The organism is Williamsia sp. MIQD14, from assembly GCF_051025635.1.
GTDB lineage: Bacteria > Actinomycetota > Actinomycetes > Mycobacteriales > Mycobacteriaceae > Williamsia_A.
In genome coordinates this window covers 744,150-859,492 of the sequence record NZ_JBPFDG010000001.1, presented here as the reverse complement: position 1 = coordinate 859,492, position 115,343 = coordinate 744,150, and the positions used below count along the sequence as shown (strand labels likewise).

Annotated in this window: 87 protein-coding genes, 1 tRNA gene and 1 pseudogene (2 of these 89 cut by a window edge); 41 read left to right on the top strand and 48 right to left on the bottom strand. The window is 70.0% G+C overall.

Annotated elements, in window-relative coordinates:
* The 3 genes in view from ACQ7HM_RS03670 to ACQ7HM_RS03660 are tightly spaced (at most 40 nt apart) and all read right to left on the bottom strand, a layout consistent with a single transcriptional unit that may run on beyond the window.
* Window positions 1–307, bottom strand: partial view of an acyl-CoA thioesterase domain-containing protein gene (locus tag ACQ7HM_RS03670; protein ID WP_434214870.1) — the 5' portion only. The gene continues 521 nt to the left of window position 1, outside the view; the window shows 307 of its 828 coding nt (coding positions 1–307); it begins with the start codon at window positions 305–307; its stop codon lies beyond the left edge, outside the window.
* Entirely contained in the window at window positions 304–1,596 is a 1,293-nt protein-coding gene (locus ACQ7HM_RS03665) for an MFS transporter (protein ID WP_434214869.1), read from the bottom strand. Before ACQ7HM_RS03665 ends, ACQ7HM_RS03670 begins: the two co-directional genes overlap by 4 nt.
* Before the next feature lie 40 nt (window positions 1,597–1,636).
* Window positions 1,637–2,149, bottom strand: a complete 513-nt coding sequence (locus ACQ7HM_RS03660) for a hypothetical protein (RefSeq protein ID WP_434214868.1) — start codon at window positions 2,147–2,149, stop codon at window positions 1,637–1,639.
* Between the two features lie 119 nt (window positions 2,150–2,268).
* Between ACQ7HM_RS03660 and ACQ7HM_RS03655 the strand changes: the two genes are divergently transcribed.
* Complete coding sequence (locus ACQ7HM_RS03655) at window positions 2,269–3,606, top strand: YibE/F family protein (RefSeq protein ID WP_434215621.1); 1,338 nt, start codon at window positions 2,269–2,271, stop codon at window positions 3,604–3,606.
* 15 nt (window positions 3,607–3,621) lie between these two features.
* On the opposite strand, the gene ACQ7HM_RS03650 is transcribed toward ACQ7HM_RS03655, so the two are convergent.
* The 3 genes from ACQ7HM_RS03650 to ACQ7HM_RS03640 are packed head-to-tail and all read right to left on the bottom strand — an operon-like array spanning window position 3,622 to window position 5,683.
* On the bottom strand, window positions 3,622–4,014 hold the full coding sequence (locus tag ACQ7HM_RS03650; protein WP_434214867.1) for a PPOX class F420-dependent oxidoreductase: 393 nt from the start codon (window positions 4,012–4,014) through the stop codon (window positions 3,622–3,624).
* A gap of 10 nt (window positions 4,015–4,024) precedes the next feature.
* Complete coding sequence (locus tag ACQ7HM_RS03645; RefSeq protein WP_434214866.1) at window positions 4,025–4,228, bottom strand: DUF2945 domain-containing protein; 204 nt, start codon at window positions 4,226–4,228, stop codon at window positions 4,025–4,027.
* A gap of 57 nt (window positions 4,229–4,285) precedes the next feature.
* A complete protein-coding gene (locus ACQ7HM_RS03640; protein ID WP_434214865.1) occupies window positions 4,286–5,683 on the bottom strand; it encodes a cation:dicarboxylate symporter family transporter in 1,398 nt (465 codons plus the stop codon).
* A 132-nt stretch (window positions 5,684–5,815) separates the two neighbouring features.
* Between ACQ7HM_RS03640 and ACQ7HM_RS03635 the strand changes: the two genes are divergently transcribed.
* The 5 genes from ACQ7HM_RS03635 (at window position 5,816) to ACQ7HM_RS03615 (ending at window position 13,181) form a co-directional block, all read left to right on the top strand.
* On the top strand, window positions 5,816–7,417 hold the full coding sequence (locus tag ACQ7HM_RS03635) for a sensor histidine kinase (protein WP_434214864.1): 1,602 nt from the start codon (window positions 5,816–5,818) through the stop codon (window positions 7,415–7,417).
* On the top strand, window positions 7,414–8,151 hold the full coding sequence (locus ACQ7HM_RS03630; protein WP_434214863.1) for a response regulator: 738 nt from the start codon (window positions 7,414–7,416) through the stop codon (window positions 8,149–8,151). Before ACQ7HM_RS03635 ends, ACQ7HM_RS03630 begins: the two co-directional genes overlap by 4 nt.
* Before the next feature lie 19 nt (window positions 8,152–8,170).
* Entirely contained in the window at window positions 8,171–9,055 is an 885-nt protein-coding gene (locus tag ACQ7HM_RS03625) for an aldo/keto reductase (protein ID WP_434214862.1), read from the top strand.
* Window positions 9,056–9,064: 9 nt separating this feature from the next.
* Entirely contained in the window at window positions 9,065–12,469 is a 3,405-nt protein-coding gene (locus tag ACQ7HM_RS03620) for a pyruvate carboxylase (RefSeq protein WP_434214861.1), read from the top strand.
* Between the two features lie 157 nt (window positions 12,470–12,626).
* Complete coding sequence (locus ACQ7HM_RS03615) at window positions 12,627–13,181, top strand: HdeD family acid-resistance protein (protein ID WP_434214860.1); 555 nt, start codon at window positions 12,627–12,629, stop codon at window positions 13,179–13,181.
* A gap of 105 nt (window positions 13,182–13,286) precedes the next feature.
* On the opposite strand, the gene ACQ7HM_RS03610 is transcribed toward ACQ7HM_RS03615, so the two are convergent.
* Genes ACQ7HM_RS03610 through ACQ7HM_RS03600 form a run of 3 tightly spaced genes read right to left on the bottom strand, consistent with a single transcriptional unit; the run spans window position 13,287 to window position 18,127 of the window.
* Window positions 13,287–15,944 (bottom strand): molybdopterin-dependent oxidoreductase, encoded by a 2,658-nt coding sequence (locus ACQ7HM_RS03610; protein ID WP_434214859.1) that lies wholly within the window; start codon window positions 15,942–15,944, stop codon window positions 13,287–13,289.
* A complete protein-coding gene (locus tag ACQ7HM_RS03605; RefSeq protein WP_434214858.1) occupies window positions 15,941–16,750 on the bottom strand; it encodes an FAD binding domain-containing protein in 810 nt (269 codons plus the stop codon). The genes ACQ7HM_RS03610 and ACQ7HM_RS03605 overlap by 4 nt, the downstream gene beginning before the upstream one ends.
* Window positions 16,751–18,127, bottom strand: coding sequence for an 8-oxoguanine deaminase (locus ACQ7HM_RS03600; protein WP_434214857.1), 1,377 nt, complete (start codon window positions 18,125–18,127; stop codon window positions 16,751–16,753). It abuts the gene before it with no gap.
* A 46-nt stretch (window positions 18,128–18,173) separates the two neighbouring features.
* Between ACQ7HM_RS03600 and ACQ7HM_RS03595 the strand changes: the two genes are divergently transcribed.
* Window positions 18,174–19,565 (top strand): amidohydrolase family protein, encoded by a 1,392-nt coding sequence (locus ACQ7HM_RS03595; protein ID WP_434214856.1) that lies wholly within the window; start codon window positions 18,174–18,176, stop codon window positions 19,563–19,565.
* Window positions 19,566–19,697: 132 nt separating this feature from the next.
* On the opposite strand, the gene pucL is transcribed toward ACQ7HM_RS03595, so the two are convergent.
* The 4 genes from pucL to ACQ7HM_RS03575 are packed head-to-tail and all read right to left on the bottom strand — an operon-like array spanning window position 19,698 to window position 23,440.
* Complete coding sequence (gene pucL, locus ACQ7HM_RS03590; RefSeq protein ID WP_434214855.1) at window positions 19,698–20,606, bottom strand: factor-independent urate hydroxylase; 909 nt, start codon at window positions 20,604–20,606, stop codon at window positions 19,698–19,700.
* Window positions 20,607–20,616: 10 nt separating this feature from the next.
* Complete coding sequence (uraH, locus tag ACQ7HM_RS03585; protein WP_434214854.1) at window positions 20,617–20,940, bottom strand: hydroxyisourate hydrolase; 324 nt, start codon at window positions 20,938–20,940, stop codon at window positions 20,617–20,619.
* Window positions 20,937–21,458: a 2-oxo-4-hydroxy-4-carboxy-5-ureidoimidazoline decarboxylase gene (uraD, locus tag ACQ7HM_RS03580; RefSeq protein ID WP_434214853.1), complete on the bottom strand. Its 522-nt coding sequence runs from the start codon at window positions 21,456–21,458 to the stop codon at window positions 20,937–20,939. Before uraD ends, uraH begins: the two co-directional genes overlap by 4 nt.
* 2 nt (window positions 21,459–21,460) lie before the next feature.
* On the bottom strand, window positions 21,461–23,440 hold the full coding sequence (locus ACQ7HM_RS03575; RefSeq protein WP_434214852.1) for a solute carrier family 23 protein: 1,980 nt from the start codon (window positions 23,438–23,440) through the stop codon (window positions 21,461–21,463).
* Between the two features lie 106 nt (window positions 23,441–23,546).
* On the opposite strand from ACQ7HM_RS03575, the gene ACQ7HM_RS03570 reads away from it, so the two are divergent.
* From ACQ7HM_RS03570 to ACQ7HM_RS03560, 3 genes are all read left to right on the top strand, one after another.
* On the top strand, window positions 23,547–24,203 hold the full coding sequence (locus ACQ7HM_RS03570; RefSeq protein WP_434214851.1) for a nucleotidyltransferase family protein: 657 nt from the start codon (window positions 23,547–23,549) through the stop codon (window positions 24,201–24,203).
* Between the two features lie 674 nt (window positions 24,204–24,877).
* Window positions 24,878–26,560: a cellulase family glycosylhydrolase gene (locus ACQ7HM_RS03565; RefSeq protein WP_434214850.1), complete on the top strand. Its 1,683-nt coding sequence runs from the start codon at window positions 24,878–24,880 to the stop codon at window positions 26,558–26,560.
* A 170-nt stretch (window positions 26,561–26,730) separates the two neighbouring features.
* Window positions 26,731–27,987, top strand: a complete 1,257-nt coding sequence (locus ACQ7HM_RS03560) for a PE-PPE domain-containing protein (RefSeq protein ID WP_434214849.1) — start codon at window positions 26,731–26,733, stop codon at window positions 27,985–27,987.
* A 47-nt stretch (window positions 27,988–28,034) separates the two neighbouring features.
* Here the strand turns inward: ACQ7HM_RS03560 and ACQ7HM_RS03555 are convergent, their stop codons facing one another.
* Together ACQ7HM_RS03555 and ACQ7HM_RS03550 are read right to left on the bottom strand one after the other, a co-directional pair.
* Window positions 28,035–28,466, bottom strand: coding sequence for an SRPBCC family protein (locus tag ACQ7HM_RS03555; RefSeq protein ID WP_434214848.1), 432 nt, complete (start codon window positions 28,464–28,466; stop codon window positions 28,035–28,037).
* Between the two features lie 8 nt (window positions 28,467–28,474).
* Window positions 28,475–29,815, bottom strand: coding sequence for an MFS transporter (locus tag ACQ7HM_RS03550; RefSeq protein ID WP_434214847.1), 1,341 nt, complete (start codon window positions 29,813–29,815; stop codon window positions 28,475–28,477).
* 70 nt (window positions 29,816–29,885) lie between these two features.
* Here ACQ7HM_RS03550 and ACQ7HM_RS03545 point away from each other — a divergent pair, with 70 nt between their 5' ends.
* Window positions 29,886–30,872: a GlxA family transcriptional regulator gene (locus ACQ7HM_RS03545; protein WP_434214846.1), complete on the top strand. Its 987-nt coding sequence runs from the start codon at window positions 29,886–29,888 to the stop codon at window positions 30,870–30,872.
* On the opposite strand, the gene ACQ7HM_RS03540 is transcribed toward ACQ7HM_RS03545, so the two are convergent.
* The 4 genes from ACQ7HM_RS03540 to ACQ7HM_RS03525 form a co-directional block, all read right to left on the bottom strand.
* Window positions 30,873–32,249, bottom strand: coding sequence for a hypothetical protein (locus ACQ7HM_RS03540; RefSeq protein ID WP_434214845.1), 1,377 nt, complete (start codon window positions 32,247–32,249; stop codon window positions 30,873–30,875).
* A 213-nt stretch (window positions 32,250–32,462) separates the two neighbouring features.
* Window positions 32,463–33,794: a lipase family protein gene (locus ACQ7HM_RS03535; protein ID WP_434214844.1), complete on the bottom strand. Its 1,332-nt coding sequence runs from the start codon at window positions 33,792–33,794 to the stop codon at window positions 32,463–32,465.
* A 252-nt stretch (window positions 33,795–34,046) separates the two neighbouring features.
* Window positions 34,047–35,393: a hypothetical protein gene (locus tag ACQ7HM_RS03530; RefSeq protein WP_434214843.1), complete on the bottom strand. Its 1,347-nt coding sequence runs from the start codon at window positions 35,391–35,393 to the stop codon at window positions 34,047–34,049.
* Window positions 35,394–36,231: 838 nt separating this feature from the next.
* Window positions 36,232–36,305: transfer RNA gene (locus ACQ7HM_RS03525), tRNA-Gly, on the bottom strand.
* Between the two features lie 207 nt (window positions 36,306–36,512).
* Between ACQ7HM_RS03525 and ACQ7HM_RS03520 the strand changes: the two genes are divergently transcribed.
* Window positions 36,513–38,063, top strand: coding sequence for a carboxylesterase/lipase family protein (locus tag ACQ7HM_RS03520; RefSeq protein WP_434214842.1), 1,551 nt, complete (start codon window positions 36,513–36,515; stop codon window positions 38,061–38,063).
* A gap of 41 nt (window positions 38,064–38,104) precedes the next feature.
* Window positions 38,105–39,151, top strand: coding sequence for a PHP domain-containing protein (locus ACQ7HM_RS03515; RefSeq protein WP_434214841.1), 1,047 nt, complete (start codon window positions 38,105–38,107; stop codon window positions 39,149–39,151).
* Between the two features lie 12 nt (window positions 39,152–39,163).
* Here the strand turns inward: ACQ7HM_RS03515 and ACQ7HM_RS03510 are convergent, their stop codons facing one another.
* Window positions 39,164–39,916 (bottom strand): alpha/beta hydrolase, encoded by a 753-nt coding sequence (locus tag ACQ7HM_RS03510; protein WP_434214840.1) that lies wholly within the window; start codon window positions 39,914–39,916, stop codon window positions 39,164–39,166.
* A gap of 142 nt (window positions 39,917–40,058) precedes the next feature.
* On the opposite strand from ACQ7HM_RS03510, the gene ACQ7HM_RS03505 reads away from it, so the two are divergent.
* The 3 genes from ACQ7HM_RS03505 to ACQ7HM_RS03495 all read left to right on the top strand — a co-directional run bounded on the left by ACQ7HM_RS03505 (window position 40,059) and on the right by ACQ7HM_RS03495 (window position 43,591).
* A complete protein-coding gene (locus ACQ7HM_RS03505) occupies window positions 40,059–41,531 on the top strand; it encodes a DUF222 domain-containing protein (protein ID WP_434214839.1) in 1,473 nt (490 codons plus the stop codon).
* A gap of 23 nt (window positions 41,532–41,554) precedes the next feature.
* Window positions 41,555–42,124, top strand: a complete 570-nt coding sequence (dcd, locus tag ACQ7HM_RS03500; RefSeq protein WP_434214838.1) for a dCTP deaminase — start codon at window positions 41,555–41,557, stop codon at window positions 42,122–42,124.
* Window positions 42,125–42,235: 111 nt separating this feature from the next.
* Window positions 42,236–43,591: a UDP-glucose dehydrogenase family protein gene (locus ACQ7HM_RS03495; RefSeq protein ID WP_434214837.1), complete on the top strand. Its 1,356-nt coding sequence runs from the start codon at window positions 42,236–42,238 to the stop codon at window positions 43,589–43,591.
* Between the two features lie 4 nt (window positions 43,592–43,595).
* On the opposite strand, the gene ACQ7HM_RS03490 is transcribed toward ACQ7HM_RS03495, so the two are convergent.
* Window positions 43,596–44,315: a MerR family transcriptional regulator gene (locus ACQ7HM_RS03490; RefSeq protein ID WP_434214836.1), complete on the bottom strand. Its 720-nt coding sequence runs from the start codon at window positions 44,313–44,315 to the stop codon at window positions 43,596–43,598.
* A gap of 102 nt (window positions 44,316–44,417) precedes the next feature.
* Here ACQ7HM_RS03490 and ACQ7HM_RS03485 point away from each other — a divergent pair, with 102 nt between their 5' ends.
* The 4 genes from ACQ7HM_RS03485 to ACQ7HM_RS03470 all read left to right on the top strand — a co-directional run bounded on the left by ACQ7HM_RS03485 (window position 44,418) and on the right by ACQ7HM_RS03470 (window position 49,317).
* Complete coding sequence (locus ACQ7HM_RS03485; RefSeq protein WP_434214835.1) at window positions 44,418–45,389, top strand: alpha/beta hydrolase fold domain-containing protein; 972 nt, start codon at window positions 44,418–44,420, stop codon at window positions 45,387–45,389.
* A gap of 1 nt (window position 45,390) precedes the next feature.
* A complete protein-coding gene (locus ACQ7HM_RS03480) occupies window positions 45,391–46,275 on the top strand; it encodes an SDR family NAD(P)-dependent oxidoreductase (protein WP_434214834.1) in 885 nt (294 codons plus the stop codon).
* 5 nt (window positions 46,276–46,280) lie between these two features.
* On the top strand, window positions 46,281–47,819 hold the full coding sequence (locus ACQ7HM_RS03475; protein WP_434214833.1) for a flavin-containing monooxygenase: 1,539 nt from the start codon (window positions 46,281–46,283) through the stop codon (window positions 47,817–47,819).
* 100 nt (window positions 47,820–47,919) lie between these two features.
* On the top strand, window positions 47,920–49,317 hold the full coding sequence (locus tag ACQ7HM_RS03470; protein WP_434214832.1) for a hypothetical protein: 1,398 nt from the start codon (window positions 47,920–47,922) through the stop codon (window positions 49,315–49,317).
* 80 nt (window positions 49,318–49,397) lie between these two features.
* Here ACQ7HM_RS03470 and ACQ7HM_RS03465 read toward each other — a convergent pair whose 3' ends face one another.
* The 4 genes from ACQ7HM_RS03465 to ACQ7HM_RS03450 form a co-directional block, all read right to left on the bottom strand.
* Window positions 49,398–50,495 (bottom strand): PDR/VanB family oxidoreductase, encoded by a 1,098-nt coding sequence (locus tag ACQ7HM_RS03465; protein WP_434214831.1) that lies wholly within the window; start codon window positions 50,493–50,495, stop codon window positions 49,398–49,400.
* A 56-nt stretch (window positions 50,496–50,551) separates the two neighbouring features.
* Window positions 50,552–51,457, bottom strand: coding sequence for a metal-dependent hydrolase (locus tag ACQ7HM_RS03460; RefSeq protein WP_434214830.1), 906 nt, complete (start codon window positions 51,455–51,457; stop codon window positions 50,552–50,554).
* Between the two features lie 11 nt (window positions 51,458–51,468).
* Window positions 51,469–53,238 (bottom strand): SDR family oxidoreductase, encoded by a 1,770-nt coding sequence (locus ACQ7HM_RS03455; RefSeq protein WP_434214829.1) that lies wholly within the window; start codon window positions 53,236–53,238, stop codon window positions 51,469–51,471.
* Between the two features lie 65 nt (window positions 53,239–53,303).
* Window positions 53,304–54,389 carry a cellulase family glycosylhydrolase gene (locus ACQ7HM_RS03450; protein WP_434214828.1) on the bottom strand — a complete coding sequence of 362 codons (1,086 nt, stop codon included), beginning with the start codon at window positions 54,387–54,389 and terminating at the stop codon, window positions 53,304–53,306.
* 205 nt (window positions 54,390–54,594) lie between these two features.
* On the opposite strand from ACQ7HM_RS03450, the gene ACQ7HM_RS03445 reads away from it, so the two are divergent.
* Window positions 54,595–56,403, top strand: a complete 1,809-nt coding sequence (locus tag ACQ7HM_RS03445) for a hypothetical protein (RefSeq protein ID WP_434214827.1) — start codon at window positions 54,595–54,597, stop codon at window positions 56,401–56,403.
* 86 nt (window positions 56,404–56,489) lie between these two features.
* Here ACQ7HM_RS03445 and ACQ7HM_RS03440 read toward each other — a convergent pair whose 3' ends face one another.
* The 7 genes from ACQ7HM_RS03440 to ACQ7HM_RS03410 form a co-directional block, all read right to left on the bottom strand.
* Window positions 56,490–57,656 (bottom strand): beta-xylosidase, encoded by a 1,167-nt coding sequence (locus ACQ7HM_RS03440; RefSeq protein ID WP_434214826.1) that lies wholly within the window; start codon window positions 57,654–57,656, stop codon window positions 56,490–56,492.
* Window positions 57,653–59,026: an O-antigen ligase family protein gene (locus tag ACQ7HM_RS03435; RefSeq protein ID WP_434214825.1), complete on the bottom strand. Its 1,374-nt coding sequence runs from the start codon at window positions 59,024–59,026 to the stop codon at window positions 57,653–57,655. The genes ACQ7HM_RS03440 and ACQ7HM_RS03435 overlap by 4 nt, the downstream gene beginning before the upstream one ends.
* The gene (locus tag ACQ7HM_RS03430) at window positions 59,023–60,150 is read right to left on the bottom strand and encodes a glycosyltransferase family 4 protein (RefSeq protein WP_434214824.1); all 1,128 of its coding nucleotides are present in this window, start codon (window positions 60,148–60,150) and stop codon (window positions 59,023–59,025) included. Before ACQ7HM_RS03430 ends, ACQ7HM_RS03435 begins: the two co-directional genes overlap by 4 nt.
* Window positions 60,147–63,512, bottom strand: coding sequence for an oligosaccharide flippase family protein (locus ACQ7HM_RS03425; RefSeq protein WP_434214823.1), 3,366 nt, complete (start codon window positions 63,510–63,512; stop codon window positions 60,147–60,149). The genes ACQ7HM_RS03430 and ACQ7HM_RS03425 overlap by 4 nt, the downstream gene beginning before the upstream one ends.
* Window positions 63,509–64,432 (bottom strand): glycosyltransferase family 4 protein, encoded by a 924-nt coding sequence (locus ACQ7HM_RS03420; protein WP_434215620.1) that lies wholly within the window; start codon window positions 64,430–64,432, stop codon window positions 63,509–63,511. Before ACQ7HM_RS03420 ends, ACQ7HM_RS03425 begins: the two co-directional genes overlap by 4 nt.
* A gap of 370 nt (window positions 64,433–64,802) precedes the next feature.
* Window positions 64,803–65,771 carry an amino acid--[acyl-carrier-protein] ligase gene (locus ACQ7HM_RS03415; protein WP_434214822.1) on the bottom strand — a complete coding sequence of 323 codons (969 nt, stop codon included), beginning with the start codon at window positions 65,769–65,771 and terminating at the stop codon, window positions 64,803–64,805.
* A gap of 5 nt (window positions 65,772–65,776) precedes the next feature.
* Complete coding sequence (locus tag ACQ7HM_RS03410) at window positions 65,777–66,943, bottom strand: acyl-CoA dehydrogenase family protein (protein WP_434214821.1); 1,167 nt, start codon at window positions 66,941–66,943, stop codon at window positions 65,777–65,779.
* A gap of 327 nt (window positions 66,944–67,270) precedes the next feature.
* Here ACQ7HM_RS03410 and ACQ7HM_RS03405 point away from each other — a divergent pair, with 327 nt between their 5' ends.
* From ACQ7HM_RS03405 to ACQ7HM_RS03385, 5 genes are read left to right on the top strand one after another with little or no spacing between them, the layout of a single operon-like run.
* Entirely contained in the window at window positions 67,271–67,510 is a 240-nt protein-coding gene (locus ACQ7HM_RS03405) for an acyl carrier protein (RefSeq protein ID WP_434214820.1), read from the top strand.
* The gene (locus ACQ7HM_RS03400) at window positions 67,507–68,481 is read left to right on the top strand and encodes a DUF1839 family protein (RefSeq protein WP_434214819.1); all 975 of its coding nucleotides are present in this window, start codon (window positions 67,507–67,509) and stop codon (window positions 68,479–68,481) included. The genes ACQ7HM_RS03405 and ACQ7HM_RS03400 overlap by 4 nt, the downstream gene beginning before the upstream one ends.
* Window positions 68,478–70,940, top strand: coding sequence for a glycosyl hydrolase (locus ACQ7HM_RS03395; protein ID WP_434214818.1), 2,463 nt, complete (start codon window positions 68,478–68,480; stop codon window positions 70,938–70,940). The genes ACQ7HM_RS03400 and ACQ7HM_RS03395 overlap by 4 nt, the downstream gene beginning before the upstream one ends.
* The gene (locus ACQ7HM_RS03390; RefSeq protein ID WP_434214817.1) at window positions 70,937–72,049 is read left to right on the top strand and encodes a glycosyltransferase; all 1,113 of its coding nucleotides are present in this window, start codon (window positions 70,937–70,939) and stop codon (window positions 72,047–72,049) included. Before ACQ7HM_RS03395 ends, ACQ7HM_RS03390 begins: the two co-directional genes overlap by 4 nt.
* Entirely contained in the window at window positions 72,046–72,411 is a 366-nt protein-coding gene (locus ACQ7HM_RS03385) for a holo-ACP synthase (protein WP_434214816.1), read from the top strand. The genes ACQ7HM_RS03390 and ACQ7HM_RS03385 overlap by 4 nt, the downstream gene beginning before the upstream one ends.
* 28 nt (window positions 72,412–72,439) lie before the next feature.
* Here the strand turns inward: ACQ7HM_RS03385 and ACQ7HM_RS03380 are convergent, their stop codons facing one another.
* Window positions 72,440–73,831 (bottom strand): sugar transferase, encoded by a 1,392-nt coding sequence (locus ACQ7HM_RS03380; protein ID WP_434214815.1) that lies wholly within the window; start codon window positions 73,829–73,831, stop codon window positions 72,440–72,442.
* Between the two features lie 247 nt (window positions 73,832–74,078).
* Here ACQ7HM_RS03380 and ACQ7HM_RS03375 point away from each other — a divergent pair.
* Window positions 74,079–74,420 (top strand): annotated as a pseudogene (locus tag ACQ7HM_RS03375) (cupin domain-containing protein); the annotation flags it as partial.
* Window positions 74,421–74,525: 105 nt separating this feature from the next.
* On the opposite strand, the gene ACQ7HM_RS03370 reads toward ACQ7HM_RS03375, so the two are convergent.
* The 5 genes from ACQ7HM_RS03370 to ACQ7HM_RS03350 form a co-directional block, all read right to left on the bottom strand.
* A complete protein-coding gene (locus tag ACQ7HM_RS03370) occupies window positions 74,526–75,779 on the bottom strand; it encodes a pyridoxal phosphate-dependent aminotransferase (RefSeq protein ID WP_434214814.1) in 1,254 nt (417 codons plus the stop codon).
* A gap of 72 nt (window positions 75,780–75,851) precedes the next feature.
* Window positions 75,852–77,105, bottom strand: a complete 1,254-nt coding sequence (locus ACQ7HM_RS03365) for an EAL domain-containing protein (protein ID WP_434214813.1) — start codon at window positions 77,103–77,105, stop codon at window positions 75,852–75,854.
* Window positions 77,106–77,595: 490 nt separating this feature from the next.
* Window positions 77,596–80,925 (bottom strand): heterodisulfide reductase-related iron-sulfur binding cluster, encoded by a 3,330-nt coding sequence (locus ACQ7HM_RS03360; RefSeq protein ID WP_434214812.1) that lies wholly within the window; start codon window positions 80,923–80,925, stop codon window positions 77,596–77,598.
* A 126-nt stretch (window positions 80,926–81,051) separates the two neighbouring features.
* A complete protein-coding gene (locus tag ACQ7HM_RS03355) occupies window positions 81,052–82,311 on the bottom strand; it encodes an acyltransferase (protein WP_434214811.1) in 1,260 nt (419 codons plus the stop codon).
* A gap of 184 nt (window positions 82,312–82,495) precedes the next feature.
* Window positions 82,496–83,503 carry an alpha/beta hydrolase family protein gene (locus ACQ7HM_RS03350; RefSeq protein ID WP_434214810.1) on the bottom strand — a complete coding sequence of 336 codons (1,008 nt, stop codon included), beginning with the start codon at window positions 83,501–83,503 and terminating at the stop codon, window positions 82,496–82,498.
* A 242-nt stretch (window positions 83,504–83,745) separates the two neighbouring features.
* Between ACQ7HM_RS03350 and dnaK the strand changes: the two genes are divergently transcribed.
* The 4 genes from dnaK (at window position 83,746) to ACQ7HM_RS03330 (ending at window position 87,955) form a co-directional block, all read left to right on the top strand.
* Entirely contained in the window at window positions 83,746–85,602 is a 1,857-nt protein-coding gene (gene dnaK, locus ACQ7HM_RS03345; protein WP_434214809.1) for a molecular chaperone DnaK, read from the top strand.
* Window positions 85,599–86,204, top strand: a complete 606-nt coding sequence (gene grpE / locus ACQ7HM_RS03340; RefSeq protein WP_434214808.1) for a nucleotide exchange factor GrpE — start codon at window positions 85,599–85,601, stop codon at window positions 86,202–86,204. The genes dnaK and grpE overlap by 4 nt, the downstream gene beginning before the upstream one ends.
* Before the next feature lie 147 nt (window positions 86,205–86,351).
* Window positions 86,352–87,548: a molecular chaperone DnaJ gene (gene dnaJ / locus ACQ7HM_RS03335; protein ID WP_434214807.1), complete on the top strand. Its 1,197-nt coding sequence runs from the start codon at window positions 86,352–86,354 to the stop codon at window positions 87,546–87,548.
* Window positions 87,548–87,955, top strand: a complete 408-nt coding sequence (locus ACQ7HM_RS03330) for a heat shock protein transcriptional repressor HspR (protein ID WP_434214806.1) — start codon at window positions 87,548–87,550, stop codon at window positions 87,953–87,955. The genes dnaJ and ACQ7HM_RS03330 overlap by 1 nt, the downstream gene beginning before the upstream one ends.
* Window positions 87,956–87,964: 9 nt before the next feature.
* Here the strand turns inward: ACQ7HM_RS03330 and ACQ7HM_RS03325 are convergent, their stop codons facing one another.
* Window positions 87,965–88,819 carry an alpha/beta fold hydrolase gene (locus tag ACQ7HM_RS03325; protein ID WP_434214805.1) on the bottom strand — a complete coding sequence of 285 codons (855 nt, stop codon included), beginning with the start codon at window positions 88,817–88,819 and terminating at the stop codon, window positions 87,965–87,967.
* Between the two features lie 56 nt (window positions 88,820–88,875).
* On the opposite strand from ACQ7HM_RS03325, the gene ACQ7HM_RS03320 reads away from it, so the two are divergent.
* Entirely contained in the window at window positions 88,876–89,298 is a 423-nt protein-coding gene (locus tag ACQ7HM_RS03320; protein ID WP_434214804.1) for a MerR family transcriptional regulator, read from the top strand.
* Here ACQ7HM_RS03320 and ACQ7HM_RS03315 read toward each other — a convergent pair.
* The 4 genes from ACQ7HM_RS03315 to ACQ7HM_RS03300 all read right to left on the bottom strand — a co-directional run bounded on the left by ACQ7HM_RS03315 (window position 89,281) and on the right by ACQ7HM_RS03300 (window position 96,797).
* On the bottom strand, window positions 89,281–90,585 hold the full coding sequence (locus ACQ7HM_RS03315) for an HNH endonuclease (protein ID WP_434214803.1): 1,305 nt from the start codon (window positions 90,583–90,585) through the stop codon (window positions 89,281–89,283). The two genes, ACQ7HM_RS03320 and ACQ7HM_RS03315, sit on opposite strands and share 18 nt — an antisense overlap.
* Window positions 90,586–90,705: 120 nt before the next feature.
* On the bottom strand, window positions 90,706–93,231 hold the full coding sequence (locus ACQ7HM_RS03310) for a LuxR C-terminal-related transcriptional regulator (protein ID WP_434214802.1): 2,526 nt from the start codon (window positions 93,229–93,231) through the stop codon (window positions 90,706–90,708).
* 13 nt (window positions 93,232–93,244) lie between these two features.
* The gene (locus ACQ7HM_RS03305; RefSeq protein WP_434214801.1) at window positions 93,245–94,825 is read right to left on the bottom strand and encodes an Hsp70 family protein; all 1,581 of its coding nucleotides are present in this window, start codon (window positions 94,823–94,825) and stop codon (window positions 93,245–93,247) included.
* Between the two features lie 190 nt (window positions 94,826–95,015).
* A complete protein-coding gene (locus ACQ7HM_RS03300; protein ID WP_434214800.1) occupies window positions 95,016–96,797 on the bottom strand; it encodes an Hsp70 family protein in 1,782 nt (593 codons plus the stop codon).
* 335 nt (window positions 96,798–97,132) lie between these two features.
* Here ACQ7HM_RS03300 and ACQ7HM_RS03295 point away from each other — a divergent pair, with 335 nt between their 5' ends.
* From ACQ7HM_RS03295 to ACQ7HM_RS03285, 3 genes are all read left to right on the top strand, one after another.
* Entirely contained in the window at window positions 97,133–101,503 is a 4,371-nt protein-coding gene (locus tag ACQ7HM_RS03295) for an IniB N-terminal domain-containing protein (protein WP_434214799.1), read from the top strand.
* Between the two features lie 206 nt (window positions 101,504–101,709).
* Window positions 101,710–103,653 (top strand): dynamin family protein, encoded by a 1,944-nt coding sequence (locus ACQ7HM_RS03290; protein WP_434214798.1) that lies wholly within the window; start codon window positions 101,710–101,712, stop codon window positions 103,651–103,653.
* Window positions 103,650–105,119: a dynamin family protein gene (locus tag ACQ7HM_RS03285; RefSeq protein WP_434214797.1), complete on the top strand. Its 1,470-nt coding sequence runs from the start codon at window positions 103,650–103,652 to the stop codon at window positions 105,117–105,119. Before ACQ7HM_RS03290 ends, ACQ7HM_RS03285 begins: the two co-directional genes overlap by 4 nt.
* A gap of 4 nt (window positions 105,120–105,123) precedes the next feature.
* On the opposite strand, the gene ACQ7HM_RS03280 is transcribed toward ACQ7HM_RS03285, so the two are convergent.
* Window positions 105,124–105,768 (bottom strand): hypothetical protein, encoded by a 645-nt coding sequence (locus tag ACQ7HM_RS03280; protein WP_434214796.1) that lies wholly within the window; start codon window positions 105,766–105,768, stop codon window positions 105,124–105,126.
* A gap of 128 nt (window positions 105,769–105,896) precedes the next feature.
* Here ACQ7HM_RS03280 and ACQ7HM_RS03275 point away from each other — a divergent pair, with 128 nt between their 5' ends.
* Window positions 105,897–106,994 (top strand): hypothetical protein, encoded by a 1,098-nt coding sequence (locus ACQ7HM_RS03275; protein ID WP_434214795.1) that lies wholly within the window; start codon window positions 105,897–105,899, stop codon window positions 106,992–106,994.
* 7 nt (window positions 106,995–107,001) lie between these two features.
* On the opposite strand, the gene ACQ7HM_RS03270 is transcribed toward ACQ7HM_RS03275, so the two are convergent.
* Complete coding sequence (locus tag ACQ7HM_RS03270) at window positions 107,002–108,171, bottom strand: FAD-binding oxidoreductase (protein ID WP_434214794.1); 1,170 nt, start codon at window positions 108,169–108,171, stop codon at window positions 107,002–107,004.
* 88 nt (window positions 108,172–108,259) lie between these two features.
* Here ACQ7HM_RS03270 and ACQ7HM_RS03265 point away from each other — a divergent pair, with 88 nt between their 5' ends.
* Window positions 108,260–109,471: an amidohydrolase family protein gene (locus ACQ7HM_RS03265; RefSeq protein WP_434214793.1), complete on the top strand. Its 1,212-nt coding sequence runs from the start codon at window positions 108,260–108,262 to the stop codon at window positions 109,469–109,471.
* Between the two features lie 71 nt (window positions 109,472–109,542).
* Complete coding sequence (locus tag ACQ7HM_RS03260; RefSeq protein WP_434214792.1) at window positions 109,543–110,958, top strand: LLM class flavin-dependent oxidoreductase; 1,416 nt, start codon at window positions 109,543–109,545, stop codon at window positions 110,956–110,958.
* Between the two features lie 97 nt (window positions 110,959–111,055).
* Here the strand turns inward: ACQ7HM_RS03260 and ACQ7HM_RS03255 are convergent, their stop codons facing one another.
* Window positions 111,056–111,805, bottom strand: a complete 750-nt coding sequence (locus tag ACQ7HM_RS03255) for a MerR family transcriptional regulator (RefSeq protein WP_434214791.1) — start codon at window positions 111,803–111,805, stop codon at window positions 111,056–111,058.
* A 141-nt stretch (window positions 111,806–111,946) separates the two neighbouring features.
* Window positions 111,947–112,363 carry a DUF732 domain-containing protein gene (locus ACQ7HM_RS03250; protein ID WP_434214790.1) on the bottom strand — a complete coding sequence of 139 codons (417 nt, stop codon included), beginning with the start codon at window positions 112,361–112,363 and terminating at the stop codon, window positions 111,947–111,949.
* Between the two features lie 155 nt (window positions 112,364–112,518).
* On the opposite strand from ACQ7HM_RS03250, the gene ACQ7HM_RS03245 reads away from it, so the two are divergent.
* The gene (locus ACQ7HM_RS03245) at window positions 112,519–113,160 is read left to right on the top strand and encodes an MBL fold metallo-hydrolase (protein WP_434214789.1); all 642 of its coding nucleotides are present in this window, start codon (window positions 112,519–112,521) and stop codon (window positions 113,158–113,160) included.
* Between the two features lie 100 nt (window positions 113,161–113,260).
* On the opposite strand, the gene ACQ7HM_RS03240 is transcribed toward ACQ7HM_RS03245, so the two are convergent.
* Window positions 113,261–113,974 (bottom strand): hypothetical protein, encoded by a 714-nt coding sequence (locus tag ACQ7HM_RS03240; RefSeq protein ID WP_434214788.1) that lies wholly within the window; start codon window positions 113,972–113,974, stop codon window positions 113,261–113,263.
* Between the two features lie 136 nt (window positions 113,975–114,110).
* On the opposite strand from ACQ7HM_RS03240, the gene ACQ7HM_RS03235 reads away from it, so the two are divergent.
* Both ACQ7HM_RS03235 and ACQ7HM_RS03230 read left to right on the top strand, forming a co-directional pair.
* A complete protein-coding gene (locus tag ACQ7HM_RS03235; RefSeq protein WP_434214787.1) occupies window positions 114,111–114,722 on the top strand; it encodes a DinB family protein in 612 nt (203 codons plus the stop codon).
* Between the two features lie 81 nt (window positions 114,723–114,803).
* Window positions 114,804–115,343 carry the 5' end (the start) of an MFS transporter gene (locus tag ACQ7HM_RS03230; RefSeq protein ID WP_434214786.1) on the top strand. It continues 927 nt past the right edge of the window, so only the first 540 of its 1,467 coding nucleotides appear in the window; it begins with the start codon at window positions 114,804–114,806; its stop codon lies off the right edge, out of view.

The following is a 115,343-nucleotide window of genomic DNA, read 5'->3' as shown; positions in this document are numbered from 1 at the left end:
CGACAGTGTCGCCCTGGGACAGTTCGACCTCCGACACCCGGATCCGGTGCCCCGACCGGACCACCCGCGTGCGCGCGACCAGGGGTTCGCCGCGGGCCGCCTTGAACAGATCGATGGTGATGCGGGCGGGCACCAGATCGGGCGAACCGTGGTCGGCCTCCACCGCGTGCGCGGCCGCGGCACACACCGCCGGCCCGTTGAGCATGTCCGGGCCCCACCGACCGAACGCGTACTTCGACGGCACGTAGCGACCCTCGTCGTCGAGGGTGAACATGAAGTACCGGCGTTCCGGGGTCGATGCGGTCATGGGGTCACCTTGTCTGCCGTCGTGATCTCGCGGGTGCGGTATTCGGTGAGGACGATCGCGAGCGAGACGATCGCCAGCAGGACGCCGAGCCCGAACAGCACCGGATAGGTCAGGGCCGGAACGGCCTGATGGACCAGCGCCAACACCACCGGCGCCGCGAAGCCGAGATAGGTCAGCGAATAGAACACCGCGGTGAGTCCGGCGAGGTCCTTCGGCCCGGCGATGCGCCCGACCTCGGCCAACCCCGCGACGAGCGCCATGCCGTACCCGCCGCCGAGCACCGCGCCGGCGGCGAGGGCGACCCAGGGGTTCAGCGTGCTCGACGCCCACGCGCCCATCCCCATGCCGACCGCGAGGAATCCGATCGCGACCACCGAGCCCCGTGCCGAATCGGGTCGGTCGATGCGTCGTGCGACCGACTGGATGGCGAAGCCCGAGGCCAGCGTCACCAGGGTGATCAGCGCCGCGTAGGCGATGTCGAGGCCGCCGACCTCGTCGGCGAGCAGCGTCGGCAGCACCGCGTAGGCGGCCGCGGCCGAACCGAACACCCACGGCGCCACGGGCACGACCACCCGCACGAAACGTCGGTGACCGATCGCCGGGATGCGCAGGTCGTCGCGCAGGCGGCCTGGTGCCCCGGCGCGCACCACGGTCTCCGGTGCGCGGAACACCCACGCGGTCGCGACCACGCACAGCGCCACGTTCACGAGGTAGGGCAGTGTCGCGGGCAGCGGTGCCCACTGCGCGAGCACGCCCGCCATCGCGGCGCCGATGCCGAGGCCCGCGGTGAGGCTCATCGCCGAGCGCCGAGCGCCGCGGCTTCCCGAGGCGTCGGTCTCGAACGGTGGCGAGGAGAGTTCCTTGATCCAGCTGCTGCCCACGGCCATCGCGAGACCGAGCGCGATGCCGCTGCCGATCCGTCCGACCACGAGCAGGGCCACGTGGTCGGCGCCGAGCCCCAGGATGATCGATCCGATCGCGGCGATCGCCGGGGCCGGTCGCATCAACCGCGCACGTCCGAACCGGTCCGACAGCGGGCCACCGATGAGCAGCGCGGGAACGATGCCGAGCACGTAGGCGAACAGCAGCGCGTCGACCACCGGACCGGACAGCCCGTGATCGCTCTTGTACATCACGAGCAGCGGTGTGAACTCGTTCCCGCCCCAGGCGATCGCGAACATCGCCGCCGCGATACCCCACCACCGACCGGTGGCGGCGCCGCCCGGGGAGGTCACCCGGGGGTCGGTGACGCGCAGATCGGCGGGCGGGGTGTCGGACACGAGGTCCATCCAAACACCCCGCTCATCGGGGTCGGTGCGCCCGGTCGGGTCAGGTGAGCGGACAGACGCCGTTCATCGACGAGGTGACGCCGAGGGCGACGGCCGCGGCGGCGAGATCGACACGATTGCGCAGGGTGTCGAAACAGAGGTCCTGGCGTTGCACGACCGCGGCCCCGAGCAGGGTCAGGGCCTGCTCGCGATCGCCGAGGGTCCACAGCGCGTCGGCGGTGGTGAGGTACAGCGCTGCTGCGGGATCGGCCTTGTCGAGGTGGACCAGCGCCCAGGCGTAGAACTTGGCGGCGTCGACGGTGTCGCAGTCGCCGGGGCCGTGGGTGCGCCGGTACTTTCCGTACAACTCCCGGCACAGCGGTTCGGAATCCGACCATCGCTGCAGGTGACACATGCAGCGGACGGCGTCATGCAGGTTGGCGAGGTAGTGCGCCGAGTAGGGACCGTCGCGGCGTGAGCGCATCTCGCGGAGCACGCTGAACTCGGCGAGGGCACGGGTGTAGTCGCCGGCCGCCAGTGCGGCGGTCGCCTCCTCCTGCAACTCGTCGATCACCCGACCATGATGACCCACGTCACACCGGTGACACCGGCGTTTGGGCGCATACAGTTGCGGCCGTGAAGTCGTCGCAACCGCACACCCACACGCACTCCCCGGCCGCGATCGCGGTGCAGATGCGTCCGATGGCGGCGCGCATCGTCATCGGGGTGCTCGTCGCGGTCGCGGTGGCCGTCGCGATCGGGGCCGTGGTGTTGTGGCCGTCGCAACGCCAGCACCAGGTGCCGGTCCAGTTCCAGTCGGCCGCGGCAAACGGCCAACTCGAGACCGTGACCGGCACCGTGATCGCGCAGGCACGTGCGCAGTGCCTCAACCGCGCGTCGGGGTCGGTGTTCGGCGGAGCCGCCGACGTGACCCCGGTCGCCGACGGCCCCTGCATCGAGAGCACCGTCGCGATCACCTCCGGCAAGGACACCGACGCCAACACCCTCCTCGAGGTGCCGACGAACCGGGCACAGTCGGGGACCGCGCCAGGGGCGGTCACCCAGAACCTGTCAGCCGACCAGCTCAGCCGCCCGCAACCGGGACAACCCGACCTCAAGGTCGGCGACAAGATCCGCCTGGCGGTCGCACCGGGCAACGACGGCGCCACGACCTACGGGTTCTACGACTACTCCCGCGGCACGTCGACGATCGTGTGGGCCCTGCTGTTCGTGGCGGCCATCGTCCTGGTCGCGTCGTGGCGCGGCCTGCGCTCGGTGATCGGACTGGTGATCGCGTTCGCGGTGTTGCTCGGCTTCACCCTCCCGGCGATCCTCGACGGGAAATCGCCGGTGGCCGTGGCCATCACGTCGTCGGCGGCGATCCTGCTCGTCGTCATCTACCTCGCGCACGGTGTGAGTCTGCGCACCAGTGCCGCCCTGTTGGGGACGCTGTCGTCGTTGGCGGTGGCCGCGGTCCTGTCGTACGTGTCGATCCACACGATGAGCATCACGGGTCTGTCCGGGGAGCAGACCACGAATCTGCAGGTGTATCAGAACGGGATCTCCACGCAGGGGATCCTGTTGGCGGGCTTCATCATCGGTGCGCTGGGTGTCCTCAACGACGTCACCATCACCCAGGCGTCGGCGGTGTTCGAACTCGCGGCGGGCGGACGGAGTCGTCGGGCCACGTTCGCCGCGGCCATGCGCGTGGGACGCGACCACATCGCCAGCACCGTCTACACACTCGTGTTCGCCTATGCGGGCAGCGCGCTGCCGCTGCTGCTGTTGTTCTCCGTGGCCGGACAGTCCTTCTCGAGCCTCGTCACCACGGACACCGTCGCCGTCGAACTGGGTCGGTCGTTCGTCGGTGGTATCGCAATCGCGTTGTCGGTGCCGCTCACCACGGCCATCGCCGTGGCGCTGGTGCACCGCCACGAACGTCCCGACAACGTCCGAACCGGCGAACCGCACGTCCCGATCCATCCCGGCCACCGCGACGAGAAGCCGGGCAGGCACTCGCGCGCCGACTGAGGCCCGCGAGAACGGTCAGTTCGCGGTGACCGCTATCCCGATGGTCGAACTCTTGCCCTTGACGAGGCTGCTGGCGGTGGTGGCGAAACGGCCGACCAGTCCGTACTTGCGGTTGATCGCATCGCGGGTGCGTGCGGTGCCCGCCTCGTCGAGGACGCGGGCGGTGGCCTCCATGGTGGGGCCGACGTTCTTGCCCGCGCGGTCACACGTCGCGAGCAGGACCCGCGGGGTGTTGCGGATCCGCTTGACCTTCCACGACGACGCCTGGGTCCACATCAGCAGCTCGCCCTGATCGAGGGCCGCCCAGATCGGGAGCGGCTTCGCGTCGCCCGATTTCGTGAAGGTGGTGAGCTGGACGTATTTCGCGGTGCCGATGTCGCCGAACGGGTTCGCGCCGCCAGTGCTCATCTGTTCGGCCCTACTTCTTCTCGAGCGTGGACTCTTTGTGCGCGGCCTTCGAGCCGCTCTTGTCCGACTCGACGATCCAGTAGGGCTCGTCGTCACTGGCCTTGAACTTCTGGCCGTCGAACTCGAATTCCTTCGTGCGCTTCTCGACGGCTTTCCCATGGGTCGGGCCCTGCGGGGTGTTCCAGGAGACCGCGTCGCCCTTGCTGATCGACATGGTCTCGAGGTTACCCGCAGGGCCCGTGGTGGAGCTGCGCGTTCGCCTGCTCTGAGGTCAGGCGGGTGCCTTCGTGATCGACACCGCGTCGGCCTTCTCGACGTCGTGCGAGTCGACCATGTTGAGTTCGTCGAACGGATCGTCGCCGGCGAGAACCGACTTGACCTTCGCGTTGTCGATCGTCTTGGTCCACGTGCCGACCAGCAGCGTGGCGACGGCGTTGCCGGAGAAGTTGGTGACCGCGCGGGCCTCGGACATGAACCGGTCGATGCCGACGATGAGTCCCAGTCCGTCGAGCAGCTCGGGGCGATGGCTCTGCAGGCCGCCGGCCAGCGTGGCCAGTCCGGCGCCGGAGACGCCGGCCGCACCCTTGGAGGCGATGATCATGAACACCAGCAGGCTGATCTGCTCACCCAGGCTCAGGGGATTGCCCATCGCCTCGGCGACGAACAGCGACGCCATCGTCAGGTAGATCGCGGTGCCGTCGAGATTGAACGAGTAGCCGGTCGGGACGACCACGCCGACGGTCGACTTCTGCACGCCGAGGTGCTCCATCTTGGCGATCAGTCGCGGCAGGGCCGACTCCGAGGACGACGTGGCGACGATCAGCAGGTACTCCCGCGCCAGGTAGCGGACCAGCTTGAAGATGGAGACACCGGCGGTGAACCGCAGCAGCGTGCCGAGGACGCCGAACACGAACACCAGGCAGGTCAGGTAGAAGGCGACCATCAGCATCAGCAGGTGGGTCACCGCGCTCCAGCCGGTCTGGCCGACCACGTTGGCGATGGCGCCGAAGGCGCCGATCGGGGCGAGCCACAGGACCATCGACAGCACCTTGAAGATGACCTTCTGGATGCTGGCGACACCGCGCAGCACCGGCTCACCCTGGGTGCCCAGGGCCTGGATGGCGAAACCGACGAGCAGGGCGACGAACAGGGTCTGCAGCACACTGCCCGCGGTCAGCGACGACACGAGGGTGTCGGGGATGATGCCCTGGATGAAGTCGAGGGTGCCGCCGGACTCGTGGGCCTTCTCGGCGAGATCGGCGCCCTTGCCCGCGACCTCGGGGGTGATGTTGAGGCCGTTGCCGGGCTGGATGAGGTTACCGACCACCAGGCCGATTCCCAGTGCCGCGGTGGACATCCCGAGGAAGTAGGTGAAGGCGAGGCCGCCGACCTTGCCGACCGTGGCGGCCTTGCGGACCGAGCCGATGCCCAACACGATGGTGCAGAAGATGACAGGCGAGATCATCATCTTGATCAGATCGATGAACATCGTCCCCAGCACGCCGAGTTCCTTGCCGAAGCTCGGTGCGAGGATGCCGACCGCGACACCGGCGACCACGGCGACGATGACCGCGATGTAGAGCCAGTGCGTGCGATCGCGCTTGGGCTTCGTGGCGGTGTCGGCCGGCGGATCGGGGATCGTCGGGGGACGGTCGTCGGTCGTGGTCATGGGATCCTCCAGGTGGTGATGTCCTCCGGTGGCGCCGGAAGTGGTCTGTGAGGATCATGGACTGTTGATGTGACTGGCGTCACGATTAGTTTCATTACGTTCACGCGGTCGCGTGGCGGAGACGGGGGTGCGGTGAGACGGCTCGTCCCGCGCACACTCGCCGGCCAGGCGTTCATCCTGCAGATCGTCGCGATCCTGGTGCTCGTCGTCGTCGCGGGGTCGCTGGCCGCCTACGACGCCCGGCGCGATTCCGAGCGGTCGGCCCGCGACCAGGTGGTTGCCGTCGCGGTGGCGCTCGCCGACTCGCCGTCGACGGCGCAGGCCATCACCTCGGGAGAGGCGACCGCGCGTCTGCAACCGGTCAACGAGGCGGTCCGCGCCGACACCGGCATCGCCTTCATCACCATCATGTCGCCCGACCGGACCCGCTTCACCCACACCGATCCGGCGCGGATCGGTGGGAAGTTCGTCGGCACCATCGCCCCCGCGCTGGCGGGCAGGCTGTTCACCGAGACCTACACCGGCACCCTCGGCCCCTCGATCCGTGCGGTCGCCCCGGTGCGCGCATCCGACGGACGGATCGTCGGACTGGTGTCGGCGGGCATCACGCTGTCCGGGCTCGCCGACCGCTGGCTCGGACAGCTGCCGACGATCGCCGTCGTCACCGTGATCGCCCTGCTGTTGTCGGTGGCCGGCACCTGGGCGGTACGTCGTCGGTTGCTCCGGCAGACGCGCGGACTGCGGCCCGAGGAGTTGCGGGTGATGTACGAGCACCACGACGCGGTGCTCCACGCGGTCCGCGAGGGGCTGATCGTCCTCGACGACGGCCGTGTCGCGCTCGTCAACGACGAGGCCCGCCGCCTGCTCGATCTCGGCGACGGCCCCGTCGCGCTCGACGCCCTTCCCGAATTCGCCCGCACCGCCGGGGAATTACGCGACGAGCTGTACCTCGCGGGTGGCCGCGTGCTGGTGGTGAACCGGTCGGCTGTCGACCGCGACGGACACCGCGACGCGCCCGCACCGGCCGGTGCCGTCATCACCCTCCGCGACCGCACCGAACTGCAGGGCGCGATGGGCGAGCTCGACTCGATGCGCCTGTTCGCCGAATCGCTGCGCAGCCAGGCGCACGAATCGGCGAACCGTCTGCACACCGTGGTGGCGCTCGTCGAGATGGGCCGCGGCGACGAGGCGGTGCGGTTCGCGACCACCGAACTCGCACTGTCACAACAGCTCGTCGACCGGCTGACCGGCGCGGTCGGCGAGCCCGCGCTCGTCGCGCTGCTGCTCGGCAAGAGCGCCCAGGCCAACGAACGCGGGATCGAACTCACCGTCACCGACGATTCCGTGCTCGACACCGACTCTCTGCTGAGCAGTGCCGAACTGGTCACGATCGCCGGCAATCTGATCGACAATGCGCTCGATGCCTGTGATCGCGACGACCCGTGGGTGGAGGTGACCGTGCACGAGGACGCCTCGGGTCTGCTCATCCGCGTCGCCGACAGCGGTCCGGGAATGGACGCCGAGGAGTTCGCCCGCGCGCGTCGACGCGGGTACTCCACCAAGACCGTCGCCGAGGGCGCCGTCGACCCCGGACGTGGCCTGGGCCTGGCGCTGGTGTCGCAGACGGTGGCCCGCCACGGCGGCACGATCACCGCCGAGGTCACCTACGGCTCGGTCATCACCGTCACGGTGCCGCATCCGGCGGGGCCCCGCACCACCGAGGTCCGGTCATGAATCCTGCGCCCGGTCAGACGATCTCGGTGCTCATCGTGGAGGACGAACCCCTCATCGCGCAGGCACACGAGGAGTACGTGGGCCGCATCCCCGGGTTCGCGGTGGTCGGGGTGGCGGGTACCGCGCAGGCCGCGTTGCGGATCGTGGCGGGCCGGGCCGCCGACGGCGACCCGGTCGACGTGGTGCTCCTCGACATCGGACTGCCCGACGCCAGCGGCATCGAGCTGGCGTCGGCGTTGTCGGGTCAACGACCCGAACCCGACGTCATCGCCATCACCTCCGAACGCGATCTGTCGGTGGTGCGGTCGGCGGTGGCCCACGGCGTGCTGCTCTATCTGCTCAAACCGTTCACGTTCGCCGCGTTCCGCGACAAGCTCGAGCGCTACCGCGAGTACCGCGAGGCGTTGCCCGCGGGTACCGACGCGGCGGGCCAGGCCGAGGTCGATCGCGCCATGGCCGTCCTGCGCGGTTCCGACGACAAGGCCGCCGCACCGGCCGGGGCCTCGGCGCACACCACCGAGCAGATCGCACGGCAGGTCCGCGACAGCGAGGCAGGACTCACGGCCGGCGAGGTGGCGGCCGCCGCCGGGGTGTCGAGGGTGACGGCGTGGCGGTATCTCGAGCGTTTGGCCGACGACCGGGTACTCGACCGGACCACCGAATACGGCCGCGCCGGGCGCCCACAGGTGCGCTACACCTGGCCCGTTCGCGGACCTGGCTCGCGAACGCAGTGAAATCGCTAGCCTGACATCCATGACTCCCGCGGTTGCGATGATCGACCTCAATTCCGGTACGTCCATCCCACAACTGGGTCTCGGTGTGTGGCAGGCGGAGAACGACGAGACCGAACACGCGGTGGCCTACGCGCTCGACTCGGCCGGCTACCGACACATCGACACCGCCGCCGCCTACGGCAACGAGGAGGGCGTCGGCCGCGGCATCGCCGCGTCCGGGGTCGCACGCGAGGACGTCTTCCTCACCACCAAGCTGTGGAACTCCGATCAGGGGTACGAGTCGGTGATCGCGGCGTGCGACACGAGCCTGGACAAGCTCGGCGTCGACTACGTCGATCTCTATCTCGTGCACTGGCCGCTTCTCGACAGCGACCGCATGAAGCGCACCTGGGAGGCGATGGAGGCCATCGCCGAATCCGGGAAGGCGAAGGCCATCGGCGTCTGCAACTTCGAGCCGCACCACCTCGACACGATCTGCGGCCACGGCGAGACGGTGCCCGCGGTCGATCAGGTGGAGCTGCACCCGCACCTGCCGCAACACGACCTGCGCGCGTTCGCCACCGATCGGGAGATCGTCGTCGAGTCGTGGAGTCCGCTCGGCGGCACCAGCAATTCGGGATGGGGCCGTGCGTCGAAGCCGAACACTCTGCTCGACGATCCGATCCTGGCGGGCATCGGCGAGAAGTACGGCAAGTCGATCGCGCAGGTCATCATCCGGTGGCACCTGAGCAACGGGCTGGTCGTGATCCCCAAATCGGTGCACGACGAACGCATCTCGCAGAACATCGACGTGTTCGACTTCGATCTCGACACCGACGACATCCTGGAGATCTCGCGGCTGGCCGATCCGAACGGCCGCGTCGGAGCGCATCCCGACGAGATGAACGTCGGCGCGCCGGAATAGTCTGCGCTCATGTTCTCCAAGGTGTTGGTGGCAAACCGTGGCGAGATCGCGATCCGGGCGTTCCGAGCAGCCTATGAGCTCGGGGTGGCGACGGTCGCTGTCTATCCGTTCGAGGACCGGAACTCGGTGCATCGGACGAAGGCCGACGAGTCGTATCAGATCGGCACCGAGGGCCATCCGGTACGGACGTACCTGTCGGTGGAGGAGATCGTCGACGCGGCCCGGCGCACCGGCGCCGACGCGATCTATCCCGGTTACGGATTCCTCTCGGAGAACCCCGATCTCGCCGGGGCGTGCGCGGATGCGGGTATCACCTTCGTCGGTCCCTCGGCCGATGTGCTGGAGCTGACGGGGAACAAGGCGCGGGCGATCGCGGCGGCGAAGGCGGCCGGGTTGCCGGTGTTGGCGTCGTCGGAACCGTCGACCGACGTCGAGGAATTGCTCGCCGCCGCGGAGTCGATGACGTTCCCCGTGTTCGTCAAGGCCGTCGCCGGTGGCGGCGGACGCGGTATGCGTCGGGTGAGCGATCCGGATGCGTTGAGGGAGGCGATCGAGGCGGCCGCCCGCGAGGCCGAGTCGGCGTTCGGTGACGCGACGGTCTTCCTCGAGCAGGCGGTGATCGAACCCCGCCACATCGAGGTGCAGATCCTCGCCGACACCCACGGCAACGTGATGCACCTGTTCGAACGGGACTGTTCGGTGCAGCGCCGTCACCAGAAGGTCATCGAGCTCGCGCCGGCGCCGAACATCTCCGACGACCTGCGTGACCGGTTGTGTTCGGATGCAGTCGCTTTCGCCAAGCAGATCAACTACTCGTGTGCGGGCACCGTGGAGTTCCTCGTCGACCGTGAGGGTCGGCACGTGTTCATCGAGATGAACCCGCGCATCCAGGTCGAGCACACGGTGACCGAGGAGATCACCGACGTCGATCTGGTGCAGTCGCAGCTGCGGATCGCTGCGGGGGAGTCCCTCGCCGACCTCGGTCTGCGCCAGGAGGACATGGTGATCCGCGGTGCGGCGATGCAGTGCCGCATCACCACCGAGGATCCGGCCAACGGTTTCCGTCCCGACACCGGTCGCATCACCGCCTATCGCACCCCCGGCGGTGCGGGTATCCGCCTCGACGGCGGCACCACCCTCGGCGCCGAGGTCTCGGCCTACTTCGACTCGATGCTGGTGAAGCTCACGTGTCGCGGCCGGACGTTCGAGGGTGCCGTGGCCCGCGCGCAGCGGGCGTTGGCGGAGTTCCGGATCCGTGGCGTCTCGACGAACATCCCGTTCCTGCAGGGCGTGCTCGACGACCCGGATTTCCGTGCGGGCAAGGTGACGACGTCGTTCATCGAGGAACGTCCGTCGCTGCTGACCGCGCACGCCTCCAGCGACCGCGGGACGAAGATCCTTACCTATCTCGCCGACGTGACGGTGAACAAGCCGCACGGCGAGCGGCCGTCGGCGGTGTACCCGAAGGACAAGCTGCCGGCGATCGATCTCACCGCCGCACCGCCGGCGGGCAGCAAACAGCGCCTGACCGAGCTGGGCCCGGAGGGGTTCGCGCGGGCACTGCGTGAGCAGTCGGCACTGGCGGTCACCGACACCACGTTCCGCGACGCACATCAGTCGCTGCTCGCAACTCGGGTGCGCACGACCGGACTGCTGGGAGTCGCCGGTCACGTCGCGCGGTTGACGCCGGAGTTGTTGTCGATCGAGGCGTGGGGTGGCGCCACCTACGATGTGGCGCTGCGCTTTCTGCACGAGGACCCGTGGGAGCGCCTGGCCGCGCTGCGGGAGGCCGTGCCCAACATCTGCCTGCAGATGCTGCTACGTGGCCGCAACACCGTCGGCTACACCCCCTACCCCGACACCGTCGCATCGGCGTTCGTCTCCGAGGCCGCGGCCACCGGTGTCGACATCTTCCGGATCTTCGACGCGCTGAACAACATCGAGCAGATGCGACCGGCGATCGACGCCGTCCGCGAGACCGGGACCGCGGTCGCCGAGGTCGCGATGTCCTACACCGGTGACCTGACGAACCCGGGCGAGAATCTCTACACCCTCGACTACTACCTGCGTCTGGCCGAGCAGGCTGTCACCGCCGGTGCGCACATCCTCGCGATCAAGGACATGGCCGGTCTGCTGCGCGCACCGGCGGCCACGACCCTGGTGTCGGCGTTGCGATCCCGCTTCGACCTGCCGGTGCACGTGCACACCCACGACACCCCCGGCGGCCAGCTCGCGACGTATCTCGCGGCGTGGCAGGCGGGCGCCGACGCCGTCGACGGCGCGAGTGCGGCGATGGCGGGTACCACCAGCCAGCCGGCGTTGTCGGCGATCGTGGCCGCCGCGGCCCACACCGACCGCGACACCGGCCTGGACCTGGGTGCCGTGTGCGATCTCGAGCCGTACTGGGAGGCGCTGCGGAAGGTGTACGCGCCGTTCGAGTCCGGGCTGCCGTCGCCGACGGGTCGCGTGTACACCCATGAGATCCCCGGTGGCCAGTTGTCGAACCTGCGCCAACAGGCCATCGCCCTGGGACTCGGGGACAAGTTCGAACTCGTCGAATCGGCCTACGCCGACGCCGACCGCCTGCTCGGTCGGGTCATCAAGGTGACGCCGTCGTCGAAGGTGGTCGGCGATCTCGCCCTGCACCTCGTGGGTGCCGGGGTGTCGGTGGAGGAGTTCGCCGCAGACCCGGGTCGATTCGACATCCCCGACTCGGTGATCGGTTTCCTGCGTGGCGAACTCGGCGAACCGGCCGGTGGATGGCCCGAGCCGTTCCGCACCAAGGCGCTCGAGGGCCGTGGCAAGGCCCGACCCGTCGTGGAGCTCTCCGAGCACGACCAGCAGCTGCTCGGCGCCGACTCGACCGGCCGGCGAGCGACGTTGAACCGGCTGCTGTTCCCCGGACCCACCTCGGAGTTCCTCGCGCACCGCGAGCAGTACGGCGACACGTCGTCGCTGTCGGCGAACCAGTTCTTCTACGGTCTGCGCCAGGGCGAGGAGCACCGTGTGTCGCTCGAACGCGGCGTCGAGTTGCTCATCGGTCTCGAGGCGATCTCCGAACCCGACGAGGCCGGGATGCGGACCGTGATGTGCATCCTCAACGGCCAGTTGCGCCCGGTGTCGGTGCGGGACCGGTCGATCACCGCCGACGTCCCGACGTTGGAGAAGGCCGACCGCACCGACCCGTCGCACGTCGCCGCTCCGTTCTCCGGTGTCGTGACCCTGGTGGTGGGTGACGGCGACAGCGTCGAGGCCGGCGCGACGATCGCCACCATCGAGGCCATGAAGATGGAGGCCGCGATCACCGCACCGCGTGCCGGCACGGTCACCCGAGTCGCGATCAGCGGCGTCACCCAGGTCGAGGGCGGTGACCTCATCGCCGTCGTCGCGGTGGGCGACCGCGCGGAGGTGTGAGGGTCGGAGACCGCGCCGCCGTCTGATCGGCTGCGCCACCTCCACCTCCACCTCCACCTCCCCTCCCCGCCAGTTGGGCCGTTGTTCCCGCCAGGTGGGCCGTTGTTCGCGTCTGTTGGGCAGGTAGTCGACCGGAGTGCGGCGATAGGCTGCCCGTATGACCACGCCGACGACGTCGCCACACTTCCCCGACCAGATCCGCAACGCCGTGCGCGCCGGACTCATCTCGACCTCGGTGCTCGGCATCGTGCTCGGCGTCATCGCCCTGGTGTGGCCCGGCCCCACGCTGCTGGTGGTCGCGGTGCTGTTCGGCATCTCGCTGATCCTGACCGGGGCCTACCGCCTGTCGATCGCGTTCTCCGCGAAGGGTCTGCCCACCGGCCTGCGCGTCGTGTTCGGGATCGTCGGGGCGATCATCCTCGTCGCCGGTGTGCTCTGCCTGTTCGATCCCGCCGAGTCGCTGGTGCTGCTGGCCATCGTGATCGGTGTCGGCTGGATCTTCCAGGGCGTGCACGACCTGATGTCGGATCGCGCCGGGACCCACAACGTGCCGCGCTGGGTCCTGGTGCTCTCGGGCATCGTGTCGATCATCGCCGGCATCGTCGTGATCACCCTGCCGGGCCTCGCCATCAGCACGTTCATCACCTTCGGCGCGATCCTGCTGATCATCGTCAGCGTCGTGAACCTGCTGACACTGCCGCGCAAGGTCTGACACGACGGCCCACCCGCCGCGAACGACGGCCCAGCTGGCGGGAACGACGGCCCACTCGACGCGAACGACGGCCCAGCTGGCGGGAACGACGGCCCAACTGGGGGGTCAGGGCTGGAGGGCCGCCCACACGCGGGCGGGGTTCATCGGTAGTTCGCGGACGCGCACACCGATGGCGTCGCGGATGGCGTTGGCCAGCGCCGGGGCCACCGGGTTGTACGGCGACTCGCTCATCGACTTGGCACCCGAGGGGCCTAGCCGGTCGTGGGTGTCGGCGAAGTAGACCTCGGTCTCGGGCGCATCCGACAACCGCGGGATGTGGTAGTTCCGGAACACCTGCGTGGTCACGACACCCTCGTCGAGGATCATCTGCTCGAACAGTGCCGAGCCGATCGCCTGTGTCGCACCGCCTTCCACCTGACCACGACACTGCGCGGGGTTGAGCACGACACCCGCGTCGGCCGACTGGATCGACTGCAGAATCCGCACGCGTCCCGTCGGCAGGTGCACCGCCACCCGGAAGGCGTGCACATTGAACGCGACCGATCGCGGCGTGCCCTCGTGTCGTCCGGCGGCCGACAGACCGCCGGTCGCGCGTCCAAGCGCGACGGGATCGTCTGCGTCGACACCGTTCTCGACACCCGCCGCGACCACCGCGGCACGCAGATCCACGCACGCCCGCTGCAGCGCCGCGCCGGCGACGACCGTCCCCGCCGACCCGAATGCGCCGGTGTCGTAGGCGACGACGTCGGTGTCGCCCTGGCGAACGACGATCGACGCGGGTGGGACTCCGAGGGCCTCGGCGGCGATCTGGGTGTGGACCGTGGTGGTGCCGTTGCCGAACTCGGCGGTCCCCACCGACACCACATAGCGACCGTCGGTAGTGAGTTCGGCTCGGACGTCGGCGAAGTGGCCGCGCGGTGGGATGGTGGCGATCATCGCCGGGGCCATCCCCTGCCCGACGCGCCACTCGGGGTCACCCTCGTACTCCGCGCCGTTGCGGGCCGGATCGCCGGCGCCCGCGACCAGTGCCTGCTGTGCGAGATCGAGGCACTGGTCGAGGCCGTAGCTGCCGAACTCGAGGTCGGACTCCTCGACCTCCCAGGTCACGAAGTCGTCACCGGGCACCACCACGTTGCGCCGCCGGAAGTCGAACGGATCGACACCCAGCTCCCGGGCGAGATCGTCTAGCGCCGACTCGATCCCGAACACGATCTGACCGAGGCCGTAGCCGCGGAATGCGCCTGAGGGAAGGTTGTTGGTGTAGGCGCAGCGGGCGTCGACACGCTTGGCGGCGCACCGGTAGAGGGCCATCGACTCGCTGCAACCGTGGAACATCACACCGGGACTGTGGTTTCCGTAGGCGCCGGCGTCGGAGACGACGTCGATCGCGAGCGCCGTCAACGTGCCGGTCGCATCGGCCGCGGCGGTGACCTCGACCCGCATCGGGTGACGACAGGGGGCCATCGTGAACTGGTCGGTGCGCGACATCTCGTAGACGACGGGTCGCCCGGTGCGGATCACCGCGAGCAGCACCAGGTCCTCGGTGATCAGTTCCTGTTTGGCGCCGAACGCGCCGCCGATACGCGGTGCGTACACCCGCACCCGGTCCGGTGCCAGGCCGAAGATGTGGCAGAGCTCGTCGCGGACCAGGAACGGCACCTGCGAGCTGGACCGGATGACGTAGCGGCCGTCGTGGTCGATACTGCCGACAGCGCCGTGGGTTTCGAGATGTGCGTGCTGCACCCGCGCGGTCTGCCACACCCCGTGCACCACCGCGCCGCCCGACGACCGGGCGGCGTGGAGGGCGGCGTCGACATCGCCGACCTCGCCGTGCAGGTCGGCGACGAGGTTGCGGGTCGGATCGGCGATGCGCGACGCGGGTCCGTCCTTGTCGCCGTGGACCGCAGGTGCGCCCTCGCGAAGCGCCTCGACCGGGTCGACGACCGCGGGCAGTACCTCGTAGGTGATGTCGACGAGATCGAGTGCGCGGCGGGCGGTACCGAGGTCGTCGGCGACGATCGCGGCGACGCGCTGCCCGACGAACCGCACGCGGGTGTCGAAGACGCGACTGTCGTCGGGATCGTCGACGCGTTCCCGATGCCGCGCGGTGGAGAACGCGACGCCGGGGTCGTCGTGGTGGGTGAGGACAGCGCGCACCCCGGGTAGCGCCTGTGCGCGCGTGGTGTCGATCGCGGTGATCACCGCGTGGGGGTGGGGGCTGCCCAGGACCGCGACGTGGCCGGCATCGAGGGGGATCTCGTCCATCGTGTAGTGCTCGGTGCCGGTGGTGATCGCGGGTCCCGCGGGCGCGGGGGTCGATCGGTGTTCGGACGCCCCGCCGTCACCGCTGCCGGTGATCGCGGCGCGGATCGGGCGATATCCCGTGCAGCGACACAGGTTTCCCTTGAGGGACGACTCGAGGTCGTCGACGTCGGCGGTGTCGAAGGCCGACGCGGTGACGATCATGCCTGCGGTGCAGAAACCGCACTGGAAGCCCCCGGTGGCGACGAACCGCTCCTGCAGCGGATGGGGACTGTCGGTGGTGCCGAGTCCGGTGACCGTGGTGATCTCGGCGTCGCCCACGCGGAAGGCGGGCACGAGGCAGGAGTGTTGGACGCGACCGTCGACGATCACCGAGCAGGCCCCGCAGTCCCCGGAGTCGCAGCCCTTCTTCACCTCGACGTTGCCGTGTTCGCGGAGGTAGGTGCGCAGGCACTGGCCGGGACGCGGGGTGTCGGTGATGTCGATCCCGTTGACCCTCATGCGATCACGTCCCGCGAGGCCTGGGCGACGAGGTACTCGACGACCCCGATCCGCCAGGCCGCCGTGCCGTGGGCGTCGGTGTGGAAGTGATCGGTCGGGATGTGATCGAGTACCGCACGAGCCACCTCGTCGGGATCGACGGAGGCGACGGTGACCACCTCCGGGACGACCGTGGCCGCCGTGACCGTCACGACCACCGAGTCGCCGTCGGAGCGCGCCACCACCACCGCGCCACTGCGACCGAGATGGGCATAGGAGGCCTTGCGCAACGACACCCGCTGCGTGAGGGCCGCGATGGGCAGGTGGATCGAGCGCAGCACGTCACCCACAGCGAGAGAGTTCACCGCGTTGCCGATCACGACCTCGGAGGTCGTCAGCAGGGCGTCGGTGCCGTCGGCCCGCCACACCAGCAGACGTGCGTCGAGGGCGGCGCACATCGCGGTCATCGCCCCGGCGGGCAGCGCCAGACAGACGTTGCCGCCCACCGTCGCCGTGTACCAGATCTTGTACGACGCCAGCAGGGCACGCGCCGCGGCCTCGAACAGGGTTGTCGCGATCCATGTTCGGGGGAGGTCGGCGTGGATGAGGGTGTCGATGGCGCAGGTCGCCGCGATCTCCAGGCCGCCCTCGCTCACGACGAGGTCGGGCCACCGCAGGGTGGTGAGGTCGACCAACCGCGTCATCCCCGGATTCGGTTCGCTCATCAGCGAGGTCCCGCCGGCGAGCACGCCGTCGGTGTCGACGATGCCGGCGAGGTCGGCGCGACTGCGGGGGAGGACCACGTCGGTAACCCAGTGCTGGTCCATCTATCCCGCCCGTGCGATCAGGTCGCGGTGCGCGATCGCGACCTCGCGCGCCACGTCGTCGGCGTCGACGGTGACGCATCGACCGTCTTCGACCACGATGCGCCCGTCGACCCAGGACCGGCGGATCGGCGGCTGGGCACCGAGCACGAGTGCCGCGACGGGGTCGTCGATCCCGCTGTGCGCCGGCGTGGTCCGGTCCCACAGAACCAGATCGGCGAGCTTGCCGACCTCGATCGACCCGAGGTCGTCGTCGCGTCCGAGCACCCGCGCGCCGCCCATGGTGGCCAGACGGAGCGACTGGCGAGTGGTGAGTGCGGTGGGACCACCGGTCGCGCGGGCCATCATCACCGCCATGTGCGCCTCCTCGAGCATCCGACACGACTCGTTCGAGGCGGCACCGTCGACACCGAGGCCCACGGGTACACCGGCGGCGACGAGATCGCGTGTACGGGCGACGCCGGCGCCGAGCCGCGCATTCGAGGTGGGGCAGTGCGCGATCGCCGTCCCGGTGCGCGCGAGGTCGATGATGGCGTCGTCGGTGAAGTGGACCCCGTGGGCGAACCACACGTCGTCGCCCAGCCACCCGAGCCGCTCCATGTACTGCAACGGGGTACAGCCGAAACGTTCGGCGCAGAAGGCGGTCTCGTCGTCGGTCTCGGCGAGATGGGTGTGCAGACGCACTCCGAGTTCGCGGGCGAGGGCCGCCGACGCGATCAGCAGATCCGACGTCACCGAGAACGGCGAGCACGGGGCGAGGCCGATGCGCAGCATCGAGTCCGGCGACGGGTCGTGCCAGCGGGACACGGCATCGGCACTCGCGGTGAGGATGTCGTCGATCGACTCGACGACGCTGTCCGGTGGGAGACCCCCGTCGCGGTGGCCGAGGTCCATCGACCCCCGCGTGGGGTGGAAGCGCACAGCGACCGCGGTCGCCGCCTCGATCTCCGCGGCGAGCAGGTCGCCTGCACCCGCCGGGAACACATAGTGATGATCGGTCGAGGTGGTGCACCCGGATGTCGCGAGGACACCCAATGCGCCTCGCGCAGCGGCGTTCACGCCCGCGGCATCGATACCCGCCCACACCGGGTAGAGCGTGGTCAGCCACTCGAACAGCGTGTGATCGGCCGCGAGCCCCCGGGTGATCCACTGGTAGAGGTGGTGGTGGGTGTTGATCAGACCGGGGGTGAGCACGCAACCGCGCCCGTCGACGTGCACGGCGTCGGGCCAAGCCGCCGCATCGACCTCGCGGACGTCACCGACGGCGAGGATCCGGTTGTCCCGCAGCACCACCGTGGCGTCGGTCCACTCGCTCTCCGCGGCGTCCATCGTCACCACGTGGGCGTGGGAGATGACGGTCGGAGCACCGGACGGGTCCATCTCCTCACCGTACGTCGAAGCGGTTCTCGGGGCAGGATGGACGACCATGCGAACCGAACTCGGCGTGGTCCACCGGGCGCACCTGTTCCACATCGGCGGTGCGCCGACGATCGACGGCGCGCGCGAGCACCTCGTGTCCATCCCCGACGGTGCGCTCGCGGTCGGTCCCGACGGTCGTATCGCGTACTCCGGCCTTTTCGCCGAACTGCCTGCGGCGCAGAGCCGGTGGCGGATCGAGGACCACCGGGGCGGGTTCATCCTGCCGGGGTTCGTCGACACCCACATCCACTTCCCGCAGACCTACGCCACCGACTCCTACGGCGGCGGACAACTGCTCGAGTGGCTCGAGAACTGCATCTTCCCCGCCGAGGCCCGCTACCGCGATCCCGCCTTCGCCCACCGTGCCGCCGTCGACTTCTGTCGCCGTCGCATCACGGCGGGCACGACCGCGGCGATGGTCTTCGGATCGGCGTTCCCCGACGCGCAGGACGCCCTGTTCACCGAGACCGAGCGGTTCGGTCTGCGGATGGTGTCGGGGCGGGGCATCCAGACGATCGGCAGCGCCGGCGCTGCCGATCTCGTCACCGACATCGACACCGCCATCGAACTGTGCGCTGCCGAGATCGACCGCTGGCACGGGCGGGACCTCGTCGATGTCGCCGTGGTGCCGCGGTTCTCGCTGTCGGTCACACCCGACACCTTCGTGGCGCTCGGCGAGCTCTACGACGATGTCCGTGGCCGCGGCGTCTACTTCCACTCGCACCTCAACGAGAACGCCCGACCCGGCACAGGAGAGGTCGATGCGACCAGGGCCGCCTACGGCACCGACACCTACCTCGACACCTACGACGGCCGGTTCCTGCCGGGCTCGGCGCGTGGCGGTGCGTCGTTGCTCGGGCGTCGCAGCATCCTCGCCCACGCGGTGCACTGCACCGACGCCGAACTGGCGCGCATCGCGCAGACCGGCACCTCGATCGCGCACTGCCCCACCTCGCAGCTGTTCCTGGGGTCGGGCACCATGCCGTGGCGCCGCACCGTCGCCGCGGGGGTCACCGTCGCGCTCGGCACCGACGTCGGCGCCGGCGACGAATGGCTGATCCCGCAGGTGGCCTCGGACTGTTTCGGCGTCCACATGTCGGAGCCGGGGGACGCGGGGGTGTCGTTGCACCCTGCCGAGCTGTTGTTCACCGCCACCCTGGCCGGCGCCCGTGCCCTCGACCGCGAGAACACCTTCGGCAACCTCGACGTCGGCAAGGACGCCGACTTCGTCGTGATCGACCCGCAGCGGTGGGAACCACTCGCCGCGACACTGGAATTCGGGATCCGCGCCGACGACACCGAGACCGCGACCGCGCAGACACTGTTCGCGCTCATCATGGGCCTGCGCGAACCCGCGATCGCCGAGGTCTTCGTGAAAGGCCGACGCGTCACAGCCTGACCGCCCACAAGTGCCCAGCTGACGGGAACAACGGCCCAACTGGCGCGAATGACGGCCCAACTGGCGAGAACTAGGGCCCAACGAACGTGAACGACGGCCCAACTGGCGGGGCGGGGGTGGGGTGGAGTGAGGTCAGGCGAGCCAGCCGCGCTGCATGGTCCAGGCGGGGCCGGGGTCGGGGGCGTCGTCGCGGATCACCGACGCCTGGATGAGGCCGTACGGGCGGTCGTCGGCGTGGAAGACCTCGTTGTGGTTCTCGATGCCGAAACGGGCGAGGTCGTAGACGAAGTGGTGTTTGTTCGGTGCCGACAGGCGCACCTCGGCGATCTCCGGATGGGCCTCGAGGACCGCGGTCCCCATCGCGTACAGCGTCTGCTGCAGCGCCAGCGACTGCAGGGTCGCGAACGCGGCGACCATCAGCTGCCTCACGTCGGCGTAGACCGCGTCCCAGTCCACATCGGTGGTGGTGAACCGCCACTTCGCGACCAGCGACGTCGCCATCACGCGGTCGGTCGTCGGTTCGAGGATCGTGTAGCGGTCGGTGGGGAAACCGTGGAACTCCGACCCCGTCGACTTGAGGATGGTCAGGTCCTTCAGTCCACCGATCACCCACGTCTGCTGGTCGGAACCCTTTCCCTCGACGGTGATGTCGGCGGTACGGACCTCGGCGCCGCTACGGACCCACGTGTGGTCGTGTTCGGCGCCGTCGACGGTGGCGCGATCCCAGCCGTATCGCTCGACCTCGATCCGTGCGCCGTGCACGGGGTCGTTCTCGGCGACGAAGTGATGGGCGAGATCGAGCGCGTACTGCTCGATGCTGTCGATCCCCTTCTCCTTGGCGAAGGCGTAACAGGTCTGCTTCTGGGTGTCGGTCGGCAGCACCGCACCCTGGTCGCCGACGGTGTGCGCGGCGGCGAAATCGCCACGGAGAGCGGTACCGACGTTGATGTCGACGATCTCGTGGCGCGGGGTGTCGCGATAGATCCGCACCACACGGTTCTCGGCCTTCCCGTACTGGTTCTCGCCCAGGCGGATTCCCATGGTGTCCCTCTCAGCTGCCGCGGTAGGTCGAATAGGCGTACGGGCTCAGCAACACCGGTACGTGGTGGTGCCGGGCGACGTCGACGACGGTGAAACAGATGACGATCTCGGGGTAGAAGCCGTCGACGCCCTGGTCGCGGAACCACGCGCCGGTGTCGAACGCGATCCGGTACACCCCGGCCGGGAGGTCGTCGGCCAGGGCGACGACACGTCCGTCGGGATCGGTGACGCCCGTGGCCATCTGAGCGCCGTCGGCGTCGGTGAGCGACACCGCCACGCCGACCGCGGGCAGTCCGCGGACGGCGTCGAGGACGTGGGTGCTCAGGCTGCTCACGACAGGCTGCCCTCCGACACCGGGCTCAGCATGCGCGCCAACCGACTGCGGTTGATCTTCGCCAGCTCCCCGCGCATCACCCGCCGTTCGGTCTCGGGGTCGTTGTGCATCCGCTCCCGCAGGAGCTCGAGCAGCACGTCGGCCGGACGGCCGTCGGCGAACACGAGATACACGTGACCGAAGCGTTTCTCGTACTCGGCGTTCGACCGTCGCAGCTCGTCGAGGACCTCGGCGTCGGCATCGACCACCCCGGACTGCTCGCGGGTCGACGCCACACTCGTCGATCGTTCACCGATACGGGGATGACCGTCCAGCGCCTCGTCGAGGTCGACATCGGTGAGTTCGGCGAGGATGAGATCGGCCTCGTCGAACAGGCTCTCGGCGTCGGGGAACGGGCGTGCCGCGGCGACGCGGATCGCCCAGATCCGCGACGAGCAGCACTCGTAGAGCGAGTGCACCGCCTGGGCCTGTGTGAGGTCGTTGAAGCTGTCGATCCCACGCCAGTTGGGTCGACGCATGCTCAGCGCACCAGTTCGTCGAACCGACTGAACCGCGCGGTGGCGATGGGGTTGGCGTCGGCCACGAGGTCGTCGAAGCGGCGGTTGGCGATCTTCGCGATCTCGATCAGCGCGAACGCGCGTTCGCCGGCGGGCGAGTTGTCCATGCGTGTCCATCCGTTCCGCAGCACCCTCTCGTACCGTTCGGCCTCGCGGGCGAAGATGACGAGCGGGAAGCCGAACTGCTCACGATAGGCGCCGGCCAGCGCGACCACGTCGGCGTGCTCGGATTCGTCGAGATGCGACAGCCCCGTGTGGTCGACGGCCATGGGGTCGCCCGACTCGTCCTCGGCACCGAGATCGGGGAACGCGTTGATCAACGTCAGCTGCTCGTCGTCACTACCGGTGAGCATCGCCTCCTGGAACGACGCGCGCAGGTCGTTGACGGTCTCGAAAGGGCGCTGCGCGTAGGCGCGGTCGACCACCCAGTCGGCGCCCTGGACCACCCCGCCGAAGGTCGACCGGAACTGTTCGATGGTCATCTCGTTGACCTCGGCCAGGCGGATCGAGCCGCGTCCGGCGACAGCGGGCCCGCGGCTGCCGGTGTGGAAGAACAACAGGTTGAGCAGGATCGCGGTGATCGCGCCCATGGTGATGCCGGTGCTGAACGGGATCTGCAGCAGCCCGGGCACGGCCTCGTCGACGCCGGGTAGCGCCGGCACCTTCACCTCCACCCCGTTCTCGAGCACCGTCGACGGCGCAGCGGCTTGGGAGAACTGCACGTAGAGACCCATGGCCACCGACGTGCTGGCGATGATGAGGTTGCGGTGGTCGGTGAAGTCGACGGTCGTCAGCGTCTGGATGCCGACGATCGCGACCGTGGCGAACATGATCAGCGCGGCCCCGCCGAGGACCGGCGATGGGATCGACTCGACGATCTTCGCGGTCTTGGGCAGTACGCCGAGCACGATCATGATCCCGCCGGCCGCCGCCACCACCCACCGGCTCTTCACACCGGTGAGCCGCACCAGCCCGACGTTCTCGGAGAACGCGGTGTATGGGAACGAGTTGAAGGACCCGCCGATGATGGTGGCCAGGCCGTCGGCGCGCACCGTCGCGGCGATGTCCTCCTTGCGGATGCGTTTGCCCACGATCTCGCCGGTCGCGAACACCGAGCCCGTCGACTCGACGGCCACCACGAGCAGCACCACGATCATCGAGACGATCGCGATGACGTCGAACCGTGGCCAGCCGAACGCGAACGGGTTGGTGAACCCGATCCAGCTCGCCTCGGCGACCCTGTCGAAGTTCGTGTCGCCGACGGCCCACGCGATGACGGTGCCCACGCCGAGGCCCAGCAGGATCGAGATCGTCGCCCAGAAGCCCCGGAAGAACCTCTGCATCAGCACGATGATCACGATCGTGCCGATCGCGTAGAGCAGCCAGCGGCCGTTGCCCGGATCGGGGTTGTGGCTCGCGGGATCGCGCGTCGCGTCGCCCGCGCCGACCGGGATGAGGCAGATGCCGATGATCGTGATGAGTGTCCCGGTGACCACCGGCGGGAAGAAGCGGATGAGCCGGGCGAAGAACGGGGCGATGAGGAACGTGAACACGCCGGCGGAGATCACCGCGCCGTAGACCGTGAGGAGCCCGACGCGGCCCCCGCCGTTGTCGTTGGCGATCTTGATGACCGGCGCCAGGGTTGCGAAGGTGATGCCCTGCAGCAGCGGGAGTCGCACGCCGATCTTCCAGATCCCGACCGCCTGCAGCAGCGAGGCGATGCCACACGTGAAGAGGTCGGCGGTGATCAGCATGGTGAGTGCCTCGCCGTCGAGGTCGATCGCGTTGGCGATCAGCAGCGGCACCAGCACCGCACCCGCGTAGAAGGCGATGACGTGCTGCAACCCGAGGGTGACGAGTTTGCCCGCGGGGGGCACCTGGTCGACCGGGTGGACACGTCTCGTGCGCGCGGTCGACTTCGTGCCGGCACCGGATCTGGTCATGGCCGCACCTCCCGATCTCGTGACGCACCCCTGACGTCACCTCGACTGAGGATCAGGATGAACCGATCACCGCGGTCGCGCGCGGTGGGCGGCACAATGACGTTCCATGGACGCCCCGCGTGTTAACTCGCCGCGGACGCCGACGGCGGGCCTCGTCGCGCCACCGACGTCGGCGTCGTGCGGGGGTGACGTGAACGCCTCCGGCCCTGGAGGTCCCGGCTCCGGAAGGGTGGTCGGCGTGGTCCTCGCCGCGGGGGCGGGGTTGCGCTTCGGCGGACCGAAAGTGCTTGCCGCCGAGGGTCGATGGCTGCGCTCATCGGTCGATGCGCTCGCCGGCGGCGGGTGCGATCGCGTGGTGGTGACCCTCGGGGCGACGGTCGTCGACGTGCCGCCGCCCGCCACGCCGGTGGTGGTCGGCGACTGGGCCGACGGGCTGTCGGCGTCGGTGCGCGCCGGCCTCGATGCGGCCGTCACCGAGGGTGTCGAGGCCGGTGTGGTGTTACTCGTTGTTGACACCCCGGACACACGCGCGGCGCACGTACGGCGGGTTCTCGCGGCCTCGGGTCGCGACCCGGAGTCGTTGTCGCGTGCGGTGTTCGGGGGTGAGCCCGGCCATCCCGTCTACCTCGGTGCGAGCCACCTGGCGTCGGTGTGCGCGGCACTCGTCGGCGACCGCGGTGCCGGGGTGTTCCTCGCCGGACGCGGTGATGTCATCGACGTCGAATGCGGCGACCTCTCCGACGGTCGCGACGTCGACCACTGAACATCTCTGTGTCGGGGCGTCGGGAATTGCGCGCCGCTCGACAGGAATGCAAATGGCGGCGATCGGCAATTACATTCCAGTCTGTAATGAATTGTGTAACGGTTTGTGTAACGAAAATTTGGGCTGAGCAAAAGATCAACAATGGCTCGAACCGTTCAGGTGTATTGCTGCCGGAGGGTCGTCGTGATGTGCTCATGGACTTTGTCGAAAACGGCAGGATGGCGACCTGGTAAGCGATCGCAGACCCCCGGAGACCACGTGAGACGGCGCTCGATGTCGGGTTTCGGCGCAGTTCAGAGCGATGCGACCAGCCGGTCGGTGCGATGAATGACATCGGGGTCATTCGACGAGTTCTGGGCGAATTTCGTCATTGTTTGCCGAGTTATGGAATTTGTGGTTACGATTCTCCACAGCGAGCGTTATAGAGTCGAAATAGCGGCAGTGCGATCGCAGGCGCGGCTCTCTACGCACGCCGACACACCTTTCCAGCGGTTCACGGGGCAACCGCTCGGCTCGCTCGTTCATGACGAGATGTCGAGGGTTCTTCCGTCGAATCGTGCGCTTTCGATCACCTGAACAACGCAACCGGGGGGAATCCGGACGCGGCGATCAGCCCTGTCCGACGTCGATGAACGGAGAACACAGTGCGACGTCGAATTCTCTCCTCGGTCCGGATGTCCCGGCTGGAACTCACGGTTCTGGTCGTCCTCGCCGCCATGGTCTGCGCGTTCACCTCGGTGGCGTTCCTCGCCAAATCCGAGGTGCGGTACACCAGCGTCGAGGTCGCGGCCATCAAACAGGTGTCGACGACCGTCGGCATCTCCGATTCCGACCTCTTCCTCGAGGCGCAGGACCCCGCCAAGGTCGCCAAATCCCTCGATGCGATGAAGGCGTTGGGCGTCAACGACGTTCGCATCGTCATCCCCTGGGGGCTGACCGAGACGGCGAACAACCAGTACAACTGGTCGTCCATCGACAACATGGTCAACGCCGCCAAGGCGCGGGGCATGACCGTCCTCGGCGTCGTCACGACCACGCCCGCGTGGGCACGGCCCTCCACCTGGTACGGCGACTACTACGCCGCGCCGGCCAACATCTCCGACTACAGCGACTTCATGTCGGTGCTGGCCAAGCGTTACGCCGGTCAGGTGTCGTCGTACGAGGTGTGGAACGAGCCGAACTCGGCGCTCGGCCTGAGCAACCCCGACCCGGCGCTCTACACCCAGATGCTCAAGGCCGGCTACACCGCGATCAAGGCCGCCGACTCCAAGGCGACCGTCATCGGCGGCGTCCTCGGCTCGGTCATCTCGTGGGGCGGTTTCTCGGTGAACCCGGTGGACTTCCTGAAGGGTATGTACGCAGCGGGTGCCGCGGGCTACTTCGACGCGCTGTCGTTCCACCCGTACCAGTACACGACGCCCTTCTCCCAGGGAGCCACTCTCGGGCAGTCGCCGCTCAACCAGCTCGACGCGATCCGTGCGCTCATGGTCGGCAACGGTGATGCGGCCAAGCAGATCTGGGCGACCGAGTACGGCCTGCCCACCGGCACCATCAACCCGAGCATGCCGGCCGCAGAGGCGCAGCAGGCGAGCTACATCAAGGACTTCCTCGACGCCTGGAACCAGCTGTCGTACGCCGGGAAGGCCTACCTCTACACCACGGTCGACCGTCAGTCGTCGAACACCACCGACGGTGAGGCCACGTTCGGCCTCTACCGCGACGACTGGACGATGAAGCCTGCCGCCCAGGTCGTGAAGGACTGGATCGCCGCGCATCCGACGACCCCGACCACCCCTCCGGTCGTCACGCCGCCGGCCAACCCGGTCGATGCGCTCGCCGCAGCTCTCGGAGCGGCACTCGCACAGTGGCTGCAGGCACTCGCGGCCGCCTTCGCCGCCGCGTTCGCACCGCCGACCGCGACGGTGGCCGCCGCACCGGCGACCACGGTGGCGACCGCATCGGCCAAGACGGTGACCATCGCCTCCACGACGCCGGACGCGACCACGACGACCTCGACGAGCACCACCTCGTCGACCACTCCCTCGTCGGCCACCCAGTCCTCGACCGCACCGTCGTCGACGACCCAGTCCTCGACCACACCGTCGGGCACCACCCCGTCGAGCACGACCACCGCGGTGGCACCGACCACCGCGACGACCAGCGCGCAGCGTCAGGCCTCGTCGCCGACCACCACGGCGACGACGACCTCGGCACCGCCGTCGACCACCACGTCGACCGGTACGCCGACGACGACCACGACGACCAGCGCGCCGTCGACCACCTCATCGACGAGTGCACCGTCGACGGCCGCGACGTCGACATCGGGAAAGGTGGCCACGACGACCCCGGTGTCCTGACCGGACGCCCCGCCTGATCGGCCCTCCCGCCCCGCGGGGCTGTCCCCCGATCGGACGCATTCACGGCCCGGGCCTGCTCATACGTACATGAGCAGGCCCGGGTTGTGGCATATTCGATCCGTCGCGACGCATCGTTGATGTCGCACGGGGTCGAACGGTGGGGGAAACCGATGAAGCGTCTCGTACGGACAGCCGGACTGGCGCTCGTCGCCCTGGCCGCCACACTCCTTCTCGCCCTGCAGACGGTGCTCGGGGCGTCCGCCGGCGCCAACACCCTGTTGATCATGGGTGGCAACGACAACGGCAGCGGCGCGAACATGGAGAAGGAGCTCAGCGGTTACTTCTCGGGCGCCGAGGGAACGCCGTACGCGGGCTACACCCTCACCAAGGTCCCGTGGACCGCGACGTCGGGCGGTGTCTCCTTGCTGTTCGGCGGCAAGACCTACGACGACTCGCAGGCCGACGGCGTCGAGAAGATCTCCGCCGCCATCGCGTCCACCCTGGAGGCCGACCCCGAGGGGCAGATCGTCGTCGTCGGGTACTCCTCGAGCGCGAACGTCGTGACCAAGCTGGTCCGCAAGCTGCAGGCCGAGCGCGGTGAGCCCGGCACCCCGTCGCCGGAGAACGTCAGCTTCCTGGTGTTCGGCAACCCCAACCGCCCCAACGGCGGTCTGCTCGGACGCTTCGCCGGGACGCAGATCCCGTTCCCTTTCGGCATCACCTTCGACGGGGAGAGCGCTCCCTCGAACTACAAGGTCACCGACATCGCCTGGCAGTACGACGGCTACGCCGACTTCCCGAAGGACACCCGCAACCTGCTGGCCGTGGCCAACGCGCTCATCGGCATCGTCACGCTGCACGGCTTCTACTACGACGCCGATCCGTCGAACCCCGAGAACATCGTCAGCGACTACACCGACGGCAACACCCGCTACGTCACGCTCAAGAGCTCGTTGCCACTGCTCGCCGGGCTGTACGGGCTCGGCATCCCGCCACAGCTGCTGACCGGACTCGACAGCTTCCTGCGCTCGGAGATCGAGAAGGCCTACGACCGGTCGGTGCCGGTGGTCTCCACGGTGACCGCGGCGCGCCAGGTGGCGTCGGTGTCTGATACCTCCACCGCGGCGTCGACGTCCCCGTCGACCACGGCGTCGAAGAAGTCGACGCCGCCTCGTGCGGACGAGACCGAGACGACGCCGAGCACCCCGGCCACCTCGACAACCGCCACCGAGACGACGCCGTCGACCTCGACGACAGCGACCACCCCGACCGGCGCGGACACGACGACCTCGGGGACCCCCACGTCGTCGTCTGCCGGCTCCACGGGCGACACGTCCACACCGACCACGTCGGGTACGTCCAGTACGCGGTCGTCCACCACGTCCGACGACTCCTCGACAACGCGCACGGTCGCCCCGGCCGCCTGATCGGCGACGCGGGACGACCGTGTGTGGGTGATCGACGACCCGGACCGTCAGGAGCGGGCGGCGATCTGCTCCTGCAGACTGACGGTGGCCATGTCGATGATGGTCTTCTTGCCCTTCTTCATGAGGAATCCGGGCACCGGGATCTTCGGGTCGAGGCTCATCTCGAACTCGACGTGGGTCTGTCCGTCGGACTCGCTGAGCGAGTACTCGGCGTGCTGCGCCTTCTGCTGCGTGCCCTCCACCAGGTCCCAACTGACACCGGTGTCCGACCACGTGTAGGCAAGCGTCTGCTCGTCGTTGATACCCATCAACGAGACCGTCATCCGCGCCTTCGCGGGTCGTCCGTTGTCATCGCGCTCGAGGATCTCGACCTCCTTGTGGATCGGAGACCACGAGGGGTACGACTCGAGATCGGCTATCGCGTCGAGGATCTCGGGGATCGGGGCTGCTATGTCGATACTGCTGTGTCCACTGACCATGCGTCACCCTAACGTGACAACGTAGAGCGATACATAGCTTTCGGAGGACCTGGTTCCTCGTCGTCGTCGCGGACGGTCGGGTCGTCGCTCGGCATGCGGATCGCGAGGCACAGGGCCGCGGCCACCACGCACAACCCGGCGGCCACCCAGAACGCGGGGTCGTAGTCGCCGTGGGCGTCGCGGATCGCGCCTGCCCCGAAAGCCGCGACGGCAGCGCCGATCTGGTGTGCGGCGAAGATCCAGCCGAACACCACGGGCGTCGCGTCGCCGAAGTACGCCCGGCAGATCGCGATGGTCGGCGGCACCGTCGCGACCCAATCGAGACCGTAGAAGATGATGAAGACCCACGTGCTCGGCTCGGCGTGTGGCGACAACAGTGAGGGCAGCAGCATCAGCGACACCCCGCGGCCCACGTAGTAGACGACGAGCAGAACCTGCGGTCGGACGCGGTCGGTGAGCCAGCCCGAGAAGATGGTGCCCGCGACGTCGAAGACGCCGATGGTGGCGAGCAGGCCGGCCGCGACGGTGGTGGGCATGCCGTGATCGTGGGCGGCGGGGATGAAGTGCGTGCCGATCAGGCCGTTGGTCGTCATACCGCAGATCGCGAAACTGCCTGCGAGGAGCCAGAACACCGGGACCCGGGCGCCGCGCAGCAGACCGCCGAACGCCGCGGAGAAGCTCCCGGCCGCGAGCGGTGCGGGGACGTCGTCGGCCGTCGCCCCGAGCGGGCGCAACCCGACGTCGCCGGGACGGTCGCGGATGAAGACCAGCACCAGGGGGACGACGGCGAGCGCCGCGGCGGTGACGATCAACGACGCCCAGCGCCACCCGAAGCGGTCGGTCGCCGCGGCGACCACCGGCAGGAAGATCAGCTGGCCGGTGGCACTGGCGGCGGTGAGGATGCCGGTGACCAGGCCGCGCTTCTCGACGAACCACCGTGTCGACACCGTCGCGACGAAGCCCATCGAGATCGATCCGGTGCCGAGGCCGACCAGCACGCCCCACAGCAGCAGCATCTGCCAGCTCGCCGTCATGAGCGTGCCGACACCGGTGCCCGTCGCGATCAGCGCGAGCGCGGCGGCGAGGACGGGGCGCACACCGAATCGGTCCATCAGCGCCGCCGAGAACGGTGCCGTGAGACCGAACAGCATCATGTTCACCGACATCGCGGCGCCCACGGTGGCGTGCGACCAGCCGAACTCCATGTGGAGCGGGTCCATCATCACGCTGGGGACCGCGCGGAACCCGGCGGCGCCCAGGATGGCGACGAAGCTGACGGCGGCGACGATCCACGCGCGGTGCAGGCGGGGTCGCTCGGGTGCGATCGACCGGGGGGACGGGGACGTCATCGCACAAATATGCGCCACGACCGTCGCTCACGCCATTGGCAGCAATGCCACAATGTGTGAAGATCGTGCCATGACCGCGACTTCGCACGTACCGACACCGCACCGCGTGGTGGTCCTGCTGCTCGCCCCCGCGGTCGGGTTCGACGCGACGATCCCTTCGACGCTGTTCGGCCAGGCGGTCGACGCCGCCGGGGATCCGCTCTACGACGTGGTGACCTGCGGACTCGACGACCTTCCCGTGGCGACCACCACCGGATACGGCCTCGTGCCGTCAGGGGGTCCGGAGCTGCTCGCGACCGCCGACACCGTGGTGGTGCCGGGGACGCGCTACCCCTCGGTACGCCGCGACGGCGTCCTGTCCCCGAAACTCGCCGCGGCCCTGTCGCTCGTCCCGCCGACCGCGCGGATGGTGTCGATCTGCACCGGCGCGTTCGTGCTGGCCGCAGCCGGGTTGTTCGCGGGCAGCCGGGCCACCACGCATTGGCGTGCGGCCGACGACTTCCGCGCGATCTACCCCGAGGTCGACCTGGACGAGGCCGTGCTGTTCGTCGACGACGGTCGGGTGCTGAGTTCGGCCGGCCTCGCCGCGGGCATCGATCTGTGTCTGCACATCATCCGGACGGACCACGGCAGCACCGTCGCGAACGATGTCGCGCGCTACTGCGTGGTCCCGCCGTGGCGCGAAGGTGGTCAGGCGCAGTTCATCTCGGCGCCGATGCCCGATCCCGGTGATCAGGGTACCGCCGCGACGCGCGCGTGGGCCCTGGAGAACCTCACCGAACCGCTGACCGTGACCCAGCTCGCCGCGCATGCCCAGATGAGCACCCGCACCTTCAACCGACGCTTCCGCGAGGAGACCGGCGACGCACCCGGCACCTGGGTTCGCAAGCGTCGGATCGACCGTGCCCGTGAGCTGTTGGAGCGCCGCGACCTCTCGATCGACGCCGTCGCGACGCTGGCGGGCCTCGGCAGCGGCGACAACCTCCGTCACCACCTCCGACGGGGGATCGGGATGTCTCCGTCGGCCTACCGTCGCACCTTCACCGGCGTCGGCTGATCAGGCGGGAGCCTCTGGCGCCGGGTCAGCGGTGGTCGAGCTGGCGCCGGTGGTGCCCGAACCCGGTGCAGCAGAGGGGCTCGGTGCCGTCGTCGTGCCGGTGGTGCTCGGCGGGGTGACGGTGAAGCCGGTCGAGGTGTCGGTGTCGGGCTTGCGGTGGCTGCCCGTGGTCGACTGGGTCGTGCCCGGGGTGGCGATGGTGCCGGTCTCGGGCGCGGGGGTGATCGGCGTGGGCGGGACCGGCGCGGGGGCGACCGGTGTCGGGGTGACCTGACCGGTGTCGGTCGGCGCGGTGGTGTCGTCGGTGGAGGGTCCATCTGTCTGCGACTCGACCGATGAACCGGACTGCTCCACAGACGTTTTCGCGGTTCGCAGGTTCGTGATGGTGGTCTTGCCGAGGGCCATGGTCGCGGGCACGATCGTGCGGCTCGTCGGCCCGAACAGTCCCGGAATCCCGGTAATCCCGGGGAAGCCCGGTAGTCCGGGCAGTGACGGGGTGAGCGTCCCGCTGCCGAGTTGCGGTGCGAGGCCGCTCTCGACGGTGATGCCGTTCGGGCCACCGACGCCGATGCGGATGAGGTCGCGGGTGAAACGCGGGATCGGGATGACGCCGTCGCCGAGGGTGAACGACGTCGGGTCGGCGATCGAGAAGTAGGTGATGGGTGAACCGGCGGCGTTGCGCTGCGTGAAGATGAACAGGACGCTGGTGCAGCTGCCGACACCGCTCGCGCTCGCCTGGCCGAACACCGCGAGGCAGCTGACATTGGTGACCGGCGAGAGCAGCGGGACACTTACGTTGATCGCGCTCGCAAGACCGCCGAGGGCGAAGGCGTCAGCGGTCTGACCCGAGCTCGCCGCGGTGATCGCGACCCCGAGAATGCCGGTGGACGTGGCGTTTCCGCTGCCCGTGCTGACGGCGACGGCGCCGCTGAACGGATCCACCGCGGTGGCCTTCGCGGCACCACCAGTCGGGAACAGCAGGCCGCCCGAGAGCGTGTTCGCAGCGATCGTGAAACCACTGCCCTTGATCGACGCGGTCCCGTTGCCGCCCACGACGACGGCTTTGCTGTCGACCCCGATACCGAGGGTGTCGAGAACCTGCGCGACCTGGGAGGGGATCAGCTGCTCGACGAGCGTGCCGATGACGGGCGCAGTCGATCCGGAGCAGTCGACGTTGGACTTCACCTCGTTGCTGCCCGCCACGCAGTCCTGCGGAAGCAACTGGTAGGGCGCGGCCGCGGCGGTGGTACCGCCTCCGGACACGAGCCCGGCCACCATGGCGGCCGACGCCGCGGCGGTCACCGCGGTCGACTGCGTGCGGACGCGGTGGCGTCCCTTCGACCGACGGTTCTTGCTTCCTGACACTGACGACGCCACGCGCGCTCCCGACTGCGATGACCGGACCCCGTGTCCGATCTCGGCGGAAATGTAGCAAGACATCGCGATGGGTGGGGCCGACACCGCCGAACGGGGGAAAGCTTGTGCGCGCGGCCTTCTCGCGCCGAACCAGTGATCACGTCGATTAAGGATCGCGACTGGCTTTCGAGTGGCTCGGAGGGTGTCGGGTGGTGGGAAGGTGGCGTTCGTGCGTCAGCCCCGAGAGCAGCCGGTGACTGCGGGCTTGCCCGCGAAGCGGTCCGCCAGCCACGACGCCGCGCGCCCGAACCCACTGATGCCGCCGGCCACGTGGCCGAAGCCGGACGCACCGATCAGCCGCACCGGGAACGGGATCTCCTCGTACTGCAGCGACGTCGCGCCCAGCGCACACCACTTCGAGTACAGCTCGCGTTCCTGGACGATCGGTACGGTCGGGTCGTCCGGATTTCCCGTGAGCAGCACCGGCACTGTGGGTTTCAGGTTCCCGATGTCCTGCATGTGAACGTACTTGCTGAGGATGGGGTCCTCGGTGACGAGCTGTCCGAACGACTTGTGGGAGACGGTCCAGTCGCGGCTGCTGGGCTTGCCTCGTGCCGAGGTCAGCACGATGCACTCGCCCGAGAGCTGCGCCATGGTCTGCTTCCCGTAGGCGTTGAGGACGGTGTTCACCCGCTCCTTGAACTCGGGGTAGCGGTAGCTCGCTCCGTTGAGTGCGTAGCCGATGACGCCCCCGAGCCGGTTGCCGTCGAGGTAGTTCATCTCGCGCAGGAGGTCCGACGGGACGCCGCCGGTGTAGATGCCGACGAGAGGCAGCTCCGGGGCGTACGAGCCGACGAGTTCGGCTGCGGCAGCGGTGGCGCCACCACCCTGCGAGTAACCGGCGAAGGCGACCTTCGCCTCGGGGGACACCTCGGGCAGATGCAGTGCGGCACGGGCGACGTCGATGACGGCGTGTGCCTGATCGACCCGGTTGCCGAAGGTGTGGGTGCCCGGTGTCCCGCCGCCCATGTAGTCACTCGAGACGACGCCGTAGCCGGACCGCACGAGGTTGAGGGTGACGATCTGCTCGATCTCGGCCATCGGCCCGCCGGGGAAGGAGAAGGTGACGCCCTCCTGCAGCAGCTTCGAGGCGGCGCACTGATCGCCCTGGCCGTGCAGGCCGCCGGCGTAGGCGACGACCGGCCGCGGGCCGGGTCCCTTCCATTCGCTGACCGGCTGCAGGTAGTAGCCGGTGACGGCGATCGGGTCGCCGTTCGCGTCGACGCTGAGGTACATGATGCGAGTGGCCTTGGCGGGCACCGATCCCTGGGGACTCGGGATCGTGATCGCGGTCGGCAGGTTCTCCGACCGGATGATGTCGCCGGGCTTGCCCGCGGGCAGCGGGCTCGGCGGGGTGTAGAAGGAGTCGTCCACCGACGAGGTGGCCGGGGTGGGTGCCGGGGCCGCATGCGCGATGCCCGCCGCACCGGTCGCGACCACCGTCGCCGTCACGAGGGCCAGGCATGCGGTGCGTGCTCGTCGGAGCAGGAGTCGATCGTCGGTCACGATGGGGTGGTCCCTCACGTTGTCAGCGGTCTGCAGTTTGCGCGCTGACTATAAGACAGGCTCACGGTCGGTGTGTGGCCTGTCATGGAGGAACCCGCACCGGTTCGTGCTGACGTACAGCAGGTCTCGCCATGTCTTGGTCACCGGTCACAAACGACCGCGGCGCCGCCCGCCGGACGTGGGGACCACACCCACGCAGGCGGACGACGCCGCGGTCTGATGCCCGGACGTGTCAGACCGGACGTAGTGATGTCACTCCGACGCAGATGCAGACGGCGCAGCAGCTCCTGCCTTCGACGCGGCGGGGGCCGCTGACTCGGATGAGGTCGCCGTCGCGGCGGTGGACCCGGTCGCGGTGGTACCGGTGGCGGCCGTGCCGGACGTGGAGGTCCCGGACGTGGTCGCCGTACCCGAGTGGGTCGCAACAGGAGTCGAGCCGGTCGTGCTTGCGGTCGAGGTGTTCCCGGAGGAGACCGTTCCGGACGCGGGTGCCGCCGGCGTGGAGGTCTCGGGCGTCGACGCGGCCGGCGTCGTCGGCTCGGGTGTGGTGGCGTTCTCGGTAGCCGTCGACGTGGTGTCGGCGGCCTTCGACGAGCCGGACGTGGAACCGGTGGCGGTCGCCGTCTCGGTCCCGGCTGTTGTCGCAGTCGCAGCCGACGCCGGGGTCGTGCTCTCGGTCGACGGCGCGACGGCGGCGTTGGTCGAGGCGCGGAGTGTGTCGGTGGTGGGGGCCGGCTTCCCGAGCTGGTTGATCGCGTTCAGGAAGTCGTCGCCCGACTGCCGGAGGGCCGAGAGGAAGCCGTTCTCGCCGAACAGGTCGATGTTGCCCTGCGCCAGGATGTTCGAGAACCCGGTCGTGATCGCGGCGCCCGCAGCGCCGAGGTCGCCGGCCTTGAGGCCGTCGCGGACTCCCTCGTAGATGGTCGCGACGCCCTCGCGTGCATTGGTGAACAGCTGCAGCGCGGTCACCACGATGTTGATGGCGATGTTGGGGAACGCGTTGAACACCGGCGCGAAGAAGGGGTTCAGCTGCGAGAGGGCCGCGGAGAGCGGGGGCAGGTCGACGAGTCCGATCAGGACGAGGGGCTTGACGATGATGTTGCTGAGTGTCTGCAGTGCTGTGCGCAGGTCGCCGCCGAGAAGCTGGCCGGCTGCCATGGTGATGTCGTTCGGGGCGGCGGCGAACGCGTCGCCGAGCTTGCCGAAGATGGACTGCAGCGCGGCGATGGCGTCAGCCGTCGGATCGGATGCGGCGGCGAGGGCCGGGCCGAGCAGCGCGCGAGACAGGGGAGCGGCGCTGGTCGAGCCGTTGAGCACGTCGACCAGGGGCGTAGAGGACTGCGGTGCGGCGAGGATGCTCGCGGTGTCGTTGAGCGGAAGGGTCTTCAGCAGGGCGGGAGTCTGCGCCAGGATGCTCGCCGCGGACGTGACGACGGTGTTCGTCGCCGATCCGACGAGCGCCTGTGATTCGGAAACCACCTGTGTGGCAAATCCGTTGGCGGCCGATGCGGGAATCGCAGCGGGCAGGAGGATCGCGCCGGTGGCAGCGGCGGCGGCGAGGGGGATGAGTGTCCTACGGCTACGGAGGATGGCAGACATGGGGAGGGGGACCTTTCGCTCTGACCTGGGGGGCGAGCGGAAGGTAGCACCGTTAGTACGCGGTAGTACCTAAAATCGGAATTCACGCATAAGCAGCGAAAGCGGCGGTCAGAGCGGCGTGCGCGTTCCGCTGAGACAAGCGACGAGAGGGAAGGCTTCGAGCTGTGACGAAGAACAGTCGAGTGGCGTGCGTTCTCGGAGCGATCGCGGGTGTCGTGCTCGTCGCAGCGGGTGTCGCGCTCCGGGTTGCGGCGGTCCGCGAACATGACCGGTGCCTCACGCCCGATCTCAGTCGTTTCGCGGGAACGGCGGTTCTGATCCGTTGTCACGACCCGAGCGACACCGGGATCGTCGTTGCTGTCCTCGGTGCGTTCGCACTGCTGGCCATTGCGGCGGTGTGCGCGAACAGCTGGTGGCACTTGCATCGCTGATGAACGACGCATCCGCACCGAGGCGTGGAGTGGCCGGAGGCCGCGTGATTGCTCCTAATGGCGGCACTGAAGCGGTATGGCCAGGGCGGTGATCGGCGTAGCGTCGTCGTCAACGCAGAAACAAGAGGAGTGGGTCATTGTCCGACTCGGCGAGCAGAACCGATGACGAGGATCCACGCGCGCGGTGGCGCACATTGCCTCCCGATGTGGCCCCGACCTCGACGTCGAAAGACGCTTCTCGGCGAGCGTCGGATCTGGATGTCCCGCCAGTCTTTGATCCCCAAACCGGAATGATTCGCACCTTCTCGTGAAGTGTGCGCGGGGCGGCTGCGCTATCTCATGGTGGTGCTTGTGCCGGACTCCGAGCGAACCGCGGGCGCTACGGCAGGCGGACGCCGTGGGTTTTGTGGAGCCGATGACGGGAATCGAACCCGCGTATTCAGCTTGGGAAGCTGATGTTCTGCCATTGAACTACATCGGCGTGCGCGGTGACCGCGCCGTGAAAGCCTAGCAAAGCCCGGGGTGTACGTCGGCGATCGCGCTGCTCAGGCCCCAGGTCGGGACCGGCTGTGCGATGTGACAAGCGACGGCCGCCGATCTGTGACCCGTGGTGGTTTTAGGACAAAACCATTCCGTCGGGTGGGTGACCCGTGGCTTCATGGACGCACTCGTCGGCGATGGAGGCAGTGTGCGTACTCGGTTGTGCTTGGCCCTGGTGGCCGCGGTCATCTGTTCGTTCCTGGTCGCGCCCGTGGCGTCGGCGCGCACGCCGGTGGTGTCGGTGGCCGGCGGCGCGGTGAGCGGCGCCCGCGTCGACGGGATCACCCAGTACCTCGGCGTGCCGTTCGCGCAGGCCGCGCGCTTCGCCGCCCCGCAACCCGCCGCACCGTGGCGCGGGGTCAAGCGCGCCACCACGCACAGCGCGCAATGTCCGCAGTCGTTGCCGGGTGGCATCCCGCCGGCGTTGTCGCCCTTCACCGACAGCGAGAACTGCCTCAGCGTCGACCTCTACGTCCCCGATTCGGCTGCGACGCGCCGACTCCCGGTGATGGTGTACCTCTACGGCGGCGCCTACGTGCTGGGTTCGAACGCACAGTACGACTCACCCGCCGAGATGGCCCGCACCGGAAACGTCATCATCGCGGTCCCCAACTACCGTCTCGGCCCGTTCGGTTTCATGGCCCTGCCCGAGCTCGCGGCCGAATCCGGCGGCGCAACCGGCACATACGGCACGCAGGACCAGCAGTTCGCGTTGCGTTGGGTACGCGACAACATCGGCCGCTTCGGCGGCGACCCGCACGATGTCACCCTCTTCGGTGAGTCGGCGGGCGCGATGAGCGTGTGCACCCAGATCTCGGCCCCCGGGTCACGTGGACTGTTCCAGAAGGCCATCATCGAGAGCGGTCCGTGCGTGCGCAGCCCACTGGTGCCGCCGCGCAAGGAGATCGGCTACGAGCGTTCCGAGAAGTACGCGGCGAGCATGGGATGCGGTGACCCACGCACCCGCCTCGCGTGCCTGCGGAGGCTGCCCATCGACAAGCTCCTCGACTCGCCGACGACGAAGTTCGACTCGCCGCTCGCCACGTGGACGCCGTTCATCGACGACGTCGTGCTGACGAAGACACCCGACGAGGCGCTGCGCGACGGTGCCGCGGCCGACACCCCGTTGATCATCGGCAGCAACGCCGACGAGGGCCGGTTGTTCGTGGTGCTGTTCGAGTACGCCAACGGTCGCATCCCGACGCCCGAGAGTTTCCGCTCCACCGTGCGCACGGTCTACCCCGATCGTGCCGACGCGGTGCTCGCGGCGTACCCGCTGTCGCGGTATCGCAGTCCGGCCGACGCGCTGGCCGCGGTCTACACCGACTCCCTGTTCGCCTGCGCCGCCTCGGCGACCACCGCCGCGGCCCGCGCGGGTGGCGCGACGGTGTGGCAGTACCGCTTCACCGCGGCTCCGCTCGGGCGGTCGAATCCCGTGCTGTCGGGGGCGTTCCACGCCGCCGAGATCCCGTTCCTGTTCTCCCGCCTCGGTGGGGTACCCATCCCGTGGACCGGCGCATCGGCGGCGTTGGCGCGGCAGATGAAGTCGCAGTGGACGACGTTCGCGCGCAGCGGGCAGCCGAACGGTCCCGGACTGCCCGCGTGGACGCCCGATGGTCGCTTCCTCTCCATCGACACCTCGGGATCGTCGATGCGCACCGGGTTCGACGCCCTGCACCACTGCGGGGTGTGGGGGTAGCGAAGCCCCGCCACGTCTGACGGCGGTGGGAGACTGGACGCATGAGGCTCGTCTCCGACCTGACCGCCCCCATGACCCCGTACGACGCACTGTTGCGGGTCGCGTTCCACATGGAACGTGCGCGTGCGAGCACCTACCGCGTGGAGGCGTTCCGCAAGGCGGCCGGGATCGTGGCGCAGCTGGGGATCGACGAGACCCGCGCGCGGGTGGAGCGCCACGCGATCGGCGAGATCAGCGGGATCGGCACGTCCACCGCCACCGTGATCAACGAGGCGATCCGCGGCAAGGTGCCGGCCCGACTGCACACCCTGCAAGCGGAGGCCGCGCCTCTCGCCTCCGGTGGTGCCGAGCTCTACGAGGCACTGCGCGGCGATCTCCACGCCCACTCGAACTGGAGTGACGGTGGAGCGTCGATCGACGAGATGGTCGATGCCGCAGTCGCACTCGGCCAGGAATGGCTGGCGCTGACCGACCATTCACCACGTCTGCGGGTCGCCAACGGGCTCTCTGCGGAACGGCTGACCCACCAGATGGAGGTGGTCGCCGACATCAACGCCGCCCGCGACGACGACTTCCGACTGCTCACCGGTATCGAGGTCGACATCCTCGACGACGGTGCGCTCGATCAGACCGACGACATGCTCGAGCGCCTCGAGATCGTCACCGCGTCCGTCCATTCGAACCTCAAGATGGATCGGGGTCCGATGACCCGACGCATGCTGACCGCTGTGAGCAACCCGCGCGTCAACGTCCTCGGGCACTGCACCGGGCGGTTGGTCACCGGCGGCCGTGGTGAGCGCCCACAATCGCGCTTCGACCCGCACGTGGTGTTCGAGGCCTGCGCGCTGACCGGCACCGCGGTGGAGATCAACTCCCGGCCTGAACGCGTCGACCCGCCCGACGACCTCCTCGAGATCGCCCGCGACCTCGGGTGCCTGTTCGCCATCGACTCCGACGCCCACGCGCCGGGACAACTCGATTTCAAGTCCCTGGGATGCGAACGTGCGGAGCAGCACGGGATCCCGGCCGACCGCATCGTGACCACCTGGCCGGTCGACAGAGTGCTCGCCTGGGCCGCCGATCGCTGAACTCCGGGGTCGTCACGCGATCGAGTGGCCGCCGGCCGTGAGATGACGGGCGAAGAACCGGGTGGCATCCTCCGCGGCATGAGCCGGGACACCGGTGTGTCCGCCCGTGCTCGCGTGGAGAGTCTTCTGTTCGGACGCAAAGGCGTCGAACAGGTCGAGGGCCGCCTGACGGTCGTTGCCCTCGTCGTCCCACTGCAGCAACACGTGCACCGGGATGTGCACCTGCCGGGCGTCGGCGAATGCCGTCAAGGGGATGAAGCTCCCGGCGAACAGGCCCGCGGCGACGATGCGCGGGTCGACCGCAGCCAGTCGCACGCCCATCGCGACAACACCTCCCGACCAGGCGACCGGACCGCCCAACCCGGGCAGGGCGAGGAGCGCGTCCATGGTGGCCTGCCACTCGGGTACGGCTGTGTCGACCAGAGGCAGGATGAGGCGGTCGATGATCGCCGCATCCACCACGCGTCCCGCCGCGAGCGTCTCCCGCAGCTCCGTCCGGGCACGGTCGAGCGCACCCACCCGAGCCCTGTCGCCAGATCCCGGAAGCTCGATCGTGGCTGCAGCACAACCGATTGCAGCGGCCTGCCTCGCGCGCGCGACGAGGCGCGGATACATCGAGGCCACTCCGCCCGGGTGACCGAGCAGTATGAGTGGGGCGGGGTGCGATCCGGATACGGGTGTCCACAGCACGCCGGGGATCCCGTCGAGATCCATGTCCCGTTCGACGATGTCGCCGTCGATGCGTCGCCCGGATGTGAGATTCATGCCTTCGCCTCTCGGTGCGCCGCCGGATCGAACCTCGTTGTGCACAGGGCGTGCAACGGATTCCGGGGTTTGTCGGACCCCGACTGTACAGTGGTATCAGTCGCTCGGGGGAGCGGTCGGAGATGCGGACGGGGGTGAAGACATGTCGGTGATCGCATGGCCGGTCGAGCCGATCGCGTTGTCGGACATGCTGTTCGCGCTCGAGGAGACCGTCGACGAGCTGCAGGCCCGGTCGATGTCCACTGCCGATTCCACCGAACTCCGCGCGGCCTTGCAGGCGGTCGAGCGGATCGGTCGCAAGCTCGGAGTGGTCTCGCACACCACGATCACCGAGATCGCCTCGCGTGGTGCGCACTCCGAGTGGGGGTACCGCCGCATCACGTCGATGCTCAGCGGTGAACTCCATCTGGCCTCGGCCGAGGCGAGTCGGCGGGTCCGGGTCGCCGCGGCGACCTGCTCCACCCACGGGGTCACCGGCGACATCCTCGAACCGGCACACTTCGAGGTGGCGATGGGCGTCTACGACGGGTTGATATCCGAACCGACCGCCGACGCCGTGCTCACCGTCCTGGACAAGATCCCCGCGGCGATCGACGGCGACGTCCGTGCCTCCGCCGAGGCGACGATGGTCGAGCTCGCCCGCGACCTGTCGCCGCGAGAGGTGAGCGGCGTCGGCGACCGCCTGCTGGCCCATCTCGATCCCGACGGCTCGCTGACCGGTGACGGCGACCGCGCGCGACAGCGCGGACTGTCGGTGTCGGCACAGGACGCCGCCCTCATGTCGAAACTCACCGCCACACTCGATCCCGCGACCCGCGCGATGCTCGACGTCCTCCTCGACGCCTGGGCCGCGCCCGGGATGAACAACCCCGGCGATTTCGAGTCCCCGTCCGGTTCACGCACCGACCCCGACACCGACCGTGACCGCGCCGATGCGGCGGCGGCGCGCGACACCCGCTCGGCCCCGCAGCGCCGACACGACGCGCTCTCGGCGATGCTCGCGCGTGTGATCGCGACCGGCACCCTCGGCTCGCACAACGGTTCACCCGCGCAGGTGGTCGCGACGATGACCTACGACCAGCTGCTCGAGATGGCCGGCATCGCCGACACGACGACCGGATCGCAGATGCCCGTCGAGGACGTCGTCGAACTCGCACGGCGCAACAGCACGCTGTTCGCGATCCTCGACCCGGTGGGCCTGCCCCTCTACCTCGGCCGCACCAAGCGGTTGGCCACCATGGCCCAGCGCATCGCCGACTGGCTCCGATCGCGCGGCTGTACGTTCCCCGGATGCCGCGTCGCCGTCACCCGCACCCAGGCCCATCACCTCCGCGAATGGCTGGCCGGGGGACCCACCGATCTCACGAACCTGGGTGCCGCGTGCTCCGACCACCACCCGATGGCCGGTGACGAGCCGCACCAGTGGCGAACCGAGCTGGTCACCGAGGGGCGGTACCGGGGCCGGGTCGCCTGGGTCCCACCCGCAGCGATCGACCCGACCCGCACGCCGAGGGTCAACCACGCGAACCACCCCGACGAACTCCTCGCGCAGGCGTGGGAACGCGTCTGTGATCGCGGGGCCGGACGGCTCACCGGGGACCCCTGGCTGTCCTGAACCCCTGCGTTAACCTCGTGCCCATGCTGCTCTCCGACCGTGACATCCGTGCCGAGCTGGACAGCGGCCGGTTGGCGCTCGCCCCCTACGACCCCGCGCTGGTGCAGCCGTCGAGCGTCGACGTGCGCCTCGACGGGTTGTTCCGGGTGTTCAACAACACGCGCTACACCCACATCGACCCGGCGCAGCGGCAGGACGAGTTGACGAGCCTCGTCGAGCCGCCAGCAGGTGAACCGTTCGTGCTGCACCCCGGCGAGTTCGTGCTGGGTTCCACCCTCGAGGTGTGCACCCTCCCCGACGACCTGGCCGGGCGCCTCGAGGGCAAATCCTCGCTGGGCCGCCTCGGCCTGCTCACGCACTCGACGGCCGGGTTCATCGACCCGGGCTTCACCGGGCACATCACGCTGGAGCTGTCGAACGTCGCCAACCTGCCGATCACCCTGTGGCCCGGCATGAAGATCGGCCAGCTGTGTCTCATCCGGCTGTCGAGCCCCGCCGAGAACCCGTACGGCAGCGCCTCGGTCGGATCCAAGTACCAGGGCCAGCGCGGCCCCACCCCGTCGAAGGCGTACTTGAACTTCCGCAATCCCTGACCCGAGGACACACGCCGGTAACGCCGGCGTCGGACCGCGTTCACGCGGACGTTCCACACCCGCACTGTTGGGTTGGCGACCAACGAGATTCGCCTTGTACAGTCGCCCTTCATGAGGATGACTGTCTTCGGGTGCGGCTATCTCGGTGCCACCCACGCCGCCTGTATGGCCGAGCTGGGCCACGACGTCCTCGGTGTCGACGTCGACGCCGAGAAGGTCGCGATGCTCGCCCGCGGCGAGGTGCCGTTCTACGAGCCGGGGTTGCCCGAGGTGCTCGCCCGCAGTCTGGAGTCGGGTCGGCTGCACTTCACGACCGACTTCGACGAGGCCGCCGCGTTCGCCGATGTCCACTTCCTCGGCGTGGGTACGCCGCAGAAGCGCGGTGAGTACGCCGCCGATCTGAAGTACGTGTTCTCGGTGGTCGACGAGCTCGCGGCGCGGTTGACGGGGTCGCACCTGTTGATCGGCAAGTCGACGGTGCCGGTGGGTACATCGGTGGAGATCCTGAAGCGGATCGCGGCGTCGGGTACCGACGCCGACATCTCCGTCGCCTGGAACCCCGAGTTCCTGCGGGAGGGATTCGCGGTCGCCGACACGCTGCGGCCCGATCGGATCGTGCTGGGTCTCGATCCCGACGGTGATCCCGACGCGGTGGTGGCGAAGGTGGAAGAGGTCTACGCGCCGATCCTTGCGGCCGAAACGCCTTTCCTGCGTACCGATCTGGCGACCGCCGAGCTGGTGAAGGTGTCGGCGAACGCGTTCCTCGCGACGAAGATCTCGTTCATCAACGCGATGAGTGAGGTGTGCGAGGCGGCGGGGGCGGATGTGTCGACGTTGGCCGACGCGATCGGGTACGACCAGCGCATCGGGCGCCGATTCCTCAATGCGGGACTGGGTTTCGGTGGCGGGTGTCTGCCGAAGGACATCCGTGCGTTCATGGCGCGTGCCGGTGAACTCGGTGCGTCACAGGCGTTGACGTTCCTGCGTGAGGTCGACTCGATCAACATGCGTCGCCGCACGGCGATGGTGGAGTTGGCGACCGTCGCGTGCGGCGGGAGCCTGTTGGGGTCGAACATCGCCGTCCTGGGTGCGGCGTTCAAGCCCGAGAGCGACGACGTGCGAGATTCGCCGGCGCTGAACGTGGCGGGTCAGTTGCAGCTGAAGGGTGCCGCGGTCAGCGTGTACGACCCCAAGGCGATGGCGAACTCGCGCAAGCTGTTCCCGACGCTCGACTACACCGAGTCGGCACGTGAGGCGTGCCATCTCGCCGATGCGGTGCTGGTGCTGACCGAGTGGGCGGAGTTCCTGGAACTGAAGCCGGCTGATCTGGAACCGGTGGTGCGCAAGAAGATCATCATCGACGGGCGTCGCTGCCTCGATCCGGCGGTGTGGATGGACGCGGGCTGGGAGTACCACGGCCTGGGCGGTACGCCTCGCGTCGTCGCGCCGGCCCCGCACACCCGCTGACCCACTAGCTCCCGAGGTAGTCCTTCAGCTCTTCGGCCAGGGTGCGGTCGAGCGCACGGTTGAGCGCGTTGTGTGCGGTCTTCGTGGCCACGGCTCGCATCTCGGTGACGAGGACCGCGGCCCACTCCGACTCCTCGTCGCCCCGAGGGATCCATCCGTCGCCGCGCCGGGCCACGAACTCGTCACGCGCCGCGGAGATCAGGGTCTGCGCTGCGCCGTCGAGATTCTGGTCGAGTTTGCCGAACACCGTGATGAGCGAGCGCAGTGCCAGACCCAGCTCGATCAGTCGGCCCATGCCGTAGACGGTGTCGCGGTCGATCAGGATGTAGTCGTCGCCGTCGCGCTCGATGAGTCCGAGGTCGACCATCGCGGTGTAGTCGGCGGCGTCGGAGGACCCGAGGATCGACTCCAGGGCCTCGGCCGAGATGCGCTCGGTGGGGGTCTTCGCCCACGGCTCGGCGAGGATCTCCTCGATGCCCAGCACCTGGGCGAGGCCGTCGCCGCGCTGCATCCCACGGATGAAGTCGGCGATGTGTCGCGCGGTGAAGCCGCGCTTGAGAAGGTTGTTGATGAGGGTCAGACGGGCCAGGTGATTGTCGGTGTAGATCGCGATGCGACCACGCTTCGCGGGCCGGGGTAGCAGCCCCCGGTCCTGGTAACCACGCACGTTGCGCGTGGTCGTCCCGGCGGCGCGCGCCAGGTCGTCGATCCGATACTCAGTCATCAGCGCAGAAGCATACCGCCAGGTACGCCACTGCCATCAGCGTTTGTCTCATGATCAAACGTGACATTGACAAGTGTAACCATCTGTGGTGATCTCGTCGGCGTGAGAAGTTCCCTCCGATCACGGGCTCTGGTCACCTCGACCTCCCTGTGGTTGCCCCCGCTCGCCGACCGCGTCCCCGCCACTCCGCAGGGCGTGCGCTTCACCCGACGCCTGGTCGCCACGACCATGCGGCTCGGTGGTCGGGTGCCCGCCGGCACGCAGGTCGACCGGGTGCGGACCGGCGCCCCCGACGGCGCCCCGATCCGCGGCGAGTGGGTGCGTCATCGCCGTGTCGCCGACACCCGCCGGGTCATCCTCTACGTCCACGGCTCGGCGTTCGCGATCTGTTCGGCCGCCACCCATCGGGCGCTCGTGGCCCGCCTGTCGAAGGCGACCGGACTCGCGGCGTTCAGCGTCGACTACCGCCTGGCCCCCGAGCACCTGTTCCCGGCCGCGGCCGACGACGTGGCCGCGGCCTATCGCTGGCTGCTCGCGACCGGACACGACCCCGGCGACATCGTCCTCGCCGGCGACTCGGCGGGCGGTCACCTCATCCTCGACCTGCTCGCCTGCAACGCCCGTGACAGCGAGCCCCAGCCCGGCGCGGTGGTGATGATGTCGCCGCTGTTCGACCTCACCCTGGCCTTGGCCGCCGAACGCGAACGCGTACGCCGCGACCCGATGATCTCCGCCGGTGCCGCCGCCCGCCTGGTCGGCCACTACACGCGCGGCGCCGATCACGACGGCCCGCGACTACGACTCGACCTGGCGAAGGGATCGGTGCTCCCGCCGATGCTGGTGCAGGCCGGTGGCGCCGAGATGTTGAGCGCCGACGCACGCAAGGTCGCCGAGGTCGTCACCGCGGCCGGTGGCCGATGCGAACTGCAGATCTGGCCCGGTCAGATGCACGTCTTCCAGGCCTTCGACCGCCTGATCCCCGAGGCCGACCGTGCCGTCGCCGCGGCCGCGGTCTTCGTCGCCGGCGCGTTGCGGCGCGACCACCCGACCACCACCCACAGACGGAGCGCATGACATGGGACGGACCCTTCCCCGCACACGCCAGGCCCGAGCGGTCGTCACCGGCGCCGGCAGCGGCATCGGCCGCGCCTTCGCCCTCGAACTCGCCCGCCGCGGCGGACAGGTCGTCTGCTCCGACATCGACCGCGACCGCATCGCCGAGACCGTCGAGATGATCGAGCGCGCAGGGTCGGGAACGGCGCACGCGGTGTTCTGCGACGTCTCCCGTACCGACGACATCGACGCCCTCGCCGAGCGCGCCGAGGAACTGCTCGGCGGACCGACTTCGCTCATGATCAACAACGCCGGCGTCGGCATCGGTGGGAAGCCCGTCGGGGAGATCGGGCTCGAGGACTGGCAGTGGGCGCTCGGGATCAACCTCTGGGGCATGGTCTACGGCTCGGAGAAGTTCGTCCCACAGCTGCGGCGTGCCGGCCGCGGCGGACTGATCAACGTCGCCTCGACCGCGGCGTTCTCCGCCGCCCCCGGCATGGCCGCCTACAACGTCGGCAAGGCCGGCGTGCTGGCGCTGTCGGAGACCATCGCCGCCGAACTCGGTGGCACCGGCCTCGCGGTCACCGTGCTGTGCCCGACGTTCGTGAAGACCAACGTCGCCGTCGACGGCCGCATCACCGCCGAGGCGGGTCGTCTCGCCGGGACCCTGATGCGATGGACCGGGTTGTCACCCGAACGCGTCGCCCGCGGCACCCTCGACGCCCACGACCGCGGACAGCTCTACGTCGTGCCCCAGCTCGACGCCAAGGCCATCTGGGCCGCCAAACGCCACCTGCCCCGGACCTACACCGCCGGTGCCGGTCTGCTGAACCGGCTGCTGCCCGCCGCGACGTCCTCCGGGGCCGCGGCACCCACGACACCCACGACCACCGCCACAGGAGTGTGACCCGCATGGCCGACGATTCGACCACCAGTCCCCGCGATCTCGCCGACGCGCCCGTCTACGAGACCGTCATCATCGGTGCGGGTTTCGCCGGCATCGGTGCCGCCATCCGGCTGCAGCAGGCCGGCGTCGAGGAGTTCGTCCTCATCGAGCGCGACACCCGCCCCGGCGGCACGTGGCGCGACAACACCTACCCCGGCGCGGCGTGCGACATCCCGTCGCGGCTGTACTCGTTCTCGTTCGCGCCGAACCCTGAGTGGTCACACACCTATTCGGGCAGCGAGGAGATCCTGCGCTACATCGACCGCATGGTCGCCGATCACGATCTGGACCGTCGCATCCGCTACCGGTCCACCGTGACCGGCGTCGTGTTCGACGAGCCCAACGGAGTGTGGGAGGTGGCGATCGAGGGCGCCGAACCCGTCTTCGCGCGCACGATCGTCGTCGCGTCGGGCCCGCTGTCGACGCCGGGTTACCCCGACATCCGTGGGATCGACGAGTTCACCGGCACACGGATGCACAGCGCCGACTGGGACCACGACTACGACTTCACCGGCAAGAAGGTCGGCGTGATCGGCACCGGTGCCAGTGCGGTGCAGATCATCCCCGAACTGGTCGAGCGGGCCGCGCAGGTGTCGGTGTTCCAGCGGACCCCCGGATGGGTTCTGCCGCGCCTCAACCCGGCGGTCAGCTCCCGAACCCGCAAGGCCTACAAGCGCATCCCGCTCCTGCAGTCGGCGGCACGCACCGCCTGGTACTGGGGCCACGAGTCGGTCGCCCTCGGTGTCGTGTGGAACTCGCCGCTCACCCGGGTCGTGGAGGCGGTGTCGAAGGCGAACATGCGTGCGCAGGTGAGCGATCCGTGGATGCGGCGCCAGCTCACCCCCGACTTCCGCGCCGGATGCAAGCGTCTGCTGATGACCAGCAAGTACTACCCGGCGCTGCAGAAGGACAACTGCCGCCTCATCACCTGGCCCATCGCGCGCATCAGCGAACGTGGCGTGCGCACCGTGGAGGGCGTGGAGCACCAGTTCGACTGCCTGGTGTTCGCGACCGGGTTCGAGGTGTCCAAGCAGGGGTCGCCGATCCCCATCACGGGTCGCGAGGGACGAGTCCTCGGCGACGAGTTCGCGCGCGGTGCCTACGCCTACCGGAGCTTCGCGGTGTCGGGGTATCCCAACCTCTACTTCACCTTCGGCCCCAATTCGGGCCCCGGACACAGTTCGGCACTGGTCTACATGGAGGCGCAGATCGATGCGATCGTGATGGCGGTCACCACGGTGCTGCGCCGCAACCTCGCGGTGCTCGACGTGCGCCGCGAGGCCCAGGACCAGCACAACGCCGACATCCAGCGTCGCCTGACGAAGACCACGTGGAACTCGGGATGCAGCAGTTGGTATCTCACCGAGGACGGTTTCAACGCGACGATGTACCCGGGTTTCGCGACCCAGTACGTCGCACAGATGCGCGGTGTCGACCTCACCAGGGACTTCACCGCGGTGGCCCTCGACGACCGCGCATCGCACGCCCGGGTGTCCCGCGTCTGAGTGATAATCTCGAGCGCGACCGACGCCGGGGGGACGGTGGCGGTCGCGTCTCGGGGGGGAAATGTCCACTGCGCACAGCGCGCCACACTCTGGTGCGGTCATGCTCGACGAATCGTTGCTGCACGAGGTGAGGCAGACGCTCGCCGCGGCCGGTGTCACCGACTGCGCCGCGTTCGTCCTCGTCGAACTCAACGAGGGCGGTCTGCGGACCGCGGTCGTCGACGCCTCGACCGGAGCGAGTCTCGTCGAACGCGGTGACGGGAAACTGTGCCCCCGCATGCTCGACCTGTCGATGGCCGATCACCTGGTCCGTACCGGTCGCGTCGAGCGCCCGGCGTCGTTCGACTGGGCGACCGAACTGATCGATCTGATGCCCGACATCCGCGCGCGGCTGGCGGTCACCGACGGCGCGTTCGCCATGGGCTCGAGCCATGTCGCGATGTTCCGCGTGTCCCGCCGCGACTACTACGCGGGTCTGCAACCCCACCTGCTCGCGGCCCAGAGCCTGTGGCAGGCAGTGGCTCTCGACTCCACGCCGCCGGTGGGCGCTCTGGTCTTCATGCCCGAGCACGAGCAGTGGCCGGGCCTGTTCCCGACGCTGACGCACCTCGCACCGATCCCCGCCGTCGCGCTGCGCGATCCCGGCCCCGACACCGCGACCCCCGCCGTCGGCGCCCGGCGCCACGAGGACCCCGAGCCCGTGCCGGCACCGCCCGTCGCGAATCCGCTGCCGCCCGCGGGCCGGCCGGTGCCGCTGCCCGTCACCGCCACGCCCGCCCCGGTCCCGGTCCCGGTGGCCCCGTCGCCGTCGCTGCCCGACCGGTCGTCGCCGCCCGTGCCGCCGCCGATCGAGGTCCTACCCGCGCCGTCCGGACACCGCGGTCATGCGGTAGAACAGGGCCATGACAGCCTCCTGCCAGGGGCCCGCCTGCCGACCGGGACCTTCCTCCCGGATCCGTCTCCGTACGCCCTCGCGGGCGCGACGGGCGAGCAGGACGTCTACCAGCCGGCCGATCTCGGCGAGCGGACACCGGCCCCGGTGCGGGAAAATCCCGACGTGATGCATGCACCCGGCCCGCGGCACTACACACCGCCCGCGCACCAGACGCGCACCTCGGTCGACGGCGCGCCCGTCGACCACCGCCGCGTGTTCATCGGCGTGGCCGCGGTCATCGGTGCCGCGGTCGTCGGTGGTCTCATCGTCGGGCTGTCGTGGCTCGGCGGCGACAGCGACAGCCCGCGCCCCGAGACGGCGGCCGCACAGGGCATGGTCGCGCAGACCTCGTCGGTGCCGGTGAGCCCGGCGCCGACCTCGCGCCCACCGCTCGACACCCGTTCCGCGCAGGCGCCGCTGCTGCGCTACACCGCGCCGCCGCCGGTCACCGCGGCCCCGACGGCACAGCCGAGCGGACCGACGCGCCGTGCGGCCCCACCGCCGCCGCGTCGGCGCAGCATCCCCAACCCCATCCCGGGATTACCGCCGATCCTGTTGCCCTGACCGCGAGTCCAGATCGAGCCCCGGCCGTCAGCTCGGCGCGACGCCTCGGTGAAGCACGTCGAGAGGGTGCGACCAGGCGATCACATCTCCAGCGTGAGATCGCCCTCGCTGCGCGAGACGCAGCTGAGCATCCAGCCCGCCGCGCGCTCGGGTTCGGTGAGCAGGGTGTCGCGGTGGTCGACGACGCCCTCGACGACGCGCACCCGACAGGTCCCGCAGAACCCCTGCTGGCACGAGTAGGGGACCGCGGGGCGGGTGCGCCGCAGCGCGGCCAGCGTCGACTCGGTGGCCGAGACCGGGACGCGTTCCCCGGTCGAGGACAGCGTCACGTCGAATGCGTGTCCGTCGAGAACCGGAGGCGGACTGAAGCGTTCGTAGTGCAGCTCGGTGTCGTCGAGGTCGCGCATCGCCGTGCGGATCGCCTCGAGCATCGGGACCGGCCCACAGCAGTACACCGCGGTCTTCGGCTCGATCGGCCCGAGGAGCTCGTCGGCCGTCGGGATGCCGCCGTCGTCGTCGGTGCGGATGGTGACGCGATCACCGTGGCTGCGCAGCTGGTCGATGAAGGGCAGCGAATCGGCGCTGCGGCCGGTGTAGATCATCGACCAGTCGAGATCGAGCCGATCGGCGGCGGCGACCATCGGCAGGATCGGCGTGATGCCGATGCCACCGGCGATGAAGCGCAGCCGCTGCGCGGGGGATCCCCGGCCGGGCAGCGCCAGCGGGAAGGCGTTGCGCGGTCCCTTGATCCGCAGGGTGTCGCCGACCCGCAGGGTGTCGTGGACCTCGATCGATCCGCCGCCGCCGGTCGGGATACGACGCACCGCGATGCGGTAGTGGGTGCGGTCGGTGGGGTCACCGCACAGCGAGTACTCCCGCATCCGCCCCGACGGCAGCAGCAAATCGAGGTGCGCGCCCGGATACCACGGGGTGAGCTCGTCGCCGTCGAGCGACTCGAACCGCAGCGACACCACGTTCTCGTCCTCGGCGACGACCGTCCGCTCGGTGATCCGCACCGTCGTGATGCCGGCGTCGGGGGGTGGGATGTGCGGTTCGCGCATGAACCGCACGAAGAACGGGTAGGCGCGGCTGAGGATCTCGACCGCCTTCATCGCCGGATCGTGGCGATAGCGGCCGTAGAGGTGGGCCGGGGTCTGCTCGAGGTCGCCGACCTCCATGCGCCCTGCCCGCTCCGGGGCCGCCGACCTCTGTGGACCCACCGCGCGCTCGGAGGTCACCGTCCCGCGCCGCGGGCCGCCGGTGAGGCGGCGAGGTAGGCGACGGCCTGTGCGGTGGAACCGATCTGGTCGGGATAGAACGCCGGCCGGAAGTAGCTGAACGTCGCGAACACGATCGACCGCAGTGTCGGCAGCACACCGGCGCGGGCGCCGCGGGCGTACTCGGTCCACATCCGGCGGTAGGAGTACTTCTGGTACGGGTCGCTCTTGGCGATGAAGCGGCTGCCCCGGTGGATCAGCAGCAGCAGCCCCAACAGGGCCATGAACATCGCGCGCCCTCGGCGCAGGTAACCGTCGCCGAAGTAGGTGGCCACGTCGTGGGCCACACAGCGGTGTTCGACCTCCTCGGCGCCGTGCCAGGTGAACAGGTCGGTCATCGCGGGGTCGGAACCGTGTGCGCGCCAGGTGTTGTTGAGTGCGAAGTCACCCAGGATCGCGGTGTAGTGCTCGATGGCCGCGATCAGCCACAGTCGCTCGACGAGGTCCTTGCGCTGGGCCTCGGGGGTCCACGAGGTCTTGGGCGAGAGCACCTTCCGGAACAGCCACTGCATCTGGCGCTGGAACGGACGCGGATCGAGGCCGTGGCGGTCGAGGAAGTCCCACAGCACCTTGTCGTGGGCCTCGGCGTGCATCGCCTCCTGACCGATGAACCCGCGCATGGTGGCGGCGAGCTCCTCGTCGGCGACGAGCGGGAGCGCCTCGTTGTAGGTGGCGACGAACCACCGCTCGCCCTCGGGGAGAAGCAGGTTGAGCATGCTGATCACGTTGGACGCCATGGGATGTCCGGGGATCCAGTGCAGCGGTGTCTTCTCGAAGTCGAACGCCACGTCGCGGGCGTGCAGGGTGACGGGGCCCGGGTCGGTGTGCGGGTCATGGGTGGGCCGCATGGACAGATCGGTCATGACGAGCTCCTCTAGAACAGCGATGTCCGCGCCATGCGGCGCGAGAGTGCGGGTAGGAATCGGTACACGCGGTAGCCCACCGAGGCCTCGATGGTCACCGGGACGACGGCGCGGTTGCGGGTGATGGCGCCGAGGATCTCCACCGCCACGCGGTCTGGGGTGAAGCCACGGCGCCGATACATGCCGTTCATCCGGTCGCGCAGGCGTTCCTGGTTGTCGCCGGTGGCACCGGCGAACTCGGTCGCCGAGATGATGTTGGTGTCGACGATGCCGGGGCAGATCGCCGAGACACCGATGTGGTGTTCGGCGAGCTCGGCGCGCAGGGACTCGCTCAGCAGCAGCACGCCTGCCTTCGTCGCCGCGTAGGCGCCGAGGCCCCGCTGGGGGGTGAACGCGGCGGCCGAGGCGAGGTTCACGATCTGACCGCCGAGTCCGCGCGCGACCATCAGCCTGCCGAACTCGCGACTGCCGGTGGCCACGCTCACGAGGTTGATGTCGACCAGTCGTCGGATCTGGGCGTCGGTGGCGTCGAGAAGTGCACCGGCCAGGCCGATCCCGGCGTTGTTGACGACGATGTCGGGGACGCCGTGGACCTCGGCCACGGTCGCGGCGAACCGTGCGAAGGCGTCGCTGTCGGCGACGTCGAGGGCGTAGGCGCGAGCCGTGCCCCCGGAGCCGGTGATCTCGTCGGCGGTCTTCTGCGCCGCGCCGAGGTCGATGTCGGCGATGACCACGTCGCTTCCCTCGGCGGAGAGAAGCAGGGCCGTCTCACGGCCGATGCCGCTGCCACCGCCGGTGATCACCGACAACGTCCCCTCGACGGCGCCGCGGGTGTCGCCGGTGACGCGGGCGCGGGCGACGGTCGCACTGGGCTGTCCGCTGACGATGGAGTCGATGAAGTCGATCGCGTTCTCGGCCAACAACTCCGGACGCGAATACGGCAACCAGTGTCCGGTCGGCAGGTCGCGTCGCCACAGCCCGTCGGTGTAGCGCGGCGTGTTGTCGAAGATGGCGCTGCGCAACGCGATGTCGCGGGTGTTGACGATCTCGAGGGTCGGCACCGTCGTCGACCGCGCGTCCGGGGAGAACAGGTGCGCGCGGATGTTCGCGCGGTAGTAGCGCAGGCCCGAGATCATGTCGTGGTGCAGCGTGGGGCCCACGGCGACGTCGCCGGGTGCGGTGCCCTCCACGCGGTGGAGGAACTGTCGCCACACCGGCGCCCATCCGAGCGCGCCGAAGAACACCTTCGGCACCACCGGGAGCTGGAACATGACGGTGTAGGCCGACGACGCGATCTGCGACAACGCCTGGCGCAGCGCGGTGGGGGTGGGGCGCGCGAGCTTCTCCCGCGCCCAGGTGCCGAGGTGGTCGAGGTTGGGCCCCGACACCGACACGAACGAGGCGATCCGGTCGGCGGCGCCCGCGGTCGTCACCGCCTCCCACGTCTGCACCGAACCCCAGTCGTGGGCGACGACGTGGGCCGGCTCGTCGGAGACGGCATCGATGACGGCGAACAGGTCGGCGGCGAGCTCGGCCAACCGGTAGGGCGCATCACCCGACGGCGCGTCGCTCTCGCCGTAGCCGCGGGTGTCGTAGGCGACCACGTGGAACCGCTGCGCCAGGATGGGCGCGACGTGGGTCCACAGGTGGTGGGTGTCGGGCCACCCGTGGACCAGCACGACGGTCGGCGCGGCGACGTCGCCGGACTCGAAGACGGCCAGCCGCACGCCGTCGCGGGTGACGGTGCGACGGCGCCACAGATCACGCTCGGAGGACTCCACGGATCTGCACGTTACACCCAGTTACAGGTACTTGGGGCACGAATCGTGCCCGAGCACCCCGTCGGTCAGCGCGGCGCCCCGCATCGCGCGAGGTAGGCGCGCAGATCGGTGTACGCGGGCTTCGGGCTCCCGTTGGAGTAGCGGAGTCCGAAGTTCTGTTCGCGGTCGAAGACGTCGGGTCCGGCGTCGCGCAGCGAGTAGATGAACACGTTGCCGACGTAGCCGAACTGCCTGGCCCGGGCGACGCCGTGGACGATCATCGCCGACTGTGCCGCCGGGCTCACCGCGTTCGTCCCCGCCCCGGTGGGCGCACCGAACTCGGTGATCCAGATCGACTTGGCGGCGTCACCACCGGCGACCATCGTCGCGTGGATGGCCGGGATCGAGTTGAAGTAGTTGTACGGGTTCGGCCGGGTGTCGGACGGGTCGAAGGGGTAGCTGTACGGATGCACCGACACCACGTTCAGGAACGGTGCCGCCCCCGATCCGTACATCGCCCGCACGAAATCGACCGGGTTCATGTTGCCGCCGCCGTTGCCCGCGCCGGTGACACTGCCGCCGACGATGAGAGCGCCGCCGTTCACGCGACGGATGGCGGTGCTCGCCGCGGCGAGCAGTTGCACGTACCTGCCCGGGTCGACCCGGGGCATGAAGAAGGCCTGCAGGTTCGGCTCGTTCCAGATCTCGTACGCCGACAACGCATTCCCGTAGTGGGAGGCGACGCGACCGGCGAAGGCGCCGAAATCGGCCGGGTTCGCCGGGACGACCTTGTCGGAGTCGACGGCGGACGCCGCGCGCGCCCACCTCGGGGTGTAGGCCACGATGCCGAGCACCTTGAGGCCCTGCGCGCGTGCGGCATTGACCAGTCGGTCGGTGGTTCCCCAGGTGAACACGCCGCGATTGGCCTCGATCGAGCTCCACGCGATGTCGATGCGCGTCCAGGTCGCGCCGAGCGCCCGCATCTGCGCGAAGGTCTGGTTCAGGTCGGCGTCGGAGTACCCGTAGATCGACGCGCCGGGGGACACACCCACCGTGGGTGCGCATCCGGCGGCGGTGGCGGCCGGGGCCGCGGCGGTGGTGGCGATGCCGACGACCGTCGCCGCGGTCATCACCAGGCGCATCCACCGTGATCGAAGTGTGAGCTGCATCATGTCCTCGTGTCTGTCATCGGAGATCGTGGTGTTCAGAGTTGTGTGCCGTCCGCGTCACCGGCGGCCGGAGCAGGAGCACGACTGGAGTGAACGCCCCCTTCGCCAGCGTGCAGTAGCATGTGGACCGGCATGACCGATCGCCCTCGGGGAGGGGGCACGGGAGCAACCGCTGGGGAGGCGTGTTGCGAGGGGGAGTTGATTTCGCATGAAGCAAAACACACGCACGCCGTCGGAGGGGAACGAGCCCACCGTAGATCTTCTCGGGCATCTGCGCGGACTGCTGAAGGTCGCGCCGATCGCGATCGTCATCGCGATCGTGGTGGCCCTGGGCGTCTTCGGATATCAGTCGGTCGCCGCGCAGCGGTATCAGGCGTCGGTGGTCGCACAGATCGTGACCCCGGGCTCCGCCGCGACCGGCCAGTCCGGCCCGACCTCGACCGATGCCGCGACCGCGGCCGGTCCGTTCGTCGCGCTGGCCTCTGACCATCAGGTTCTGGCGCAGATCGCCAAGACCTCCGGTCTCGGCCTCGACTCGTCGCAGCTGTCGGCGGACATCGTGGTCGCCGCGTCGACGGTGCCCGGCATCGTCGACGTCACCGCCGAGGCCGACTCGGCGCAGGACGCGGAGACCCTGGCCAAGGCCGTGGTGTCGACCCTCGACGCGACCTATGTGCAACGCCAGCAGTCGGCGGCCTCGGCCCCGGCGACCAACGGCATGGGTACCGGATTGCAGTCGCTCACCACGCAATTGGAGTCGCTGACCGCGCAGCTCGACGGCGTCATCACCGCCGACGGCCCCGCCGCGGGGATCCTCACCGCACTGAAGTCGCAGATCGATCAGCTCAAGGCGCAGCAACAGACCGCGGCGTCGGCCACGCAGCCGATCACCGCGGCCACACAGCGTCTCATCCTGCTGTCGCAGCCGGCCGGTGGTCCGAAGGCCGCGAGCATCCCGCCGATCGCCATCGCCGGCGTGGCCGGCCTTCTCGCACTGATCCTCTCGGCCGAACTGCTCGTGTTCGCCCGGTCGTTCCTCGGTCGTTCGGTGAACCGTGAATGGTCGCGTCGCATCGGTCGTCGTGCGCACGCCGTCGTCGACATCCCGCGTCGTGGCGAGGAGATCTCCACCTCGACACTGGCCGCCGTCGCGCGGGTGTCGGGCCCGGTGCTCATCGTGGCCTCCGAGCAGGTGCGCGGCGTCGTCGCACGCATCGTCGCCCACGTCCACGGGCGCGTCGACGGTCGCGACATCGACGACGACAACTGGACCCCCGACGAGCGCGACCACTCGCTCGCCGTCGTGGTGGTCCGCGACGGGCAGGTCGAACGTGCCCGGGTGTCGAAGGCGCTCGAGACGCTCGCGGCGTGGAACATCCCCGCGATCCTCGTGGTCGCACCGAGCGGTCGTGGGAGCTTCTCGCTGCCAGGCGGTCTCGCGGTCGCGTTCCGCAAGCCCTCCGAGGCCGGCGCGCCGTCGCGCGCCTCCTCGGCGCCGGCTCCCACCTCCGGATCGGCACCCGCGGTGACGGCGCCGGCCCCGGTGTCCGCCCCCGTCACACCGCCCCCGCCGATCACCCCGAACGATCCGGCCGCCGGATATCTGCCCTACCGGCCCCTCGCGGCCGAGGGCGCCAACGGCATGTCGGCGGTCCCGACCCGCACCACCAACGGGGTCCAGTCCACCGGTGCGACGGTGCAGTCCGGTGCGGCGCAGCAGGTGCCCGTGCAGCAGCAGGGGTCAGTCGTGGCGGAAGACGACCCGGTCGACGAGACCGCTGTGGTTCACGACGACACGGCGGTGGCCGATCAGGACCCGGACGGCAACGCCCCGTCCGAGCAGTCTGTCGAGGCCGAGGAGGACGCCGTCGCCGCGCCCGAGTCCGACTCGTCCTCCGAGTCCGACGCGGCCGAGACCGGTACTGCCGCAACGGAGGACGCCGACATCACCCCGGACGACGCCGAGGCCGAGGGTGTCGACGAGTCCGAGCGCACGCCCCAGACGACGCACAGCTGAGGCAGCCACACCGAGCGCGCCACCGCCGCCGAACCGTCTGACGGTTCGGCGGCGGTCGTATGTCTGGACCTCGTGAGCCCGCCGACTCAGCGGCAGTCGGCGGCGGCGCGGACCTCGCTGTAGGCCTTCTTGGGGCTGAAGTCGTTGCGCAGCAACCCGAAGTTGTCCTCGGCGTCGGAGCGGTCGGTGCCAGCGTCGCGCAGGCTGTAGACGAAGAACGGGCCGAAGTGTCCCCTCGACCGGGTCGACATGATCGCCGAGAACAGCGAATCGGCCTGGAACTGCTCGGACACCTTCTGCTTGTCGGTACCGCCCGTCGGGGCACCGTACTCGGTGACCCAGAGCTTCTTGGCGCCGTCACCGTTGCGCCGCATCGTGGCGTACAACGCCGGCAACTGGGCGAAGGCGTTGAACGACTTCGACGAGGAGTCCAGCGGCAGATAGGGATAGCTGTACGGGTGGATCCCGACGGCATCCCACGCCGACGAGTCGGCGACGCGATACAGCGTGCTGAGGAACCGCGTGGGCGCGATGTTGCCACCCGCGTCGACGGCGGGTGAGAGCCCGGCGGTGACGATGGTGACACCGGGGGCGGCGTTGGTGCGGATCGCGACCGACGCCGCCGACAGCATCCGGCCGTAGAGCGCGACATCGGGTGCGGGGGCGGCGAAGTTGACGATGTTCGGCTCATTCCACACCTCCCAGGCGCCGATCCGGTCGGCGTACCGGCGTGCGGCGAGACCGGCGAAGTTGCCGAACGCGGCGGTGTCGTTCGGGAGGGAGAACTCCTTGTCGAGCGCCCCCGGGAGGCGCGCCCAGGTGGGTGTCGTGTCGACGATGCCCAGGACGGTCAGACCCCGGGCCCGCGCGGCGTCGACCACGCGGTCGGTGGCGGACCAGTCGTATTGTCCGCGTGTCGCCTCCACCGAACTCCACGGCACGTCGAAACGGATCCACCCCATCCCGCCCGCGACGGTCATGTCGAGCGTCCTCGCGAGGTCGGCGTCCGACAGCGACGTGAGGCCGCTGCCCGCGGCGACCCCGATCGCGGTCTGCGGTGTGGCCGGGACACAGGTGCGGTCGATCCCGGTGTCGTGGATGCCCAGGACGCGGGCCAGAGGGGCGGGCATCACTGCCACGGTGACCCCGACGGCCACGGCGAGAAGGGCGACGACCACCAGTGCGCCGATGACCACGGTCCGCCGACGTGTTGTGGCGATCAGTCGACGGACCCCGAACCTGCTGCGGGTCACCGCAGGAGGGGAGTGGTGTCGGACGAGGTGCCGGCGGGTGCCGACTCCTCGTCGCCGAGATCGCCGGAATCGGTGTCGGCGGCCTCGGGGTCACGGCGGGGCGCGACGACCGTCGACGCCGCGGCGCCGAGCAGCAGCCAGAAGTAGGCGTCGTCGGGGAAGATCTCGAAGTACGTCGAGACCAGGGCCGCCGCGGCGACGGCGACCGCGGCCGCCGAGACACCCACGCAGAGATTGCGATCGACCGGATCGGTCGCGACACGCGAGGCCCGGACGGTGTGGAGTACCGCGACGACGAGCACGCCGACGAAGACCCACAGGGCCAACGGACCCAATTCGATCGCCACCTTGATGTAGTAGTTGTCGGGCTGGTACGGCACCGACGACGACCGGGTCGCCTTCGCGACCACCTCGGCGGCCGACCCGGTGGTCCCGAGCCCGATCCCGAAGGGATGGCCGAGGATCGAGGTGATCGAGTCGCTCCACCCCGTGCCGCGCTCACCGAGGCTGTTCGAGGACAGGAACGTCGATAGCACCGGACCGGAGAAGACGGCGGTGATCGCGGCGGCGACGATGGCGCCGATCCCCATGCCGATCAACAGCTTCCGGTAGCGATGGAACCCGATCCACACCAGTCCGATCAGCAGCCCGAGGAACGCGGCGCGGACCACGGCGGTCGACATCGCCACCAGATAGATCGGCGTGAGGACGAGGAAGACCAGGTTGCGGGGACGGCGGGGTGCGGCCACGGCGACCGCGCCGCACACCAGGAGCACGAGCATCATGAACAGCGCGAACGGGAACGGCTGGCCGAACGTGCTGAACGATCGCAGCAGTCCCCCGGCGAAGCGGATGTCTGTGTTGTACGCGAATCCCTGTGCGGCAAGGGTGTCGGCGCCCACGACCTGCTGATAGATGCCGTAGAGCCCGGTGCCGAGACCCAGCAGCATCATGATCGAGATCAGGTGGTCGCGGTCACCGGCGTCGAGGGGGCGCAGCCAGATGATGATCGGGAACACCAGGCCGTAGAAGAACGTGATCTTGATCGGGGACAGCGCGACGTTCACGGGGAGGGTCACCAGCGCGGAGACGATCCCGATCGCGGCGAAGAGAGCGAACAGGTACGCCCACGGCTGGGTGAAGCGCGGCACCGCCGACCAGCGGGTCCGGATCATCGCGCACACAGCGGTGAAGCCCAGCAGGCCTTCCTTCCACCCGTTGGGGAAGCCGGTGCCGAGCGCGAAGATCAGGATGTAGTGCAGCGGCGATATGGCCGCGAACAGCAGGACACCGCGCTGCGGTCGGATCAGGATCCACGCCGCGACAGCGAGTCCCGCGATCCCGGCGACGCCCAAGGTGGCGGTGCTCACCGTGCACCGCCGGTCGAGACCGCGTCGGTGGTGTCGACGGTGGCACCCGAGGGTGTCGTCCCGACGAGCAGGTCGAGAAGGGCGGGGACGGTCTCGCGCCGGTCGTGGTGTTCGGCGACATGGGCGTAGGCGCGGTGGACCATCGTCGCGGTGCCGCGCGGGTCGGCGGCGATCGACGAGATCGCGTCGGCGAGAGCGTCCGGATCGCCCGGGGGCACCAGCACGCCGCGACCGTCGGCCAGCAGGGTGCGTGGGTTGCCGTGGTCGGTGGCGACGACGGGCACGCCCGCGGCCATCGCCTCCATCGCCGTCAGCGGGCCGGCCTCGGGCGCGATGCTCGCCGAGACGTGCACCGTCCACTGTGCGAGCGCGTCGGTGGCGCGGACCCGTCCCGGGAAGGTCACGCGCCCTGCGAGATCGGGGTGTTCGGCACGCTGCCGCAGCGACGCGGCATACCCGACGTCGCCGGGGAACGCCTCGCCCGCGACGACCGCGGTCGCGTCGTCGAGGCGTGCGATCGCCTCGAGGAACACGTCCACGCCCTTCCACGGGGTGAGCACCGACAGGGTGCCCGCACGGACCGGATCGGTGGGCCGCGTGCCGGTGGGTGCGGTGTCGGGGATGTCGACACCGAGGCGACCGACCGCGACGTGGTCCACGAGGCCCTCGAGCGCCGATGCGGTCGTCGGCGACACCGCGACGACCCGACGGAGCAGCGGACGGCCCGCGCCGATGAACACGCGTGTCTTGCGGCTCACGACGTGGTCGTGGACGAGCCAGGCGACCGACCGCACGCCGGCGAGGCGCAGTGCGGGCAGGGTGTGGGCGGAGTTGGCGACGATCGGGGTGCCGCGGTGGGCCCGCAACGTGCGCGCCGCGACGACCATCGCGCGTGCCATCCCCCAGGCCGCGCCGGCCCGGGTGCGTCGACCGTGGTCACGGCCGAGGTGGGGGATCTCGACGTGAACGGCCCACGGCGGGAACGAGTCCGACAGCGGGCCCACCGGGCACGCCACCGACACCGACATCCCGCGCCGGTGGCACTCCGCGGCGAGATCGAGCATCACCGATTCGGCTCCCGAGCGTTGCGGCGAATGGGTCACGAAGAGAATGCTGTCTGTCATGACTGCTCCCGACCGTCGAGGGCGACCGCGCGCAGGCACTCGGTGAGCACCGCCTCGCGGACCACCGGGTGGAATCCGGGGTGGTCGCCACCGGGTGCGACCTGGACCGAGGGGCCCCGACCGCCTCGGCTGACGCTGCTCAACGCCTGCAGACCACGTTGGCTCAGGAAGTGTTCGTAGTCGCGGCTGCCGAACACGAGGTGTGTCTCGATCCCGGCCTTGGCCAACGGCCGCAGCAGGAGTCGGGGACTCTGCATGACGCCGAGGCGGGCGACGGCGTCGAACAGCGGGTACGGGGCGAAGCGCGCCACCAACGGCTTGAGCCGACCGCGCAGCGACGGCGCCGCGTCCTCGGTCGCGCCGGTGACCTCCGGCGCCAGTGGCGCGTCGCCACCCAGCACGGGGGCATCGCGTCGCCAGGTGAGTTGGTTGACCAGCACGACCCGGTCGAGCCGGTCGGGCGCGTCGTCGGCGACGTCGAGGGCGACCCGCGACGCCGACCACGACCCGGAGCAGATCCCCACGTGGGTCAGCGGTCCCGGCGTGAGCGACCGCGCGAGATCGCGGACCTCACGGGCATCGGTGATCGACATCGCCGAGTGCAGCGGCGCGAAGTCGTCGGCACGCTGCACGCGTCCGCTCTCGCCCACACCACGGCGGTCGTAGCGCACAGTGATCGCGCCCAGGCGTGCGGCCTCGACGGCGAGGTCGCGCCACAGTCGCGCGGGTCCGGTACGGATGTCGGCGGCCGTCGAGTGCACCACGAGCGCGCTGTGGCCGACGCCCTGCGCCGGTCGGGTGATCCACACCAGTGGACGGTCGGGTGCGGTGACGATCTCGGTGATCACCTCCGGCGCCGCGGCGGACCCGGGCTGCGACGGTGCACCGTCGACGACGGCCCAGGATCGCGTCCGATGCTGCACGACACGGGGTTCGGTGGGCAGCAACTGGTCGATCCAGGCGCCGATCGCGTGCACCGACTCGTGGGGCAGCTCCACCAGGAAGCTCGGCGGGGTGACGAACGCGGTCGGGTCGACGGTGCGGACCACCTCGACGCGCCCGGCGGGCCGCTCGTCGTGCAGCAGTGCGCGGGCGGGAGCGGATGCGAGATCGGCGTCGGAGGTCGCGAGCAGGACGGGGCAGTCGGGCAGCGACTCGAGCGTGATCGACATGGCCGAGAGCGCCTGTGCGGTCCGGCGATGCCACCCGGCGCCGACGATGTCGACGACGTCGTCGGTGTGGCCGCGCAGCGACGCCCCGGCCGAATCGGCGGCGACCGCCATCCGGAACAGCTGTGTCTGGCCGCGGACGAAGGTCCGTCCCCGCAGCACCGGATCCCACAGCACGAGACCGGCGAGGCCGTCGCAGCGTTCGGCGGCGGCGGTGGCGAGCAGTCCGCCGGCCCGCAACCCGACGAGGACGATCTGGTCGACACCGGTGCTGCGCACGTGGTCGACGGCGTGGACGATGCCGGCCAGCCAGTTCTCGACCGCGTCGGGCGAATCCTGGTCTCCCCACGACTCACCGGTGTGGAGATGGTCCATCCGCAGCACGACCATCCCCGACAGCGCGAGGTCCTCGGCGAGCATTCGGACGCCGCGGGTGGTGTCGATCTGTTCCTTGCCCAGAGGCGGGCACATCACGACCCCGGCCCGGGCCACGCCGGACACCGGACGGTGCACGGTGCCGAACAGCGGCGTGTCGGCGGGACCGAAGAAGGTCGGCTCGACGACGGTCGCGGTGTCGACGACGTCGGGGGCGACGATGTCGGGGCCGCCGCCGTCGGGACCCGTGCCCTGCGAACCCGGGCCGGCCGGGCCCGGATCGGTCGGGCCGGGCCCGGAGAGCATGCGGCGCGGATCGAGGCTGTCGGTGATCCCGACGACACGGGCGGCGACCGGCAGCGCCAGGGCGCCGACGGCACCGAGCACGATGCCGACCACCGAGTCGGCGGGGGAGAGCAGCGTGACCGCGGCGGTGAGCACCGCGATCAACCCGAGCAGCCCCAGCATGGTGCGCCACGGGAAGAGGTCGCCGATGGCCACCTCGCGCAGGACGGCGGCCCAGATCAGCACGCAGACGACGATCTCGGTGCCCACGGTCGCGACCGCGGATCCCTCGAACGACATCCGCGGGATCAGCACCACGTTCGCGATCACGTTGAGCGCCAACCCGAATCCGGCGATGATCGGGAACGTGCGCAGGCGGCCGGTGCTGACGAGGGTCATCACGCCGAGCAGGGTGAAGCTGCTCAGGCCGGCGCCCAGGACGAGCAGGCGGGTCGCGTTGTCGGCGTCGGCGTAGTCGGTGCCGTAGAGCAGTCGGATCAGGGGTGCCGCGGCCGGCCAGATGCCGATCACGGCCATGCCGCCGAGCAGGGTGGTGAGGACGGCGGCGTCGCGCATGCGGCCGCGGAACTCCTCGAGCCGTTCGGGCCAGCTGGCGACGAGGACGGTCACCAGCGGGGTGGTGACCGCGATGCCGATCATGGAGACGAGATCGGAGAACTTGTAGGCGATCGCGTAGTGGCCGACGGCGTCGAACGAGTCGAGCTTCGACAGCAGCGGGACGTCGATCTTGGTGAGCAACACGGTGAGTGCGAAACCGATGCTGAGCGGGAACGCCTCGCGCAGCATCTCCGACCAGCGCCAGATCTCGATGCGTTTGGCGGGGCGGAAGCCGAGTCCGCCGCGGTGCAGGACCACGCCCTTGGAGATGAGCGAGACCAGTTCGAAGAGCACGGCGGGGATGACGACCACCAGCAGGACCGGCGCCACGACGACCGCGATGACGGTCGCAGCGAGCTGCACGATCTGGCTGAGCGACTCGATGACCGAGACCACGGTGAGTTTGAGGCGGCTCTGGTAGAGCACGGTGAGCGAATGGCTCGGCGTGGCGATGACGACGACGAGCCCGGCGATGGCGGTGGCGGTGACGACCACGCCCGGGTAGTTCGCGAGCACGACGAACCCGACGGCGGCGGCGTACCCGATGAACCCGAGTCCGAGGCGCAGGGCGATGAACGAACTCGCCACGAGCCGCGTCTCGCTCTCGCTGTCGCCGACGAGGCGGCTGAGCACGACACGACCGACCCCGAGGTCGGTGATGACGCTGAGCACCCCCAGCAGACCGAACACGAAGGAGTACTGGCCCCACTCCTCGCTGCCCAGGGACCGGGCGATGGCGATGCTGCCCGCCCACCCCAGTGCGGCGACGACGAAGCGCCCCAGCAGCATCGAGCCGATGTTGCGGCCGATCGACCCCTTCGGTGTGGGCGTGGACGGACCCGATCCCCCCGGTTGCGGCGCAGGGACCTCGGCCGCGCCGGTGCCCCCCGGCCGGGTGTCGAGTGCCGCGGTCACCGGGTGCTCTCGTAGACCTCGAGAGTCGCTGCGGCGGTGGCCTCCCAGCTCAGCGCGCCGGCCGCGATCGGACCCCGTTGGCGCAGATGCGCGTTCGTCTCGGGCGCGGCGGCCTCGCGGAGCGTCCGGGCCCACGCCAGCGGGCCGTGGCCGGCGACGAGCAGTGCGCCGTCGGCGACGACGTCGGGCAGCGCGCCGACGGCACTGGCGACGACGGCACCGCCACAGGCCATCGCCTCGATCGGCGGGAGGCCGAAACCCTCGTAGCGTGAGCAGTACGCGGTGACGGTGGCCGCCGCGTAGAGCGCGGGGAGGTCCTCGGTCGCGACGTATCCGAGGCCGTGGGCCGATGCCGGTGCGTCCGGTCCGGTGGATCCGGCGCCGGCCAACACGAGCGGGATGCCGGCCTCGGCGCAGGCCTCGGCGAGCAGCGCGACGTCCTTGCGCGGTTCCACGGTCCCGACCTGCAGGACGAATTGCTCGGGCAGGTCGAGACGGGTGCGGACCTCGGCGACCGCCTCGGCGCTCGGCGGGGTCGCCCACGACGCGGGGGCCAGCGGGATCACATGTGCGCCCCGACCGAAGATGTCGGCGATCCGCTCGGCGGTGAACGACGACACCGCGATGAGCACGTCGGCGCGGTTCAGTGCCCGCCACAGCAGGGCGCGTTCACCGCGGGCCCGCAGCGCCGACGACGCCCACGGGGTGTCGAACACCGACAGGTCGTGCACCGTCGACACCGTGACCCCGTCCCGCATCAGCGGCAGGTCGACGTCGAGGGAGTGGAAGACCCGCCCGGGCGTGTGCACCGGCCGCAGACCCGAGAACGCCCGACGCACACCGGAACTCACCGGTCGGGTCAGCGGCTCCACCGACGTGGGCAACTCGCCGACCGCGTCGTCCTGGACGACCGCGGCCATCGACAGTTTCGGTGCGAGGGCGCTCGCCGCCGCGACGAGCTCACGGGCGTAGGTCTGCACCCCGCTGCCGCCGGGTCGCAGCGCCAGCGCACCGAACACCACGTCGTGGGTGTCGGTCGCCCGAGCTGTCGTGGTCGACACCTCGGGTCGGTCGGTGGTGGGCCGTACCGATGCCGGGGTCACCGAGATCGGGGCAGCGGAGGCGTGGGCGGAAGAAGTCATGGCGGTGATGGTCATTTCGGCCGGGGTCGCGTCGATGCGCGACTCGAACTGGGGATCGGTCACCCGCGTCACGGCGACGTGCGCCATCGGCGGTCGGGTCTCGTCGGGCAGGCTCATCGGACGTGATGTCTCGACGGGGCGTCGCGGGTCAGGCGACGAGGCCGCGCTGCTGCGCGGGCCATGCGGACACGTCGAGACCGTGCGTGGCGAACATCGCCAGTGCGATGCGCTCCATGCCGAAGCCGACGCAGGCGCTGTGTGCGACCTCGCCGTCGGCGGTCGTGATCGTGAACGTCTCCCCGAAGTGGTCGCGGTGGCAGTTGCACGACACCACGGCCGTCCCGTCGTCGAGATCGCCGTAGAGCGACACCACGAGCTCGGTCTTGAGGTTCTCGTCGAGCTGGTTGGCGGCCAGCATCTTTCCCGCGCGCCCGAAGAACGGGTCGTTGGCCGGGACGTCGCGCGCGGCGAGCCCCAGCTGATCGAGTACGGCGAGTCCCCGGGGCACCCAGCTGTCGCGGTGGTTCTCGGCCTGCTGTGGTGATCCCACGATCACGAACTCGTGCATGCGGAACGCCTGCATGCGTGCGGGATCGACGGCGGGCTCGTGTCGGAAGCAGTAGCCGTAGACGTCCATCAGGACACCGCCGTCGGGCAGCGTGCCGGTGAGCGTCGAGTAGCTCGGATGGCAGGCGGCCGAGACGAGCATCGTTCCCGCCGAGGCGAGATGGTGATCCCAGTCGGCGCCCGACTCGCGGTCGGCGAGCAGCGCGCGATGCGCCTTGTTGTCGCCGGTGAAGGTCGAGATGGCGCCGGTCAGGTTCGGGAACGATGCGATGTAGTCGGTCTTCTCGAACGACTCGCGCGGGAACACCGGTGGGAACCGCAGCCGGCGCGGTGCGTCGGCGTGCGCGGCGCGACCGGCCGCGACGACGACCTCGTCGATCGCGTCGATGACGTCCTCGAACATCGCGCCGCGGCCGTAGAGACCGTCGATGCCCGAGGGCACCAGCAGACCGGCGTCGATGAGATCGTCACGGAACTGCGCGCGCGCCCGGTCGAGTTCGGTTGTGGCCGTGATGGCCTCGGCGGTGCCCGGTTCGATGATGGTGGTCATGCCCGTCACCCCCGGTAGGCCAGCACGAGCTGGGCGTTGTTGGCGCGGATGCGGTCGTTGGACACCATGAGCTGCGGACCGAACGCGTCGCGGAGCAGTCGCCCCATCGACGCCGGGTGGTCCTCGCGGTATCCGCTGATGCCGCACAGCTGCAGGGCACCGATGACGACGTCGACGATGGTGGTCGACGCATCGAGCTTGAGATTGTTCATCGCGAGGGTGAAGCCGACCGTGGTGTGCTCCTCGCCGCTCGCGAGAAACGCCTCGTAGCGCTCGATCTCGCGGGCCACCGACGACACGAAGCGCTGGTGTACCACGGTGAGATCGGCGAACTTCACCGCCTGCGGGGGCGGCGAGCCGCCCGGTGACTTACGGGCCGCGGAACGGACCTGGGCGCGGGCCTTGGCCATCGCGGCGTCGGCGATGCCGAGCCACACCGACGCCCACAGGGTGTGTGAGGCGGGCAGCATGGTGTGCGCGGAGATGGTGGCGTAGTCGGTCGGCAGCACGTGGGCGGCCGAGGTCTGCGCGTGGAGGAGGAATCCGGGGCTGCAGGTGCCACGGAAGCCGAGAACGTCCCAGGTGCCGGTCTTCTCGAGCCGGGTGTCGGCGCGCGGACACGCGACGAGGACCTGGTCGTTGCTCGGGCTGTCGGGCGTACGTCGCGCGGTGGCGAAGACGTAGTCGGCGTACTCGCCGTAGGAGATGACCGGCGCGTTCTTGTCGAGGACGACGGTGTCCCCATCGACGACGACCGCGCAGGTGGAGCTGCCGACGTCACCGCCGGTGGTGATCTCGGTCGTGGCCGACGCGAGGAGGGCCTCGGACTCGGCGATCGTCCGGGTGAGCTCGGCGGCCGCACCCGACGTCGCGTGGAAACGCAGCGACAGTGCCTGGGTGTGGTGCATCGCGAAGATCATCGCCGTCGAGCTGCAGACCGCGCCGAGCCTGCGGCCGATCGCGCAGAGGTCGGTGATCGAGGTGGAGCGCCCACCGAGTTCGGCGGGCAGTGAGCAGGACAGCAGTCCCGCCGAGCGCATCTCGTCGACAGCCTCGAACGGGAAACGTGCATTGCGATCGACATCGTCGGCGTGGGCGGCGGCGACCGCGACCGTACTGGTCGGATCGGGTGCCTCGACGGCTTCGGACGTGCGTACAGCGGTGATTGTCACCGAACTTACCCCCCCGGGTGATCGGAAATATTGATCTGTGGGCCGTGCACACCGGCGACATCGGCAACGACATCGGCGATGGTGAACGTCTCCTCAGCGCGCGTGGACCCGACGCGTGGTGCTGCGGTACGTTCCTCGGTACGGTATCGCAAAGGTCGAGGTTTGACGAGTTGCAGATGCCTCATCGATGGTGAGGCGATCGGCACACTGCGCGACCGGATCGACGTCACACGGGGCGGGGGAGCCCCGACGTCACACCGCACCGGTCGGAAGACCCGCCCGGGCAACAACTCTCACAGCAACAGCTCTACAAGGGGGAAGTACACGATGCAGGACCAGATCCGTCGTATTCTCGTGTCGCACGGGAAGATGTCCGTCGATGCCATGTCGGTCGACAGCTCGGTCGATCTCTATGAGCTGGGTCTCACCTCGCACGCGAGTGTGAACGTGATGCTCGCGCTCGAGGACGAGTTCGACATCGAGTTCCCGGACACCGATCTCAAGAAGTCGACCTTCGCGACCGTGGACAGCCTCGCCGCGGTCGTCGGGAGGCTGGTCCCGGCATGACCGCCGCGCCGATGGTCATGTCGGCGGGGCTCGCCGACCCGGGACATCATGTGGCGCACCGGATCCACACCGACGCCGAACGGATCTGGCCGGAGACCAACTGTTACGTCGACCTCTGGGTCGAGACCCTGCACCTGCTCGGTCACGACCCGGTGCCCTCCCTGATCTCGGTGTTCGCCGCCGACCACGACGGCGGACAGTGGACGTTCATCAAGCCCGAGCAGTACGACCTGCGCGTCCTCTACGGCATCGAGGTCACCGAGGAGGCCCTGTGGCGTCCGGTGCTCGACACCGTCGAGAGCGGTCCGGCCCGCGGGCTGATGCACACCGTCGAGGTGGACAGCTGGTGGCTGCCCGACACCGCGGGCAGTGACTACCGCAGCGGCCACGTGAAGACCACGATCGTCCCACTGTCGGTGGACCGCGTCGCACGGGAGATGGTGTACCTGCACAACTCCGGCGCCTACCGCCTCGCGGGCGAGGACTTCGACGGTGTCTTCGGTCTCGGCGCGGGTGTTCACCCGGAGTTGCCGCCCTACACCGAGCAGATCCGCCGCACCGTCGCCCCGGCCGCGCCGGAGCGTGCGCTCGAACTCGTCCGCGCCCATCTCGATCGGCGTGCGCCGGGCAACCCGGTCGACCGGCTCGCGGACTCGGTCCGCGACGCCGTCGGGTGGTTGCCCGACGCCGGGCTCGAGACCTTCCACCGGTGGGCGTTCGCGACGCTGCGTCAGTGCGGCTCGACCGCGGAACTCGCCGCCGACGTGGTGGTGTGGCTCGAGTCGCAGGGCGCCACCGGTGCCGCCGCGGCGCGGGATCCGTTCCTGGAGGTGGCATCCGGCGCGAAGTCGGTGCAGTTCCGGATGGCGCGTGCCGCCCGCGGCCGCGCGGTCGACCCGAGCGAGACACTCACGGCTATGGCCGCCGCCTGGGACGCGGCGGTCGGCATCGTCGACACCTCCGTGGGGTGAACGCCACCGCGACGACCGCGATGGGCGGTCTGCTGGTGGCGACCGCCGCCGGCGCCGTCCCCGACCCCACCGGCCTCACCGACGAGGTGCTGGCCACGGGTGTCCCGATGCCGCACCCGACGGTCGTCGATGCCGTCGACGGGTGGCGGTCGTCGGTGCCCGCGGACGCCTCGGTCGACGACCTCGACTGGTGGTTCGTCGCCGACACGGAGTTCGCGGCGCCCACGCGCATCGTGTTCGACGGGGTGAGCTTTCCGACGTCGGTGTTCGTCGACGACGTCGAGGTGGCGGTCGCGGCATCGATGTTCCTGCCCGTCACGGCCACGGTCGGCCCGGGGCGTCACCGGATCGCGGTGCGGTTCGGTTCGCTGCACGCCTGGGCATCGACCCGGCGCCCCCGCGGTCGGTGGCGGTCGTCGCTGGTGGCCACCCAGGGCCTGCGGTGGGCGCGCACCACACTGCTCGGCCGGGCGAAGGTGTACGGGGATGTGCCTGCACCGGTGGGATTCTGGCGCGGAATCACCGTCTCCGACGTGCCGGCGGTCACCGATCTCGAGGTCCACGCCGACCCGGTCACCGGCGTCGTCACCGTGCGCGGCCGGTGCCTCGATCCCGACGGGACCGGGTCGGACCCGGCGTCGGTGACGGTGTCCCTGGCCGACCCCGAGGGACAGAGGGTGGAGACGACCGCCGAGGTCGTCGACGGGACGTTCGCAGGTGCCGTCGTCGTTGCGCGGCCGCGACTCTGGTGGCCCCACGGGTACGGCCCGCAACCGCTCTACCGGCTGACGGTGGGCACCACCGGGGGTCGGGACCTCACGAGAACCGTCGGCTTCCGGACACTGACCGTCGACACCGTCGACGGCGGGTTCACGCTCGTCTGCAACGGCGTCCCGATCTTCGCCCGCGGCGCCGTGTGGACCCCGGTGCGTCCCGGCGCGGTCGCCGACGTGTCCGTCTCGACGCGACGACGCCTGCGATTGCTCGCCGACGCCGGATCCACGATGGTGCGCATACCGGGCGGCCTGCTGCCCGAGGGCGACGAGTTCGCCGACACCTGCGCCGAACTCGGCCTGCTCGTCTGGCAGGACGCGATGCTCGCCACCTTCGACCCGCCGACCGACCTCGACGACACCGTTCTCGCCGAGGTCGACGCCATGCTCCGCGCGGTGTCGGGGAACCCGTCGCTCGCCGTGGTGAGCGGCGGCAGCGAGACCGTGCAGCAGCCGGTGATGCTCGGACTCCCGCGCGAGGGCCGGAGCATGCCCCTGATCGAGATAACACTGGCCGACCGGGCCGCCGCGTACGGTCTGCCGTATGTGGAGTCGTCGCCGAGCGCCCCGCCGGGCAGCGACGCGTTCGTACTGCGCCCCGACACCGGTATCAGTCACTGGTTCGGCGTGGGAGGGTACCGCCGCCCGGTCGCCGATGTCGTCGGCGCCGACGTGCGCTTCGCCGCCGAATGTCTCGCCTTCTCCATCCCGCCGTCGCCCACGGCGATCGAACGGCACTTCGGTGCCGCGGCGGCCGCCGGGCACACCCCGGGTTGGAAGGCGGCCGTGCCACGCGACCGCGGGTCGGCCTGGGATTTCGAGGACGTCCGCGACCACTACGTCGCCGCACTGTTCGGCGTCGAACCGTCGGCGGTGCGCAGCCGCGACCCGGAGCGGTGGCTGCAGCTCGGTCGCATCGCGGTCGCCGAGGCGATGGCCGCCTGTCATGCGCACTGGCGCACCGACCCGCGCTGCGGTGGTGCGCTAGTGTTGACCGCCGCCGACACCGCGCCCGGTGCGGGCTGGGGCCTCATCGATGCCGACGACGACCCCAAACTGCCGCTGGCGGTGCTCCACCGGATGTGGGCGCCGGTCGCGGTGGTCCTGCGCGACGCGGGACTGGCCGGTATCGCGGTCGACGTCCTCAACGACACCGACGCGCCCCTGGTCGGCGAGCTGTCGCTGTGCGCGACGACCGACGGCGGGTCCGTGGTCGCCGAGGGCGTCCGGTCGGTCGCGGTCGATCCCCACGGTTCGCTGCGCCTCCACGACAGCGAGGTCACCGGCGTCTTCCGTGACCTCTCCGACGCCCACCGGTTCGGCCACCGCACCGCCGATGCCGTGGAGGTCGTGCTGAGCGTGGACGGGTCGCCCCGGTGCCGCGAGGTGTTCGTGGTGCGACCCGCGACCGAGACGGTCGTGATCCCCGCCGACGCCGTGGCGGTGTCGAGCCACGTCGTCGACGGACGGTGGTCGGTGCGATTGGAGTCCTCGATCACCGCGCGGTGGGTCGAGATCGACTGTCCCGGATGGTCTCCGGCCGATACGGTGTTCCACCTCGCCGCCGGGCGCCCCTATGAGGTCGCGGTCACGCCCGAGGCCGGCACCGACCCCGACCGTGGTCCCCGGGGCCGGGTGCACAGCCTCGACCTCTCGGCGCCGGTGATCGTCACGGCGGCCCCGTGAGCGGGTCGCGGATCGCGCTCGTCCACGAGCGGCTCACCGAGATCGCGGGCAGCGAACACGTCGTGGAACAGCTCGCCGTGGAGTGGCCCGACGCGCGCCTGCGGGTGCCGATCGCCGATCCCGACGCCGTCGTCGACGTGTTGCGCGGACGTGTCGACGTGTCCCGACTCGATGCCCTGCACCGAGCGATCGGTCGCCGCACCTACGCCCCGCTGCTGCCGCTCGTCCCGTCGGCGTTGCGCCGCAGCGACGTCGGGGATGTCGACGCCGTCGTCATCAGCCACCACGCCTTCGCGGTGTCGGCGGTCCACGCCGCCGGCGACATCCCGACCATCGCCTACGTCCACTCCCCAGCGCGGTGGGCCTGGGACCGTGAGATGCGCGCCGGAGAGGCCTCGGGTCCGGCGGGACGCGCGGCCCTGGCGGCACTCGCGGCGGTGGCGCGGCGCGCCGAATCCGGTGGGGCGCCGCGGCTCACCGCGATCGTCGCCAACAGCACCGAGGTCGCCGACCGCATCGAACGGTGGTGGGGTCGCGAGGCGGTGGTGATCCATCCGCCCGTCGACACCGAACGTTTCGCGCTCGACCCCTCGGTGACCAGGGGTGACCACTTCCTGCTCGCGGGTCGACTCGTGCCCTACAAGCGTCCCGATCTCGCCGTGCGCGCCGCCCGCCTCGCCGGGGTACGACTCGTCGTCGCCGGATCGGGGCGGTGGCAGTCGTTGTGCGAGAGCCTCGCCGGACCGGAGACCACCTTTCTCGGACGCGTCGACGACGCAGAGATGACGCGGCTGCAGCACACCGCCCGCGCCCTCGTCATGCCCGGCGTCGAGGATTTCGGGATCGTGCCGGTGGAGGCCATGGCCGGCGGGACCCCGGTGATCGCCGTCGACGAAGGCGGTGCGCTCGACACGGTGGTGCCGGGCGTCTCGGGCACACTCGTGCCCCATGGTTCCGACGACGAGGTGGTCACCCGCCTCGCCGAGGCGATGACGACGTTCGACGACGGCGCCCTCGATCCCGTCGTCATCGCGCGCCATGCGGACACGTTCTCGCGCAGCGCCTTCCGGCGCTCGATGCGCACCCTCGTCGACTCGGTGGCTCGGTGAGCCACGCGCTCGGGTGCGACCTGGTGGCGCTGTCCGACATCACCGGATCAGTCGAGGCGTTCGGTGAGCGTTTCCTGACCCGGGTGTTCACCGCCGGCGAGATCGCCGCGGCCGGAGGCGACACCGCGCGACTCGCGGCGCGGTTCGCGGCCAAGGAGGCGGTGATCAAGGCGCTCGCCCTCACCGACGAGGCGACGGTGCCCACCGAGATCGAGGTCGTCGGCGCCGGCGTCGCACCGACGCTACGGCTCCACGGCGAGATGGCGCACCGTGCGCGCGCACAGGGGTGGGGCGAGACCGTGCTGACGCTGTCGCACACCGACTGTCATGCAATGGCGGTCGTGCTCGCCGAGATCGACTGAGCCGGGCGCACATCCGTTCCCGGTGTGGTCAGGAGCCGGTGCCGCGCAGCATCGCCTTGAACGTCAGCAGGATGATCTTGGCGTCGAGCCAGATGCTCCAGTTCTCGATGTAGAAGTTGTCGTAGATCGCACGGTCGTCGATGCTCGTGTCGCCGCGCAGCCCGTTGATCGCGGCCCAGCCGGTGAGACCGACGTTCACCCGGTGCCGATGTTGATAGGACGGAACGGTGCTCTCGAACTGCTCGACGAAATGCGGCCGTTCGGGTCGCGGACCGACCAACGACATGTCGCCGCGCACCACGTTCCACAGCTGCGGGAGCTCGTCGATGGAGGTCTTGCGCAGGAACCGCCCGATGGCGGTGAGCCGCAGTGATCGGTCGGGACTCCAGTCGACGTCGGAGGTCGCCGCCGCCACCGGTCGCATCGACCGGAACTTGTAGAGGTTGAACAGCGTTCCGTTGCGGCCGGTGCGTTGCTGCTTGAAGATGACCGGTCCGCTGCGGTCGGTGACCGCGACGGCGAGGGCGCACACCAGCAGGACCGGCGACACCAGCAGCAGCATCAACGACGAGACGACGAGGTCGACGAGACGCTTGGCGTGCCAACACCATGCGCGCTGCGCACTGCGGCGGACGTGGACGAGCGGGACGGTGTGCACACGGTCCATGTCGTTGGTGAGGTGCACGAACTCGAACAGGCGCGGGACGATGAAGATCTCGCAGTCGAGGTCGTCGCACTGGCGCAACGGCGACACATAGTTCTGGTCGGTGGTGCGGCTGAACGCGACGATGACCGTCTCGACGTCGTGGCGCAACACGATCTCGCGTAGGTTCTCGACACCGTCGGTGACCGGCGTTCCCCACTCGACGATCTCGGGCAGCGGGTCCTTGTCGACCACGATGACCGGCTCGAGGCCGAACTCGGGATGTTGTTCGAGGTTCTGCAGGATCTTCGAGGCGACCATGCCGCCGCCGACGATCGCGGTGCGCGAGCGCATGGCGGGGCTGCCGCGGCGTCGCGCCCGGACGATGCCGTAGTAGAGGACCCGCACGACGAACAGGACCGATGCGACACCGAGGGCTTCGACGCCGGCTCGGAGGATGGGGGTCGTGGGATCGAACACCACGACGACGGCGAGGGTGGCGAGCACGCAGAACCCGGCGAGACGCGGAAGTACCTCCAGCGCTGAGGCGTTGAGGCGCGAACGGTAGAGACCGCCGGTGCCCAGGAGCGCGACGAAGACCGCCGCCTCAGGAGCGGGCCACCGCTGCTGCGTCGCGACCGCGAGCAGGATGCCGACGATGACGAGCTCGAGGACGACGAGTACCGCGTCGATGCGTTGTCGACCGAAGCCCACCCGGCGGGCACGTCGTGGCGGTGATGTGACCTCGGTCACGCCACGAAAATTCCTGACGCTCATGACTCCCCCAAAACATGGAACTGCGTGACCCGACGAGGCAGGTCACCTTCCCCCTGGAACGCACGTGTCCCCACACGAACCGCGTTGCCGGTTACATCTTGGCACAGATTCACTAGTGAGAATGTCCAGTGTGGAGTGAAGTGCATGACTCGCTGCAGGAGTACGAACACACCACAGAAGTATCCGTTGTCCGATTTATCCGATACTGTTGCGTACCCTCCCGTCCTCGACACCTCGGAGAGCTGTGATGTCCCGCCGACACCCGACCGCCGTACCCGCGATCAGGGCGTACACGCCCGATGACGTGGACATGGTTGTCGCCCCGGTCAATCCGGCGTGGATCCGTTCGGGTTCACCCGTCGCACGCGAGGCACGGTGCGATTCGAGCCGCGACGGCAGCACCACCACCTGGGTGTGGGACTGCACCGCCGGCGTCTTCGACTGGTACTTCCCGGCCGACGAGACCGTGCACATCATCGATGGCGCGGTGCGGGTCTCGGCCCCCGGCTGCACGTCGCGCGTGCTGCACCCCGGCGACTCCGCGGTGTTCGCCGCGGGGACGTGGGCGCTGTGGGAGATACCGGTATACGTGCGCAAACACGCCGTTCTCCGGCAACACATCCCGGCGCCGATCCGTTTCGCGATGCGTGTCCACGGACGGTTGACGCGCCGCGATCCGGGGTTGCCTCCCGCGCTACTGCCGGTAGCCGGAGAGAAAGTTGCCCAGCCGTTCGACGGCGTCGACGAGGTCACGCGACCACGGCAGCGTCACGATCCGCAGATGATCCGGTGTCGGCCAGTTGAACCCGGTGCCCTGCACGACCAGGATCTTCTCGCGTAACAACAGATCCTGCACCAAGAGTTCGTCATCGTGGATGTCGTAGTACTCGCGGTCGATCTTGGGGAACGCGTACAGCGCACCCATCGGCTTCACACACGACACCCCGGGGATCTCGTTGAGCTTCTGCCACGTCACGTTGCGCTGTTCGAGCAGACGTCCGCCGGGCTTCACGAGGTCATCGATGCTCTGATACCCACCGAGGGCGACCTGGATGGCGTGCTGGGCGGGCACATTCGAACACAGCCGCGTCGAGGCGAGCAGTGAGAGACCCTCGATGAACCCCTTCGCGTGGTCCTTGGGTCCGGTGATCGCGACCCATCCGGCGCGATAGCCGCACACCCGGTACGCCTTCGACAGGCCGTTGAAGGTGAGACACAGGAGATCCGGGGCGAGCGACGCGATGTTGATGTGCTCGGCGTCGTCGTAGAGGATCTTGTCGTAGATCTCGTCGGCCAGCAGCAGCAACGAGTGCCGGCGCGCGAGATCGACCAACTGCGTGAGGATCTCACGCGAGTACACCGCGCCGGTGGGGTTGTTCGGGTTGATGACGACCAGGGCCTTGGTGCGGCTGGTGATCTTCGCCTCGATGTCGGCGATGTCGGGATTCCACTCGTTGGCCTCGTCGCACAGGTAGTGCACGGGCTTGCCGCCGCCGAGCGCGGTCATGGCCGTCCACAGCGGGTAGTCCGGCGCCGGGATGAGCACCTCGTCGCCGTCGTCGAGCAACGCCTGCATCGTCATGGTGATGAGCTCGGAGACGCCGTTGCCGAGGAACACGTCGTCGACGTCGAAGTACGGGAAGTCGGGGATGGTCTCGTAGCGGGTGACCACCGCGCGCCGGGCCGAGAGCACTCCGGCCGATTCGGAGTAGCCCTGCGAGTACGGCATCGCGTGGATCATGTCGCGCATGATGACGTCGGGGGCGGCGAAGCCGAACAGGGCGGGGTTGCCGATGTTGAGCTTGAGGATGCGGTGTCCCTCGGCCTCGAGGCGCGCTGCGTGGGCGTGTACCGGTCCACGGATCTCGTAGCAGACGTCGCGGAGTTTCGCGGACTGCTCGAGAGGCTTGAGGGTGGTGGTGACGTGGGGTACGCGCGGTCTGCTCACCGATCCATGATCGCACCCCACGCAACGCGATAAACGCCACGGGCGTCGACGTCGACGGTCAGGCGCGTGCGGTCAGACGCGTGTGGCGGGTGGCGTGATGGAGGGAGCGGGCTCCGGGCGGCCGAAGAGGTACCCCTGGGCGTGGGTGAAGCCGACCTGTTTCAGGAGGGGAACCTGGGACCGGTCCTCGACACCCTCGGCGACGCTGACGATGCCCAGCTCGTCGGACAGGCGGCAGACCGTCTCGACGATGCTCCGCTTGGTCGGGTCGTCGCCCATGTCGGCGACCAGGGAACGATCGATCTTGGCGACGCTGATCGGGTGGTCGACCATGTAGCGCAACGCGGCGTAACCCGTGCCGAGGTCGTCGACGCAGATCACGCACCCCAGCGCGGCGAGTTCGTGGATGGTCGCCGACGCGGGGGAGTCGGCGGTGATCATGTCGCGTTCGGTCACCTCGATCCACAGGGTCGCGCCGTCGACGGAGTGCTGGGCGAGGGTGGCCGAGATGTGGGCGGCGAGATCGCGGTCGAACAGCTGCTGGGAGGAGAAGTTCACCGACATGAACAGTGCCGGGTTGCCGCTCTCGGTCTGCCAGACGGCGAGTTGGCGGATGGCCTCGCCGACGCCCCATCGCCCGATCGGGACGATCAGCGACGTCTCCTCGGCGGCGTCGAGGAACGTGCCCGGCAGACGGACGCGGTTGTCGACGGTCCACCGCAGCAGCGACTCGTATCCGACGGTCTCGAGGCCGTCGACGGTGACGATCGGTTGATAGTGCAGCGTGAATGCCTCGCCGACCGCCGTCGCGAGTTCGGCGGCCAGTTCGACCTCACGCTGCAGGTTCGTGATCGACACCTCCGAGGCGTACGCCAGGTGGGCGCCGCGGGTGAACGCCGAGTGCACCGCCGCGATCGCCGCCTGCATGAGGTCGTCGGCCCGGTGGGTACCGGTGGCGTCGGTGCCGGGCGGCACGTCGTCGGGGAGCGCGACACCGATGTGGGTCTGCACGAAGTAGGAGACGTCACCGACGTCGATGGTGGCGGCCAGCCGACGGCTCAGCGCCTTCACCAGGTCGTCGAGGTCGGCGACGGAGGAGTCGACGAGGATCGCGACGTGATCGGGGGTCGCCCGCACCACCGTTCCGCGGGAACCGACGAGTTCGGCCAGGGCGGCCATCGTGGCCCCGCGTACCGCCGATCCGGCGCCCGGACCGAATGCCGCCGCGATGCGGTCGGCGGCCTCCATGCGGATCGCGACGACGGCGAGGTGTTCGTCGGGGATCGATCCGACGGGAAGGGAGACCGACCCGGGAGAGCCCGGCACGCCGTGGTCCGCTGACACGCGGCGCCCCTCTCGTCAGCCGATCGCTATGACGACAGCGACACCCGCTGCCGATCGAACGTACCGCGAAATGATAGCCAGGCGTGTCGGCGAGCGGACCTCCGAGAACGTGCAGATCGACGCAATGTGGTGACCGACACGCCCACCGGTCTCGGGGAGGCGCGTGCGGTGGTCGATGATCACGGGTCGATTTCGGCGGGATGCGCCCTCGTCGGCGACACCGGGTGTGTCACCGGCCCGGGAGGGCCAGAGGGGTTGAGCCGCAAGGATTCACGCCGCACGCGTGTTGTGGACTTCGGGAGAACGTCCACAGGGCCGAGATGCCACGGCCCCCTGAACGGCGAGACCGGTCGGCGCACGCGTTCACGTGTGCCGACCGGTCTCGGTCGTTATGCGGCGGACCATTGGCCGGCCTCACCTTTTGGTGTAACTCACAACACGGGCGGCCGCGGCGAGACGGACGTCCGAGTGCTCAGGCGCCGGGGCGCTTCTTGCCCGCCGCGATGCCGAACCCGGCCGACTTCGAGGCGCCGGTCTCGGTGATCACCTTCGCGTCGCCGGAGGTGGTGCCGTTCCCGTTCGACTCCGCGGCACCGTTCGAGTCGGCGCTGCCGTTCGACTCCGCCGTGGCGTGGGTGTCTGCGGTGCCGTCGGTCTCGGCCTTCGCGGGTTCGGTCTCCGGCTCGGACTTCTCCGGCTCGGTCTTCTCGGGCTCTGCCTTCTCGGGCTCGGCGGCCTCCGGCTGTGCCTTCGGTGCTGCCGGTGCCGAGGCCTTCGCGGCCTGACCCGGTCTCTTCGCCGCACCCATGCCGAAGCCCTTGGCCTTCGGTTCCGGTGCGGGAGCGGCGGATTCGGCCGGCTGTGACTCGGGCGCGGCCGGTGCTGGATCGGCCGGGGCCTCGGTCGTCGCCTCGGGCTCGGTCGGCGACCCCTTGGGAGTCGATTCCGCCTTCGCCGCCGGTGCGGCCTTGGCGGCCTGGCCGGGTCGCTTGATCCCGCCGGCCATGCCGAAGCCCTTGGCCTTGGGTTCCGGTGCAGCGACCGACTCGGTCTTCTCCGGAGCCGCTGCTGCAGAAGCCGACGCATCGGCGGCGGGCTCGGACTTCTCCTCGGTCGCGGCAGCGGACGCTGTCGCCTCGGCTGCCGGTGCGGCCTTGGCGGCCTGGCCGGGTCGCTTCATGCCGCCGGCCATGCCGAAGCCCTTGGCCTTCGGCTCGGTCGCGGCCACCGCCGACGCCGTCTGCGTGGCCTCGGCGGACTCCGAGGACGCGGGCTCGGCCTTCGACGGTGCTGAGGTGTCCTTGGCGGGTGCGCTCGCCTTGGCGGCCTGGCCGGGACGCTTCATGCCGCCGCCCATGCCGAGTCCGACCTTCGGCTTCTCCTTCACGGCCGTGCCCGTGGCCTGCGCGGCGGCTTCGGCGGGTTCTGCCGCGGTCGTCACCTCGGTCACCGCCTCCGCTTTCGCGTCGGTCTCCTCGAGCGTCGCGGTGCCGACCGTGCCGTTGACGCTCGCTCCGCTCGGGACCGGGCCGAGGAAGCGTCCACCGCGCTTGATCTCGGCGGCGCCGCGGGTCACCGACTCCAGCAGCAACTGCGCGACGTCGACGACCTCGACCTTGTTCTCGAGGTCGGTGCCGCTGGTCTTGGCGGTGGTGCCGTCACTGAGCATCACCTTGCAGAACGGGCAGCCGGTCGCGATCTTCTGGTTCTTCTCACCCGAGCCGTCGAGGGTCTCGAGCGCCTCGTCGACGCGGTCGAGGTTGATGCGCTTGCCGATCGACTCCTCCATCCACATGCGGGCGCCGCCGGCGCCACAGCACATGGACCGTTCGCCGTGGCGCGGCATCTCGCGCAGCGCCGACCCCGACGCGGCCATCAGCTCACGCGGCTCCTCGTAGACCTTGTTGTGACGTCCGAGGAAGCAGGGGTCGTGGTAGGTCACGTCCTCGGCGACCGGCGCGACCGGGATGAGCCGCTTGTCCCGCACGAGCCGGTTGAGCAGCTGCGTGTGGTGGACGACCTCGTAGTTGCCGGTCTCGCCGTCCTCCCCGCGGACCTGCGGGTACTCGTTGCCCAGTGCGTTGAAGCAGTGGGCACAGGTGACGACGATCTTCTTGCGCTGCTGCGGCGCGGTCGCGAACAGCTCACCCAGGGTGCCGATGTTCTGCTGGGCCAGCATCTGGAACAGGAACTCGTTGCCCGAGCGGCGCGCCGAGTCGCCGGTGCAGGTCTCGCCCTCACCGAGGACGAGGAAGTTCACCGCGGCGATGTCGAGCAGCTCGGCGACGGCCTTCGTGGTCTTCTTGGCGCGGTCCTCGTAGGCGCCGGCGCAGCCGACCCAGAACAGGTACTCGAAGCCCTCGAAGGTGTCGACGTCCTTGCCGTAGACGGGGATGTCGATGTCGATCTCGTCGATCCAGTTGGTGCGATCCTTGGAGTTCTGTCCCCAGGGGTTGCCCTTGTTCTCGAGGTTCTTGAACAGTCCGGCGAGCTCGGAGGGGAAGTCGGACTCGATGAGCACCTGGTAGCGGCGCATGTCGATGATGTGGTCGACGTGCTCGATGTCGACGGGGCACTGCTCGACGCAGGCACCACAGTTGGTGCAGCTCCACAGGGTGTCGGTGTCGATGACGCCGCCTGCGCCCTCACCCTCGCTGGGTCCGACGAGCGGACGGGCGGCCTCGGCGCGTGCCGCGGCCGGGATCTTGTCGAGCCGGGCCTGATCGACGTTGCCGTCCGCGTCGACGAGACCGACCTCGTCGCCGGCGGAATCGGTGCGACCACCGGCCAGCAGGTAGGGCGCCTTGGCGTAGCCGTGGTCACGCAGTGAGGTGATCAACAGCTTGGGCGACAACGGCTTCCCGGTGTTCCACGCCGGGCACTGACTCTGGCAGCGACCACACTCGGTACAGGTGGTGAAGTCGAGCCAGCCCTTCCAGGTGAAGTCCTCGATCTTGCCCGCGCCGAAGGCGTCGACGTCGGGGTCGGCCTCCTCCATCACGAGCAGCTCACCGCGCGACATCATCGGCTTGGCCGCGCCCAGGGCGACGCCACCGTCGTCCTCGCGCTTGAAGTAGATGTTGAAGAACGCCGAGAAGCGGTGCCACGCAACGCCCCAGGTGATGCGGCGGCCGACCACGGCCAGCCACACCATGCCCGACAGCAGCTTGATGGCGGCGAAGATCGACACCAGCAGCGGGCTCTCCGGCAGGATCTTCGCGACCTGCATGGTGAAGAAGTCGGAGCCGACGTGTGCTTCGCCGAACGTCGCGATCTTGCCGGCCTTGACGAAGATCATGCCCAGGCCCTCGAGCAGCACGACGGCCTCGACGAAGTACGCCGCGAGGAAGTTCGATCCGCCGAACCGCGAGAGACGCTCGGGCACGCGCGGGTGGTTGAGCTGGCGGATGATCATCAGGGTGACGATGCCGACGACGGTGCCGATGCCCAGCAGCTCGTCGAGCAGGTGCCACACGAAGGTGTCACCGAACAGCGGCCAGTGGAACTCCGGGTCGAACGTCTGGCCGTAGGCCTCGAACCACAGCAGCGAGCCGACGACGAAGCCCATCATCACCAGCCAGTGCGCCCAGCCGACGGTGCGGAACTTGACCATCCGCGTGTGGGCCACGAACTCGATCATCATCTGCGTGAAGCGGGGGATGACCGGCGTCAGCCGGGTGGTGTCGCGCTGTCCCTGGGCGATGGTGCGGAGCATCTTCCACACACCCGAGAAGAACAGCGCCCAGCAGCCGAGGCTGATGAGTGCTGCGATGGAGCCGATCGTGATCGTCGTGGCGCTCAAGGCGAGGGGCCTTTCTCTCCAGGGCGATCGCGGCCGATGCCCAGGTGTCCTTGCCTAAACGTTAAGGCCTCGCGGCCGGTGTGCGCAGCGAAGGTTCACCTAAGTTCTCACCTGGGGTGATGTTGGTTACCCGCGAGTAGGTTCGAGCGCTCGCTCGGTACCCTTCCGGCCCGACCCCGCCGACGACCGATCGGGGCGAAACGGAATTCTCGGGCGGCCCGTCAGATACAGCGCAAGGGGCGCGCGACGCAGCACCTCGGCGACCACGAGGGTGATCGCGACGGTCAGCAGGTAGACCACGATCGTGGCCCACGGCACGCCCAGGTGCTGCTCGAACCACCCCTTCGAGTGCACGTCGATGCGCGGCAGGATCAGCAGCTGCAACACCAGGACGTGGGCCAGGAAGATCGCGAACGACCGGTTGGAGGCATAGGCGACGACGCGGTTGAACCGCGGTGTGCGATCGCGGCGGTCCGACCAGCGCACCGCCACGCTGTAGAGCGCGGTGATGGCGAAGAAGATGAAGGGCTGCAGCGTCGGGTTGAGCGCGAACCCCGCGTCGACGGGGGTCTGTCCGCTGTCGACGCGCTGGGCGTAGGTCACGTAGGCGAAGACAGCACTCACGAGGAGGCCGACGAGGATCCACCACCCGTGCGAACGGACCCACGCGTCGACGCGCTCGCGGTGGACGGCCGCGACGCCGCCGAGGAACACGAAGAACTGGTACGGGATGAAGGTGGAGTACGCGTGCCACCAGTTGACGTAGAGCCAGCTGCCCTCCGGCGCGCTGAGGTGGTTGAGCGACCACAGGATCGCGAGCTGCACCGCGCCACTGACCACCAGCAGTGCCAGGTGGTGTCCTCGTGTGGCCCGGACGATCCACAGGATCACCGGGAACAGGACGTAGAACTGCATGATCACGAACAGGAAGTAGAGGTGGAAGCCGGCGGTGCCCCACGCCAGTCCGCTCCACAGGGAGTCGAGGGAGAACGGCAGTTGCGACCAGCCGCTCGCCGCCACGACCGAGAAGGTCCAGTAGACGACCGACCAGATCACGTACGGGATGGCGACGAGCTTGAGGCGGCGGCGCCAGAACCGGATCGACGCGAAATCGGCCTTGTCGTAGTTGCCGAACATGAGCACGAAGCCGGTCAGGAAGAAGAAGGCGTTGCGGGTGAAATGCCCCCACATGCCGAGTGCGTTGGTCGCGAACGAGGTGTCCGACGCGTTCGTGTTGGTCAGCACATGACAGAAGATGACCAGCAGGAACGTGCTCCCGCGCAGGAAGTCGAGCTGGTGGAGGTGGCCCCGACGTGTGCGCGGCGCCGACTCGGCGACCGGTGCGGTCGCCTGTCGGTTCGCGGTGTCGGCGAGCGTGGACGTCACTGATCTGCTCGCAGGGCCGGGGTGAGCATCGCCGCGACGCTACCAGTGGCATCGGAACAGACCCAGAATGGTGATCTGGGCCACCAGAGCATCCGGTCGGCGACGTCGTCGGCTGGTGTCATGGTCACCAGGATGGCGGGCGGACCTGTGAACGAGCTGTCAGGCCGATGCTCGTGCGGTGGGTTCAGGGAATGGCGCGGGCGGCCGAGACGATGAGGTCGACGACCCGCGGGAACGCGGACGAGGTCGAGGTGACCAGCGCGGAATGGCTCTGTCGCGGCAGCAACAGCAGTCGGGGACGGCCGCCGGCGCGGGTGAGGGCCTCGACGTAGGTCGTCGACTGACTCGGGCGCACGACGGTGTCGGCGGTGCCGTGCACCACCGTGATCGACGCGCTCGGGTCGAGGTTCTCGATGGGGTCGACAGCCCGATAACGGTCGGGTACCTGCTCCGGCGTGCCCCCGAGCGCGCGGATCACCCGTCGGTCGCCGGTGTCGGCGGCGGCCCGCATGTTCAGGGGACCGGCCAGCGAGATGATGCGGGTCGGGCGCCAGATCGCTCGGGCCGGTGGGGGCTGCGACGGGTCCGGGCGGCGGGTTCCCGCCCACACCGCCAACTGCGCGCCGGCGGAGTGGCCGACGAGGGTGCTGTCGGCGGCGGCGATGGCGGGGTTGCCGGCGAGCACGGTGGGCACGAAGTCCACACCGGCGGCGACGTCGGTGAACGTCGACGGCCAGCCGCCGCCGGACCCGAGCCTGCGGTATTCGAGGTTGTAGACGGCGAGTCCGCGTGCGGCGAGGGTGCGGGCGAACGGCACGAACGTCCCCGCCCCGTAGCGCGAGTTCCACCCGCCGCCGTGCACCAGCACCACCAGCGGGAGTGATCCGCGGGCGTGCGGGCCGGGCGGGAGGAACAGGTCGCCGTAGTCCTGGCTCGGGTCACCGGCGGTGGCGTCGAGATAGACGTACCGACGCACGGTGACCGCGCTCATCGCCGCGAGGGCGGGAGCCGACGCCGTGCGCGACGCCTCCGCCGAGGCCGCGCTCGACTGCGCGTGGCGACCGCTCCCGCTGGTCACGGGCAGTGCGACCGCGACCGCGATCGCGCTCACCAGGGCGATCACGCCGCACAGCGCGACGAAGCCGCGCGGGTCGACGACCGACCGACGGCTGCGGGGACGGGGACCGATCATCGGCGCCGACGATACCGCCGGGGCGGTGCGGGTGCCGGGAACAGATTCCGGGGTCGCGCCGTTGGACACTGCGAAACCTGAGTGACATCGACTCAATGAAGTTGACGACCTGTGCGACGACAGGTAGTAGTTGAGTCATCCGCGCTGAGGTTCTCGGACAACCGGATGGACGCCCATCCGGATCGGCAAAACGGAGAAAGCAACGCCGCGCCCCGCGCGGCATCGTCAAGGAGGCAACAAACATGGCACGTGCTGTCGGTATCGATCTCGGCACCACCAACTCGGTGGTGTCGGTTCTCGAAGGTGGAGAACCCACCGTCATCGCCAACGCCGAGGGCTCGCGGACCACGCCGTCGGTGGTGGCCTTCGCGCGCAACGGCGAGGTCCTCGTGGGTCAGCCCGCGAAGAACCAGGCCGTCACCAACGTCGACCGCACCATCCGCTCGGTCAAGCGCCACATGGGCGAGGGCGAATGGTCGCAGAAGATCGACGACAAGGACTACACCCCGCAGGAGATCAGCGCCCGCACGCTGATGAAGCTCAAGCGTGACGCGGAGAGCTACCTCGGCGACGAGGTGACCGAGGCGGTCATCACCGTCCCCGCGTACTTCAACGACTCGCAGCGTCAGGCGACCAAGGAAGCCGGCCAGATCGCCGGGCTCAACGTCCTGCGCATCGTCAACGAGCCCACCGCGGCCGCGCTCGCGTACGGCCTCGACAAGGGCCAGTCCGAGCAGACCATCCTCGTCTTCGACCTCGGTGGCGGCACGTTCGACGTCTCGCTGCTCGAGATCGGCGACGGTGTCGTCGAGGTCCGCGCGACCTCCGGTGACAACAACCTCGGCGGCGACGACTGGGACCAGCGCATCGTCGACTGGCTCGTCGACAAGTTCAAGGCGCAGAACGGCATCGACCTCACCAAGGACAAGATGGCGCTGCAGCGTCTGCGTGAGGCGGCCGAGAAGGCGAAGATCGAGCTGTCGTCCGGTCAGAGCACCTCGATCAACCTGCCCTACATCACGGTGGACTCCGACAAGAACCCGCTGTTCCTCGACGAGCAGTTGTCGCGCAGCGAGTTCCAGAAGATCACCTCGGATCTGCTCGAGCGCACCCGTGCGCCGTTCCAGGCCGTGATCAAGGACGCGGGCGTCGCGGTCGGCGACATCGACCACGTCGTGCTCGTCGGTGGCTCGACCCGTATGCCCGCCGTCAGCGAGCTCGTCAAGGAGCTCACCGGTGGACAGGAGCCCAACAAGGGCGTCAACCCCGACGAGGTCGTCGCCGTGGGTGCCGCACTGCAGGCCGGTGTGCTGCGCGGTGAGGTGAAAGACGTTCTGCTGCTCGATGTCACGCCCCTGAGCCTCGGTATCGAGACCAAGGGTGGCGTCATGCACAAGCTGATCGAGCGCAACACCACCATCCCGACCAAGCGCAGCGAGACCTACACCACGGCCGAGGATTCGCAGCCGTCGGTGCAGATCCAGGTGTACCAGGGTGAGCGTGAGATCGCGTCGCACAACAAGCTGCTCGGATCGTTCGAGCTGGCCGGCATCGCGCCTGCGCCCCAGGGTGTCCCGCAGATCGAGGTGACCTTCGACATCGACGCCAACGGCATCGTGCACGTCACCGCGAAGGACAAGGGCACCGGCAAGGAGAACACCATCCGGATCCAGGACGGCTCGGGCCTGTCGAAGGACGAGATCGACCGCATGATCAAGGATGCCGAGGCCCACGCCGACGAGGACCGCAAGCGCAAGGAAGAGGCCGAGACCCGCAACCAGGCGGAGTCGTTGGTGAACCAGACCGAGAAGTTCTTGAAGGAGAACGAGGACAAGGTTCCCGCCGACGCCAAGGAGAAGGTGGAAGCCGCCATCGCCGGCGCCAACGAGGCGCTCAAGGGCACCGATCTCGCCGCGATCAAGACCGCGGTCGAGACCCTGTCGACGGAGTCGCAGGCCCTGGGACAGGCGATCTACGCGAACGCCGCGGCCGAGGGCGGCGCCGAAGGTGGCTCCGGTCCGGCCGGTGGCGCCGACGACGTCGTCGACGCCGAGGTGGTGGACGAGCCCTCCGACACCGATTCGGGTGAGAAGAAGTGACGGCGGATCAGCAGGGCACACCCGAGACGCCGGGCGACCCGGTCGACCTCGGTGAGGTGACCCCCGACGAGATGGCCGCAGCGGCCGCCGACGCGGCGGACGCCGCACCGGCCGAGGCCGCTGCTCCCGACGCGGTGGCCGACGGCGACACCCCCGAGGTGTCGCCCGAGGAGGCCCAATCCGCCAAGGAGGCCGAGTTGTTGGCCGACCTGCAGCGATTGCAGGCCGAGTACGCCAACTATCGGCGTCGGGCGGAACGGGAACGTCAGGGTGCGGTCGAGCAGGGCAAGGCGACGTTGATCAACGCGCTGCTGCCCACGCTCGACGACCTCGACCGGGCCCGGGCGCACGGCGATCTCGAGGCCGGTCCGCTCAAGGGTGTGGCCGACAAGATCGCCGACACCCTGAAGGCCCAGGGGCTGTCCGCCTTCGGCGCCGAGGGTGACGCGTTCGATCCGGCTCTGCACGAGGCCGTGCAGCACGACGGTGACGGCGCCAGCCCGGTGATCGGGGCGGTCTATCGACAGGGGTATCGCCTCGGCGACCGACTGTTGCGGACCGCGATGGTCACCGTGACCGACGGTGCCCCCGCCGACGCCTGAGCAGATGACACCGACCTCGCGCCGCCGCGACGACCCCACCGGGTCCGTCCGGCGGTGCGAGGTCCGGTTTCGGGGCATGATCACGACCAACCACAGAACGCTCGCCCGTACGGGCGACCATCATCACGAAAGAGGAGGTGACGCCCTATGGCTCCACAGAGGGAATGGTTAGAGCACGACTTCTACAAGGATCTGGGCGTCGCTTCGGACGCTTCGGCCGACGCCATCAAGAAGGCGTACCGCAAGCTGGCCCGGGAGCTGCACCCCGACGCCAACCCGGGTGATGCCGCGGCGGAGGAGCGATTCAAGAGGGTGTCGGAGGCACACAGCGTGCTGTCCGATCCCGCGAAACGCAAAGAGTACGACGAGACGCGGAGCGCGTTCGCCGGCGGACGTTTTCGCGGCAACGGCGCGGGCGGCGGGTTCCCGGGCGGTTTCTCCGGAGGTGGCCGGGCGACGCCCGGCGCCGGTGGTGGATTCGACGTCGGTGACCTGTTCGGCAACGCGGGTACGACCGCGGGCGGCGACGGCGCGTTCGGTGACCTGTTCGGGGGGCTGTTCAACCGGGCACCCCGGACCGCCACACGACCACGTCGGGGCAACGACCTCGAGACGCAGACGACGTTGTCGTTCCGCGACGCCGCGCTCGGCACCACGGTGTCGCTGTCGCTGACCTCGCCGTCACCGTGCACGACGTGCCACGGCAGTGGCGCGAAACCCGGCACCAGTCCCAAGGTCTGCTCGACCTGCAACGGTGCCGGCGTCGTGAGCCGCAACCAGGGTGCGTTCGGGTTCAGCGAGCCCTGCGCCGACTGCCAGGGCACCGGCTCGCGCATCGACGAGCCGTGCTCGGACTGCTCGGGCAACGGCGTCACCGTGCGAACCCGCACCATCAACGTCCGCATCCCGGTCGGTGTCGAGGACGGGCAACGGATCCGGCTCGCCGGGCAGGGTGAGGCCGGGCTGCGCGGAGCGCCGTCGGGCGACCTGTACGTCACCGTCACCGTCCGCCCCGATGCGGTGTTCACCCGTGTCGGCAACGACCTCAAGGTCGAGTTGCCGGTCAGCTTCGGGGAACTGGTGCTCGGCGCGACGGTGTCGGTGCCGACGCTGGAGGGGACCGTCGGGGTGAAGATCCCGCCGAACACCTCCGACGGCCGGACCCTGCGGGTACGCGGTCGCGGTGTCACCAAGCGTGCCGGCGGTGCCGGCGACCTGTTGGTGACCGTGAAGGTCGCGGTGCCGAAGAAGCTCGATGACACCGCCGTCGAGAAGCTCCGCGAGTACGCCGACGCCGAGCGCGCCAGCGGTTTCCGGCCGAGGGACGGATGGGGTGATCAGTGATGAGCCGATCCACCAACGGGGGCGACGACGAGGTCTTCATGATCTCCGTCGCCGCCGAGCTCGCGGGCATGCACGCCCAGACCCTGCGCACGTACGACCGCCTCGGTCTGGTGCGTCCGCAGCGCGCGGCCGGCGGCGGTCGGCGGTACTCGGCGCGTGACGTCGAGTTGCTGCGCGAGGTGCAGCGCCTCTCGCAGGACGAGGGTGTGAATCTCGAGGGCATCAAACGCATCATCGATCTCACCAACCACGTCGACGCCCTGGCGCAGCGCGTGCGCGAACTCGAGGGCGAACTCGCCTCGGCTCGCAACGATCTGCGTCATCGGGCGCACGGCGGCGAGCTGGTCCCCGTGCCACGCACCAGCGCTCTCGTCGTCTGGCAACCCCGCAGCAAACGCAGTCGCTGATACGTCGCATCACGCGGCGTCGAGCCACTCCTCGATCGCGGAGATGACGCGAGCCGGTGATTCGACGGGCGCCAGGTGTCCCGTGTCGTCGAGGACTATCGGCGCGGTGCGGCCCGGTAGGAGTGCGCGGAGTCGGTGTGCCTGATGCACGGGGATCCACGGATCGTCTGCGCCCCAACCGATTGCGACGGCACACTTCGTGTCGGCGAGCCGCTCGGAGATCGATCGGGTGTGCGCGGGATGAAGTGACGCGATCTGCCGATAGAAGGCGCTCTGTCCCGACGGTCCGGTCCACGGGTGTGTCAGCGCGGTGAGCCATTCGTCGCCCAACGCGCCGTGGGCGGCGCCCGCGATGTACTCGCGGACCAACGACCGATGCAGTGCCGCCGGCAGCTGCGCAAACACGTCGCCGTGCGCTCGCACCAGGTCGAAGAACGGTGATCCCCACGGATCCAATGTCACTGCGTCCCACAGGAACAGGCCTGCGTAGTCGGCGCCGTGCAGCAGGTGTGCGCCGAGAGCCACCGCGCCACCGATGTCGTGGGCGACGACGTGTGGCCGGACGAGATCCGACTGCGCGAGCAGCGTCGCGAACCGTGACATCTGCGTTCGCAGATCGAGTCGCACATCCTCGCCCCGACTCGAGCGGCCGTATCCGGGCATGTCCCACAGGAACACCCGTCGTCGCTCGCTGATCGCGTGTCCGACGTCAGCCCAGATCCGGGCGGACCACGGTGTGCCGTGACAGAAGACGACGTCTCCCGTCGACGGCACTCGACGGTGTCCCAGGAGATAGGTGGCGACGGACGCGCCGTCGACGGTGAGGTGCACGGGATCGGGCAGGGTCGGGATCGGCATGCTCATGGACACCGAAACTAGGACTTCATGCCGACCTGAGGTCAAGCTGCGAGAATGCGCCCATGAGGATCGGAGAGGTCGCTGATCACGTCGGTGTCGCCGAGCACGTGCTGCGGCACTGGGATTCCGAGGGGGTCGTGGTCGCCGACAGGTCCCCGTCGGGCCACCGCCGCTACACCGACGAGCACCTCCGCCGCCTCGAGGTGGTGCGCGCCTGTCAGCGCATCGGTATGAGCCTGCCACAGATCAGACAGGTACTCCATCGTAGGTCGCCCGACCGGACCAGAATGCTGAGAGACCACCTCGACCGTCTGCGGGAACAGCAGCAGCGACTGGCCCGTGCCGAACAGTTCCTGACCCATGTGATCGGGTGCAGACACGATCTCGTGAGCGTGTGCGACGAGTGCTCGGGTTTCGCGCAGGACCCGCTCGGCGCCTCGGGGTCGTCGGCGTTGCGCCGACCGCCGTCACGCGGCGTCGAGTAGCGCCCGAAGTTGTCGTTCGATAGGACTGACGGGTTGGTCGTGGTGTCCTGGCGGCGCAGGGGCCCGCGAGACGTGACTGTGCCCGGTGGGTGTGGTGAGAGTGGCTGTGTGCCTGTCGGTGATGACGTGCCAGCCGGGGTTCTGTTTGGCGCGGTTGTGCGCCACGCACATGCCCAGGCCGTTGCCGGCGCTGGTGTCTCCGCCTGCTGAGTGCGGTTGGGCGTGGTCGTATTCGGCGATTGGCGCATCGCAGTACGGGATGCGGCAGGACTGGTCGCGGACGTCGAGGAAGTGCTTGAGCCCGGTCGGGAACTGTCTTGCGACGGAGTCCATGGCCACCAGAGCGCCGGTGGACGGCGCGGCGTAGATCCGTCGCAGCGTCGAGGAGGTCTCGGCGTCGAGCGCCGTCGCCACCATCGCCCGAGCGGTGTCGGCCGCTATCGGTCCGTAGCCGGTGACGTGTGCTGCGGCGGAGCTGTCACCGAGCAGGATCTCGTCTGACATCACGACGTTCACCGCCACGGGAAGTGCACCGGTTGTCGTGGCGCCGGTGACTCGTTCGACGAGGGCGTCGGCCATCACCTGTGCGTGGGTGCGGTCATCGCTGCCGACGGTGGCGTCGGCATGCCGCTTCAGCGACCCGTATACCGAGATCCCCGACACCAGCGGCAGCAGCGCCGAGAGTCGCACCATCCCGTCCGGCGCCGGCCGGGTACTGACGCGACGGTCGGACTGCGACAGGGAATGGCGGTCGACGACGGCCTGCGGATCGAGCTCATAGGCAATCCTTTTCACCTCGGCATCGAGTGTGCGGTCCCCGACACCCTCGAGCGCGGACGTCTCGGCGCAGATACGGCGGTCGATCTCGCTGCGGTCGTGTGCGGTGAGATGCGCGGTCTCCCGCACCAGGATCGTCGCCCGCCACTCGGTCAGCGCACCCGACGCCAACGCGGCACGCGTGTGCGGCATCTCGCGCATCAACGCCCGCGCGAAACCGAGATACCGGCCACCGGCCGACCCCGACGCCTTCCGCGCCAGAGCGACCTCGGCCGCCAATCTGCGGCCCTGCCGTACAACCGGAACACCGGCCGCTGATTCGGACTCAAGGCGTAATATCTCGAGCCGCATCGTCTCAGTGGCCTGAGCTGCAGCACATCCGGCCTTGATCGCCTCCAGCAGCGAGATCCGATCCACCGCTGCAGCTTCGTCGGCGACGAGAGGCAGGACCGGGAGGGACGACAGGAACGATTGCAGCGCAACCACTCCCGCGTCGTGCGTAGCGTCCATGATCCCCCGAACGATCTGTCAAATACATGTTCGAGTATAGCGGTCGTGTCCGACACGCGCCACGAATCATCGGGGGTCTGTGGACAAGTCCGTGGCGAGAAGAAGTGCAGCCCAACGGGTTCAAGGGTGCGACGCGGTGGTACCGAAGCCTGCGGCCCGCAGCGTCGACAGGAGCTCGGATCGCGAACCGGAGCCGAGGCGCCGACGGATGCGTGCGACGTGGTGCTCGACGGTCTTGGCCGAGATGAACAGCGCTGCACCGATCTCGCGGTACGTGAGACCGAGGACCAGCTTCTCGGCGATCTCGGCCTCCCGCTCGGAGAGGGTGGCGACGCCGGTCGCTCCGGGCGCCGGGACGGCCGGGGTCTCGGGTCCGGTCGACGTCGTCGGCGAGGGCGCACCGCCGATGGTGCGCGCGGTCTGCAGCAGGACGGTCGCCGAGCGGGTGTCGGCGACGCGCAGCGCACCTTCGGCGGCGAGGCGGGCGCCGTCGAACCCCTGGCCGACGCGGTGGAGATCGTGTGCGGCGAGGTCGATCTCGTCTCCGGACAGTGGCGGGTCGGCGTCGTCACCCTGCAACACGCGCAGCCACACCCGACCGGCCCGGGCGAGAACCGCGGCGTAGGGGTGGGTGTCTGCGGCCGCGCCGAGTGCTCGGGCGTGGGGCACCAGGGCATCCGGAGTGCCGGAGATGATGGCCGCCTGCACGCCGTACCAGTGCCACGCCGACGCCCAGATCGGCGGATCGTCGAGCGCGGCGAGCAGTCGATCGACCTCGGCGGTCAGATGCGCGATGCGGTCGGCGTCCCCGCAGCGCACCGCGGCGAGCCGCAACTCACCCAGCGGCAACAGCGCGAACAGATCGGCCTGCGCCTCGGCGACCGCCGGCTGTGCGTCACGCCACGCACCGGCCAGTGCGCCGGAATCGCCTCGGCGACGGGCTGTCCCGACGCGCAGCGCATGCGCCAGGAGGCGCTCGCGTTGGCATCCCACCGTCACCGACGATGCCAGTGCCGCCGCGCGGGCGAGGTCTCCGCCGATCATGGCGGTCCAGGCCTCGAGCAGGAGCAATCGGGCATCGCCGCGGGTCTCCGCGGACCCGTCGGCCGAGGTGGAGCGTCGGGCCAGCACCGATGTCGCACCCGCCAGATCGCCCGTGTGGAGCATCAGCAGGACCGCGACCGCGGCGGCGGATTCCGGTTCGATGCGGTGGTCGCCGGATGCGGCCGACATCGACCGCAGGACCGCTCCGATCGCCGTGGCGGGCGAATCCGTCACCGACGCCATGAGGCCGGCGGCCAGTTGCGCGGCCGCGGTGTTGTCGGTGGTGGGCGGAGCCTGTTCGGCGACGGTGATGAACTCGGCTGCCGCCGCCCGGTCGCCGGCGGCGATCAGCGCGACGGCTCCGACGGCGGCGTCGGTCCCGGCGCGCTCGGGTCCCAACCAGCCGAAGAGTTGCGCTGCCCGAGAGTAGGTTCCCCGGCGCGCGGCCACCGATGCCGCGATACGGACACCGGCCGCCACGCCGGTCGGGTCGTCGGCGCCGAGCGCCTCGTCGGCGATGCGATCGGCGACATCGAGATCGTCGGACTCCAGCGCCGCATGGGCCAGTGGCCGGACGTAGACCAAACGGTCGGCGCCGGCGGCGCGCGCGGCCGTCCAGAGGGTGACCGCCCGGTGGCCGCGAGCGGCGCGCGCGTGAGCGACGAGGGTCTCGGCCAGGTCGGCATCGACCATCCCGTCGGTTGCCGCCGCCAACGCACGCTCGAGAGGCAGTGCGTTGTGCGCCAGCAGAACTCGCACCAGTGCGGTGCGGGTGGTCGCGATCTGATGCGCGCCGACGACCGCGGTCAGCGCGGGGACGGCATCGGCGAGAAACGCGTCGGAGTCGCCGAGAAATCCCGATCCGCGCGCGGCGTCGATGGCCGCCGTGGCGGATGCGGCATCGAGGTCGCAGGTCTGGGCGACGGTGTCGGGGTCGAGGGTGGACCCGGCCGCGGCGACGGTCAGGGCGCCCAGTGTGGCCGGGTCGAGGCGACGCACCGTGCGGTGATGGTGGGCCGCGATGGCGGCGGCCGCGACGTCGGTGACCGATCGGGCGGGGGAGTCGACTTCGTCGTGCGTGGTGACCGCGGAGATCGCGGCGTCGATCGCCGCACGGTTCCCGCCGCTCATCCGCGCGATGGCCGCGGCCACCGCAGAGGGCAGTCGGCGCCCGGATCGCTCGACGACCCCGGTCGCGGTGAGCGGCGCCAGGCTGACGGCGCGGCCGTGAGAAGCGATCGTGGTGAAAAGGTCTCGCAGCAGGGGGCGATGATCGCGCGGTTCGGCCGCGACCACGACGGCGATCTCACCGGTCACGACGATCGCGGTCAATCGTGCGAGCGTCGTGTCGTCGAGGTCGTGGGCGTCGTCGATCACCAGCATCGTCCCGGCATCCGGGGCCGCGGGTACGGAGCTCACGACTACGGCCCCGACGCTGCGGCGGGCATCGGCGATCGCGGCCAACAGGAGCGTTTTCCCGCCCCCGGCCGTCGCACTGATCGCGACAGGGGTGGGCTGCGCACCGGCGACGACTGCCGACAGAACCGCCTGCGCATCGGGCATGCCCGCGAGGGCGACGCCGGGTGCGGCGTGATCGATCATCGGCGACTACGGGTCAGGGCAGACCGGGGATGTTGACCGTCGGCAGCTTCGGGATCAGGCCTGTCAGGGCAGGACCGCTACCGCCGCGCACCGGGGGAGATTGAACCGCGGGCGGAACATACGCAGGCCCAGCGGAAGACGTAGGGGCGGCGGTCGGAGCATCCGCCTGAGAACCCGAATTGTTCGGCGCAGGATTGGTCGCGGTCTGTGCCGGTGCGGCGTTGCCGCCGCGGGCCTGCGCCTGCGCTTGGGCTTGGGCCTGGGCCTGGGCCTGAGCCTGCGCCTGAGCTTGTGCCTGTGCTTGTGCCTGTGCGCCGGCATCGGTTCGTCCGGCCGACGGTGTGGAGGTGATCCGCGACTCCACGACGGTGGGTACCCCGGCGGTACGCGAGGCCGACGCCGAGGCGCTCGACTCGGCGAGCGGGTTGATGGCGGTCGCGACGGCGTCGTCGGCCGGGTCCGATCCCGAGTTCAACGAGGCGGCGACGGCCAGTCCGCCCGCGGAGAGCAGCGCGACGGTGACGAACGCGCCGATGAGTGCCAACCGCTTGCGACGCCCGGAGTTCTCGATCGCGTCGACGGCGCTGGGGGCCGGGGTCGCAGCGGCGACGGTCGAGATGCGACTCGCCATCGTGGCCCCGCCGGCGGCCGCGGCCGCCTTGGCGGGCACCGCGGCGGCACCCGAGCCCGACGCGAGGATCGCCGCGCCATACGCGGAGGTGGTGGCGGGGTCGGAATCGACGACGACCGGCACGCGGAGCACGCCCGAGAGCATCTCGGCGACGACGGGCATCGCGGCGCCACCGCCGGTGAGGAGCAGGGCGCCCACGTCGCGGAACCGGTGACCGGATGCCGTGACCGCCTCGCGCAACATCGTCATCGACGCGAACATCTGGTTCTGCACCAGCGATTCGAGCTCGGAGCGGCTCAGGGGCACCCGTGTCGCTGTGCCGGGCAGATCGACGGCGATGGACGCGTCGGTGTCGGTCGAGAGCTGTTCCTTCGCGGCCGTGGCGTTCGCGCGGAGGTCGGCCATCGCGGCGACGGCGGTCGGATCCGACGGGTCGATCGCACTCGCGCCCGACGCGGCGAGGACGTGATCGACGACGAGCTGGTCGATCGCATCTCCGCTGATCTCCTTCGACCGCACGGGGGTCCCGACGATCTGCGGGTCCGCTCCCGTCTCGACGACGGCGATGTCGAGCGCAGACGCGCCCAGGTCGTAGACGACGACCAGCGAGCCGTCGGACACGTGGTCGAGTTCCCCACCCGCCGCGGTGGCGGCGGCGAGGCCGGCCAGGGCCTCGGGGACGACGCGGACGTCGGACAGTCCGTGGGCCGCGACGGCGTCGCGGAGCGCGTCGTTCTCCGAGGGGTGCCAGTCGTTGGGTCCGGCGACGACGACGTCGTTCGCGGTGGAACCCGACTCGTCGGCCAGATCGGCGAGAGCTGCGGCGTACGGGTCCACCCCGGTGGCCGCCCCTGAGTCGCCGCCGGCGGTCGGGCGCACCAGGGCGTCGTACGAACCGGTCGGTGTCGACGACACCGCGACCGAGGTCGTCGTGCCGATCTTCAGTCCTAGGCCAGCAGCCATGGGGGTCGCTCCGTCCGATTGGGGAGCACGTATCGACGACGACCCCCCGGCCGGTCGTGACTCCACGGTCAACTTCCTAGTCGTCATCGAACACCCTTCCGTTACTGCTCGCCACCGATTGCGGCGAGTTCGCGGTGACGCACTGGGTCTCGATCCATGGTCATCGCAGGCACCGGCGGTGCGGGTGTCCCTAGCGGCCGAGCAGACCGCCGAGGCCGGGCACGGTGGGCAGCGCGGGAACGGCGGGGATGGGGTTGAAGGTCTGCTCCGGCACCGTGTCGCCACCCGTACCGGTGTCACCCGAACCCGTACCGCCCCCGGTCGATCCCGATCCACCGGTCGATCCGCCGCTCGTCGCGCCGCCTCCGGTCGACCCGCCACCCGCGGTGCCACCGCCCGAGCCGCCGTTCGACGTGCCGCCCGAGGTGGAACCGCCACCCGAACCGCCCGTCGCCGACCCACCCGATCGGGTCCCACCCGAACCCGAGCCGGTCGAACCGGAGCCGCTGCCACCGGAGGCGGAGCCGTCCGAGGTGGAGCCACGAGAGGTCCCGTCCGACCCCGCGCCGTTCGCGGCCGACGTCGATGCCGCCGAAGCGGGCGCGCCCGAGCGGGCGGTGGACGGTGACGAGGCCGTCGGCGCGGCGGCCGAGGGCGTGGTGGCCGAGGTGGTGGGCGTCGCGGCGGGGCTCTCCGACGAGCTCAGCGCGGTACCGACGGACAACCCGCCCGCGGTGATCAGGGCGATCGCCACCGCGACCCCACCGATGATGGCGAGCCGACGGGTGCGGCCCGAGGTCGACTTCGCCGCGACCGGCGTCCGCGGGGCGGGGGAGACTGTGCGGGACACGACCGTCTCGGCCGAGGCCGTGGCAGCGGAGGCAGAAGTGGCGGAGGCAGAAGCGACATCCCCCGACGCCGCGGCCGCGTTCGCGGGCATGGCGTCGAGGACGGCGGATGCGGCGTCGATCTCGGCGGCCAGGATGGCGGCACCGAACGCCGAGGTGGTGGCGGGGTCCGCGTCGACGACGACCGGGATCCGCAGCACACCGGAGAGCATCTCGGTCACCAGTGGCATCGCCGCGCCGCCGCCGGTGAGCAGCAGTGCACCCACGTCGCGCAGGCTGTGGCCCGATGCGGTGACCGCGTCCCGCAGCAACGACACGGCCGCGAACATCTGATCGTGCAGCAGCGACTCGATCTCCGAACGCACCAGCCGGGTCTCGGTGTGCAGCCCGGGCAGGTCGACGGTGAGGGTGGTGTCGGTGTCGACCGACAAGGTCTCCTTCGCGACCGCGCATCGGCGGCGCAGTGCGGTGAGTGCCTCGATCGTCGCGGGGTCGAACGGCTCGATGGAGTCGACCGCGTCGACCGACTGCAGCACGTGGGCCAGCAGCAGCTGATCGAAGGCGTCGCCGCTGATCTCCTCCGACCGTGTGGGACGGCCGACGATCTGGGATTCGTCACCCGTCTGCACCACGGTGATGTCGAGGGCCGAACCACCCAGGTCGAACACGACGACGACGTCGGACGGCAGATCGCGACCGGTGGCCTGCGCTGCCGCGACGCTCGCGATGGCCTCGGGCACGAAGGTGACGTCGGACAGGCCGTGGGCGTCGGCGGCGACACGCACCGCGTCAACGGTGTACGGCTGCCAGCCGTTGGGGCAGGTCACGACGATGCTCGTCGCATCCGACCGCGATTCGGCGGCCAGACACGCCAGCGCCGTGGCGTAGAGGTCCTCGCCGCTGAAGCGGCGGCCGTCGTCGGCGACGAGGGCGACCGGGTCGCCCACGCGCTCGGTGAAGCCGGACAGCCGGGCCGATCCCTCGGTGCCGGCGTCCTGCCGTCCCGACACCAGCACCGGCTCGCGACCGGGCGCCACGTCGAGGGCGGTGGGCCTGACCAACGCGTCATAGGTGCCCGAGGGCGTGGACGAGACGGCGACCGACATCGTGGCGCCGATCTTCATACCGAGACCGGACGGCCGGCGGGTGTCCGCTGCCGCGCTGTGATCGTGGTGGCCTCCGGCCATGAGGTCGACTCCCGTTCGTCGCTGGGGGGAGCACGACGTGACCGCCTGTGTGCGCGTCTCGACCCGACTCCACCGATTCTCTCCGGCTTGTCGTCACCGGGCACCGCGGCGTTACCGCACGTCGCACCCCCTCGCCAGGTCGCGGGGGCATCCCCTAACGCCCCCGATCCGACAGGGGGATTCGCCCCGTTGGCCCGGGGGCCGGACGTCCCTAGCGTGGTCAGCAGTCAGGTGGCGCCCAAAGCGCCGCCTCGAGTTCCCCAGGAGCCCCGATGCCCACCAACGCCGTTCTCGACTTCATCCTCAACCTGCTGCGCGACGACAAGGCCGCCGCGGCGTACCTGCAGGACCCGCAGTGCGCCCTCGACACCGCCGGCCTGGGCGACCTCTGCCCGGCCGACATCGTCGCCGCGGCACCGGCGGTGGCCGAGTCGGGACTGTTCCCGGGTGGATCGCGGCTGGCGTCGATCGTCGGTGCGGGCACCCCCGCCGCCGGCGGGCTCGGTGGTCTGGGTGGCGGCCTCGGTGGCATCAACGTCGGTGGCCTGGGCGGAGCCGCCCTCGGCGGACTCGGCGGTGTCGCAGTGGGCCTCGGTGGGGTCAACCTGGGTGGCATCAACCTGGGCAGCATCGACTTCGGCAGCATCGGCTTCGGCGGTCTGGGCGGACTGAACCTGGGCGGTATCGACTTCGGGTCGCTGGCGCTGGGTAGCATCGACCTCGGCGGGATCGCGCTCGGTGGCATCGATCTCGGCAGCCTGATCTCGGCGGACAACCTCATCGCCCTCGGCCTCGGGAGCCTGTCGCTGGGCAGCCTGGCCCTCGGTGACCTCGCGATTGGTGCCCAGCTGTCGGCCGTACTCGCCGCGGCACTCGCCGGGGCGCTGACCGTTGGTGGCGACATCGCGGCCTCCCTCGGTGTCGCGATCGGTGCCCTCGTCGACGCGGCCCTGGCCGTGGGTGGCGGACTCGGCGCCGTGTTCGACGCCAACGGACTCCTGAACATCGGCGCCACCATCGCCGGCGTCCTCACCGGCGGACTCGGCCTCGCCGCCGGTCTCGGTGTGCAGCTGGCCGGCACGGTGAACGCGGCGCTCGGTGCCGCGGGTGTCGTCGTCGCCGGCGGTACCGCGACGGTCGGTGCGGCTCTCGGCGGCGCCCTCGCGGCCGGTGGCTCGCTCGCCGCCAACGTCGGTGCGGCGCTCGGTGCCGCACTCGGAGGTGTCGTCGGTGTCGGTGGCGCACTGGCCGCCGATCTCGCCGGCGCGTTGTCGGCCGGCCTCGGTGTCGCCGGGTCGCTCGCGGCGGTCCTCGGTGGCGGACTCGGCCTCGGTGCCAACCTGCTCGGTGGTGTCGTCGCACAGCTCGGCGGTGCCCTCGGCTCGGCCCTCGGCGTGACCGCAGGCCTCGGCGGCGCGCTCACCGGACTGCTCGACGCGTCGGTCGTCGCGGGGCTCGTCGGCGGCCTCACCACCTCGCTGCAGGGCGCGCTCGCGGCGGCCCTCGGCGCCGGCGGTGCGATCGGCGCCGACCTCGGCCTCGCGCTCGGAGCGGCGCTCGGCGCGGTCACCGACCTGACCGGGCTGGTCGATCTCGGTGCGGTCCTCGGCGCCGGTGGTGCCGTGGCCGCCGCGCTCACCGGTGCACTCGGCCTCGGTGGCGGTGTCACCGCTGCGCTGGCCACATCCCTCGACGCCGCGCTGGCCGCGGCCGGCGGCATCGATCTCGCCGCGATCCTGGCCGGCGGCGGCGACCTCGGTGTCGCGCTGGGCACGGCCCTGTCGGGCGTCCTCGGTGCCGGTGGTGCCGTGGCGGCGAACCTCGGTCTCGCGCTCGGCTCGGTGCTCGGCGGAGCCCTCGGTGGCGCGGCCGGTCTCTCCGGCGCCCTCGGCGCACAGCTGTCCGGCCTGCTCGCCGGCGGAGTCGGCCTCGGGGCCGCGCTCTCGACCGTCCTCGGCGGCGCGCTCGACCTGTCGTCGGCGCTGAATCTCTCGTCCGCGCTGAACCTCTCCGGTGCCCTGGATCTCGGAGGCTCGCTCGCCGCGGCCCTCGGTGCCGGCGGTCTGCTCACCGGCAACCTGGCGGCCCTGCTCGACACCGGTCTCGCGGCGCAGCTCTCCGGCGCACTCGGAGCGGCCCTCGGCGCCGGTGGCGCGGTCGCCGCGGATCTCGGCGCCGCGCTCGGTGGCGCGCTCGGCGGGCTCGTCACCGTCGGCGGACTGCTCGACGGCGGCATCGCCCTGTCGGCCGGTGCCGCACTGGCCGGGCAGCTGGGCGCCGCCCTGGGCCTCGACGGGCTCCTCGTGGGACAGCTCGGCGGCGCTCTCGACACCGTGCTCGGCGCGGGCGTCGACGTGGCCGCGGTCCTGGCCGGCACCGCCGATCTCGGTGCGGTGCTCGGCGGTGCCCTCGGACTCGGAGGCGCGGCCGCGGCCGACCTCGGCGCGACCCTCGGCGCGGTGCTCGGCACCGGGCTCACCGGCGTCCTCGGTGCACAACTGTCCGGCCTGCTCGCCGGAGGTGTCGGACTCGACGCCGCGCTGTCGACCGTCCTCGGTGGCGCGCTGGGCCTCGGGGGTGGTGTCGATCTCGGTGGCGCACTCGCCACGGCCCTCGGCGCCGGCGGCGTGCTCTCGACCGACCTCTCCGCGGTCCTCGGTGGGGACATCGCCGCGTCGCTCTCGGGCGCCCTCGGTGCCGCGCTGTCGGCAGGCGGCGCGCTCGGTGCGGGTCTCGGGGCGTCGCTCGGATCGGTGCTGACCGCGGCCGCAGGCCTCGGTGGACTCGGGACGATCGACCCCTCGCTGGCACTCGGCCTCGGCGGGACGCTCGCCGGCAACCTCGGCGCCGCGCTCGGCGTCGACGGCCTCGTCATCGGCCAGCTCGGCGGAGCGCTCGACGCGATCCTCGGCAGCGGTGTCGACCTGGCCGGCGTGCTCGCCGGCACCACCGACCTCTCGGCGATCCTCGGCACCGCACTCGGAGCCGGTGGCGCACTCGGCGCCGATCTCGGCGCGTCGTTCGGGGCCGTCCTGGGCACCGCACTGTCCGGTTCGCTCGGCGCGCAGGTCTCCGGTCTCCTCGCCGGCGGCCTCGATCTCGGCGCGGCGCTGTCGACCGTGCTGGGTGGCGCCGTCGGTCTCGGCGCGACCGGCGCGCTGGGTCTCGACGCGGCCGCCTCGCTGGGCACCGACCTCGTCGCCGCGCTCGGCGCGGGGGGCCTCGCGACCACCGACCTCACCGCCCTCGTCTCCGGTGGCCTCGCCGCCGACCTCTCCGGATCGCTCGCCACCGCGCTCGGCGCCGGCGGCTCGGCGGCCGCGGGACTGGGGACGGCCCTCGGCGGCGCGGTCACCGCGGCCGTCGCCGCGGGCGCGATCGACCCGTCGCTCGGCCTCGATGTCGGCTCGGTGCTCGCCGGTGGTCTCACCGCAGGACTCGGCGTCGACCCGGCGCTGGTGTCGCAGCTCGGCGCGGCCTTCACCTCCGCGCTCGGCGGCAGCGTCGACCTCGCCGGCGTGCTCGGCGGCACGGCCGATCTCGGTGGCACGCTCGGTGCCGCTCTCGGCCTCGGAGGCGACGGCGCCGCCTCGCTCGGGGCATCGCTCGGCGCGGTCGTCGGCTCGGCACTCGACGCGGGGTCGCTCGGGGGATCGCTCGGCGGCTCGCTCGCCGGTGGCCTGGGCACCGATCTGCTCGCCGGCCTCGGCGGCGGACTCGACGCCGGCACCGTGCTCGGCTCGGCGTTCGGCGGTGCCCTGTCCCTCGACGGCACCGCCGCGGGTGGCCTCGGGACCGCGTTCACCACGGCTCTCGCCGCCGGCGGCGGCCTCGGCGGCCAGGTCGCCGGACTCGCGGATGCGGGTGCCGGCCTCGGCGGCGCCGCGGCGCTGGGCACAGGGCTCGCCGGCTCGCTGGGCACGGGGCTCGCCGGATCCCTCGGCACCGGCCTGGCCGGCTCGCTGGGTACCGGCCTGGCCGGCTCGCTCACCACAGGACTCGCAGCGTCGGACCCCACGCCGACACTGGGCGCAGGACTCGACGGCGCCATCGGCGGAGCGGTGAACACCGCGCTCGACGCCGGTGGCGCCGCCGGGGCCACCACGGGCCTGCACGGTCTGGCCGATGCGGGCACGTCGCTCACCGGCGGACTCGGCCTCGGGTCGGGTGTCCACAGCGCGCTGGGCGGCGACGCCACCGCGAACCTGCAGGGCGCGCTCGACTCGGTGCACTCGCTGTCGGCGGGGGCGACCACTCCGACCGCCGGTCTCGCCGGCGACGCGGCCGGTGCGGCCACGGGCACCGGTGATGTCGCCGGATCGCTGCACGGTCTCGCCGACACCACGGCCGGTGTCGCCGGCGGCGGTGCGGCCGGGCTCACGGGCGGCGCCACGAGCGGTCTCACCGCGCACCAGGGCTGGTCGGGTCTCGACGCCGACCACACCTTCGGTGCGGCGACGACGTCGACCACCGCGGCCGACGGCAGCGCACACGGATCGGCCTTGCACGACTCGGGTCTGACCGGCGGCCTCACCGACGGCCTGTCGACCGGACTGAGCGGCACCGCCGACACCGCGTCGCACACCGACGCCACCGCCACGCAGAACCACCATCTGGACCTCGGTCACGGGCTGCTGCCCTGATCGAGACCACCGCGAGCTCGTCACCGACGGTGGGTGGTTGCCCCGAACTGCCGCCCACGACCGTGTGACAGCGTCGGCCCCGTACGCTTGCGTGCGGGGCCGATGCGGTTCGTGGGCCCGGACACATCACAAACGCCCAGATCAGACAGGCCATCGCGCGGTCGGCGCCGCCGGTGGACGCGACAGGTTGAGGTCGTCGACTCCCCATGCACGTCATCCCGACCGGATCCGACGGATCAGCGGCGCAGCAGGATGCGTCGGGGTCGCAGCTCGGTGACCTCCTCGGGCAGATGGCCCAGATCGCGGTCGGTGTCGACCGCCACGACCTCGCCGATCGCCTCGCCGGTGCCCGGACCCGTGTCACCGACCCCCGCCTGCGGATCGTCGTCGTCGGACCGCTGAAACAGGGCAAGAGCCAGTTCGTGAACTCGCTGCTCGGCGTCGACGTCTGCTCGGTGGGCGACGACGAGACCACCGCCGTGCCCACGCTGGTGTCGTACGCCGCGCAGCCGTCGGCACAGCTCGTCCTCGACAGCGGGACCGACGAACCGATCCGGGTGCCCGTCCCCCTCGAGGACATCCACGCGGTGACGCCGCGCAGCCCGCTGGCCGGTGGCCGCACCGTCGTACGCCTCGAGATCGCCGCGCCGAGCGCACTGCTCGCCGACGGCCTCGTCCTCGTCGACACCCCGGGCGTCGGTGGCCACGGCAACCCCCACGCCGCGTCCACACTCGGCCTCATCCCGACCGCCGACGCGGTGTTCGTCCTCTCCGACGCCAGCCAGGAGTTCACCGAACCCGAGGTCGCCTTCCTGCGGCAGGTCACCGCGCTGTGCCCGACGGTGGCGTGCCTGATCAGCAAGACCGACCTCTACCCGCACTGGCGGGCCGTCGTCGAGGCCGACCGTGCGCACCTCGACCGCGAGGGCATCGACGTGCCGCTGCTGCCGATCTCGTCGGTGCTGCGGTCACATGCGTTGCGCCGCAACGACGATGCGCTCAACGCGGAATCGGGTTTCGCGGCGCTCTACACGTACCTGCGGGAGCGCGTCGTCGCGCACGCCGACACGATGACCCGGGCCTCGGTCGCCTCGGATCTGCGGTCGGTGTCCGAGCACCTGGCGCTCACGCTCGGCAGCGAACTCGCCGCGCTCCGTGATCCCGAGACCGCGGCCGCCGCGGTCGCCGGCCTGCAGCGCGCCCAGTCGGTCGCGGCGCAGATGCAGACCACCTCGGCGCTCTGGCAGCAGACCCTCGCCGACGGCATCGGCGACCTCGCGTCCGACATCGACCACGATCTGCGTGACCGGCTGCGTGCGGTGACCCGCGAGGCCGAGAAGGCCGTCGAGGAGGGCGATCCCGGCAAGGACTGGCCGCAGCTGAGCGACTGGCTCGCCGACCAGATCGGACTCGCGGTCGGCGACAACTTCGTGTGGGCGCAGCAGCGGACGGTGTGGCTTGCCCAACGCGTCGCCGACCACTTCGCCGCCGCCGGCGAGGTCGTGTTGCCCGACCTCGACATCTCCGACCTCGACGGCGTCTTCGACACCGTCACCGAACTGTCCGATCTGGAGTCGGGCCGGATCGGCATCGGCCAGAAGATGCTCATCGGCATGCGCGGGTCGTACGGCGGTGTGCTCATGTTCGGTCTGCTGACCACCGTCGTCGGGCTCACCCTCATCAACCCCATCTCGGTCGGTGCCGGAGTCCTGTTGGGCACCAAGGCCTATCGCGACGAGAAGGAGGGGCGCATTGAGGGTCGGCGGGCCAAGGCGCGTCAGGCCATCGGCAAGTTCACCGACGACGTCAGCTTCCAGGTCGGCAAGGAGTCACGCGACCGACTGCGCCACACCCAGCGCGCGCTGCGCGACCACTTCACCGCGGTCGCCGACCAGACCGCGCGATCGGTGAACGACTCGCTGCGGTCGGCCCAGGAGGCGGCCTCGGCGCAGAGCGCGCAGCGGACCACGCGGATGGCCGAACTCGAGGCTCAGCTGCACGCCGTCGGAGCGCTGCGCACCGTGGCCGACCAGCTCGAACCCGCGCCCGGCGCGATCGCGGTCGAACAGCGTGAGCAGCGCGAACCGGTCGAGCAGGCGCAACCGGCACCCCCACCGACCCGATCGATCGCGCGGCACCGGAAGCAGTGAGCACCCTCGACCGGACGCGCGCGCTGATCGACGCCGCCCGCGCCGCCCACCACGACGACCCGTGGGTCGACCGGAGGCTCACCGAGTGCGCCGACCGGCTCGACGAGCCGCTGCGGTTGGCGCTCGCCGGGTCCCTGAAGGCCGGCAAGTCGACGCTGCTCAACGCCCTCGTCGGTCAGGACATCGCGCCGACCGACGCGACCGAGTGCACCCGCGTGGTCACCTGGTACCGCCGCGGCACCACCCCGACGGTCACCGCGACCTACGACGGCGATCAGCACGTCGAGATCCCTGTGCTGCGGCCCGCCGGGCGTCTGACCTTCGATTTCGGGTCGCTCACCGCCGATCGGGTCGACCGCCTCGACGTCGCCTGGCCCGCCCGCACCCTGCAGTCGACCACCATCATCGACACGCCGGGGACGGCGTCGCTGTCGCGGCGGGTGTCGAGACAGACCGTCGAGATGCTCACCCCCGACGACGGTGAGTCCGGCGCCGACGCCGTCGTGTACCTGCTCCGGTCACTCACCCACACCGACACGGCCATGCTCGGACGCATCGGGCAGGCCATCGGCCGGGAATCGGGTCCGCTGGGCGTGGTGGGTGTCGTGTCACGGGCCGACGAGATCGGTGCCGGCCGGATGGACGCGATGATGTCGGCGCGCGACGTCGCGGCCCGGTTCGCCGAGGAACTCGAACGCACCGGACTGTGCCAGGCCGTCGTGCCGGTCGCCGGACTGCTGGCGCTCGGCGCCCGCACCCTGCGCGAGGTGGAGTACCGCGCCCTGGTCACGCTCGCCGGCGTCGCACCCGACGACCTGGCCCTGGCAATGCTGTCGGCCGACCGCTTCTCCGCGTCCACCACCGACCTCCCCGTCGCGCCGCAGATCCGCGCCGAGCTGCTCGACCGGTTCGGCGTCTTCGGGGTCCGCATGGCGGTCACGCTGATCCGCCTGGGCAGCCCCGACAGCCCCACGCTGGCCGCCGAACTCGTCGAGCGCAGCGGGCTCGACGAACTCCGCAGAGTGATCGACGTGCAGTTCGGTCAGCGCACCGACCAACTCAAGAGCCACACCGCGCTGGTCACGCTCGGGCGCATCCTCGACGAGAGCGACGCGCCCGGCTCGGCGGCCCTCGCCGCCGACGTCCACCGGATGCTCGCCGACGTCCACGGCGTCACCGAGCTGCGGCTGCTCGGGCGGGTGCGCGCCGGTGCCATCCATCTGCCCGAGCACCACCTCGAGGAACTGTCCCGCGTCGTCGGTGGTGTCGGGATCGACCCGGTCGTGCGGTTCGGTCTCGATCCCGACGCAGGCACCGACGCGGTGCGTACCGCGGCGCTCGACGCGATACGGACGTGGCGGGCGCGCGCCGCGCACCCGCTGCTCGACCGGCCGACCGCGTTGGCGTGTGGGGTCGCCGCGCGCAGCGCCGAGGGAGTGCTCGCCGACCTGCCGGCAGACGCCTGACCGCTCAGCGCTTCGGTGCGGCCTTGAGCCAGCGGGTGACGTCACCGGTGAACACCAGTCCGGTCGCGACCGCCGCGAGCGCGGCCACCACGAACGGCAGGACCGTCACGGCGGGGTTGAGCACGTCCCGAGCGGGTGACAGCACGGTCCAGAACGCGATCGACCCCACGACGGTGACGACACCCATCGTGGTCAGCGTCCCGCGGCCGCCGATCACGCGGTCGCGCAGACGGATGGCCCCGTAGATCACCAGGAGCAGCACGATCACGCAGACACCGCCGGCGGCGACCATCGCGATGTCGACGGTGTTGGCGATCTCACGCGGTGCCGTGGTCGGGTTGTCCGACGCCAGGGATCGGCGCAGTTCGGAGCGCGCGGGGCCCTGGTCGAGGGCCACGAGGGCGGCGGTGACGGCCAGTGCGACGAGCGTGACCACCCACACCACGACGGCGATGTCGATCACGCGCGGACGGCGGTCGTCGACGGGGGTGCGCATCGGCGTGACGGAGACCTGCGGTCGTCGGGGGCGGGCCGCGTCGGCCGCGTCGGATCCCGGGCCCCGGGATCCAGCCCTGGTCGCCGGGCGGACGACGGGTCGGCGGTCGTCCGGGGACGTCGGGTTGTCGGGCTCATCACGGACGTCGGACATCACCCGAGCGTAACGACGCCCCTGATGTGCCGGGGTCACGACACGGTCCCGCGATAGGGTCTGCCCAGGAAAGCACCGTCGGCGCAGAACCGACGGCAGATCACCGACGAGAACGAGGTACCCCGGTCATGGCTCAGGTGTTGGGAGTCTCGGTCACCGATCTCCAGATCGCCTCGGTGGTCATGGAGGTCTCCACCGGCAACGTGTTGGCCCGCAACGTCGTCGATCTCGCCGACGACGCACCCGAGTCGGTGTTCGACGCGATCTCGCAGCTCGTCGAGACCGCACCGTTCGAGGTGGAGTCGATCACCGTCGCCTGCGCGCGTCGCAGCATGCAGGTCGCGCTGCACAACACGATCACCGGCGGCACCGCGGGCGCCCCGGACTGGTACGGCCGCACCACCATCACCGACACGCCGTTCGCCTTCGCCAACGTCGCTGCGGCACAGTCGGATCAGCGTGGCGTGGTGGTCGTCATCGACCTCGCCGAGAACGCGATCCCGTTCAACGAACTGTCGATCGCGGCGGTCGACACCGAATCGTCCAGCGTGGTCGGGGCCGTGCAACTGCCCGCCGGCGGCGAGCGGGAACCGGTGACCGAACCGACCGGTGCGGCCACCGTCGCCGCGGCGTTCGACCTGTTGCCGTCCACCGACGCCGGTCGGCGCGGGGTGTTCGTCGTGGGCCCGGGCGCGTCGCTCACCGGTGTCGGCCCGGCGCTGGAGTACGAGACGCAGCTGCCGGTCCAGATCGCCGACGAACCGACGTTCTCCGCCGCGCACGGTGCCGCCCTGCACGGACGCTCCCGAGGCGGCGGTGCCGCCGGCCGCAACCGGTGGCTGATCCTCGGTGCGGCCGCGGCGGCCGCCGCGGTGCTGGCGGCTGTTGTGGTGGCCGTCGTACTGCTCTCCGGGGGCGACGACTCACCCACACCGGCCGTCGTGAGCGAGACGGTCAGCGCGCCGACCACCACCTCGTCGACGCCGAGCACCACCTCGCGTCGGCCCTCGACGACCACGACGACCGCCGAGGCACCCGTCGAGCAGGTACCCGAGACCACCGAGCAGGCGCCACCGCCGCGCGACACCGTCACCGTCACCCAGCCCCCGCGGACCATCACCCGCACCACGACACCGCCGCCGACCACGACCACCACGACGTCGTCGTCGAGTTCGGTCCCTTCGGAGCCGAAGCCGTCGGGCGTCGCCGACCCCTCGGCCAAGTAGGGCGAGCTCAGATCGGGTCGTGATCGATCATGCGTCCGGGCACCCCGGCGATGATCAGGGTGCGTCGCGTGTTCTCGATCATGGGCGCCGAGCCGGCGATCACGACCTGGGTGTCGGGGGCCGCGCCCGCGCCGATCGCGGCACCGACCTCGGATCCGACGACGTCGTCGAGACGGCCGATGCGGTGGCGGATGTGCAGCGCGTCGGCGTCGACGGAGCGGGTCAGCCACCACGGGTTGGTGTCCTCCTCCGACACCACCGTCACCGACAGCCACGGGTTGGTGCCCGCCAGACGCGCGAGATTCGGCGCCTCGTACAGCTCTCCGGGGTAGCGGGTGCCGTAGAAGAGCCGCGCCGGCCGGGTGTCGGCGCGGCGGGCCATCTGCAGGAGCAGCGCCCGGATCGGCGCGATGCCGGTGCCGCCGGCGACCAGGATCGACTCGCGCGTCGGGTCGATGGTCAGCGTCCCGTGGCTCTGGGCGAGCCGCCACACGTCGCCGACCGCGGTCTCGCCCACGATCGCGGAGCTGACCGTCCCGCCGGGGATCGCCCGGATGTGGAACTCGAGTTCGCCCTGCGGGTTCGGCGGGATCGACGGCGACAGGTTGCGCCACACCCGCGGCCACTGGGGGATCGACACCTCGAGGTACTGGCCCGCAGCGTGCGGCAGCGGGTGGTCGGCGACGAGTCGCACCACCGCCAGGTCGCGGGACATGCGGAACTTCTCGACCACCCGCGCGTTCCAGGTGGCCGGCCCCGGTGCGGTCTGCGCCGCCCCGCGCATCACGCCGGTCGTGAGCATCAGCGCCTGGGTGGTGATGGTGGCAAGCTCGTGGTCGTAGTCGTCGCCCATCGTCGCCGAGATCTCGGCGAGCATGGCGTTGCAGAACACGTCGTAGTCGGCCGGCGCGACGCCGTACTTGCGGTGGTCGCGGCCCAGCTGGGCCAGCAGGGCGACGAGGTCCTCGTGCGAGGCGGTGTCGGGGAACACCTCGAGTACGTGGTCGAGCACGCCGAACAGGGCCGCCCGCTGGTGGGCCATGGTCGCGGGGAAGAGGTCGCGCAGGGCCGGTCGGATGGTGAACAGGCGGGTGTAGAAGTCGGCGACGAAGCGGTCGGGCTCGGCCTCGATCCGCTCACGCACCAGCGCCAGTCCCCGGCGCGTGTGACCACCCATCGCCGAACTCGCCCTTCGTCGTCTCCCGCTGCCGAACTCGCCGCGCCCACCTCGTGTGGGGCCGCCACCACGTTAGTACAGTCACATCATGGAACCATCCGACGGCGAGCTCGAACGCGCGGGCGACGTCTCGGAACCCTTTGCGTCGGTGGACGATAACGCGTCGGTGACATCCGGGCACGGTGCACTCGCCGGTGTGGTCGAGGGCATCGTCGACGCCCACATGCACCAGTGGGACCCGCTCACCACCCCGCGGGAGACCACCCGCACGGCTCGGGTCTACCGATTCGCGCCGGCCGTCGGTGATCGCCTCTTCCGCCTGGCGACCCAGTCCGACCGCGAGATGGCGCTCACCCCGCGCTTCCTGCTGCGGCCGTATCTGCCCGAGCACTACCGACGCGACGTCGCCGACGTGGCGGCCACCGCCGGAGCGCCGATCTCCTCCGCGGTGCACATCGAGGCGTCGTGGCACGGGTCCGATCCGATGGCGCCCGCAGGGGAGACCCGTTGGATCGACGCGCTGCCGTTCGGCGTCGCAGGAGCGCCCACCCTCGCGGCCATTGTCGGACATGCCCAACCCCGTGACTCCCACCTCGGGGCGCTGTTGTCGATGCATGAGCGCTCGGCGCAGCGCACGCCGTTCCGCGGCATCCGCACGATGGCGTCGCATCACCCCGACCCGAAGGTGCGCGACTGGACCGACACCCCTCATCTGCTCGCCTCGCGGGATTTCCTCCACGGGTTCGCGCGGGTCGCCGAGCGCGGACTGTCCTTCGAGGCCTGGGTCTACTCGCATCAGCTGCACGACGTCGCGGTGCTCGCGCGGGAGTACCCGGACACGACGATCGTGCTCGACCACTACGCCACCCCGGTCGGTGTGTTCGGCCCGATGGGTGCCCGCACCGGCCACACCGCCGCCGCCCGTGCCGACATCCTCGCCCGGTGGCGCGACGGGATGGCCGAGGTCGCCGCCTGCGGAAACGTCGTCGCCAAGCACTCCGGCGTCGCGTTCTCGTTCCTCGGGTACGGCCACCAGGCGTCGGGCAACATCGGCAGCCAGGCGACCCTGACCGACATGATGGGGCCGCTCATCGCCCACACGACCGATCTCTTCGGCCCCGACCGTCTGATGTTCGGGTCGAACTTCCCCATCGACAAACCCAACGCGAGTGTCGCCACCATCGTCGGCACCCTCCTCGACGTGCTGGCCCCTCGCGGACCGGAACTGCTGCGCAAGGTGTTCCGCGACAACGCCGTTCGGGTCTACCGACTCGACGAGGAACCCTCCGGCCCACGCTGAGCGCAACCATGGCGTGCGCCGCCCGGTGTCGCGACGATGGTCCGAGAACTGTCTATCGAGGAGCCATCTGCGTGTCGCGTCCCATCCGTTTCAACGCCTTCGACATGAACTGTGTCGCCCACCAGTCACCCGGGCTCTGGCGCCACCCCGACGACCGGTCGACGGACTACACCACCCTCGACTACTGGGTGGAGCTGGCGAAGCTCCTCGAGACCGGTGGGTTCGACGGGCTGTTCATCGCCGACGTGCTGGGTACCTACGACGTCTACGCGGGCACCGACGAGGCGGCGATCCGCCATGGTGCGCAGACGCCGGTGAACGACCCCTTGCTGCTGGTATCGGCGATGGCGTACGCGACCGAGCACCTCGGGTTCGGCATCACGACCGGTACCGGGTTCGAACATCCCGTGCCGTTCGCCCGGCGGATGTCGACCCTCGACCACCTGACGAAGGGGCGGATCGGCTGGAACGTCGTCACCGGCTATCTGCCGTCGGCGGCGCGCAACATGGGCGAGACCGACCAGCTCGCCCACGACGCCCGCTACGACCACGCCGACGAGTACCTCGAGGTGCTCTACAAACTGTGGGAGGGCTCGTGGGAACGCGACGCCGTGCGTCGCGACCGGGAGGCCGGCGTGTTCGCCGACCCTGCGAAGGTCCACCACATCGGCCATCGTGGCGAGCACTTCTCGGTCCCCGGCATCCACGTCTCCGAGCCGTCGCCGCAGGGTTCGCCGGTCATCTACCAGGCCGGTGCCTCGCCTCGCGGACTCGCCTTCGCCGCCGGCAACGCCGAAGCCATCTTCGTCGCCGCACCCACCAAACCACTGCTCCGCGAGACGGTCTCGAGGGTCCGGGCCGCACTCGTCGACGCCGGACGCGAGCCGTACGACGCCCGCGTCTACACGCTGCTGACGATCATCACCGACGCCACCGAGGAGGCCGCGCAGGCCAAGGCGGCCGAGTACCGCAGCTACGCCAGCGCCGAGGGGTCCCTGGTGTTCATGTCGGGCTGGATGGGCATCGACCTGTCGGGTTACGACCTCGACGAGCCGATCGGCAACGTCGAGTCGAACGCGATCCAGTCGGCGGTCGCGTCGTTCCAGCAGGCGTCGGACACCGGGGAGGAATGGACCGTGCGCGACATCGCGGCCTGGGGTGGCATCGGCGGGATGGGTCCCGTGCTCGTCGGGTCGGGCGAGAGCGTCGCCGATCAGCTGCAGAGTTGGGTCGACGAGACCGATGTCGACGGCTTCAACCTCGCCTACGCGGTCACACCGGGCACCTTTCGTGACGTCATCGATCACGTCGTCCCGGCGCTCGAGCGCCGCGGCGCCTACGAGCGCGACTACACCCCGGGAACGTTGCGACACAAGCTGTTCGGGGAGGGTGACCGCCTGCCCGACCGCCACCGTGGTGCGACCTATCGCGTCGGGGGCGTGAACTCCACCATCGACGACTCGGCGCGTGCGGGACTCGGCGTCTGACACGGGCGGCGTACACAGATGTCACCGATGACCCTCGACGCGGGGAACATCCACGCGCCGAGGACCATCGGTGTCATCTGTGTCGTACCAACACTTCTCAGCGACGCGACTCGGTCGCCCGACGGATGAAATCGATCTGTTCCGGGGTCGGTCCACCGAAGTCGCGCTGGATCTCCTCGGTGTTCTCCTCCTGCATGCGGTACATCCCGTCCCGGAGACCGGGATCGCCGCCGTGGAACTGTTCGAGCAGTCCCATCCACTCGGCCGCCATCGCGCCGGCCTGCTCGGACGTGGGGTCCATCCCCGCGGCGATCGCGGCGTCGACCTCGGCGATCAGCGACGGCCATCGGTTCTCGACCGCGCGGATCCGGTCCTCTCCCAGCTCTTCCCGACGAACGGCGAGCGCCGCCAACTGGTCGGGGTCGAAGTAGTCCTCCACTCGTGCATCCACTGTCATCACCTTCCTGATGAGATCGAGGAGGTCGGTGTCGGTGGGTCGGTGCGAGCGACGCACCGTCGCGAGGACGGTCGTCACGTGGGTCTGTAGCCGCTGCATCGCCGCCAATTGCGCGTCGACGTGCTCCGCATGCGCGACGAGCATCGCCTCGAGTGAGGTCTCACCGGTGATGGCACCGCTGATCTGTTCCAACGACAACCCGAGTTGTCGCAGGGCCAGGATCTCGTAGAGACGCGTCACGTCGTCGCCGGCGTAGAGCCGGTATCCGGCACCACTGCGACGCGACGGACTCAGCAGCCCGATCTCGTCGTAGTGGTGCAGGGTCCGCACCGTGAGACCGGTCAGCTCCGCCAGTTGTCCGACGCGATAGAGCTTCTCGGGCTCACCCATTCGACACTGCTCCTCTCGCGGCCACCGGGTGTGGCCGACGAGAGGAGACGCTAGAGCCGCACGCTACGTGAGGGTCAAGCGCCGATTCTCGTCGAGACGAACGCAGGGTCGGGTGCCGCGACGGCCGCGCGAGGGGGTCGATCAGCCGATCAGTTTGCCGGCCTCGGTGGCGCAGTAGAGCGGGACCGCGGTGCGGACGAAGTTGAGCGCCTTGTCGGCGTCGTCGTCGTACTTGTCCTTCACGCTGTCGGCGGTCTCGGTGGCGCTCTTGCCGCCCTTGAGGTCCTCGCACACGTCCTTGGCCTCGCTGACCATGTCGTCGTCGCTGCCGAACTTCAGGTTCGCGACACCGAGTGCGGCGACGAACCCGGCGTCGCGGGTGTTGGATGCGGCGTTCCCCGCCGAGTCGGCGGCCTTGGAGGCGGCGCTGCCGATGTCGTCGGCGGCATTGTTGGCTGCGCTGGTCGCCGAGTCGGCGGCGCTGCCGGTGTCGGAGTCCGAACATCCGGCGAGAACCAGTGCGCTCGCGGCGATCGCGGCGAAGATCAGCTTCTTCATGTGTGCCCCACATCTGTTTCGCCGGCGGATCTCGACGGCGGCCATCAGTATCGCCCAGCGGTGCGGCGGCCTCGGTGAATGCGACAAACCCGTTACCCGGAAGGGCCCTGTGTAGGTTCGTGATCAGCGATCACCGTCGAGCCGAGGAGGCTGTCATGAAGCTGACCAAACACACCCACGCCTGTGTGGTCGTCGAGTCGGGATCGGCGACGATTCTCGTCGATCCCGGTGCGTTCGGTTCGGAATCGGCCGATCTGCTCGCGAGCGCCGACGCCGTGCTGATCACCCACGAGCACTTCGACCACCTCGACGTCGAGAAGATCGGTGCCGCCCTGACCGCGCGCCCGGATCTGCCGCTCTACGGTCCGCCGTCGATCTCCGGCCTCATCGAGGGTCACGCCGACCGCATCACCACCGTCACCGCGGGCGACGCGTTCTCGGTCGGTGACATCGACGTCACCGTGCACGGCGAGCGTCACGCAGTGATCCACGCGGACATCCCGGTCGTGGACAACGTGGGCTATCTCTTCGGAGGGCGCATCTTCCACCCCGGCGACTCCTACGAGGTCCCCGAGGCCGAGGTCGAGGTGCTGCTGGTCCCGATCAGCGGACCGTGGATGAAGATCGGCGAGGCTGCCGACTTCATCCGCGCGGTGGCTCCGCGCCGGTCCATCGCGATCCACGAGATGCTGCTGTCGGACGTCGGCAAGAGCCTCGCCGACAACTTCCTCGGCACCGACGGTCTCGTCGACGTGACGTTGGAACAACCGACACCGGGCACGGTCATGGAGATCTGACCGTCGCGTCGTTCACGCGTCGCCGGTCGACTCCCGCGACATCGATCGCTGTCGCGGGAGTCGATCCATCGCGCGGGAGTCGGTGATCGGGTGAGTGCGCTCAGTTCAGGATGTTGATCGCGCGGGCGAGCACCATCGCCACGGTGGCCAGCGCGATCACCGATTGGATCATCATCGCCAGCTTCGCCCAGCGACTCAACGGCATGGTGTCGGTGGGGCTGAAGGCGGTCGCGTTCGTGAACGACACGTAGAGGTAGTCGGCGAATCGTGGCTCCCAGTCGGGATCGGACACGTCGGGTGTCGTCATCTGGGGGAACAGGAAGTCGGGATATTGCCGGGTGCCGGCGGCGCGGGTGGCCGGCCCGCCGCGGTCGAGATCCCAGTACCAGAGCCCGAAGATGATGATGTTCGTCAGATACACCGCGCCGCCGGTGGCGAGAAGTGCCGCAGCGGAGACCTTGTGGTCGCCGGAGATGATGTCGGTGACCAGCCGGACGGCCGCGTAGGCGTTGGCGAGGCTGGCGACGGCGATCAGCGTCAGGCTGGCCGATCGCAGGGGTGTCGACACCCGGTCGATCCGCAGCGGGTTCGCGATGACCAACATCGCCAGCAGGGCCACCTCGATCCCCGGGAGCAGATAGCGCGAGGACAGGTTCAGTCGTTGCGGCAGAGCGAGTTGCAGGGCGATCACCGCGACGATGGCCAGCGCGGCAGCCCACCGGGGTTCACCGTCGGTGATGCGGCGCCAGGCGGGCAGTGCCTCGGTCTCCAGGCGCCGGCCGAGGTGATGGTCTCCGGTGTCGCGATCGGTCATGTCGGCGATTGTGCGCCCCGGGGCCCGCGACGGGGATGTGGTGTCGGCCGAGTCCGGGGCGGTTGATGCACCCGATCTCGACTCCTGTGTCGGTTGAGGACCGTAACTGTCCGCAATAGCTGTGAGGCTGTCGCTCATGACCACCACCGAGATGCAGGGAGCCACCATGACCACCGACTCGACCGCCACTTCTCACAACGTCACCGACGAGCGTGACGAACTGCTCGCCGAGTTGGCGCAGGCACGAGCCCTCCTCATCGGCACCGTCGACGGACTCACCGACGAGCAGTTGGGCCTGCGGCCGACGGCGAGCGCGCTCTGCCTCGGCGGACTGATCAAGCACGTCGCCTCGACGGAGGCCGCGTGGATGCGGTTCGTCACCGAGGGCACCTCCGGGATGGAATTGGTGCTCCCCGAGGGCGTGAGCTGGGACGATCTGATGTCGGGCACGGCGCACACGTACCCGCAGTGGGCGATCGACCGTCAGAACGAGTTTCAGATGCTGCCGGGGGACTCGCGCGAGGCCGTCCTCGCCGAGTACGCGGCCGTGGCGGCCCACACCGAGCAGGTCGTCGCATCGGCCGGCGATCTGTCCCGGTCGACCCCTCTGCCCGAGGCCCCGTGGAACACCCCCGGTGCGTCGTGGAGCGTCCGCCGCGTGCTGATCCACCTGGTGTCGGAGACCGCGCAGCACACCGGCCACGCCGAGATCATCCGCGAGAGCATCGACGGCCGCACCACGATGTGACCGGCCGGTCTCCCGTCCACTGAAACTTCAGTGCAGAAGTGGTCGGGAAGACCAGAACGGACATCGGTGTTGCACGACACCATGACCTCCCGACCCGCACCCACCGAGGATTACGAGCCGGACCCGCGTCGGTGGACCGCCCTGACGGTCTGCCTCGCGGTCGGCTTCATGACCCTGCTCGACGTGTCGATCGTCAACGTGGCGCTCCCGTCGATCGAGAAGGGGATCGGCGCGTCGTCGGCCGATCTGTCCTGGGTGGTGTCGGGCTACGCACTCGCCTTCGGACTGTTCCTGGTGCCGGCCGGTCGCATCGGCGATGCGCGTGGTCGCAAGACCACGTTCATCGTCGGCCTGATCCTGTTCGTCGTCGCCTCTGCGGCGTGTGGGTTGGCGACCGGTCCGCTCACCCTGGTCATCGCCCGCCTGGTCCAGGGCCTCGCCGGCGGCATCCTCAGCCCTCAGGTGTCGGGCCTGATCCAACAGCTGTTTCGCGGTGCCGAACGGGCCAAGGCCTTCGGTCTGTTCGCCGCGACCATCGGCATCTCGACCGCCGTCGGCCCGCTGCTCGGCGGGGTGCTGATCGAACTCGGCGGCGTCGAGCACGGGTGGCGCTACGTGTTC

Excerpts from the sequence above, each read along its gene's own strand:
- ACQ7HM_RS03550 (WP_434214847.1), bottom strand. The coding sequence starts at position 29,815 with ATGACGTCCCCGTCCCCCCGGTCGATCGCACCCGAGCGACCCCGCCTG.
- ACQ7HM_RS03380 (WP_434214815.1), bottom strand. The coding sequence starts at position 73,831 with ATGAGCGTCAGGAATTTTCGTGGCGTGACCGAGGTCACATCACCGCCA.
- ACQ7HM_RS03430 (WP_434214824.1), bottom strand. The coding sequence starts at position 60,150 with ATGACAGACAGCATTCTCTTCGTGACCCATTCGCCGCAACGCTCGGGA.
- ACQ7HM_RS03630 (WP_434214863.1), top strand. The coding sequence starts at position 7,414 with ATGAATCCTGCGCCCGGTCAGACGATCTCGGTGCTCATCGTGGAGGAC.
- pucL (WP_434214855.1), bottom strand. The coding sequence starts at position 20,606 with ATGGGAATCCGCCTGGGCGAGAACCAGTACGGGAAGGCCGAGAACCGT.
- ACQ7HM_RS03610 (WP_434214859.1), bottom strand. The coding sequence starts at position 15,944 with ATGAGGGTCAACGGGATCGACATCACCGACACCCCGCGTCCCGGCCAG.
- ACQ7HM_RS03560 (WP_434214849.1), top strand. The coding sequence starts at position 26,731 with ATGAAGCGTCTCGTACGGACAGCCGGACTGGCGCTCGTCGCCCTGGCC.
- ACQ7HM_RS03240 (WP_434214788.1), bottom strand. The coding sequence starts at position 113,974 with ATGACCGATCGCGACACCGGAGACCATCACCTCGGCCGGCGCCTGGAG.
- ACQ7HM_RS03465 (WP_434214831.1), bottom strand. The coding sequence starts at position 50,495 with ATGGAGGTCGGCGACCTCGAGCAGACCCCGGCCCACCTCTACGGCCGC.
- ACQ7HM_RS03320 (WP_434214804.1), top strand. The coding sequence starts at position 88,876 with ATGAGGATCGGAGAGGTCGCTGATCACGTCGGTGTCGCCGAGCACGTG.
- ACQ7HM_RS03445 (WP_434214827.1), top strand. The coding sequence starts at position 54,595 with ATGAAGCAAAACACACGCACGCCGTCGGAGGGGAACGAGCCCACCGTA.
- ACQ7HM_RS03600 (WP_434214857.1), bottom strand. The coding sequence starts at position 18,127 with ATGGACCCGTCCGGTGCTCCGACCGTCATCTCCCACGCCCACGTGGTG.
- ACQ7HM_RS03265 (WP_434214793.1), top strand. The coding sequence starts at position 108,260 with ATGGAACCATCCGACGGCGAGCTCGAACGCGCGGGCGACGTCTCGGAA.
- ACQ7HM_RS03290 (WP_434214798.1), top strand. The coding sequence starts at position 101,710 with ATGCACGTCATCCCGACCGGATCCGACGGATCAGCGGCGCAGCAGGAT.
- ACQ7HM_RS03530 (WP_434214843.1), bottom strand. The coding sequence starts at position 35,393 with ATGTCTGCCATCCTCCGTAGCCGTAGGACACTCATCCCCCTCGCCGCC.
- ACQ7HM_RS03300 (WP_434214800.1), bottom strand. The coding sequence starts at position 96,797 with ATGAAGATCGGCGCCACGATGTCGGTCGCCGTCTCGTCCACGCCCTCG.
- ACQ7HM_RS03575 (WP_434214852.1), bottom strand. The coding sequence starts at position 23,440 with ATGACCAGATCCGGTGCCGGCACGAAGTCGACCGCGCGCACGAGACGT.
- ACQ7HM_RS03350 (WP_434214810.1), bottom strand. The coding sequence starts at position 83,503 with ATGATCGGTCCCCGTCCCCGCAGCCGTCGGTCGGTCGTCGACCCGCGC.
- ACQ7HM_RS03490 (WP_434214836.1), bottom strand. The coding sequence starts at position 44,315 with ATGACTGAGTATCGGATCGACGACCTGGCGCGCGCCGCCGGGACGACC.
- ACQ7HM_RS03245 (WP_434214789.1), top strand. The coding sequence starts at position 112,519 with ATGAAGCTGACCAAACACACCCACGCCTGTGTGGTCGTCGAGTCGGGA.
- ACQ7HM_RS03650 (WP_434214867.1), bottom strand. The coding sequence starts at position 4,014 with ATGAGCACTGGCGGCGCGAACCCGTTCGGCGACATCGGCACCGCGAAA.
- ACQ7HM_RS03295 (WP_434214799.1), top strand. The coding sequence starts at position 97,133 with ATGCCCACCAACGCCGTTCTCGACTTCATCCTCAACCTGCTGCGCGAC.
- ACQ7HM_RS03615 (WP_434214860.1), top strand. The coding sequence starts at position 12,627 with ATGACCACGCCGACGACGTCGCCACACTTCCCCGACCAGATCCGCAAC.
- ACQ7HM_RS03510 (WP_434214840.1), bottom strand. The coding sequence starts at position 39,916 with ATGAATCTCACATCCGGGCGACGCATCGACGGCGACATCGTCGAACGG.
- uraD (WP_434214853.1), bottom strand. The coding sequence starts at position 21,458 with ATGCGTCGACCCAACTGGCGTGGGATCGACAGCTTCAACGACCTCACA.
- ACQ7HM_RS03640 (WP_434214865.1), bottom strand. The coding sequence starts at position 5,683 with ATGACCACGACCGACGACCGTCCCCCGACGATCCCCGATCCGCCGGCC.
- dcd (WP_434214838.1), top strand. The coding sequence starts at position 41,555 with ATGCTGCTCTCCGACCGTGACATCCGTGCCGAGCTGGACAGCGGCCGG.
- ACQ7HM_RS03400 (WP_434214819.1), top strand. The coding sequence starts at position 67,507 with ATGACCGCCGCGCCGATGGTCATGTCGGCGGGGCTCGCCGACCCGGGA.
- ACQ7HM_RS03250 (WP_434214790.1), bottom strand. The coding sequence starts at position 112,363 with ATGAAGAAGCTGATCTTCGCCGCGATCGCCGCGAGCGCACTGGTTCTC.
- ACQ7HM_RS03620 (WP_434214861.1), top strand. The coding sequence starts at position 9,065 with ATGTTCTCCAAGGTGTTGGTGGCAAACCGTGGCGAGATCGCGATCCGG.
- ACQ7HM_RS03275 (WP_434214795.1), top strand. The coding sequence starts at position 105,897 with ATGGCTCAGGTGTTGGGAGTCTCGGTCACCGATCTCCAGATCGCCTCG.
- ACQ7HM_RS03570 (WP_434214851.1), top strand. The coding sequence starts at position 23,547 with ATGGACGCCCCGCGTGTTAACTCGCCGCGGACGCCGACGGCGGGCCTC.
- ACQ7HM_RS03595 (WP_434214856.1), top strand. The coding sequence starts at position 18,174 with ATGCGAACCGAACTCGGCGTGGTCCACCGGGCGCACCTGTTCCACATC.
- ACQ7HM_RS03655 (WP_434215621.1), top strand. The coding sequence starts at position 2,269 with ATGCGTCCGATGGCGGCGCGCATCGTCATCGGGGTGCTCGTCGCGGTC.
- ACQ7HM_RS03235 (WP_434214787.1), top strand. The coding sequence starts at position 114,111 with ATGACCACCACCGAGATGCAGGGAGCCACCATGACCACCGACTCGACC.
- dnaK (WP_434214809.1), top strand. The coding sequence starts at position 83,746 with ATGGCACGTGCTGTCGGTATCGATCTCGGCACCACCAACTCGGTGGTG.
- ACQ7HM_RS03495 (WP_434214837.1), top strand. The coding sequence starts at position 42,236 with ATGAGGATGACTGTCTTCGGGTGCGGCTATCTCGGTGCCACCCACGCC.
- ACQ7HM_RS03555 (WP_434214848.1), bottom strand. The coding sequence starts at position 28,466 with ATGGTCAGTGGACACAGCAGTATCGACATAGCAGCCCCGATCCCCGAG.
- ACQ7HM_RS03470 (WP_434214832.1), top strand. The coding sequence starts at position 47,920 with ATGCTCGACGAATCGTTGCTGCACGAGGTGAGGCAGACGCTCGCCGCG.
- ACQ7HM_RS03415 (WP_434214822.1), bottom strand. The coding sequence starts at position 65,771 with ATGACCACCATCATCGAACCGGGCACCGCCGAGGCCATCACGGCCACA.
- ACQ7HM_RS03460 (WP_434214830.1), bottom strand. The coding sequence starts at position 51,457 with ATGACCGATCTGTCCATGCGGCCCACCCATGACCCGCACACCGACCCG.
- ACQ7HM_RS03405 (WP_434214820.1), top strand. The coding sequence starts at position 67,271 with ATGCAGGACCAGATCCGTCGTATTCTCGTGTCGCACGGGAAGATGTCC.
- ACQ7HM_RS03315 (WP_434214803.1), bottom strand. The coding sequence starts at position 90,585 with ATGGACGCTACGCACGACGCGGGAGTGGTTGCGCTGCAATCGTTCCTG.
- ACQ7HM_RS03515 (WP_434214841.1), top strand. The coding sequence starts at position 38,105 with ATGAGGCTCGTCTCCGACCTGACCGCCCCCATGACCCCGTACGACGCA.
- ACQ7HM_RS03255 (WP_434214791.1), bottom strand. The coding sequence starts at position 111,805 with ATGGGTGAGCCCGAGAAGCTCTATCGCGTCGGACAACTGGCGGAGCTG.
- ACQ7HM_RS03450 (WP_434214828.1), bottom strand. The coding sequence starts at position 54,389 with ATGATGCAGCTCACACTTCGATCACGGTGGATGCGCCTGGTGATGACC.
- ACQ7HM_RS03545 (WP_434214846.1), top strand. The coding sequence starts at position 29,886 with ATGACCGCGACTTCGCACGTACCGACACCGCACCGCGTGGTGGTCCTG.
- dnaJ (WP_434214807.1), top strand. The coding sequence starts at position 86,352 with ATGGCTCCACAGAGGGAATGGTTAGAGCACGACTTCTACAAGGATCTG.
- ACQ7HM_RS03475 (WP_434214833.1), top strand. The coding sequence starts at position 46,281 with ATGGCCGACGATTCGACCACCAGTCCCCGCGATCTCGCCGACGCGCCC.
- ACQ7HM_RS03310 (WP_434214802.1), bottom strand. The coding sequence starts at position 93,231 with ATGATCGATCACGCCGCACCCGGCGTCGCCCTCGCGGGCATGCCCGAT.
- ACQ7HM_RS03665 (WP_434214869.1), bottom strand. The coding sequence starts at position 1,596 with ATGGACCTCGTGTCCGACACCCCGCCCGCCGATCTGCGCGTCACCGAC.
- ACQ7HM_RS03305 (WP_434214801.1), bottom strand. The coding sequence starts at position 94,825 with ATGGCTGCTGGCCTAGGACTGAAGATCGGCACGACGACCTCGGTCGCG.
- ACQ7HM_RS03325 (WP_434214805.1), bottom strand. The coding sequence starts at position 88,819 with ATGAGCATGCCGATCCCGACCCTGCCCGATCCCGTGCACCTCACCGTC.
- ACQ7HM_RS03270 (WP_434214794.1), bottom strand. The coding sequence starts at position 108,171 with ATGGGTGGTCACACGCGCCGGGGACTGGCGCTGGTGCGTGAGCGGATC.
- ACQ7HM_RS03605 (WP_434214858.1), bottom strand. The coding sequence starts at position 16,750 with ATGGACCAGCACTGGGTTACCGACGTGGTCCTCCCCCGCAGTCGCGCC.
- ACQ7HM_RS03480 (WP_434214834.1), top strand. The coding sequence starts at position 45,391 with ATGGGACGGACCCTTCCCCGCACACGCCAGGCCCGAGCGGTCGTCACC.
- ACQ7HM_RS03645 (WP_434214866.1), bottom strand. The coding sequence starts at position 4,228 with ATGTCGATCAGCAAGGGCGACGCGGTCTCCTGGAACACCCCGCAGGGC.
- ACQ7HM_RS03420 (WP_434215620.1), bottom strand. The coding sequence starts at position 64,432 with ATGGCCGCGGTCGTCCAGGACGACGCGGTCGGCGAGTTGCCCACGTCG.
- ACQ7HM_RS03625 (WP_434214862.1), top strand. The coding sequence starts at position 8,171 with ATGACTCCCGCGGTTGCGATGATCGACCTCAATTCCGGTACGTCCATC.
- ACQ7HM_RS03330 (WP_434214806.1), top strand. The coding sequence starts at position 87,548 with ATGAGCCGATCCACCAACGGGGGCGACGACGAGGTCTTCATGATCTCC.
- ACQ7HM_RS03565 (WP_434214850.1), top strand. The coding sequence starts at position 24,878 with ATGTCCCGGCTGGAACTCACGGTTCTGGTCGTCCTCGCCGCCATGGTC.
- ACQ7HM_RS03280 (WP_434214796.1), bottom strand. The coding sequence starts at position 105,768 with ATGTCCGACGTCCGTGATGAGCCCGACAACCCGACGTCCCCGGACGAC.
- ACQ7HM_RS03505 (WP_434214839.1), top strand. The coding sequence starts at position 40,059 with ATGTCGGTGATCGCATGGCCGGTCGAGCCGATCGCGTTGTCGGACATG.